111 protein-coding genes, 1 tRNA gene and 1 pseudogene (2 of these 113 running past the window's edge) are annotated in these 115343 nt (G+C 42.2%); 77 read left to right on the top strand and 36 right to left on the bottom strand.

What is annotated here, in order from left to right:
- The 4 genes from ACKWCA_RS23195 to ACKWCA_RS23180 all read right to left on the bottom strand — a co-directional run.
- A protein-coding gene (locus tag ACKWCA_RS23195) for a hypothetical protein (RefSeq protein ID WP_413980631.1) crosses the window boundary here: on the bottom strand, positions 1–210 show its start. 522 nt of this gene lie to the left of the window's left edge; the window shows 210 of its 732 coding nt (coding positions 1–210); its start codon is at positions 208–210; the stop codon falls past the left edge of the window.
- A 59-nt stretch (positions 211–269) separates the two neighbouring features.
- Positions 270–1442 (bottom strand): helix-turn-helix domain-containing protein, encoded by a 1173-nt coding sequence (locus tag ACKWCA_RS23190; RefSeq protein WP_413980630.1) that lies wholly within the window; start codon positions 1440–1442, stop codon positions 270–272.
- Between the two features lie 88 nt (positions 1443–1530).
- Positions 1531–1968 (bottom strand): hypothetical protein, encoded by a 438-nt coding sequence (locus ACKWCA_RS23185; RefSeq protein WP_413980629.1) that lies wholly within the window; start codon positions 1966–1968, stop codon positions 1531–1533.
- A gap of 124 nt (positions 1969–2092) precedes the next feature.
- Positions 2093–2227, bottom strand: a complete 135-nt coding sequence (locus tag ACKWCA_RS23180; protein ID WP_413980628.1) for a hypothetical protein — start codon at positions 2225–2227, stop codon at positions 2093–2095.
- A gap of 164 nt (positions 2228–2391) precedes the next feature.
- On the opposite strand from ACKWCA_RS23180, the gene ACKWCA_RS23175 reads away from it, so the two are divergent.
- Genes ACKWCA_RS23175 through ACKWCA_RS23160 form a run of 4 tightly spaced genes read left to right on the top strand, consistent with a single transcriptional unit; the run spans position 2392 to position 4684 of the window.
- Positions 2392–2985, top strand: a complete 594-nt coding sequence (locus ACKWCA_RS23175; protein ID WP_413980627.1) for a Crp/Fnr family transcriptional regulator — start codon at positions 2392–2394, stop codon at positions 2983–2985.
- Between the two features lie 53 nt (positions 2986–3038).
- A complete protein-coding gene (locus ACKWCA_RS23170) occupies positions 3039–3683 on the top strand; it encodes a hypothetical protein (protein ID WP_413980626.1) in 645 nt (214 codons plus the stop codon).
- 12 nt (positions 3684–3695) lie between these two features.
- Complete coding sequence (locus ACKWCA_RS23165; protein ID WP_413980625.1) at positions 3696–4148, top strand: DoxX family protein; 453 nt, start codon at positions 3696–3698, stop codon at positions 4146–4148.
- A 5-nt stretch (positions 4149–4153) separates the two neighbouring features.
- Positions 4154–4684: an NADPH-dependent FMN reductase gene (locus ACKWCA_RS23160; protein ID WP_413980624.1), complete on the top strand. Its 531-nt coding sequence runs from the start codon at positions 4154–4156 to the stop codon at positions 4682–4684.
- A gap of 315 nt (positions 4685–4999) precedes the next feature.
- Here ACKWCA_RS23160 and ACKWCA_RS23155 read toward each other — a convergent pair whose 3' ends face one another.
- Complete coding sequence (locus ACKWCA_RS23155) at positions 5000–5443, bottom strand: MBOAT family O-acyltransferase (protein ID WP_413980623.1); 444 nt, start codon at positions 5441–5443, stop codon at positions 5000–5002.
- A gap of 804 nt (positions 5444–6247) precedes the next feature.
- On the opposite strand from ACKWCA_RS23155, the gene ACKWCA_RS23150 reads away from it, so the two are divergent.
- From ACKWCA_RS23150 to ACKWCA_RS23105, 10 genes are all read left to right on the top strand, one after another.
- Entirely contained in the window at positions 6248–7471 is a 1224-nt protein-coding gene (locus ACKWCA_RS23150; RefSeq protein ID WP_413980622.1) for a sulfite oxidase, read from the top strand.
- On the top strand, positions 7468–7929 hold the full coding sequence (locus ACKWCA_RS23145; protein ID WP_413980621.1) for a monoheme cytochrome C: 462 nt from the start codon (positions 7468–7470) through the stop codon (positions 7927–7929). The genes ACKWCA_RS23150 and ACKWCA_RS23145 overlap by 4 nt, the downstream gene beginning before the upstream one ends.
- A gap of 4 nt (positions 7930–7933) precedes the next feature.
- Positions 7934–8830, top strand: a complete 897-nt coding sequence (locus tag ACKWCA_RS23140) for a sterol desaturase family protein (RefSeq protein WP_413980620.1) — start codon at positions 7934–7936, stop codon at positions 8828–8830.
- A gap of 50 nt (positions 8831–8880) precedes the next feature.
- Positions 8881–8964 (top strand) — tRNA-Leu (locus ACKWCA_RS23135).
- A 326-nt stretch (positions 8965–9290) separates the two neighbouring features.
- Positions 9291–10190, top strand: coding sequence for a MerR family transcriptional regulator (locus ACKWCA_RS23130; protein WP_413980619.1), 900 nt, complete (start codon positions 9291–9293; stop codon positions 10188–10190).
- A gap of 20 nt (positions 10191–10210) precedes the next feature.
- A complete protein-coding gene (locus tag ACKWCA_RS23125; RefSeq protein ID WP_413980667.1) occupies positions 10211–11680 on the top strand; it encodes a phytoene desaturase family protein in 1470 nt (489 codons plus the stop codon).
- Entirely contained in the window at positions 11677–12516 is an 840-nt protein-coding gene (locus ACKWCA_RS23120) for a phytoene/squalene synthase family protein (RefSeq protein ID WP_413980618.1), read from the top strand. Before ACKWCA_RS23125 ends, ACKWCA_RS23120 begins: the two co-directional genes overlap by 4 nt.
- A 1-nt stretch (position 12517) precedes the next feature.
- Positions 12518–12964, top strand: coding sequence for a sterol desaturase family protein (locus ACKWCA_RS23115; protein ID WP_413980617.1), 447 nt, complete (start codon positions 12518–12520; stop codon positions 12962–12964).
- 10 nt (positions 12965–12974) lie between these two features.
- A complete protein-coding gene (gene crtD, locus ACKWCA_RS23110) occupies positions 12975–14441 on the top strand; it encodes a 1-hydroxycarotenoid 3,4-desaturase CrtD (RefSeq protein ID WP_413980616.1) in 1467 nt (488 codons plus the stop codon).
- Position 14442: 1 nt separating this feature from the next.
- Positions 14443–15087, top strand: a complete 645-nt coding sequence (locus ACKWCA_RS23105; protein WP_413980615.1) for a carotenoid biosynthesis protein — start codon at positions 14443–14445, stop codon at positions 15085–15087.
- Positions 15088–15132: 45 nt separating this feature from the next.
- Here ACKWCA_RS23105 and ACKWCA_RS23100 read toward each other — a convergent pair whose 3' ends face one another.
- From ACKWCA_RS23100 to ACKWCA_RS23080, 5 genes are all read right to left on the bottom strand, one after another.
- Positions 15133–15732, bottom strand: a complete 600-nt coding sequence (locus ACKWCA_RS23100) for a TlpA family protein disulfide reductase (protein ID WP_413980614.1) — start codon at positions 15730–15732, stop codon at positions 15133–15135.
- A 56-nt stretch (positions 15733–15788) separates the two neighbouring features.
- The gene (locus tag ACKWCA_RS23095) at positions 15789–18062 is read right to left on the bottom strand and encodes an aconitate hydratase (RefSeq protein WP_413980613.1); all 2274 of its coding nucleotides are present in this window, start codon (positions 18060–18062) and stop codon (positions 15789–15791) included.
- A 172-nt stretch (positions 18063–18234) separates the two neighbouring features.
- On the bottom strand, positions 18235–19188 hold the full coding sequence (locus tag ACKWCA_RS23090) for an AAA family ATPase (protein WP_413980612.1): 954 nt from the start codon (positions 19186–19188) through the stop codon (positions 18235–18237).
- 4 nt (positions 19189–19192) lie between these two features.
- A complete protein-coding gene (locus ACKWCA_RS23085) occupies positions 19193–20644 on the bottom strand; it encodes a peptidylprolyl isomerase (protein ID WP_413980611.1) in 1452 nt (483 codons plus the stop codon).
- A complete protein-coding gene (locus ACKWCA_RS23080) occupies positions 20628–21515 on the bottom strand; it encodes a peptidylprolyl isomerase (RefSeq protein ID WP_413980610.1) in 888 nt (295 codons plus the stop codon). The genes ACKWCA_RS23085 and ACKWCA_RS23080 overlap by 17 nt, the downstream gene beginning before the upstream one ends.
- Before the next feature lie 110 nt (positions 21516–21625).
- Between ACKWCA_RS23080 and ACKWCA_RS23075 the strand changes: the two genes are divergently transcribed.
- The 8 genes from ACKWCA_RS23075 to ACKWCA_RS23040 all read left to right on the top strand — a co-directional run bounded on the left by ACKWCA_RS23075 (position 21626) and on the right by ACKWCA_RS23040 (position 27813).
- Complete coding sequence (locus ACKWCA_RS23075; RefSeq protein WP_413980609.1) at positions 21626–21787, top strand: hypothetical protein; 162 nt, start codon at positions 21626–21628, stop codon at positions 21785–21787.
- Positions 21788–21799: 12 nt separating this feature from the next.
- A complete protein-coding gene (locus tag ACKWCA_RS23070; RefSeq protein ID WP_413980666.1) occupies positions 21800–22039 on the top strand; it encodes a hypothetical protein in 240 nt (79 codons plus the stop codon).
- 23 nt (positions 22040–22062) lie between these two features.
- A complete protein-coding gene (locus tag ACKWCA_RS23065; protein WP_413980608.1) occupies positions 22063–23202 on the top strand; it encodes a serine hydrolase in 1140 nt (379 codons plus the stop codon).
- Between the two features lie 4 nt (positions 23203–23206).
- Complete coding sequence (locus tag ACKWCA_RS23060; protein ID WP_413980607.1) at positions 23207–23725, top strand: SRPBCC family protein; 519 nt, start codon at positions 23207–23209, stop codon at positions 23723–23725.
- A gap of 11 nt (positions 23726–23736) precedes the next feature.
- Positions 23737–24468, top strand: coding sequence for a 23S rRNA pseudouridine(2604) synthase RluF (rluF, locus tag ACKWCA_RS23055; RefSeq protein ID WP_413980606.1), 732 nt, complete (start codon positions 23737–23739; stop codon positions 24466–24468).
- Between the two features lie 103 nt (positions 24469–24571).
- Entirely contained in the window at positions 24572–25678 is a 1107-nt protein-coding gene (locus ACKWCA_RS23050) for a helix-turn-helix domain-containing protein (protein ID WP_413980605.1), read from the top strand.
- Positions 25679–25755: 77 nt separating this feature from the next.
- Positions 25756–26391, top strand: a complete 636-nt coding sequence (locus ACKWCA_RS23045) for a M23 family metallopeptidase (protein ID WP_413980604.1) — start codon at positions 25756–25758, stop codon at positions 26389–26391.
- Positions 26392–26484: 93 nt separating this feature from the next.
- Positions 26485–27813, top strand: a complete 1329-nt coding sequence (locus ACKWCA_RS23040; RefSeq protein WP_413980603.1) for a carboxypeptidase-like regulatory domain-containing protein — start codon at positions 26485–26487, stop codon at positions 27811–27813.
- Between the two features lie 90 nt (positions 27814–27903).
- Here the strand turns inward: ACKWCA_RS23040 and ACKWCA_RS23035 are convergent, their stop codons facing one another.
- On the bottom strand, positions 27904–28407 hold the full coding sequence (locus ACKWCA_RS23035; protein ID WP_413980665.1) for a fasciclin domain-containing protein: 504 nt from the start codon (positions 28405–28407) through the stop codon (positions 27904–27906).
- 298 nt (positions 28408–28705) lie between these two features.
- Here ACKWCA_RS23035 and ACKWCA_RS23030 point away from each other — a divergent pair, with 298 nt between their 5' ends.
- Positions 28706–29875, top strand: coding sequence for a type III secretion system chaperone family protein (locus tag ACKWCA_RS23030; RefSeq protein ID WP_413980602.1), 1170 nt, complete (start codon positions 28706–28708; stop codon positions 29873–29875).
- 30 nt (positions 29876–29905) lie between these two features.
- Positions 29906–30979, top strand: a complete 1074-nt coding sequence (locus ACKWCA_RS23025) for a trypsin-like peptidase domain-containing protein (protein WP_413980601.1) — start codon at positions 29906–29908, stop codon at positions 30977–30979.
- Positions 30980–31037: 58 nt separating this feature from the next.
- Here the strand turns inward: ACKWCA_RS23025 and recQ are convergent, their stop codons facing one another.
- Positions 31038–33248: a DNA helicase RecQ gene (gene recQ, locus ACKWCA_RS23020; RefSeq protein ID WP_413980600.1), complete on the bottom strand. Its 2211-nt coding sequence runs from the start codon at positions 33246–33248 to the stop codon at positions 31038–31040.
- 186 nt (positions 33249–33434) lie between these two features.
- On the opposite strand from recQ, the gene ACKWCA_RS23015 reads away from it, so the two are divergent.
- Genes ACKWCA_RS23015 through lptB form a run of 3 tightly spaced genes read left to right on the top strand, consistent with a single transcriptional unit; the run spans position 33435 to position 36046 of the window.
- Complete coding sequence (locus tag ACKWCA_RS23015) at positions 33435–34400, top strand: KpsF/GutQ family sugar-phosphate isomerase (protein ID WP_413980599.1); 966 nt, start codon at positions 33435–33437, stop codon at positions 34398–34400.
- Positions 34400–35254 (top strand): twin-arginine translocase subunit TatC, encoded by an 855-nt coding sequence (gene tatC / locus ACKWCA_RS23010; protein ID WP_413980598.1) that lies wholly within the window; start codon positions 34400–34402, stop codon positions 35252–35254. The genes ACKWCA_RS23015 and tatC overlap by 1 nt, the downstream gene beginning before the upstream one ends.
- 51 nt (positions 35255–35305) lie before the next feature.
- Complete coding sequence (gene lptB / locus ACKWCA_RS23005) at positions 35306–36046, top strand: LPS export ABC transporter ATP-binding protein (RefSeq protein WP_413980597.1); 741 nt, start codon at positions 35306–35308, stop codon at positions 36044–36046.
- On the opposite strand, the gene ACKWCA_RS23000 is transcribed toward lptB, so the two are convergent.
- The 5 genes from ACKWCA_RS23000 to ACKWCA_RS22980 are packed head-to-tail and all read right to left on the bottom strand — an operon-like array spanning position 36043 to position 39836.
- Positions 36043–37041 carry an AAA family ATPase gene (locus tag ACKWCA_RS23000; protein WP_413980596.1) on the bottom strand — a complete coding sequence of 333 codons (999 nt, stop codon included), beginning with the start codon at positions 37039–37041 and terminating at the stop codon, positions 36043–36045. The two genes, lptB and ACKWCA_RS23000, sit on opposite strands and share 4 nt — an antisense overlap.
- A complete protein-coding gene (gene pnuC / locus ACKWCA_RS22995) occupies positions 37016–37711 on the bottom strand; it encodes a nicotinamide riboside transporter PnuC (RefSeq protein WP_413980595.1) in 696 nt (231 codons plus the stop codon). The genes ACKWCA_RS23000 and pnuC overlap by 26 nt, the downstream gene beginning before the upstream one ends.
- Positions 37708–38544, bottom strand: a complete 837-nt coding sequence (gene lgt / locus ACKWCA_RS22990) for a prolipoprotein diacylglyceryl transferase (RefSeq protein WP_413980594.1) — start codon at positions 38542–38544, stop codon at positions 37708–37710. The genes pnuC and lgt overlap by 4 nt, the downstream gene beginning before the upstream one ends.
- Positions 38545–38556: 12 nt before the next feature.
- Positions 38557–39087 carry a DinB family protein gene (locus tag ACKWCA_RS22985; protein ID WP_413980593.1) on the bottom strand — a complete coding sequence of 177 codons (531 nt, stop codon included), beginning with the start codon at positions 39085–39087 and terminating at the stop codon, positions 38557–38559.
- Positions 39084–39836 carry a CDP-alcohol phosphatidyltransferase family protein gene (locus tag ACKWCA_RS22980; RefSeq protein ID WP_413980592.1) on the bottom strand — a complete coding sequence of 251 codons (753 nt, stop codon included), beginning with the start codon at positions 39834–39836 and terminating at the stop codon, positions 39084–39086. Before ACKWCA_RS22980 ends, ACKWCA_RS22985 begins: the two co-directional genes overlap by 4 nt.
- 100 nt (positions 39837–39936) lie before the next feature.
- Here ACKWCA_RS22980 and ACKWCA_RS22975 point away from each other — a divergent pair.
- The 12 genes and pseudogenes from ACKWCA_RS22975 to ACKWCA_RS22925 form a co-directional block, all read left to right on the top strand.
- Positions 39937–40401, top strand: a pseudogene (locus tag ACKWCA_RS22975) (lipoprotein N-acyltransferase Lnb domain-containing protein); the annotation flags it as partial.
- Between the two features lie 171 nt (positions 40402–40572).
- Positions 40573–41130 (top strand): DUF1129 domain-containing protein, encoded by a 558-nt coding sequence (locus tag ACKWCA_RS24000; protein WP_462046592.1) that lies wholly within the window; start codon positions 40573–40575, stop codon positions 41128–41130.
- Between the two features lie 6 nt (positions 41131–41136).
- Positions 41137–43017 carry an ABC-F family ATP-binding cassette domain-containing protein gene (locus tag ACKWCA_RS22970; protein ID WP_413980591.1) on the top strand — a complete coding sequence of 627 codons (1881 nt, stop codon included), beginning with the start codon at positions 41137–41139 and terminating at the stop codon, positions 43015–43017.
- Between the two features lie 41 nt (positions 43018–43058).
- Complete coding sequence (locus ACKWCA_RS22965) at positions 43059–43553, top strand: hypothetical protein (RefSeq protein WP_413980590.1); 495 nt, start codon at positions 43059–43061, stop codon at positions 43551–43553.
- A gap of 215 nt (positions 43554–43768) precedes the next feature.
- A complete protein-coding gene (locus ACKWCA_RS22960; RefSeq protein WP_413980589.1) occupies positions 43769–44344 on the top strand; it encodes a cob(I)yrinic acid a,c-diamide adenosyltransferase in 576 nt (191 codons plus the stop codon).
- A 125-nt stretch (positions 44345–44469) separates the two neighbouring features.
- Positions 44470–44694, top strand: a complete 225-nt coding sequence (locus ACKWCA_RS22955; RefSeq protein WP_013994285.1) for a DUF2795 domain-containing protein — start codon at positions 44470–44472, stop codon at positions 44692–44694.
- A 205-nt stretch (positions 44695–44899) separates the two neighbouring features.
- Positions 44900–48262: a preprotein translocase subunit SecA gene (gene secA / locus ACKWCA_RS22950; protein ID WP_413980588.1), complete on the top strand. Its 3363-nt coding sequence runs from the start codon at positions 44900–44902 to the stop codon at positions 48260–48262.
- 135 nt (positions 48263–48397) lie between these two features.
- Positions 48398–49792, top strand: coding sequence for a Gfo/Idh/MocA family oxidoreductase (locus ACKWCA_RS22945; protein WP_413980587.1), 1395 nt, complete (start codon positions 48398–48400; stop codon positions 49790–49792).
- 223 nt (positions 49793–50015) lie between these two features.
- Complete coding sequence (locus ACKWCA_RS22940) at positions 50016–51230, top strand: sensor histidine kinase (protein WP_413980586.1); 1215 nt, start codon at positions 50016–50018, stop codon at positions 51228–51230.
- 77 nt (positions 51231–51307) lie between these two features.
- The gene (locus tag ACKWCA_RS22935) at positions 51308–53842 is read left to right on the top strand and encodes a M14 family zinc carboxypeptidase (RefSeq protein WP_413980585.1); all 2535 of its coding nucleotides are present in this window, start codon (positions 51308–51310) and stop codon (positions 53840–53842) included.
- Positions 53843–53870: 28 nt separating this feature from the next.
- The gene (locus ACKWCA_RS22930) at positions 53871–54605 is read left to right on the top strand and encodes a class I SAM-dependent methyltransferase (RefSeq protein ID WP_413980584.1); all 735 of its coding nucleotides are present in this window, start codon (positions 53871–53873) and stop codon (positions 54603–54605) included.
- A gap of 109 nt (positions 54606–54714) precedes the next feature.
- Positions 54715–56307, top strand: a complete 1593-nt coding sequence (locus tag ACKWCA_RS22925) for an amidohydrolase family protein (protein ID WP_413980583.1) — start codon at positions 54715–54717, stop codon at positions 56305–56307.
- A gap of 255 nt (positions 56308–56562) precedes the next feature.
- Here ACKWCA_RS22925 and ACKWCA_RS22920 read toward each other — a convergent pair whose 3' ends face one another.
- On the bottom strand, positions 56563–56850 hold the full coding sequence (locus ACKWCA_RS22920) for a hypothetical protein (RefSeq protein WP_413980582.1): 288 nt from the start codon (positions 56848–56850) through the stop codon (positions 56563–56565).
- A gap of 417 nt (positions 56851–57267) precedes the next feature.
- On the opposite strand from ACKWCA_RS22920, the gene ACKWCA_RS22915 reads away from it, so the two are divergent.
- From ACKWCA_RS22915 to ACKWCA_RS22880, 8 genes are all read left to right on the top strand, one after another.
- The gene (locus ACKWCA_RS22915) at positions 57268–58848 is read left to right on the top strand and encodes a hypothetical protein (protein WP_413980581.1); all 1581 of its coding nucleotides are present in this window, start codon (positions 57268–57270) and stop codon (positions 58846–58848) included.
- An 89-nt stretch (positions 58849–58937) separates the two neighbouring features.
- Positions 58938–59309: a VOC family protein gene (locus ACKWCA_RS22910; protein WP_413980580.1), complete on the top strand. Its 372-nt coding sequence runs from the start codon at positions 58938–58940 to the stop codon at positions 59307–59309.
- A gap of 68 nt (positions 59310–59377) precedes the next feature.
- The gene (locus ACKWCA_RS22905; RefSeq protein WP_413980579.1) at positions 59378–60085 is read left to right on the top strand and encodes a helix-turn-helix transcriptional regulator; all 708 of its coding nucleotides are present in this window, start codon (positions 59378–59380) and stop codon (positions 60083–60085) included.
- Positions 60086–60120: 35 nt separating this feature from the next.
- Complete coding sequence (locus tag ACKWCA_RS22900; RefSeq protein WP_413980578.1) at positions 60121–60831, top strand: Type 1 glutamine amidotransferase-like domain-containing protein; 711 nt, start codon at positions 60121–60123, stop codon at positions 60829–60831.
- 149 nt (positions 60832–60980) lie between these two features.
- The gene (locus ACKWCA_RS22895; protein WP_413980577.1) at positions 60981–62444 is read left to right on the top strand and encodes a phospholipase D-like domain-containing protein; all 1464 of its coding nucleotides are present in this window, start codon (positions 60981–60983) and stop codon (positions 62442–62444) included.
- A 46-nt stretch (positions 62445–62490) separates the two neighbouring features.
- Positions 62491–62949, top strand: a complete 459-nt coding sequence (locus ACKWCA_RS22890; RefSeq protein ID WP_413980576.1) for an SRPBCC family protein — start codon at positions 62491–62493, stop codon at positions 62947–62949.
- Between the two features lie 35 nt (positions 62950–62984).
- The gene (locus tag ACKWCA_RS22885) at positions 62985–64340 is read left to right on the top strand and encodes an aminopeptidase P N-terminal domain-containing protein (protein ID WP_413980575.1); all 1356 of its coding nucleotides are present in this window, start codon (positions 62985–62987) and stop codon (positions 64338–64340) included.
- Positions 64341–64361: 21 nt separating this feature from the next.
- Positions 64362–64904, top strand: a complete 543-nt coding sequence (locus ACKWCA_RS22880; protein WP_413980574.1) for a DUF4287 domain-containing protein — start codon at positions 64362–64364, stop codon at positions 64902–64904.
- Positions 64905–64915: 11 nt separating this feature from the next.
- On the opposite strand, the gene ACKWCA_RS22875 is transcribed toward ACKWCA_RS22880, so the two are convergent.
- On the bottom strand, positions 64916–67411 hold the full coding sequence (locus tag ACKWCA_RS22875) for an ABC transporter permease (RefSeq protein ID WP_413980664.1): 2496 nt from the start codon (positions 67409–67411) through the stop codon (positions 64916–64918).
- Positions 67412–67458: 47 nt separating this feature from the next.
- Positions 67459–68148 carry an ABC transporter ATP-binding protein gene (locus tag ACKWCA_RS22870; protein WP_413980573.1) on the bottom strand — a complete coding sequence of 230 codons (690 nt, stop codon included), beginning with the start codon at positions 68146–68148 and terminating at the stop codon, positions 67459–67461.
- Positions 68149–68213: 65 nt separating this feature from the next.
- Here ACKWCA_RS22870 and ACKWCA_RS22865 point away from each other — a divergent pair, with 65 nt between their 5' ends.
- Entirely contained in the window at positions 68214–68900 is a 687-nt protein-coding gene (locus ACKWCA_RS22865; RefSeq protein ID WP_413980572.1) for an arylesterase, read from the top strand.
- Between the two features lie 171 nt (positions 68901–69071).
- Here the strand turns inward: ACKWCA_RS22865 and ACKWCA_RS22860 are convergent, their stop codons facing one another.
- The gene (locus ACKWCA_RS22860; RefSeq protein WP_413980571.1) at positions 69072–69593 is read right to left on the bottom strand and encodes a peptidoglycan DD-metalloendopeptidase family protein; all 522 of its coding nucleotides are present in this window, start codon (positions 69591–69593) and stop codon (positions 69072–69074) included.
- 424 nt (positions 69594–70017) lie between these two features.
- Between ACKWCA_RS22860 and ACKWCA_RS22855 the strand changes: the two genes are divergently transcribed.
- The 4 genes from ACKWCA_RS22855 (at position 70018) to ACKWCA_RS22840 (ending at position 73997) form a co-directional block, all read left to right on the top strand.
- The gene (locus tag ACKWCA_RS22855; protein WP_413980570.1) at positions 70018–70959 is read left to right on the top strand and encodes a malectin domain-containing carbohydrate-binding protein; all 942 of its coding nucleotides are present in this window, start codon (positions 70018–70020) and stop codon (positions 70957–70959) included.
- Between the two features lie 65 nt (positions 70960–71024).
- Positions 71025–71714, top strand: a complete 690-nt coding sequence (gene msrA, locus ACKWCA_RS22850) for a peptide-methionine (S)-S-oxide reductase MsrA (protein WP_413980569.1) — start codon at positions 71025–71027, stop codon at positions 71712–71714.
- A 100-nt stretch (positions 71715–71814) separates the two neighbouring features.
- A complete protein-coding gene (locus ACKWCA_RS22845; protein WP_413980568.1) occupies positions 71815–73143 on the top strand; it encodes a Gfo/Idh/MocA family oxidoreductase in 1329 nt (442 codons plus the stop codon).
- A 113-nt stretch (positions 73144–73256) separates the two neighbouring features.
- The gene (locus tag ACKWCA_RS22840; RefSeq protein ID WP_413980567.1) at positions 73257–73997 is read left to right on the top strand and encodes a sugar-binding protein; all 741 of its coding nucleotides are present in this window, start codon (positions 73257–73259) and stop codon (positions 73995–73997) included.
- Here the strand turns inward: ACKWCA_RS22840 and ACKWCA_RS22835 are convergent, their stop codons facing one another.
- From ACKWCA_RS22835 to ACKWCA_RS22825, 3 genes are read right to left on the bottom strand one after another with little or no spacing between them, the layout of a single operon-like run.
- Positions 73998–75413 (bottom strand): hypothetical protein, encoded by a 1416-nt coding sequence (locus ACKWCA_RS22835; RefSeq protein WP_413980566.1) that lies wholly within the window; start codon positions 75411–75413, stop codon positions 73998–74000.
- On the bottom strand, positions 75385–75969 hold the full coding sequence (locus ACKWCA_RS22830; protein ID WP_413980565.1) for a hypothetical protein: 585 nt from the start codon (positions 75967–75969) through the stop codon (positions 75385–75387). The genes ACKWCA_RS22835 and ACKWCA_RS22830 overlap by 29 nt, the downstream gene beginning before the upstream one ends.
- Complete coding sequence (locus tag ACKWCA_RS22825; protein WP_413980564.1) at positions 75953–76495, bottom strand: RNA polymerase sigma factor; 543 nt, start codon at positions 76493–76495, stop codon at positions 75953–75955. The genes ACKWCA_RS22830 and ACKWCA_RS22825 overlap by 17 nt, the downstream gene beginning before the upstream one ends.
- Before the next feature lie 107 nt (positions 76496–76602).
- On the opposite strand from ACKWCA_RS22825, the gene ACKWCA_RS22820 reads away from it, so the two are divergent.
- The 5 genes from ACKWCA_RS22820 to ACKWCA_RS22800 all read left to right on the top strand — a co-directional run bounded on the left by ACKWCA_RS22820 (position 76603) and on the right by ACKWCA_RS22800 (position 81010).
- Positions 76603–77508, top strand: coding sequence for an aldose epimerase family protein (locus ACKWCA_RS22820; protein ID WP_413980563.1), 906 nt, complete (start codon positions 76603–76605; stop codon positions 77506–77508).
- 70 nt (positions 77509–77578) lie between these two features.
- Entirely contained in the window at positions 77579–78148 is a 570-nt protein-coding gene (locus ACKWCA_RS22815) for a DUF2911 domain-containing protein (RefSeq protein WP_413980562.1), read from the top strand.
- Positions 78149–78150: 2 nt separating this feature from the next.
- The gene (gene meaB / locus ACKWCA_RS22810) at positions 78151–79155 is read left to right on the top strand and encodes a methylmalonyl Co-A mutase-associated GTPase MeaB (RefSeq protein ID WP_413980561.1); all 1005 of its coding nucleotides are present in this window, start codon (positions 78151–78153) and stop codon (positions 79153–79155) included.
- A 33-nt stretch (positions 79156–79188) separates the two neighbouring features.
- Positions 79189–80151 (top strand): glycosyltransferase family 2 protein, encoded by a 963-nt coding sequence (locus ACKWCA_RS22805; protein WP_413980560.1) that lies wholly within the window; start codon positions 79189–79191, stop codon positions 80149–80151.
- Positions 80084–81010 carry a lysylphosphatidylglycerol synthase transmembrane domain-containing protein gene (locus tag ACKWCA_RS22800; protein WP_413980559.1) on the top strand — a complete coding sequence of 309 codons (927 nt, stop codon included), beginning with the start codon at positions 80084–80086 and terminating at the stop codon, positions 81008–81010. Before ACKWCA_RS22805 ends, ACKWCA_RS22800 begins: the two co-directional genes overlap by 68 nt.
- Here ACKWCA_RS22800 and ACKWCA_RS22795 read toward each other — a convergent pair.
- From ACKWCA_RS22795 to mazG, 5 genes are all read right to left on the bottom strand, one after another.
- Positions 81004–82662 carry an ArnT family glycosyltransferase gene (locus ACKWCA_RS22795; RefSeq protein WP_413980558.1) on the bottom strand — a complete coding sequence of 553 codons (1659 nt, stop codon included), beginning with the start codon at positions 82660–82662 and terminating at the stop codon, positions 81004–81006. The genes ACKWCA_RS22800 and ACKWCA_RS22795 overlap by 7 nt on opposite strands.
- On the bottom strand, positions 82659–83228 hold the full coding sequence (locus tag ACKWCA_RS22790) for a phosphatase PAP2 family protein (protein ID WP_413980557.1): 570 nt from the start codon (positions 83226–83228) through the stop codon (positions 82659–82661). Before ACKWCA_RS22790 ends, ACKWCA_RS22795 begins: the two co-directional genes overlap by 4 nt.
- 5 nt (positions 83229–83233) lie before the next feature.
- Positions 83234–83461 carry a hypothetical protein gene (locus ACKWCA_RS22785; protein ID WP_413980556.1) on the bottom strand — a complete coding sequence of 76 codons (228 nt, stop codon included), beginning with the start codon at positions 83459–83461 and terminating at the stop codon, positions 83234–83236.
- Positions 83448–84764 (bottom strand): MATE family efflux transporter, encoded by a 1317-nt coding sequence (locus ACKWCA_RS22780; protein ID WP_413980663.1) that lies wholly within the window; start codon positions 84762–84764, stop codon positions 83448–83450. Before ACKWCA_RS22780 ends, ACKWCA_RS22785 begins: the two co-directional genes overlap by 14 nt.
- 147 nt (positions 84765–84911) lie before the next feature.
- Positions 84912–85685, bottom strand: a complete 774-nt coding sequence (mazG, locus tag ACKWCA_RS22775; protein WP_413980555.1) for a nucleoside triphosphate pyrophosphohydrolase — start codon at positions 85683–85685, stop codon at positions 84912–84914.
- A gap of 154 nt (positions 85686–85839) precedes the next feature.
- Here mazG and ACKWCA_RS22770 point away from each other — a divergent pair, with 154 nt between their 5' ends.
- From ACKWCA_RS22770 to ACKWCA_RS22735, 8 genes are all read left to right on the top strand, one after another.
- Positions 85840–86691: a transporter gene (locus tag ACKWCA_RS22770; protein ID WP_413980554.1), complete on the top strand. Its 852-nt coding sequence runs from the start codon at positions 85840–85842 to the stop codon at positions 86689–86691.
- A gap of 3 nt (positions 86692–86694) precedes the next feature.
- Positions 86695–87717, top strand: a complete 1023-nt coding sequence (locus ACKWCA_RS22765; RefSeq protein WP_413980553.1) for a DUF3500 domain-containing protein — start codon at positions 86695–86697, stop codon at positions 87715–87717.
- Positions 87718–87795: 78 nt separating this feature from the next.
- Entirely contained in the window at positions 87796–88629 is an 834-nt protein-coding gene (locus ACKWCA_RS22760) for a sugar phosphate isomerase/epimerase family protein (protein WP_413980552.1), read from the top strand.
- 85 nt (positions 88630–88714) lie between these two features.
- The gene (locus tag ACKWCA_RS22755; protein WP_413980551.1) at positions 88715–90364 is read left to right on the top strand and encodes an N-acyl-D-amino-acid deacylase family protein; all 1650 of its coding nucleotides are present in this window, start codon (positions 88715–88717) and stop codon (positions 90362–90364) included.
- A gap of 88 nt (positions 90365–90452) precedes the next feature.
- A complete protein-coding gene (locus ACKWCA_RS22750) occupies positions 90453–91337 on the top strand; it encodes an SMP-30/gluconolactonase/LRE family protein (protein ID WP_413980550.1) in 885 nt (294 codons plus the stop codon).
- A gap of 33 nt (positions 91338–91370) precedes the next feature.
- Positions 91371–91982, top strand: coding sequence for a Crp/Fnr family transcriptional regulator (locus tag ACKWCA_RS22745; RefSeq protein ID WP_413980549.1), 612 nt, complete (start codon positions 91371–91373; stop codon positions 91980–91982).
- A 98-nt stretch (positions 91983–92080) separates the two neighbouring features.
- On the top strand, positions 92081–93043 hold the full coding sequence (locus tag ACKWCA_RS22740) for an NAD(P)-dependent alcohol dehydrogenase (protein ID WP_413980548.1): 963 nt from the start codon (positions 92081–92083) through the stop codon (positions 93041–93043).
- A gap of 90 nt (positions 93044–93133) precedes the next feature.
- A complete protein-coding gene (locus tag ACKWCA_RS22735; protein ID WP_413980547.1) occupies positions 93134–93592 on the top strand; it encodes a DUF1569 domain-containing protein in 459 nt (152 codons plus the stop codon).
- 17 nt (positions 93593–93609) lie between these two features.
- On the opposite strand, the gene ACKWCA_RS22730 is transcribed toward ACKWCA_RS22735, so the two are convergent.
- The 3 genes from ACKWCA_RS22730 to ACKWCA_RS22720 all read right to left on the bottom strand — a co-directional run bounded on the left by ACKWCA_RS22730 (position 93610) and on the right by ACKWCA_RS22720 (position 96836).
- Complete coding sequence (locus ACKWCA_RS22730; protein WP_413980546.1) at positions 93610–94185, bottom strand: 3-keto-disaccharide hydrolase; 576 nt, start codon at positions 94183–94185, stop codon at positions 93610–93612.
- Entirely contained in the window at positions 94185–96398 is a 2214-nt protein-coding gene (locus tag ACKWCA_RS22725) for a DUF5916 domain-containing protein (protein ID WP_413980545.1), read from the bottom strand. The genes ACKWCA_RS22730 and ACKWCA_RS22725 overlap by 1 nt, the downstream gene beginning before the upstream one ends.
- 105 nt (positions 96399–96503) lie before the next feature.
- Entirely contained in the window at positions 96504–96836 is a 333-nt protein-coding gene (locus ACKWCA_RS22720) for a DUF2853 family protein (protein ID WP_413980544.1), read from the bottom strand.
- A 219-nt stretch (positions 96837–97055) separates the two neighbouring features.
- On the opposite strand from ACKWCA_RS22720, the gene ACKWCA_RS22715 reads away from it, so the two are divergent.
- The 9 genes from ACKWCA_RS22715 to ACKWCA_RS22675 all read left to right on the top strand — a co-directional run bounded on the left by ACKWCA_RS22715 (position 97056) and on the right by ACKWCA_RS22675 (position 107780).
- On the top strand, positions 97056–98321 hold the full coding sequence (locus ACKWCA_RS22715; RefSeq protein WP_413980543.1) for a serine hydrolase domain-containing protein: 1266 nt from the start codon (positions 97056–97058) through the stop codon (positions 98319–98321).
- 63 nt (positions 98322–98384) lie between these two features.
- Positions 98385–99113, top strand: a complete 729-nt coding sequence (locus ACKWCA_RS22710) for an MIP/aquaporin family protein (protein ID WP_413980542.1) — start codon at positions 98385–98387, stop codon at positions 99111–99113.
- Positions 99114–99135: 22 nt separating this feature from the next.
- A complete protein-coding gene (locus tag ACKWCA_RS22705) occupies positions 99136–100017 on the top strand; it encodes an alpha/beta hydrolase (protein ID WP_413980541.1) in 882 nt (293 codons plus the stop codon).
- 246 nt (positions 100018–100263) lie between these two features.
- Positions 100264–100914 carry a GDSL-type esterase/lipase family protein gene (locus ACKWCA_RS22700; protein WP_413980540.1) on the top strand — a complete coding sequence of 217 codons (651 nt, stop codon included), beginning with the start codon at positions 100264–100266 and terminating at the stop codon, positions 100912–100914.
- Positions 100915–100942: 28 nt separating this feature from the next.
- A complete protein-coding gene (locus ACKWCA_RS22695; protein WP_413980539.1) occupies positions 100943–102559 on the top strand; it encodes a family 20 glycosylhydrolase in 1617 nt (538 codons plus the stop codon).
- A gap of 409 nt (positions 102560–102968) precedes the next feature.
- Positions 102969–104201, top strand: coding sequence for a hypothetical protein (locus ACKWCA_RS22690; RefSeq protein WP_413980538.1), 1233 nt, complete (start codon positions 102969–102971; stop codon positions 104199–104201).
- A 21-nt stretch (positions 104202–104222) separates the two neighbouring features.
- Positions 104223–105722, top strand: coding sequence for a S10 family peptidase (locus ACKWCA_RS22685; protein WP_413980537.1), 1500 nt, complete (start codon positions 104223–104225; stop codon positions 105720–105722).
- Between the two features lie 68 nt (positions 105723–105790).
- Positions 105791–107254, top strand: coding sequence for a Gfo/Idh/MocA family protein (locus ACKWCA_RS22680; protein WP_413980536.1), 1464 nt, complete (start codon positions 105791–105793; stop codon positions 107252–107254).
- A gap of 160 nt (positions 107255–107414) precedes the next feature.
- Positions 107415–107780 carry a hypothetical protein gene (locus tag ACKWCA_RS22675; RefSeq protein ID WP_413980535.1) on the top strand — a complete coding sequence of 122 codons (366 nt, stop codon included), beginning with the start codon at positions 107415–107417 and terminating at the stop codon, positions 107778–107780.
- Between the two features lie 153 nt (positions 107781–107933).
- Here ACKWCA_RS22675 and ACKWCA_RS22670 read toward each other — a convergent pair whose 3' ends face one another.
- From ACKWCA_RS22670 to ruvX, 4 genes are all read right to left on the bottom strand, one after another.
- Positions 107934–111338 carry an amidohydrolase family protein gene (locus ACKWCA_RS22670; protein ID WP_413980534.1) on the bottom strand — a complete coding sequence of 1135 codons (3405 nt, stop codon included), beginning with the start codon at positions 111336–111338 and terminating at the stop codon, positions 107934–107936.
- 104 nt (positions 111339–111442) lie between these two features.
- Positions 111443–111865, bottom strand: coding sequence for a DUF5606 family protein (locus tag ACKWCA_RS22665; protein ID WP_413980533.1), 423 nt, complete (start codon positions 111863–111865; stop codon positions 111443–111445).
- Between the two features lie 56 nt (positions 111866–111921).
- Positions 111922–112512: a peptide deformylase gene (gene def, locus ACKWCA_RS22660; RefSeq protein ID WP_413980532.1), complete on the bottom strand. Its 591-nt coding sequence runs from the start codon at positions 112510–112512 to the stop codon at positions 111922–111924.
- A 1-nt stretch (position 112513) separates the two neighbouring features.
- On the bottom strand, positions 112514–112924 hold the full coding sequence (gene ruvX, locus ACKWCA_RS22655) for a Holliday junction resolvase RuvX (RefSeq protein WP_413980531.1): 411 nt from the start codon (positions 112922–112924) through the stop codon (positions 112514–112516).
- Positions 112925–113025: 101 nt separating this feature from the next.
- On the opposite strand from ruvX, the gene ACKWCA_RS22650 reads away from it, so the two are divergent.
- The 3 genes from ACKWCA_RS22650 to ACKWCA_RS22640 form a co-directional block, all read left to right on the top strand.
- The gene (locus ACKWCA_RS22650) at positions 113026–113841 is read left to right on the top strand and encodes a 2,3,4,5-tetrahydropyridine-2,6-dicarboxylate N-succinyltransferase (RefSeq protein ID WP_413980530.1); all 816 of its coding nucleotides are present in this window, start codon (positions 113026–113028) and stop codon (positions 113839–113841) included.
- 98 nt (positions 113842–113939) lie between these two features.
- Positions 113940–114746: a glycosyltransferase family 2 protein gene (locus tag ACKWCA_RS22645; protein WP_413980529.1), complete on the top strand. Its 807-nt coding sequence runs from the start codon at positions 113940–113942 to the stop codon at positions 114744–114746.
- Positions 114747–114901: 155 nt separating this feature from the next.
- Positions 114902–115343: the 5' portion of a glycosyltransferase family 2 protein gene (locus ACKWCA_RS22640; protein WP_413980528.1), read on the top strand. 353 nt of this gene lie beyond the right edge of the window; 442 of the gene's 795 nt are visible here — the first part of the coding sequence; it begins with the start codon at positions 114902–114904; its stop codon lies beyond the right edge, outside the window.

The following is a 115343-nucleotide window of genomic DNA, read 5'->3' as shown; positions in this document are numbered from 1 at the left end:
AAAAACCTCCGAGGAACTTAGTAATTTTAGAGATTTATCAAGAATAATGGCTATTTGATTTATGTCTGTCTTCTCGGAATGATAATACACCCTAAAGTTTTGATACTCCAGGGTATTCGAAAATAAAATTTGAGGAAAAAGCAGTAGCATCGCATAAATAATCGCCAAACCACCAAAAACAAAATTTCGAATTCTTTTCGATATCTTCATAATTGGGTATTCATAGATTGTGATAATCTATAATTATTTAGAGGGAAAGTACGATCAAATTACCTAACTAAGGTCTCGTTAGAAACAGTGGGACATTTCTCTGAAGACATTTTCTTCTTGTAAGCTGTAGGTGAGCTACCGGTTTCTTTTTTAAAGGCACGGTAAAAACTGCTTTTAGAGTTAAAACCGCAGGTATAGGCAATACCAAGCAGTGTATATTTTTCGTTATCCTTCGATTTCAATTTTACCTTGACTTCCTCTACGCGATACTTGTTAATGAAGTCATAGAAGGAAATATTCAAGGAATGATTGAGTAATGCAGAAAGTTTTTTATCTGAAGTCCCAATGTTTTCCGCCAGCAGGCTTAAGGTCAATTCTTGCTGCAAGAAAGGTTTTTCTTTTTCCAAAATAGATTCCAATTTTGATTTTAAATCTTTTTGCTCTTCGTACGTAAGAATTGTTTGAATATTAGTATTTGCCCTTTCATCTTCATCCAAATTAACCAGAAGAAAATCCGGCAAATAAATCCTTGATTGACGTAAGCCATGATACCCCAAGTAAATAGTCAATAGAATTAGTAGACTTAATGATATTATTCCGATATCCCAGGTCATCGCACCAATAAAGAAAATTCGATAATTAACTACAACCAAGTCAAAGAGCACCATGAGAAGGCTAATGCTTAAAAACTTACTAATCCAACCAAAATTAGCCTTCTTAAAACTTGAATAATTAGATTTCATTTTTTTCTTAAACCTCCTAAAAAGTCGTATCGAAAGAAAAATATAGAGAAGCCAAAACAGGTCTTTGACCACGGCCATATAGGCCGTACCATGAAACAAACTGAGATAATCAAAAATAGGTTCTCCCATTAATCTACTAATCAATATAGGAATAGAGAAAAAAAGTGCGTAAACCAGAAAAGGAATGAAATGAAATCTGTTTTTCTTTATTAAGTTTTTGTCTTTTATAAATATTGATTTGATGTAGATAAACAATAAAGGCCCAAGAACAAATCTGGCTCCTCCTTCAAATAGATTGGTCACCAAAAAAACTGGTCTAATTTGATGAAGCGATGCTGCCATTGTAACAATCAGAAGGAGTATAATACTCAAAAATAGCATCAAGATATTTTGAGGAATTTTTCGCTTTTTACTCAAGGCAAGCATAAACAGGATTACCGTAGTAACCGCAAATCCTGATACTAAAATAAAGTCGGCTAATAGTTTCATTGCAAGCAAATATGCTAAAAAATTGGATATTGCCCTCTAAAAGAGTGTTGGGGCAACTCAGTTAAAAGACGTGATTGACTGAAAATTGTTACAAACCATTTTTTCCGCGAAGAAATTCTGTTAAGCTAAAAACCCCTTTTGTTTCCGTAATGTTGCTAGGTAATTTGCTTCGGAAGTTTGTTTTAATTCTGAAATGTTTGATTGAAACCATTGCAAGTTGCAAAGTTGATTTGCTTTTGTTCATTATATAGTACACATATAATTCGCCTTTTAAGATTGGCGCTTTGTCAAGGTTCAAGTACAATAAGCCGTATTCGGTAATTGCTGCATAGTGGTTTCCATATCCCAAATAATAGATCTTGTTCGATTTTAAGAAACCGTCCGAATCAGAAGTTAGAACACCTATCATAGTATTTCCCCGATACGGCTTCACTTTTCTATTGGAGCGAAAGGCCAATTCAATAGGCGTATTCAATTGTTGCCATTCGAATAGAATGTACCGAAATTCGAATACTAATAAGTTCATTTAAAATAATTGTTCAATCCGGTGCGTTATTCGGTGCGTACTTTGAAAATACTAATTTTAACTTTTTGATTATCAAACCATTAGAAAGATAGTTCGAGCCCCAGCCAGGTCACTAAAGGTATTTTTAATCACGGTCGATGTACTTGGATTTTTTATGCCCTATTGTCGAAGCGAGAAGTTTACCCTGAGCACAGTCGAAGGGAGCTCCAGCCAGGTCACCGAGGGTGATATCATCCGAAACCAAAAGCTTGCTAATCATGGAATTAGCAAGCTTTTATGTTTTTACAGAATTCATTTGTTTAGTATTGATTAATCCGATAAGGCGACATTCCAACTACATTCATATTTGATGATTATATAAATAGTGAACTTTTTAATCCGGAAGGAATTCTTTAAATTAAATTCGTATAAATACGGCAGGAATTGAATTTTAAAGAATCACATCTTCTAATACTAACTAATGTATCTCGGTTTATCGATTTATCCCAGCTAGAAAAGCAGAAATACATCTCTTTACTGACTGAAGTTAAAGTGGAGAAGAAAGATTTCCTTTTGCAGGCAGGCGAGGTTGCTAAGTATGAATATTTTATAACCCATGGATGCCTAAAAGTATATACCATAGATGACGATGGCGCACCTCATATTTCAATGTTCGCCATTGAAGATTACTGGACTGGTGATTTGTCTAGTTTTATGACCAAAGAACCTTCAAGGTATTATATTAAAGCAACCGAACATTCAGAACTTTTAGGAATTTCTAGAGCAAGCTATGATTTATTGTTTCAAGAAATTCCAAAATTTGAAAGATTCTATCGCATGTTATATCAAAAGTCCCTAATAAGTTATATCAGACGCTCAAACCAAGGAATATCCCTAACCGCGGAAGAAAGATATATTGATTTCAAAAAGAAATATCCACAACTGGTGAGTAGGATCACTCAAAAAGATTTAGCGGCGTACATAGGAATTACTCCAGAATTTATGAGTAAAATCATCTCAAAAGTCAATCGAATGTAAAAGTCTTAAACTAGTTCATTTTTTTTCACCCATTCCAATCGGAATTTTGAAGTGTGAAAAAAATAAGAATCATATCTGGAGTATTTATACTTGGTTTAGCAAGCACTTTACAAGCACAATTTACCCAATTAGAACTGTTTTCAGGTTTTGATAAAACAGACTTCACTTTACTCTCCAGTTATTCAATTAACGACAGCAATACCTTAAGCATCGCTACTCTTGCCTTTTTCCAGAAATTTAGAGAAAAAGAAAATCAAATTTTTGATGAAGCAGGGGTACAACCCACATTATTCTGGAACGCTAGCAAGACTATTGCCATAGGCCCGTCTCTATACTACAATAGTTTTGGAGGGTTCTCAGAAAGGCTTTCGGCTAAGTTCACACTGAAAAATTCAAGGGGTTTACTGGTGGTCATTCCTACAGTCGCATATTCAGAAAAAAAAGATGCCAGTCTCGCCGAAGTATTTGCCCAATTTCAATTGCAAACACCATTAAGTGAAAGGATTTCTTTGTGGTTAAATGGACAGTTTTTAACTGTTTGGGATACGTTCAAAACGCATTCCAGAAGCTTCCAACAACTGCGTTTAGGCGCATCTTACAAAGGTCATCAACTCGGTATCGGTTCAGACTTTGACCAATATGGAACTAATCCTATAACACAATCAAACTTCGGATTGTATTACCGTAAAACATTTTAAACCCTATACATTATGAAAAATTCATTTAAAAAATTAGTAACAACGCATCCTAATTCAGGATACAGTATTGCACGTTTAACCCTTGGTTTGGTACTATTTCCGCATGGTGCTCAAAAATTATTAGGGCTCTTTGGCGGTTATGGCTATTCAGCTACTATTGAAATGTTCACAACACAAATGGGTCTGCCTAGCGTGGTGGCATTTTCTGTAATAATAATCGAATTCTTTGGTGCCGTCGCCCTAATCATTGGTCTTTTCAGTAGGTTCTGGGCACTCTCATTCGTCGGAATGTTCTTGGGTATCATATTCACAACGCAACTTGAGCACGGATTCTTTATGAATTGGTTTGGAAACCAGGCAGGAGAAGGTTACGAATATTCTTTGCTAGTTATTGGTTTAGCACTAACAATACTAGTAAACGGAAGTGGAAAATGGTCAATTGATTCTAAACTCTCAAAAAAGTAATACATATGAAAAAAGTAGTCACCATAGTAGGTAGTAACAGTCAAAATTCAATAAACAAAATGCTTATGGTATATGTTTCTAATCTCATAGAAGATGTAGAAATCATACCTATCGATTTAAACGATTACATTCTGCCAATATACGGTGTTGATTTTGAAGCGGAGAATGGCATACCCAGGGCTGTAAAAAGATTAGATGAAATAATCAATACAGCAGATGCCTTTATTATTGCACTAGCAGAGCATAATGGTTCTTATGCCGCAGTGTTTAAAAATACCATCGACTGGCTATCACGTTTAAATATGCAAATCTGGAGAGAGAAGCCTATGTTATTAATGACAACCTCCCCTGGAGCGAGAGGAGGGGCAACCGTACTACAATCAGCAAGCACCTATTTTCCATTTATGGGAGCAAAAATCATAGAAACGTTTTCGCTGCCGTCTTTTTATGATAACTTCAAAGAAGGCAAAATCATAGAAGAGAATTTTAGAAAGGAATTGGAAGATAAAAAAGCGAAATTTTCCAAAGAACTTTAAATAATACTATGAGAGAGAAACTCAATAATGAACAATGGATTATTTCTTTAAAGAATGAATATGATTACCGGTGAGCTTTAACATTCGTAGTAGTTTTTTCAATTGGCCAGCACCCCCATTTTAGTTCCATTAGCATCTTAATTTCAGGTTGCGAAAACGTTTGGCGTTCTTTTTGGTTGTATTGTCCTCAACAATACCATAAGGTGCTACATCATTGATTACTACTATAAATCACCACTAATTATTTTTGGATTCTTTACCACATTCTTCAAAAAATAAAGTCGTAGCTTTTCCTTTTCCAAGGCGATACTGTCTTTACAAAGTGAAAAGGAGCTTCGCCAATAAATAACATACCGAAATTACAACCAAATATAGCAGTGCTTTAAGCAGAAATGGCAACTTTCTAAGTGAAATATTCGCATAGCTCTCCAATACTACTACACAAGCCATTATACCAAACCATACCGTAATGATAAAAGACCCTTGACCTGTTATAAGGTATACTGCCAGATCATGAATCCCACCCGAAACAAGAAATGTTGCGACAAGGGCAACTTTCTCCGGAATAATAGTTCGCAAAGGTCTGTAAACAAAGTATCTCAAATAGTAGCTCCAAATAGGATTCCAATACCTCCAAAACGAAGAGAATGAATTCGCTCCTAGAGCATTACGAAGCATATTCCGCAACGATTTGGGATGCCCCAATGGAACCTTGTTAATGGATTTCACATAATCGGAAAGACTTCTTGCTTTAGACATTGGCAACGACCTAATACCTTTGTAATTTACTAAAGCCAAGATAAGGGAAAAATGATTTTATTGCGAATCAATACCATTTCCCCTTCCTTCGTTTTCAAACTTGGTTATCTGATTTAGAAACCCGTAGGCCTCATCCACTTGCCTACCTTTATACTGCAACGGCCAGTTGATCCATATTTTGTTTATGCTCTTAGACGAAGTGCACGTAATAGAAGTAATGATCTAGTTTCTAAAACGATGGTAACGATTTCTAAGAAAACGATTATGTTATAGTTTAGCGCTTTCATCAAATCGACATGGAATACGACCTTGAAGAAGAAGAGTCCGACAAAAGGTCCAAAGAACGGACTCGTTTTAATTGTCGGATTGACATTAGACAAACCATATGGAAAAATAGGTCACCATAGCTTTCGAATCCGATAGTGGCCTAAAAGCATATGTAGTTATGATTCCTTCCGACCTTGTCAGTGCCTCTGCCCAACTTCCATTGTCAATGGCATGATATGGCTGCGTATTGCAATAGCAACGCTGGGCAAGGCGCTTTATACTCCGTGACAAGAGGTCGTGCAAGTGCTATTCTGAGTCGCCTATCTTTTTCCATTCTCATCGACAAATAGACTTCACGGGTATGAAAGACCGCTAAGATCCCCTATCAAACTAGTTCAACTTGTTCAGAAAACGATTCCCATTTGGTCATGCTACATCACAACTAATTTCTAGCTAACTTTAGATGGTCAATGTAACTTGGGTTACCAATTTTAAAATACAGTAGAATTAAGTTTATACTTCAAATAACTATTGCCAATGCAGAGAAGAAACTTCGTTAAAAAGACCACACTTACTTCCTTGGCGACCTTATTGGGAAGTCCCATTGTATTTGGGCAACAGCTCCCTATCGGATATCAGCCACTGGGCCTTCAGGAGCCCGATCCCTTTAAAATGTTCAATAAAGATGCGCAAATGGTGCTATTAAATGATAAGCCATGGAATATGGAAGCACAAGCACACCTTCTGAACGACAAGGTGACCCCGAACAAATTCATGTTCATTCGAAATAATGGGAATATCCCCAAAGAAATCGATGTGGATTCGTGGACATTGACATTCGATGGGGAATCGGTTACCCAAGAAAAAACCTTTACCCTGAAAGAGCTCAAGACAAAATTCAAACAGTACACGTATCACTTGACCTTGGAGTGTGGCGGAAATGGTAGAAGTGAATTTGATCCTCCGGCCAAAGGAAACCAGTGGACGGTCGGTGCGGTCTCTTGTGCAAAATGGACCGGAGTGCGACTGAAGGATGTTTTAGAAGACGTAGGAATAAAAGAAGATGCGGTTTATGTCGGATATCATGCTACGGATACCCATCTCAGCAATGACCCCACCAAAGAGCCTATATCAAGAGGTGTGCCCATTGAAAAAGCGATGCAAGAAGAGACCCTCATCGCTTTCCAAATGAACGGTGAAGCGATTCCGTTGGCCCACGGATTTCCGCTGCGGTTGATAGCTGGCGGTTTTCCTGCTTCTGCCTCCGGGAAATGGATCGATCGGCTAAGCATCAGGAATATCGTCCACGATGGCCCCAAAATGACCGGAACGGCCTATCGTGTGCCTTGCACACCAGTGGCCCCCGGAGAAAAAGTAGCGGATGAGGATATGTGTATCATTGAGTCGATGCCCGTCAAATCGTTGATCACCTACCCCAAAACTGGTGCGATTCTTCAAAAAGGAAAAAAGTTGGACATCAAAGGTCATGCTTGGGCCGGAGAACTTAAAGTGACCCAAATGCAGTATTCCATTGACTTCGGTAGTACTTGGAAAGCCTGTCAATTGCAACAGCCTGTCAATCGGTTGGCCTGGCAGCACTTCAGTGCTACCATCGATTTTCCAAAAGAGGGGTATTATGAGGTTTGGGCCAGAGCTACGGATGAAAGAGGAAAGGCACAACCCATGTTGTTACCAGGATGGAATCCGAAAGGGTACTTGAATAACGCATGTCACAGAATCGCGGTAAAAATCAGCTCATGAGTCCATCTAGAAAAAAGACTGCCTTAGTCGTCATCGTTGTACTAATTTTAGTAATGCTCTTTTTCGTATTTAAGAATAGTTTTTTTAGGCCTCATGCGGATACAGAAGACTACACATCCCCTACAACAAGTATTAACGACCCGAGCCATCCCGATTTTGATACCGTGGAAAATGGTATTCACTTACGAACCGGTTTTGTTGAAGGTGATGGTCTGCAACTGGTTATCAACAATTGTACTACGTGTCATTCCGCGAAACTGGTCACCCAGAACCGTATGTCAAAAGAGCAATGGAAAGCGACTATCAGGTGGATGCAAGAAACACAAAATTTATGGGACTTAGGAGAAAATGAGGGAGAGATCGTAGACTACTTAGCGACCCACTACGCCCCTACCCAAAAGGGAAGGCGACAGAATTTGGCAGACGTTGAATGGTACACCCTAGACACTGAATACTAATCAAATGACAAAATATATAGAGGCTTTTACCAATTCATTTCTCGGCACTTTAAACTGGACCTGGAAATCTATCTGCTTCGATGTACCATGGTATACCAATTATTTTTGGGGCCTGGTCTTGATTTCACTGCTGGTTTGGTTGCTCGAAATTCGCTTTCCCTGGCGGAAAAATCAATCCATATTCAGAAAGGATTTTTGGTTGGACGCATTTTATATGTTTTTCAATTTTTTCCTTTTTACCATCGTGATCAGTGGCTTCTACAAAGTACTGGAAGTGGCCTTCAAAGACCTCGGACTGAACGCCAAAAGTTTTGCACTGGTTGACCTCTCTAATTGGTCACCGTGGGTTCAGTTATTCGTATTCTTTGTGGTTCTTGATTTTGTACAATGGTTCACCCATATACTATTGCATCGCTTTCCGTTTTTATGGAAGTTTCATAAAGTACATCACAGCGTCAAGGAAATGGGCTTTGCCGCACACCTGCGTTATCATTGGATGGAAAATATACTCTACAAACCACTTAAAACTTTTGGAGTCATGATTTTAGGCGGTTTTGAGCCCGAACAGGCATATATTGTTCATTTTTCGGCCATTACCATTGGTCATCTCAATCATGCCAATATCAAACTCACTTGGGGTCCTTTGAAATATGTATTGAACAATCCGGTAATGCATTTATACCATCATGCCTATCAATTACCAGAAGGGAGATACGGGGTCAATTTCGGCATTAGTTTAAGCATCTGGGACTATATATTCAAAACCAACTATATTCCTGATGATACGGGTACTATTGAACTAGGGTTCAAAGGCGATGACAACTTCCCCAAAGACTTCATTGGCCAGAATATATATGGTTTTCATAAACCTTCTCAAGAACCAAGTAACAAAACGCTCTAGAACATAAAAACTTCAAAATACTTCTAGTATATTTGCAATCCGAAAATTATGCGCACGTGGCGGAATTGGTAGACGCGCCAGCTTGAGGGGCTGGTGGCCATTAGGCCGTGGAAGTTCGAGTCTTCTCGTGCGCACTCAAAGTCAAGCCTGGTGCTTGACTTTTTTCTTTTATACCAACCTCAAAGATAGGTCAAGGAAGTAACTGCCAACATTCCGAAAGTCTCCTAAGCAATTTAAGTCCGTCCACTTTCTTTGTGAAGCAATAACAGATAAAGTACCTGAAATCATAAGCGAAGCTACCCTGCGACCCACACCGAAATCAGCACCGATCCTTTGGTAAAACACCGTCGGTCAGCCCTTGCAAGACTGCCACATACGGGGAGTTTGAGGAAATTTTAACTATAATTCTAAGATTGGTAGCTATTAAATCGTAAATTTGTTTAATCATTACGCGCAAACAATGAACAATGTAAAAAAGTCTTTCAGCATTCGCGATTTAGAAAATCTTTCAGGTATCAAGGCGCATACCATACGTATTTGGGAGAAAAGGTACGGCTTATTGACCCCAGAGCGAACAAGCACAAACATAAGAACCTACAATCTCAGTAATCTGCAGAAGCTTTTAAACGTTACCCTGCTCTACAATAACGGATATAAAATATCCAAAATCGCTAAAATACCAGAAGAAAATGTTCCTTTGATGGTGCGCGAAATCGTGGCAAAAAGCAGTGTTAAGAACCACGCGATAAACGCTTTTAAGTTGTCAATGGTCAATTTTGACCAGACTATGTTCACGAATACCTACAACAGTCTTTTAGCAGACCGATCTTTTAGAGAGATTTTTAAGGAGGTTTTTATACCATTGCTGAACGAGTTGGGTCTACTTTGGCAGACCGATACGATCAGTCCGGCACATGAACATTTTATCACGGCACTAATCAAGCAAAAAATTCTCATCAATACGGAAAAACTTCAAGATCGTCAACCCACGAAAAAGGATAAGGTTTTCGTTCCCTTCCTTCCTGAAAATGAAATTCACGAAATAGGTTTGCTCTACATCAACTACGAAATTACGCTACGGGGATACAAGTCAATATACTTGGGCCAGACAGTTCCCCTAGATACGTTGAAAGACGTTATGAGGTATTTTGACAATCTCGTTTTTCTCTCCTATTTCACCGTAGTTCCCTCTAAGGATAAAATCGATAAATACATTTACGATTTCTCCAAAATGGTTCAAGAGTATTCCAATCCGCGTTTTTGGGTTCTTGGCCATCAAACCCAACATTTGGACCATGGCACTATTCCACACTTTATAAAAACATTCAATTCAATAGAGCAGGTCATCTCCGAATTATAAAAACGCATTGCTTTTAGATGATGAATAAAAAGGTACTAATAATCGGCTCTGGGTTTTCGTCCCTATCGGCTTCCTGCTATCTAGCTAAAATGGGATTCGACGTTTCCGTTTACGAAAAAAACGGGACCGTTGGCGGTAGGGCCAGACAACTCGTGAGAGAAGGATTCACCTTCGATATCGGTCCAAGTTGGTATTGGATGCCCGATATTTTCGATAAATTCTTCGCAGATTTCGGAAAAAGAACAGCCGACTACTACAAGTTAGACAAACTGAGTCCGGCCTATCGTATTTTCTTCGCCGATGATATCATTACCATTGGTGATTCTATGGACAAGATATGTGTGGAATTTGAGCGAATCGAAGCCGGAAGCTCTAAGCACCTACGACAATTCATCGCAGACGCTCAAGAGAATTATGACATTGCCATCAATAAAGTAGTGTTGCGACCGGGCTTGTCCCCTTTTGAATTGGTTACCAAGGAAACGGTACTTAAAGTAGACCAGTTCTTCAAGACCATCAGTGGTCAGGTGCGCAAAAAATTTAAAAACCCTAAGCTAATTTCCACACTTGAATTTCCGGTTTTGTTCTTAGGGGCGAAACCCAGTAATACACCCTCTTTTTATAGTTTCATGAACTTTGCCGATTTTGGTCTAGGCACATGGCACCCTCGAGGCGGAATGTATGAGGTAATCAAGGCCATGCACGCCCTTGCCCTGGAGCTAGGAGTCACTTTTCATTTGAACAGTGCCGTAGACAAAATAAGGGTTGAAAACGGGCAGGTCGTGGGCATTACCACCAATGGAAAAACAATCGAAAGTGATTATGTACTTAGCGGTGCGGATTATCATCACTCCGAAAAACTTTTGGATAAACAGTATCGACAATACAGTGAAACGTTTTGGTCAAAGAAAACATTTGCGCCCTCCTCACTTCTTTTTTATATCGGGTTCGACAAGAAGCTCGTCAACGTAGAACATCACAATCTATTCTTTGATACCGATTTCGAACTTCACGCCCAAGAAATTTATGACCACCCGCAATGGCCATCCGACCCCCTTTTTTATGTCAATTTTCCTTCCATAACCGATCCTAGTATGGCACCAGAAAGATGTGAGACCGGTTTTTTCCTTATTCCAATTGCTCCGGGATTGGAAGATACGCCACAATTAAGAGATCAATATTTTGAATTGATTATTGCAAGGTTTGAAGAGAGAACAGGTCAAAAAGTGGAAAATAATATTATATTTAAAGAGTCCTTTTGTGTAAATGATTTCGTTGAGGAGTATAATTCATATAAGGGCAACGCATACGGAATGGCTAACACGCTCTTACAAACAGCGTTCCTACGGCCAAAATTACAAAGCAAGAAAGTTAACAACCTATTTTTTACAGGACAACTCACCGTACCGGGCCCTGGGGTACCCCCGTCATTGATTTCGGGAAAATTAGTCTCTGAATTAATAGTCAAAGCAAACAGCAAATCAACATGAAAAGTATTTTTGACAACGTCTCCTACAGCTGTAGTAAGATTGTGACCGAATCGTACAGCACCTCGTTTTCACTGGCCACCAAAATGCTGGCCCCATCCATTCGACCGCACATTTATAACATCTATGGGTTCGTGCGCTTTGCGGATGAAATTGTAGATACCTTTCACGCCTACAATAAAAAAGAACTTTTTGACAATTTTGAGTCGGAATTGAAAGCCGCAATAGAAGCTGAAATTAGCCTCAACCCGATTTTGAACGCTTTTCAACATACCTATCACACCTATAACATCCCATATCACTTGGTCGATTCATTTATGAAAAGCATGCGAATGGATCTTACCAAACACGAATATCGCACCGATGCCGAGTACAAGGAATATATTTATGGCTCGGCAGACGTAGTGGGCCTGATGTGCTTAAAGGTATTCGTCAAAGGAGATGACATGCAATACGAAAGCTTAAAAGATTCTGCTATGTCACTCGGTTCAGCTTTTCAAAAAGTCAATTTCCTACGTGATCTAAAGGCCGATTTTGAAGATTTAAATCGCGCCTATTTTCCCCATGCCAACCTAATGGAACTAGACGAAAAGTCGAAGGAAAAAATCGTACAGGAAATCAAATCGGACTTCGCCAAGGGCTATAGCGGCATATTACACCTGCCAGCGGAAGCCAAATTCGGTGTATATACCGCCTACAAGTACTATTATAAATTGTTGAAAAAACTGCAGCGCACCCCTTCAAAGGAAATCAAAAACGCTCGTATCAGGGTACCGAATTATCAAAAGTTTGGACTCTTGGCCAAATCATATGTTAACTATAAATTACATCTAGTTTAAGATGAAGACTTTTCTCTGGATCATTGTTTTTTTTGGAACGTTTTCCATCATGGAATTTATGGCCTGGTTTACACATAAATATGTGATGCATGGGTTTCTTTGGAGTTTGCACAAAGATCATCATCACAAAGACCACAAATCATGGTTTGAACGCAACGACGCTTTCTTTATTTTTTATGCGATTGTGAGCATGTCCCTTTTCTATGCAGGTGCTAATGGTTGGTGGTATGGATGGGCAACAGGCTTTGGCATTCTAGCGTACGGAATTGCCTATTTCTTAGTACATGACATCTTCATTCACCAGCGTTTTAAAATATTCAGAAATGCGGATAACTGGTACGCGAAGGGCGTGCGCCGTGCACATAAAATACACCACAAACATTTGGGCAAAGAAGACGGAGAATGTTTCGGTATGTTGTTGGTGCCATTCAAATATTTCAAAAAATAGATAAACCAGTATGTCCCATGCCATTGTAATCGGTGCTGGTATTGGAGGCATTGCTACTGCGCTACGTTTGCAAAAATCGGGTTATGAGGTTCTTGTTCTCGAATCGAACAGCTATCCCGGAGGTAAATTAAGTACCCTATCAAAAGATGGATATCGTTTTGATCTTGGGCCCTCTTTGTTTACCATGCCCCATTTGGTTACCGAGCTTTTTGAACTTTTTGGCGTAGCCCCTGAAAACTACTTTTCGTACCGTAAAAAACAGACCATCTGTAATTATTTTTGGGAAGATGGATTGCGTTTTATAGCGGACGCCGATCAGGAAGCCTTTATCAGAAATGCTTCTAAAACCTTTGAAGAACCAACAGATTCGTTAAGAGCCTACTTGCTTCAAAACCAAGTCAAATACGACCTGACCTCGGGCGTTTTTTTAGAAAAATCGTTACATAAACTAAGCACCTACCTTTCTAAAACTACCTTAAGTGCATTGGTTCAAATTAAAAAGCTATCGATTAATGAAACCCTGAATGAAGTCAATACCAAGTGCTTTAAAAACCCAAAATTGATACAGTATTTCAATCGGTATGCGACCTACAATGGATCCTCTCCATATCAAACCCCGGGTATTATGTCAATGATACCCGATTTAGAAATGCGTTTCGGCACCTTCTTCCCGAAAGGGGGTATGCATACCATTGCCAAGTCACTTTTCGAGTTAGCAAAGTCTCAAGGGGTTCGCTTTAAGTTCAATGAGACGGCCAAACGAATAAAAGTCGAAAATGGAAAAGCGATCGGCGTTGTATCCGAAGCGAGTGAATACGAAAGTAGTTTAGTGGTGTCCAATATGGACATATATCCTACCTATAAACTTTTACTTAAAGATCAGAAACAGCCAAAAAAAGTACTCGAACAAGAAAGGTCTAGTTCTGCATTGATTTTTTATTGGGGCATCGCTAAGGAATTTCCAGAACTAGATTTGCATAACATCCTTTTCAGTGAATCGTACGCGGCGGAGTTTCGCTCGATTTTCGTGACAAAAGAGCTTCATGATGACCCTACGATCTACATCAATATTACAAGTAAGGAAGAGGCATCGGATGCCCCATCAGGATGTGAAAACTGGTTTGTTATGATCAATGCACCTGGCAATTACGGACAAGACTGGCAGGCCATGAGAAAAAAGGCCAAAGAGATGATCATTACCAAAATCAACAACATATTGAACACTGACATTGAGCCATTGATCCAAACCGAACATATTATAGACCCTACGGGCATTGAAGCAAGTACGAGCTCTTTTAGGGGCGCTTTATATGGAGCGGCCAGTAATAGTAAATTTGCCTCGTTTTTGAGGCATCCAAACTTTTCACGTACCATTAAAAATCTATATTTCTGTGGTGGGTCAGTGCATCCCGGAGGTGGTATTCCCTTATGTCTTTTATCAGCAAAGATCATAGGTGATTTGATCCCTAAGCCTTAAAATGACACCTACGATCCAACTTACGAATAAGCCAGCAATTGCCATTTATGCCATTTGGCTATTTCATATTTCTGGAATACTTGGTATTACACTGGGTTATTTTGATTGGTTTATAGAAAAAACAAGTGTAAACCTTTTAGCATGCCTCATCCTATTTTTTGTATTCTATCCCGTAAGGCGACCCAAACAAATCGCTACTTTTCTGGTCTTTTTTCTTGGTGGGCTATTTGCCGAATGGCTCGGAGTACACTATGGTATCCTATTCGGGGACTACAGCTACGGCTCAAATTTAGGGCTTAAAATAGATGGTGTTCCCCTACTCATTGGAACCTATTGGGGCCTCCTGACCTTTGTGACCGCCGGCATTTTGGATTTCACAAAATGGAACAACGGTTTCAAAATAGGCATTGGAGCAGCCTTGATGGTCATATTGGACTTCTTTATGGAGAAAAATGCGCCGATATTCGATTTTTGGACGTTTGAAGGAAATGGTGCCCCCATTCAAAATTATATGACTTGGTACTTCATTGCCCTTCTTTTTCACGGTATCCTCCGGATAGTAAAAATAGAAGGTAATAGGGTTTTTGCATTGCACATCTATTTAGCGCAACTGCTCTTCTTCGTATTTTTCTACTTCAAATACTGAGACCTGCTTGAAGAGGCAAGAGGCAGCTCATTCAAATAGTATTACCTACTCTGATAGTAGTTTTTCTATCAAGTCATAAACTACACCATTGTCCCAATCGGAAATCGCTGTCTGGTGTATTACAATATGCCCCTTTTTGTCAAGCAAATACGAACCTCCCTCTTTCAATAGTTTTAATGGGCTTGGCTCACCGATAATCTGATACGTAACCGGAAAAGTATACCCTTTTCGCTCCATCATCTCTTCGGGAAATTCACGTTCTTCATTGGTAATGATATAGAACTTCATCTTCGCGCCGTATCGATCATAAAGTTTTTGGATGTCATCGAGTTGTGCTCGAGAAGGAAGATTCCAGGTAGCCCAAAAATTAATAAAGGTCACTTCATTTTGCGCCTCCTTGAAATTGAAAAAACTCCAATCGGCACGTTTCAATTTCCAATCATAGGTGGCGATCTTACCGCGGTTCTCAACACTTATGACCGTGGGTGTCGTGGCAAACAGCTTGTTCAACAACTCTTTACTGAAGTCGCCAAGTGGAGTGACAAAAAACGATAAAATAACGATGATAATCGAAAGGGTATATACCGTGCTTCTTTTCATATAGGATATCGGGTTCTGTTCAAAGCTAAAAAACTCCCAATACATATTGGGAGTTTTGGTATAGAAAAGTAAAATAATTCTTTAAAACTAAAACCTTACGTCTAGGCAGCGTTCTCCCTTTTGATCACATTAAGGGCAGAACCTTCCCTAAACCATCCGATTTGAGCGCTATTGTACGTGTGGTTCGCCTTGATCGTGTCTTTACTTCCATCGGCATGGACTATCTCGATGGTCAAAGGTGTATCCGGCTCAAAATCCGCAATATCGACAAGATTGAACGTATCGTCTTCTTGTATCAGGTCATAATCACTTTCGTTGGCAAACGTGAGGCCAAGCATTCCCTGCTTTTTAAGGTTCGTTTCATGGATTCTCGCAAAAGATTTCACAAGAACCACCGCTACTCCTAAATGCCGCGGTTGCATGGCAGCGTGCTCTCTTGATGAACCTTCTCCGTAATTGTGATCTCCGACAACTACGGATTTAATGCCAGCGTCTTTATAAGCTCGCTGCGTATCGGGCACACCGCCATATTCGCCAGTTAGTTGATTCTTGACGAAATTGGTCTTTTTGTTAAATGCATTTACCGCCCCGATCAAGGTATTATTGGCAATGTTGTCCAAATGCCCCCTAAAACGAAGCCACGGTCCAGCCATAGAGATATGGTCCGTGGTGCACTTTCCAAAAGCTTTGATTAACAACTTCATGCCTTGCAATTGATTATTGGTCATAGGAACAAAAGGCTCTAGTAATTGTAGCCGTTCCGAAGTCGTGCTTACCTTTACCTCTACCCCAGAACCATCGCTATCCGGCTCAAGATATCCCGCATCTTCAACCTCGAATCCTTTTGGTGGCAGTTCCCAACCAGTAGGCTCATCGAACTTCACCTCTTCTCCATTTTCATTAATCAAGGTATCTGTAATCGGGTTAAAATCGAGACGTCCGGAAAAAGCAATTGCGGCCGTAATTTCAGGAGATGCGACAAACGCGTGCGTATTGGGATTACCATCGGCGCGTTTGGCGAAATTTCTATTGAACGAGTGAACGATGCTGTTTTTTGGCGCGTTCTTGGGATCACTGTAGCGGGCCCATTGACCGATACAAGGCCCACAAGCGTTGGTAAATATTTTGGCGCCTAATTGTTCGAAAGTATTCAGGATCCCATCGCGTTCCGCAGTGAAACGCACTTGTTCCGATCCGGGATTGATTCCCAATTCGGCCTTCATCTTCAAGCCCTTATCCAATGCCTGTTCGGCGATGGAAGCGGCGCGTGTCAAATCTTCGTACGAAGAATTGGTACATGAACCGATAAGGCTCCACTCTACCTGCATCGGCCAATCGTTGGCTTTTGCCTTTTCCGTCATTTCCTCACCTACATTGGTCGAAAGATCGGGAGTGAATGGTCCGTTTAAGAGAGGTCCCAGTTTTGATAAATCGATGTCGATAACCTGATCGAAATATGCTTCAGGGTTGGCGTATACTTCGGCATCCGCCGTCAAATGTTGCTTCACGGCATTGGCTGCATCAGCCACATCCGCACGATCCGTCGCACGCAAGTACCGTTCCATTGATTCGTCATAACCGAATGTGGATGTCGTTGCCCCGATCTCAGCACCCATATTACATATGGTACCTTTTCCGGTACAGGAAAGGGATAAGGCCCCCGGACCGAAATATTCTACTATGGCTCCCGTTCCCCCCTTTACGGTAAGAATCTCGGCCACTTTTAAAATAACATCCTTAGGTGCCGTCCACCCAGAAATCGTTCCGGTCAAACGGACTCCGATCAGTTTGGGAAATTTTAGTTCCCAAGCCATGCCGGCCATCACATCAACAGCGTCGGCTCCACCTACTCCAATGGCGACCATACCTAATCCGCCAGCATTTACTGTATGCGAATCAGTACCGATCATCATTCCTCCGGGAAAAGCATAGTTTTCCAAAACTACCTGGTGAATAATGCCCGCTCCTGGTTTCCAAAAACCGATGCCGTACTTATTGGATACCGATTCTAAAAAATCGAATACCTCGGCACTGGTACTATTTGCCATTTTCAAATCGGCCACAGCGCCACTTTTTGCTTGGATCAGGTGATCACAATGCACCGTAGTGGGTACCGCAACTTTAGGTTTACCAGCTTGCATGAACTGAAGCAGCGCCATTTGGGCAGTTGCATCTTGACAGGCAATACGGTCAGGGGCAAAATCAACATAATCTTTTCCTCGGGTAAAGGCTTTGGTGGGATCACCGTCCCAAAGGTGGGAGTATAATATTTTTTCCGAAAGAGTAAGTGGTTTGCCTACTATCTCTCTAGCCTTGTTCACGCGTTCGGCCATATTGGCGTAAACACCTTTTATCATGTCGATATCAAATGCCATTTCTTGTCTTTTTGGATTAACGTAATTCTACGAAATTACTAAAATAACAGGGGCTAATAAAATTTTTAATCGACGATTACGGCTTCTTTGAATAATTGTCAAATCGCTTGTTAAGAATTCATCGAATACCCAATATCAGCAGAGAAAACACATCGAAATAACAATAGTTCGATTATAGAAGTTCGGTGATGATATCTTCTTCGGAAATACCTTCCGCTTCTGCCTTGTAGTTCTTAATGATACGATGACGGAGTATACCCATAGCCACTGCCTTTACATCCTCGATATCTGGTGAGAATTTACCATTGATCGCAGCGTGCGCCTTTGCACCAAGCACGAGGTTTTGGGAGGCTCTAGGGCCGGCACCCCAATCGATATACTGCCTGACGTAGTCCGAAGCCGTTTCTTGATTAGGTCGGGTACTATTCACTAGTTTGACCGCATAATCGACAACGTTATCAGGCACCGGAATCCTTCGGATCAAATGCTGCACTTCCAATATCGATTCAGCGTTCAAAATTGTATCTATACTAGGCACACTATCATCGGTAGTCGCCTTTACGACTTTGATTTCTTCCTCGATCGAAGGATACTTTAGCTCAATAGCGAACATAAAGCGGTCGAGCTGCGCTTCTGGTAGCGGATAAGTTCCTTCTTGTTCTATCGGGTTTTGCGTAGCAAGTACAAAATACGGAAGCGATAACTTGTGTTGTTGACCTGCTATAGTCACGGCTCTTTCCTGCATGGCCTCCAAAAGTGCTGCCTGCGTCTTGGGAGGTGTACGATTAATTTCATCCGCTAGAATGATATTGGAAAACACGGGGCCCTTGATAAACTTGAAGTTTCTATTCTGATCCAGTATTTCGCTACCGAGAATATCGCTCGGCATCAAATCTGGTGTAAATTGTATTCTTTTAAAATCAAGCCCCAGGGTACGTGCGATGGTATTGACCATTAGGGTCTTTGCCAGGCCAGGAACACCGATCAATAACGAATGACCGCCGGTGTAAATGGAGAGTAAAATCTGCTCGATAACGGCTTCTTGACCTACTATGATTTTAGCGATTTCCCGTTTAAGCTCCTGGTGCTTTGAAACCAGGTTTTGAACTGCTGTAACGTCTGACATCTACTTATTCCTTTACCCAGTTATTGGCGAATTCACAATCCCTGTTCTCCTCGTTTACTGTAATGTAGGTGTCTTCAATGTGCTCGTCCATCCATTTTTTAATGGCCTTATACTGCTTTTCCGTTTTGGCAAGTTCCTGGATTTTAATATAATCCTTTGAGAAATCGGCCACGTGTTCGTCATACCGATTTGTAATTTTATAAATCTTGTATTTTGGTCCGCCACCTCTAGGGTCTTCTTCTATAAGGGGATTCGATATTTCATCATCCTTCAGATTTCGAACTTGATTGTACAATTGTGGATCCATACGGGTAAGCTCGAAACGGGAGTCCAGTGTAACAGGATTTCGCAATAATCCACCATCAAATTTGGTCTCTTTCTCGTCGGAGAAATTGAGCGCAGCCTCTGCAAAGGTAAATTTGCCATCGATTACATTTTTTCGAATGCTATCAAGTTCGGACTTTGCCTTGTCCAGCGCTTCCTGCGAAATCTTAGGTTGAATCAAAATATGTCTTAGGTCACGTTCTTGCCCCCTGATCTTCTCGATAAAAATAATATGATAACCCGCATCTGTTTCAAAAGGTTCTGATATTTCCCCCTCTTTTAAACTAAAGGCCACATCCTTGAAATTTTTGTAAAACCCTGATTCTTTGGTAATGCTGTAAAACCCACCTTTCGATTTGGATCCGGGGTCCTCGGAGTACAAGATAGCCTTGACATTGAAACTGGCATCATTATCTTCCACATCTTCCTTAATGGTATTCAACTGGTCGATGACATTTTGCCTTTCCAAATCCGTAGGTTTTGGCTCTTTCACGATTTGCGCAATCTCCATTTCAGAACCAAAAACAGGGCGTTCCTCCTTTGGAATCTTGCTGAAGAATTGCCGCACCTCTTCGGGTGTGATTTCGATTTCCGAAATTATATTCTGCTGCATTCGCTCAGATAGCATGCGCAACTTGTTGATTTTATATAGTTCTTCGCGGAAATCCGCTTCATTTTCCTTTTTATAGTATTTTAAGACCTTTTCCATCGACCCGATTTGTTGAACCAGTGATTGCAATTGCCTTTCACCAGTAGCGTTGACCTCATCATCAGACACCAAAATACTATCTTGTACGGCCTGATGGGCATATAGCCGGTCTTCCATTAGTTTCCCCAATAACCCACAGCGGGTGACGTCTTCGGTGGAAGCCCCTTGGTTACGCAAATCAATCAATGTTTTTTCGATATCGGATTCCAATATCACGTAATCTCCGATAACCGCCGAGATACCATCGAGCTTTATTTTTTTGAAGGTATTGGTAGAATCAGTGCTCGATTGCGTATTGGCCTCGACCATTAAGTCCGTTGCTTCGGCATTCGTATTAGGAATGGAATCTTGCCCTTGTACAGTGAAGGAGAGAAAACATCCTAAAACAGATGCAGTCGCCCATACTTTAATTGTCTTGTTCATATACTTCGAATTCTTTGTCTTTAATTGCTTCATCTATCACCTCTGTTTCCAGTTTTCGAAGGTAATCCAGCTTACGGCGATTTAGAAGTACTTGCTTTATGGTGGGTTCGATATACGTGAGTGGTGCAATGTCATTAATGCCCAAAACCCCAGTGACTTTGGCCAAATATACCCCTAATGTATCCTCCAATTCAAAAAATTGTGATTTCTTTAAGTACTTCGATTGATTGTCGAAAGTCAATGGCGGTATTTCATCGATTACCCTCGAAACCGGCACCCATATGGAATCATTGAAATTCAACTTCTTGAATTGAACCCCTATAGAGTCGAGATAGGCGATATCTTCCTTTTTGAAACTTTTTAGTTTTTGTGTGACCGTTTCTTTATTCAAAAATTGTTTGGGTAGCTCTATGAAGCGAATCTTGACCAACGGTTCCTTCAATCTGAAATTGTTCTTTTCCTTTTCGTACAACGCCCGCATCTCTTCCTTGGTTACGATCGTATCGTTCACTTGCTGTACGAGGGCCTCTTTGTAGGCTCTGGTATACAGGTCATTTCGATAGTCACTTACCAATTCATCGAATCCGGCTAGCTTATCTTCGGAAAGGTTGATCTTGGCTTTGGAAAGTAAGAGCTGTTTTGACGCCCAATTGTTGATGTAATTCGTCACGAAAGAAACACTATCCTCTTTTGAAATACCATTTCCCAATAGAGGGGCAATGTCCTCTTTGTAAAGGTACTTCTCTCCCACTCTGGCGAGGGGTTCTTCACCATTGGTCTTTTTCCACATGGAATCGCAAGAAACAAAAGTGAGAATCAACAAGGAAATCAGACTATACAGAAAATTCCTTTTTTCGGCCAATGAAAACATCCCGCAAAAATAACAAATATCGCATGTTCCGCAAATAAGCGTCGAATCATTAACACATTTTTGGCGTGCTGTTTTCGAATTGCTACATTAGTCAAACAAAAAAAGGAGTTATGAAGTGTACCGCGGAAATGGTCGTTTCCGTGCCTCGGACCAGGTTTATCAAAAAAGTGAGCACTGCCGAAAATAGGAAACACTGGCAGAATGGATTGAACGGTAGCCGCCCGTTAACGCGGTCTGCAGGAGAATTCACCTTGGTAGGCAATAGCAAGTAGATAGAAACCAATATTGTGAGAAAATTAAAATTAATTTGGGACTTTCGAGGTCCAGCAGCAGCACATACGGCCGAGCATCATGAAAAGCATTTAGCTGAATATTGCACTCTTGAATCGCTTGACTTAAAAATAACGGGCCACGAGCACCTAAACGATATGCATAGCCTCGCTTTTTTGGTAGTGTATGAGTCACAAATGCCGCAAGTTCGTGATGCCCTTAAGCCCCATAGGGGAGAACTTTATGAGAATTAACCGTTCGCATCAAACAAAAAACCATGTTGAAAAACGCCATACTTTACTTTCTGCTCGTACTGATTCTAACTGTTGGTTGTACAGATCCACAGTCGTCCGGAAATCCGCTTGAACAGGTATTGGCTTCCGACCATCCTAAAATCAAAAGGGTAATGGATAGTATAGATGAGTATCAAGTACAGATACGATACACCCAAATAAACCGATCCGGAGATAGTCTCAAATTAATCGATTATGATTTTCAAGTAAATGAAGCAAATTATTTCTATCCAGCGAGCACGGTCAAATTCCCGATAGCGGTTTTGGCAATGGAAAAACTGAATGACATCGACACCCTTGACCTCAGTACTAGATTTTACGTAGAAGGAGATTCGGTAGAGACGACTTTCGCCGAAGCGGTTTCCCAAATATTCGCTGTTAGCGATAATGATGCGAATAACAGATTGGTAGAACTGCTTGGACAAGATGTAATCAATTCAAGATTGAGTTCGAAAGGAGTGTCACCGGTGCGCATAGCCCATCGTCTAGGATATCACAGTGATGATCTCACTACCAAACCCCTCATCATCTATTTGAACGATAGCACTACGGCCACCTATGAAGGTACGGTGAACACGGCAGCCAAGCCCCTTGAGTTGAATGAGATACAGAAAGGGATCGGTTTTTATGAAGACGGTGAATTGGTAAATGAACCCTTCGATTTCAGTTTGAAAAACTATTACCCGGTGAAAGCGCAACACGGTGTTTTGAAGCGGGTTATCTTTCCCGAGCAATTTGATGAATCGCAGCGTTTTAATTTAAGTGATGCGCAACATCAGTATCTTTTGAAAACCATGCACACACTTCCCAAAGCCCTTGGCTATGATCCTGTCACCTATTATGACGGCTACTGTAAATTCTTTCTATATGGCGACACCACGGAAGATATGGAAGAGCATATTAAAATTTACAATAAAGTAGGATTTGCCTATGGTACCCTAACCGACTGCGCCTATATTACCGATTCTAAAAACAACGTGGAGTTTCTTTTGACCGCCACAATTTTGGTCAATAAAGACGGTGTCTTCAATGACGATCAGTACGAATATGATGAAATAGGTATTCCCTTTTTGGCTGAATTGGGTCGACAACTATACCAGTTTGAATTGAACAGAAATAACTAATGCTATGACACCCTTGACTTTTGAAGCGTTTACCAAAAAAATTTATATAAAGGCCCCGGTTAAAACATTGTACTGGTATTGGGCTACGGAAGAAGGTATTACATCCTGGTTTTTACGGGAAGCGCACTATGTTTCCGTTGAAGGAACCAACAGAAATGCCACCGATCCCATACAAAATGGCGACCGCTATACCTGGAAATGGCATAATTGGAACGGACAAGAATCGGGTAGCATCTTGCAGACAAATGGCAAAGACTTTTTAGAATTCTCGTTTGCCAATGATGTATGTACATGCAGTGTTACGTTAGAAGAAGTTGAAAATACAACTTTGGTGACCTTGCGACAATATGGGATGCCGACCGATGAAAAGACCAAAATGGAACTTTACAATGGGTGTAGCTGTGGATGGACCTTCTGGTTGGCCAATCTGAAAGCTTATCTAGAGCACGGCATCTTGTTAAATGAAAAAGACGTCGATCTGACCGAAATTCCCCAGGCAGGACATATTTTTGTAAACATGTAACGTAAGAATGAATGTCGGATACCAAACAAACCCGAATCAATAAATACCTCAGCGAAGTGGGCTATTGCTCGCGTAGGGCCGCAGATAAACTTATCGAACAAGGTCGGGTTACGATTAACGACAAGATTCCCGAAATGGGTACCAAAGTCGTTGTCGGAGATTTAGTCAAGGTCGATGGCAAGCGTATCACGGAGCCTAAGGATGAGTGGGTTTATTTGGCCTTCAACAAACCCGTTGGTGTCGTATGTACTACCGATACCCGGGTGGAAAAAAACAACATCATCGATTTTATCAACTACCCCAAACGCATTTTCCCGATCGGACGATTGGACAAACCGAGCGAGGGGCTTATTTTTTTGACCAATGACGGCGATATCGTGAATAAGATTTTACGGGCACGCAATCACCACGAAAAAGAATATCTGGTCACGGTCAACAAACCGGTTACGGAACAATTTCTCGAGAGTATGGCAAATGGGGTACCTATTTTGGATACCGTTACACGAAAGTGCAAAGTCGAAAAAATTGGAAAGTACCAGTTCAAAATCGTCTTGACCCAAGGTCTTAACAGACAAATTCGTCGTATGTGCGAGTATCTTGATTATGATGTAAAAAAACTGAAGCGAATTCGAATCATGAATGTCAATTTAGACCTTCCCTCAGGAAAATGGAGAGATCTGACCTCAGATGAATTAAAGGAAATCAACCGCTTGGTTTCCGCTTCCGTGAAAACCTATGATTGAAGGGTTCCCTTAAACAACGACCAGTAGGTTTTTTATTTCTCCTTACAGAAAGAGACACCTCGGCGACTAGTGCGTTTTATCTTTACCGGCAAAGATCATAGTCATGACTTTCAGTGTTCTTATTTTTCTTTTTTTTTCGTTTTCAGGAGTACTACTATCTCTTCTATTTCTCTTAAAATCGAAAGGACATGGTATGGCGAATAGGCTTCTAAGCCTTTATACCTTTTTGTTCTCTTTTGAACTGTTGAATAATTGCCTCAGATGGTCAGGTGATTTGTATACGAGTCGATTCATCCATTTAGATTTGACCCATTTTCCGCTTTGGGTCATTTATGGGCCAATAGTGTATCTGTACAGCCGTAGGGTGCTTTCAAAATCCACGTTCAAAATAACCGACTTGTTATTTTTGATTCCCCCGATTGGTATCATCGTACTTTTGATTCCTTTTTACCTTCTGGGTAGCGCTAAAAAACTTGAGGTAGTCAAGAGTGGACATACTTGGGATTATGCGCTATTTCCAAGCTTTGTCATTTGGCTAATCATCGCCTTGATGTTCTTTTATGCATTTTTGACCTATTTGAGCTTTGCCTGGCGTACCAATATAGGTTTAAGACAGCACAAGTGGTTGAAATGGTTCGTGGGTTCGTATGTAGGATTTGTAAGCTCATTTGGGCTCTACATCACATTGGTCCGCTTTGGACTAATGGACCCTTCTTATGATTATTTTATCGACCTAGGTATTGTTTTCTTTATCGGTATGCTCGCCTTCTTCGGATTTGTTCAGCCCGAAATCTTCGAGGGAAAAACGATCAAAGAGGTCATTCCCTTCATCAAATACAAAAAAACAGGCTTGTCACCTGCCCTTTCCTTCGAGATGAGACAAAAATTGTTGGATGTCATGCAGCGGGAAAAACCCCACCTCAACAATGAACTGCGACTGGATGATATTTCTCGTTTGATGAATCTCTCACGGAACCATACGTCACAGATTATCAATGAACACTTTAATCTATCCTTTTTTGATTTCGTGAATCGTTATCGCATAAAGGAAGCTAAAAAACTACTAATGCAAAACGATGAAAATCGACTGACCATGACCCAGATTGCCTACGACGTCGGTTTCAACAACAGAGCCTCGTTCTATAAAGCCTTCAAAAAGTTTACCGATTTCAACCCCTCGGATTATATCAAACATACCGCTACCTCTTAATTTCTTGTAAAGGTTTTCACGAAGAGACATGTTCCCTTGTTCAAATTTCTAATTTGTCGGAACAAATGATAAAGACAATGAAAGATTACTTAATCGTCATATTTCTAATGGTGCTTTTTTCATCTAGCTGTTTGAAGGACGTAGCGAGAAGACCACCTAAGGAAATGACTCAAAATCTCGAAATCACCCCTGTAAATTGCAATGATAAAACCTATGAAGATTGGGAAACCTCGATTTATGTGCTGCCTTATAAGGTCGGTCAAAGTTATTCCGTAAATCTATCTCACTGTGGGGGATCATACCATAGTGCGGGATACCCCGACCAATATGCAATTGATTTCGCTATGAATATCGGCACGTTGATCACGGCTTCGCGCTCAGGCAAAGTAGTGTTTGTAGAAGAATCGGGTGTTGACGGTGGTTTTCCAAACAACCTGGTCGTTGTGGAACACTCAGATGGTACTTTTGCCCAATACATGCATCTGACCCATAAAGGCGCACGTGTAAAAGTTGGACAAACTGTTAAAAAAGGGAGTGTTATTGGTCTTAGTGGAAATACAGGGCTGGCCGGGTATCCGCATTTGCATTTTGTAGCAACGGAGTCAGGATCTTGGAAGTATCCCTATGTGTCCTTTCCCACAACCTTCAGCAATACCACCGAAAATCCAAGAGGCCTTGATCAGGGTAAGACCTATAAAGCGTTACCATACTAAAAGGATTTTAAACTAAATTTTAACAGTAAAACATCCTAAAAATGAGTAACTTAGAATTACTATAAAGAATAAAAGTAAAATAACTTTCAAGCTATGGAATCCAATATACACTTTCATCTAAAAAAATCTACATCCGTTGTTTTACTGACCCTATTTTTAGTCGGTTTTGGCGGCATGCAGAATATGTTCGCTTTTTTTCAAGATACTGCCGAAGAAGCGGTATCATATAAGCAGTACAAAGGAGAAGTTCTCGATGAGGAAACCAATAAACCGCTGGTTTTCGCTACACTTACCATTGAAGGTTCTAACATTAGTACGATAACCAATACTGAAGGACAATTCGCCCTCAAAGTGCCTAAGGAAATGACAGGAGGCAACGTATTGGTCGCTTTTCTGGGCTACAAGAGCCGACTGATCCCATTGAATCAATTTTCCGATTCGAACACAAAAATCAAACTACAGGTCTCAGTCACCGAATTGGCCGAGGTGAACGTAAGTATTCCTAAGAATGCGACCACCTTAGTTCGCGAAACCTTAAAAAGGAAAGGACAAAACTACTTCGATGACCCGACATTGATGACAGCTTTTTACAGGGAAACCATTAAGAAAAGAAGAAAAAATGTATCCTTATCCGAAGCTGTAGTCAATATCTACAAAACTCCGTACACTTCGGAGCGTCGTGATGCCGTAAAACTATATAAAGCCCGTAAGAGCACTGACTATAGTAGATTGGATACGTTGGCATTAAAACTTCAGGGAGGCCCATTCAACACGCTTTTTGTCGATATTATGAAATACCCGGAATACATTTTTACCGATGAAAGTATGGAGAACTATACCTTTTCATTTAATCGCTCTACCAGGGTCAATGACCAACTGATCTACATTATCGATTTCGAGCAAAGGCCTAGTGTAGCCGAACAATTGTATCGTGGAAAGCTATATATCGATGCGGAAAATAAAATTCTGACAAGTGCAATCTTTTCCTTGAATATCACCAATAAGGATGAGGCCGCAAAACTATTTGTGCGTCGAAAGCCAAGCAATGCACGGGTATGGCCCAACGAAGTAGCTTATCGCGTAGATTATCGCGAGAAGAACGGAAGATGGTACTACGGCTACAGTAATGTGCTTTTGGAATTCAAGATCAATTGGGACAAAAAATTGTTCAATTCCGTATATAGTATGACCTGCGAGATGGCTATTACCGATTGGGAAAAGAATAGGGGCACCTTTCCAAAGGCCAAGGATCGAATGAAATCATCGATTATCTTAAACGATGAGGCACTTGGTTTTGCGGACCCTGATTTTTGGGGGGAGTACAATATCATCGAACCGGAAAAATCAATTGAATCGGCTATTAAAAAAATTCGCCGACAACTCCGCAGGGCCAAAAACACTAGCGGCACTTCCGCGCCCTAAGTTAAGTTGTAGTACTAACAAAATAGTATGAAATAAAAATGCCACTGGTAGTACCAGTGGCATTTTATTTCGGGGAAAATTAATCACATCTTATTGGGGCATTACTACCGTATCAATGGCATGAATTACGCCGTTACTTGCTGCAACATCCGCTATAACAACCGTAGAAGTTCCTCCTTTGGCATCTGTCAACACCACCTTATCCTCTTTTAAAGTGAGTACAATTTCATTGCCCTGAACGGTTTTTACCTTAAACGCACCGTTATTGGCTTTAATCGCGTCGATAACAGCTGCAGCCTCAAATTTTCCGGCCACTACATGGTAAGTCAAAATACCAGTCAAGTCAGTTTTACTGGCAGGCATCAATAAACTTGAAACCGTACCATCGGGTAACTTGGCAAAAGCATCATTGGTAGGGGCAAATACTGTAAAAGGTCCCTCAGAACTTAATGTTTCTACTAGTCCGGCAGTCTTGACAGCCGTTACCAAAGTTGAGAAATTATCGTTTCCGGCGGCGACACCAACAATAGTTTCAGATTGTGCAAAGGATACTGCTCCAACAAAAAGTAGGGCTACAGCGAAGAAAGTTTTCATCTTTTTCATAGTGTGTATGTTTTTAAATTTCCTCAAAAGTAGCAGGAAAGAAAGTAGTACAATCATAATTATTGTTTAAAGTTTTCAAAATAAAGTTAAACAATTTATAAAATTCTATTCCCTGTTTACAGGGAGGTACATTTCACGGTTATCTGGTTTTTCAAAAACCACATACCGATGGAACTTTGTTTCAAATTCAATGCATAACCCTTTGTGGGAGGTTTCAGAAAAAATAAATGAAAAAAATTCCCGTTGTATCTAAAACGATTTCAAACCCCCTAAATAAACAATCATATTTATGAAAAATGTATTACCAAAATTCGAAAGGCCTATTCAGGGCATAGACGAACCGCGTACAGAGGTATCCCATTGGGACAAGGCCATGGACGCTTATGATGCCAAAGATTTCAGAAAAGCGCTCATCGAGACGATTAACTATATGAATCCGGAGTTACTCGGAAACAAAGATACCAGCAATGGCTTTTCAATAACTAAAGGACAAGGGTCTGCGGAAATACACGTCGAACTGAATGAGACCACTTTTTCAGTCAAGGCACCATTTCTAAGGGTAACCGAGGCGACCAACAAAGTAGCCCTATTTAGAAAAATAGCCGAAGTAAATTTCAATCCACTGACTTTATCTCAAATACATCTCAAAGATGACACGCTATGGTTTGAGTACGAAATGCCGATAGCGTTATGTCAACCTTATAAAGTATATGATGTACTTCGTGAAATCTGTGTTTATGCCGATGACTATGACGACGAATTCGTTGAGAAATACAAGGCGGACTTCTACAAAGAAGCAAATGTGCAACCTTTGGCCGGTGAGGAGATCGAAAAAGTTTGGGGTCAAATCAGTGATATCTTGACCGATTACCAAAATTACAGCGCCTTCTTCAAAGAAAAAAGATGGGATGCATTTCAGTGGGATATCATCGTCATTTCTATCTTAAAAATCGTGAATATGCCTTATGTGCATGGTACGTTGCGAACAAAATTGCAGGAATATGTTTATAATATGTTCAATGGTCAAATCGATTTTCAACATCGGATCGACAAGGGCATCAATTTGATGCAGAAACTTTGTGCAAAGTCGAAAGAAGACTTTATGAAGGATATTTACCATGCCGATGCCTTCATTTCCTTGAAATGGAGAAGTTCTGTGCAGATCTTACAGGACGATGCCAAAAAATTGGAAAATACGGTGACCAAATACGTTAACGATGGCGACAACTTTTCACTATGTTATTTTCTCCAATATAACTTCCAATACATGCTCTACAACTTCAATGTAGAGGAACTACATAAGAACGCCATTTATGACGTTTTGGAAAACGTATCGGGGCTTGAACCACAAAAAGCAGCTCCTAAACTCTTGGAAACGTACTATAATTTCCTGAATGGAAACACCAAAATGGCCTCCAATAAAGGGAGTAAAGGACTTTTCGCTAAACTTTTCGGATAAACCCGAATCATCACTAAGAGATAAAGAATCATGGAAAACATAAAGAAATCAGTATTTAAGATCATCACAGCATCAGGAACCGGAAGTGGTTTCGCCGTTAGTGGTAAAAATCACGTTATTACCAATTATCATGTCGTCGCCGGCGCCAAAACGGTCGCTGTTGAAGACTACAAGAAAGATCGATTTGTCGCCAATGTGGTCATGGTAAACCCAGAAGTGGACTTGGCCTTCTTGCACATAGACGGATTTGAAAACAAAGAGAACGATATCACCCTCAATGAAGACGTACAAGTTTCCAATACCAGCAAAGTGTATATTCACGGGTACCCTTTTGGAATGCCATATACGGTAACCGAAGGTATTGTATCTTCAAATAGTCAGCCCATGGGCGCCAGACATTATCTACAAACCGATGCCGCGGTAAACCCAGGAAACTCTGGGGGACCCATGCTCAACCAAGCAGGAAATCTTGTAGGGGTGACCACTTCGAAATTCAATGAAGCGGATAACGTTGGTTTCGGTGTCAAGCACTCCGATTTGGTAAAAGAGATCAATGATTTCACCTATACCGATAACGGATATCGTGTGAAGTGCAATTCTTGTGATTCCTATACCGAACAGGAAACGGAATTCTGCAACAACTGCGGAAATGATATGGATATTTCTATTTGGGAAGAATTCGAAAAGAGCCATTTTGCTAAATTCGTGGAAGAGGCATTGACTGAATTAGGCATGAACCCGGTTTTAGGAAGAGCAGGTAGAGATTTTTGGGAGTTCCATCAAGGGAGCGCCCTTATTCGAATATTCGTTTTCAAACGAGATTATTTGGTCGCAACTTCACCGATGAATCAGTTGCCAAAGCAAAATTTACAGGAATTAATGCAGTATTTATTAGGTAAGAATGTCGATCCTTATTCTTTAGGTGTTCATGAGAATAAAATCTTCATATCCTATAGAACCCATCTCTCGGATATCTTTACCGACCATGCCGATTCCATCAAGGAAAACATCAAGAATCTAGCGCTAAAAGCGGATGACTTAGACAACTTCTTTATGGATGAATATGGTTGCGAGATGGCCATTGAAGCCAAAGAAGAAATGTAATCAGCAATACAAAGATGAAGTAAAAAGCCCCTTTCCGGGGCTTTTTTATGTCGATTACTCAATTGGCAACTTCACTGAAAAATTTGAGTCGATAGAGACGTAGTTCCTCATCTTCGTAATCTCCATCGAACTCGGACAACGCCTCTTCAATACCATCTGTTTCGGCCTCCAGAAAATAATCGTGTATCTCTTCTTGCTGGTCTTCATCAAGCACTTCATCTATCCAATAGCCCAAATTTAATTTTGTTCCACTGAAAACGATTTGTTCCATTTCTTTGATGAGCTCGACGAGTTCCAGTCCTTTGGCCGAAGCGATGTCATCTAAAGGTAATTTTCGATCTACATTTTGAATGATATAAAGCTTTAACGCGGAATTTGCACCTGTACTTTTGACCACGAGGTCATCGGGTCTTAAAATATCGTTTTCCTCGACGTAACTTCGGATCAATTCGACAAAGGGACGTCCATACTTTTTGGCCTTACCCTCACCTACTCCCACGATATTCAATAATTCTTCCATTGATACAGGATACTTCAATGCCATATCTTGTAAAGAGGGATCTTGAAAAACCACATAAGGGGGTACATCCAATTTCTTGGCTTGTCTTTTTCGAAGATCTTTCAATTGCTTCAATAGCCGGTCATCGGCTACTCCCCCCTTTGAAGCACTGACAATGGCATCACTGTTGGCCTTATTGTATACATGATCTTTAGTCATCATGAAAGAAAGCGGAGTTTTGAGAAAGTCCTTTCCTTTTTCCGTAACCTTCAAAATGCCGTATTGTTCTATTTCTTTTCGGAGATAACCAGCTACCAATGATTGCCGTATCAAAGCCATCCAATAGCCCTCGTCCATTTCAGCGCCAATACCGAAGAACGGTTTTTCGTTTGTCTTGTGCGAAGAAATCAAGGCATTGGTCTTACCGGTCAGGGTCTTGACAATTTCTTTTGATTTGAACTTTTCCACAGTACCCTGTACGACTTGTATGAGTTTACCAACATTTTCTTTGGCCTCTTCTTTAGGTTTTGGGTTTCTGGTATTATCGTCCATATCGGCCCCTTCTCCATTGACCTCGTCGAATTCTTCCCCAAAATAGTGTAGCATGAATTTTCTTCGCGACATGGACGTTTCGGCATACGCCACGACCTCTTGTAGAAGAGCGTTTCCTATTTCCTGTTCTGCCACGGGTTTGTTCGACATGAACTTTTCCAACTTTTCAATATCCTTATAGGAATAAAAAGCCAAACAATGTCCCTCTCCACCATCTCTGCCGGCACGACCGGTCTCTTGATAGTAGCTCTCGATACTTTTTGGAATGTCGTGGTGGATTACAAAACGTACATCGGGTTTGTCAATACCCATACCAAAGGCAATGGTCGCCACCACCACATCCACGTCTTCCATGAGAAACATGTCTTGGTACTTCGATCGCGTCTTTGCATCGAAGCCAGCGTGATAGGGCACGGCACTGATTCCGTTCACTTGTAACACTTGTGCCAACTCCTGCACCCTTTTCCTGCTCAAGCAATAAATGATACCCGACTTTCCCGAATTCTGCTTGACAAAGCGAATAATATCCGCATCGACATTATCGGTCTTGGTGCGCACCTCATAATACAGATTGGGTCGATTAAAGGAGGCCTTAAAGACCTTTGCATCGGTAATGCCAAGGTTCTTGATAATATCTTCCTGTACTTTGGGGGTGGCGGTTGCAGTAAGACCGATAATGGGAATATGGTCTCCCAATCGCCCGACTATCGTTTTCAGGTTTCGATATTCAGGACGGAAATCGTGACCCCATTCTGAAATACAATGGGCTTCGTCTACCGCCACGAAAGACACCTTGACCGTTCTTAAAAAATCGACGTATTCTTCTTTCGTCAAAGATTCTGGGGCTACGTAAAGTAATTTGGTAATACCATTGGTGATGTCTTCCTTTACCTGCTTCACCTCCGCTTTGTTCAGCGAGGAATTCAATACGTGGGCAATGCCATTTTGTGAAGAGATACCCCTAATGGCATCTACCTGGTTTTTCATCAGGGCGATCAAAGGGGAAACCACAATAGCGGTACCCTCTTGCATCAAAGCTGGCAATTGGTAACACAGCGACTTGCCGCCACCAGTGGGCATAATGACAAAGGTGTTCTTCCCCTGAACGATATTCTTAATAACTTGTTCTTGGAGGCCCTTAAACTTCGAAAAGCCAAAATATTTTTTTAAAGAAGCATGTAAATCCAGTTCACTCAAAACCAAACCTTGTTTTTCCATTTGGCACTAATTACATCGGGGGTTTAAAATCTATTGCAATTTTAAGATACGGATTTTTAAGCGGTTAGACCAGCACATCCATTGAATTTATTTAAAAACGATACATAAGGGTAAGTTTATGTAAATTTGTAATCTTAAATATATGACATTCTTTTAGGAATGCAATCCCTAACGTTAAATAATAGCTTGAACGATACCGAAGCCATACTTGATCTCGCCAAAAAAACCATACAAAAAGAGGCGGAAGCTGTTCAAAACCTAACGTCCTTATTGTCCGATGATTTTGCAAAGGCTGTAAAATGCATCATCGACTCAAAAGGACGGGTCATCGTTTCCGGTATCGGCAAGAGTGCCATTATTGCCTCCAAAATAGTATCTACTTTAAATTCGACAGGCACCCCCGCGATTTTCATGCATGCGGCCGACGCCATTCATGGCGACTTGGGTACTATTCAAGAAAACGACGTTGTTATCTGCATATCGAACAGTGGCAATACTCCAGAAATCAAAATGTTGGTTCCGCTCATCAAAAGAGGGACGAACAAATTGATCGGAATGACCGGTAATCTCGATTCCTTTTTGGGGCAACAGTCGCATTTTGTGCTGAACACCCACATCGCCGAAGAGGCCTGTCCGAACAATTTGGCACCTACTACAAGTACAACGGCACAACTGGTTATGGGCGATGCTTTGGCAATTTGTCTCTTGGAACTCAAGGGCTTCAGCAGTACGGATTTTGCCAAATACCACCCAGGAGGGGCTTTGGGCAAACGATTGTATCTTAGGGTCGCGGATATTGCGAATGCCAATCAAAAGCCCCAAGTAGATGTGTCGACTGACGTAAAGAATGTTATTGTTGAAATATCGGAAAAAATGCTCGGGGTGACAGCCGTTTTAAAAGATGAGGAGATTGTCGGAGTCGTTACGGACGGTGATATTCGACGTATGCTGAATAAATACGATAGTATCAATGGCCTTACGGCAAAAGATATTATGAGTTCAAACCCGAAAACCATTGCCACGGATATGCTCGCAGTGCGTGCCCTAGAGCTAATGCAAGACAATGGAATCTCACAATTGATTGCCGTGGAAGGTAAAAAATATAAGGGTATCGTACATTTACATAATCTAATTAACGAAGGTATTCTATAATGGCAAAAAAAATTGCCCAGCCAGCTGATGAAATGTCCTTTTTAGACCATCTGGAAGAATTGAGATGGCATTTGATCCGCGCCACTTTAGCGGTGGTTATCATCGGGAGCGTGGCTTTCCTCATGCGTGAATTTATATTTGACACCATACTTTTCGGGCCAAAAAAAATGGATTTTCCAACCTATAGGTTCTTCTGCAAAATAGGAACTTTATTAGGTGTCGATTCCGATTTCTGTGCCGATGAACTTCCCTTTACCATTCAAAGTCGTTTGATGGCCGGTCAGTTTTCCGCCCATATTTGGACCTCGATCTGGGCTGGTTTCATTGTTGGCTTCCCGTATGTGCTGTATGAAATGTGGAAATTTATCAGCCCCGGACTACATGAAAATGAACGCAAATACTCTAAGGGCTTCATATTTATCTCTTCACTGCTATTCTTTGCGGGAGCACTGTTCGGTTATTATATTGTTGCTCCTTTGACTATTAACTTTTTGGGTAGCTACCAAGTAAGTGCAGAGGTTAGCAATGAGTTCGATTTGTCAGATTATGTGGCAAAAGTTAGAATTTCGGTAATTGCCTGTGGGCTCATTTTCGAACTTCCCATTATTGTCTATTTTTTGACCAAGGTTGGTTTAGTGACCCCGGAAATATTAAAAAAGTATCGAAAAATATCTTTGGTCGTCATTTTGATTTTAGCAGCCGTTATTACCCCTCCTGATGTTATTAGTCAGGTGGTAGTGGCCCTACCCATATTGATTTTATATCAAATTAGTATCTACATTTCGAAAAAGGTGTTAAAAGGAGAAGCCAAGCGGGAGGCAAAGTTGGCTGCCCAACGTGCCAAAAAAAGTTAAAAAAATGGGGTTTACGGCTCTTCCATAAGTTTATAGGTTAGATTTGAAATCGTGAAGTTAAGAGCAGACAATATAATGAAAGCCTATCGTGGGCGACGCGTGGTCAAGGGCATCTCCTTAGAGGTGAACCAAGGAGAAATCGTCGGTCTTCTCGGGCCAAACGGTGCAGGAAAAACCACTTCGTTCTACATGATCGTAGGCCTGGTCAAACCCAACGGGGGCAAAATTTTCCTGGATGATATGGAAATTACTAAATTTCCCATGTACAAAAGGGCTCAGAACGGAATAGGTTATCTCGCCCAAGAAGCTTCCGTCTTTAGAAAATTGAGTATTGAAGAGAACATTTTGAGCGTATTGCAGCTCACCAAGCTCAGTAAGAAGGAGCAACTTCATAAAATGGAGTCGCTCATTGAAGAATTCGGTTTGGGACATATTCGTAAGAACAGGGGCGATTTGCTATCAGGAGGTGAACGCCGACGTACTGAAATAGCAAGGGCCCTGGCCACAGATCCTAAATTCATCTTGTTGGACGAACCTTTTGCAGGCGTGGATCCAGTAGCGGTCGAGGATATTCAGCGCATTGTAGCCCAATTGAAAAATAAGAATATCGGCATCTTGATTACAGATCATAATGTACAGGAAACCCTGGCCATTACGGAACGTTCATACCTAATGTTCGAAGGGGGAATTTTGAAGTCTGGTCATCCAGAAGACCTCGCCGCCGATGAAATGGTAAGAAAGGTATACTTAGGTCAAAATTTTGAATTGAGGAAGAAGAAACTCGATTTTTAGTGATCTAAAATAGTATCGTACTTCTCAAAATCCCTTAAAACTTTCTGCACCTTTTGAACACGTTCTTCAAGAGTTCCTGCCAGTCTGATAAAGGGAATTTTTCTTTCTTTTAAATCCCCGATAATTTGATTTTGAAACCATTGACGTTTCTGATTTCCACTACGTTCCCACGTATCGTGATAAGGAATATCGGTATCACACAAAAAGAAGAGATCATACCGTTTTTCCGCCATTTTCGCATATTGTGTCAAAACCGGACCAGCCATACCGTGATAGTCTTTGGCGAACATATAGGTGGTAATGGCACAGGTGTCGCAAAACAAATAACCATTGCTTTGTAACACGAGTTCATCCTCTCTATTATGGTGCTCCGGTGCAATCAACTCCAACTGATCAAGGGTGATTCGGCGATTAATTTGGTTTTCAAGCCAAAACTCGGCTCCGTATTCAGGCATATATTCAGTATCATAAATCGCACTCAATTTTATAGTAAGTGTGCTTTTACCAGTGGAGGGAGCCCCTAAAAAACAAACCCGAAGCACTAAATCTTTATATACAATGTCTGAGAGATAAGCTCGTAACCCAAAAGTATTCTTACGCAATGCCGTGCCTGAAATAGGAATAACTCGCCGAGCTTCATCTACTCGTCGATCGATTGCGCCTAATGCCTTACTCACATGATCCCCGTAAAATTCGCTACTATAGAAATGCGTAATCTTGACGGTTCCTAGTCGCTTTAGAATGTACTCTTCCTGAACTTTTTTGATTTCAGGAGTGTCACCGTAACCCTCAGGACCATCCCAAGCCTCTATAATTATGATAGTGGGAAATAATTCTTTGATCCAACCCGCGCGTACTTGTAAGGGAACTGAAATCACATCAGTATCATAAATCAATACATACAGTTCGTCTACTTCCGAAAGTGCTGTTTTCAGAAGAAACTCATGTCCTTTGTGTAGTGGTGCGAACTTACCTAAGGTCAATCCTCTTTTCATAATCGTTTTCAAATGCATTGGGGCTGGTGTTTCTAGACCAGGTAACATATCCAAAAATACTATTTGCGAGAAAAAGGACCCACATAAAAATCATACTGTCTACCTCAGTGCCTTGGTCGATATACCTCAAGGCCCAAAGTGCAATCGTGATACAGTTCAACAGAATATAGAATATCCATTGTTCCGCATAGCGATACATCATTAAAAAAGTAGCACAAATACCTACAGCATTGGTGGTCGCGTCGAGAAAGGGATTTTTTTGACCTTTGAAAAAAGTTAGCAAGAAACCCAAAATAAGAACGAAGAGAAGAACGCTTCCCATTATTTTAACCAAAGTAGGCCATGACAATCTTCGCATCAAAACCCCTTTGCCTCCTTCCCTTTTTCGCCACATAAAGAAACCGATTACACCAGTAGGGAGATAAAACAAGAGGTTCAGGAGAACTTCACCAAAAAGTCCATTTTCGTAAGCAATCCAAGCATATGCCGCACAATTGTATAGACCGAAGAGATATCCTTCTTTTCGACCTATTGCTATGAGTGCAACGCACAGAATTCCAGTAACGATTACACTAGATTCGAATAGAGCTGTTTTGGTCAAAAGACAATATCCCAAGGCCAAGGCTGTCAAACCTAAAAACCAATATGAGTCTGTGGAATTCAACTTCACGAAAGAGTTTCTTTTGCAACTCGATTATCCTTGCGGAAAACCAATAACAATCCGAATACAACAAACGGCACACTCAACCATTGGCCCATATTCAGCGTCATCGTATCTTCGAAACCCACTTGATTCTCCTTAAAAAATTCGATGATGAAGCGGGCGGAAAACAAAAGAATGAACAACATGCCAACAAGGAGTCCGTTTCGGGTGGTGGCCGTTCTTTTTCGGTACAGGAAAGCCAAGACCGCGAAGATCACCAAATAGGCCACGGCTTCATACAACTGGGTCGGATGTCTCGGTATCAGGTCATCTCGTTCAAAAACAAAACCCCAACTGCCATCGGTAGGCTTGCCATAAATTTCAGAGTTCATCAAATTGCCCAATCGAATAAAGGCGGCGGTCACTGCCCCTCCTATGGACACCCTATCCAACATCCACAAGAGGTTGGTCTTGGTCTTTTTCCAATAATAGGCAATCGCGATTATGGCCCCGACGACACCCCCGTGGCTTGCCAAACCTTGAAAACCACTAAATTGATAGCTTCCGTTCACTTCACGAATAGGCAAGACGATTTCCAAAAGATGCTCGGAATAATACTCAAAATCATAAAACAAGCAATGGCCCAAACGCGCGCCCAATAGTATCCCTACAAAAATATAGCTTGCCAACTGTTCTAGCTGTTCCGTCGGCACGTCCTCCTTTTTATAGATTCTCTGCACAATATAGTACCCTAAGGTCAGCCCTAAAATCCAAAAAAGGCCGTAATATTTGAGTGGAAATGAATCTGTAATCCAGAAGATTTCAGGATCAACATTCCAGTGGATGAGATTGTCGTTCATAGGTCAACGGGGTCAACTACTTTTTTTTAATCCGTAATCATAGCTTTCATGCACCATTCTTTTAAGTGTCGCCATCTGCCCACAATGCCACATGGTGTGTTTGATATTCCATGAAATGGCATCAAATTTTGTAATGGCCACAGGGTGTTTTTGTTTGATCGGTTGTTCAACCGCGGCTTCCAAATCCGTATCGCGTAGTGCACCAATTGTCGCCAACACCTTCTTTTGAATAAAGTGTAATTGCTCGCGCAACTCAAGGGGGTGCGCTTTGCCGACTACATTTCTAGGATCACTGTTGTACCCGTATAATTGGTTATGCGTTTTTAAATCGATTTTTGCCGTAATTTCTTCGTCAAAACCTTTAATCACCAAAATGGCATGATAGTATTCGCTAATTACCAAGTGACCGATCTGCCATGCGATATTCGATTCCAATACTTCTGGCGTAATATCCCAGAGCGGATCGGGTACCGAATCGATTAACTGATGTGTCCACTTATGGGCCTCCTGGGTCTGTATCAATAAGAGATCAATTGCTGTCATCCGTTAGAAGATTTACTGATGACCGAACTTACAATATAAAAAGCTATTATTATAGGTACTGCCAAAAACCGAAATGTGACCAGTAACACCAAACTGATGATAATAAAAATGTAACGCAGGGCATTATCCTGAAAGTTCCAATTCTTGAACTTGAGGGCAAAGAGCTTAATATTACTATTGAGTAGAACCGCACTTAAAATGGTCATGGCGATCAAGAACCATTGATTTAATATGATTCCGTTCAAGAGATCATTGTTCTGATAGATCAATATCAATGGTAAGGATATGATCAACAAGGTATTTGCCGGAGTGGGCAAACCGATAAAAGAGGATGTTTGATTCGCATCAATATTGAACTTTGCCAAACGATACGCCGAGGCCATCGTAATCAAAAAACCAAAAAATGGCAGCGGGGCTACTTTGAGTCCGACCCAAAAAGTAGCGTCAGACGCTTGAGCACTCATATCTACGTTCCAACCTCCCGACATGGACATGCCCAACAATTGAAACATTACAATGCCAGGCACTACTCCGCTTGTAATGACATCTGCCAAAGAATCGAGTTGTAGCCCCAATTCACTGCGTACATCCAAAACTCGTGCCGCCAGACCATCAAAAAAGTCGAAAAGAATACCGAGGCATACAAAAACCGCAGCTAACTCCAGTTGATTGAGTACGGCGAAAACGGTCGCCACACATCCACAAAAAACATTGAGCAAGGTTATAAAGTTCGGAATGTGTCTTTTCATAACTACCAAGGATGAGTTCAGTAAAAATAAGACAATTTTTAAGTAATCGTTTTAGTCCATTATTATTCGCATATTTGCCCTTGAAAGATCAGCGTATTTCATGAAGCTATTGCACTTATTTTTTGGCACCTTTTTCATTGGCTGTTCCTTTTTTGGTCTTGGCCAAACTCCTGAATTGACACCACTTTCAAAAATTAGTGTCCTGACCTGTGGTCCTGGTGAAGAATTATACGCCTCTTTTGGCCACAGCGCATTTCACGTTCAAGACACCTCTTTGGGAATTGACGTAGTGTACAACTATGGCATATTCGATGATTCCTCAAAATATTTTTACCTGAAATTTATTCAGGGGCAAATGGATTATCGTTTGGCGCGACAACGTTTTCCTAGGTTTTTAGCGGAATATGAGTATTACGACAGATGGGTCAAGGAACAAGACTTGAACCTTAGCCTTATCGAGCGAAATGCGCTGTTCAGATTTCTAGAACGTAATAATCTGCCCGAGAACCAGGTCTATTCCTATGATTTCTTCTTTGACAACTGTTCTACAAAAGTTTGGGAGGTACTTAAAACTTCGTTAGGAGATCCGTTGGTATTCGATGATACCTATCTAAAAAATAAGTTTACGTTTCGTCAACTGATCCATCAAAATTTGGATACGAATTCATGGTCCGCGTTCGGAATCGATCTCGCACTAGGCTCGGTTATCGATGTGGAAGCCACTCCCGAAGAACACATGTATCTTCCGGCCTACACCCTAGAGCAGTTACAAACGGCTAAGTTGAACAATGAACCATTGGTTTCCAGCATATCGGTTCTCTATCAATCAAAATCACTCCATAAATCAGGCTCGTTCTTGATGACACCCTTCTTTTGGCTTCTAGTGCTCCTGCTCATCGCCGTATTTGTCACATACAGGGATTTCACTAAAAAACGGAGAAGTAGATGGCTTGATTTTACGCTCTTTTTTGTAACCGGACTAGCCGGGGTATTACTTCTTTTCCTATGGTTCTTGACTGATCATAGCCAAACAGTTTCAAATTTCAATGTGCTTTGGGTCTTTCCGATCAATGTGATCATTGCATTTATCCTGGTAAAACGTACAACACCGCCCGAATGGATCAAAAAATACCTTTGGACCCTACTTGTTCTTATACTCATCATACCTTTCATTTGGCTCTTTAAAATTCAGGTGTTCTCTCCCCTTGTTATTTTCATTTTGCTCGCCTTAGGTATACGATATCTATTCTTACAACACCTCATGGGACAGCCTGAAATCTATAAATCCAAATAGCACTACATGAACCTGCTCACCGTTGAAAACATATCAAAAGCCTATGGCGAACTAGTACTTTTTAAAGGCCTTTCCTTTGGTGTTAACAAAGATCAGAAAATTGCCTTTATCGCTAAGAACGGTACAGGTAAAACTTCTATTCTCAACATACTTTCTGGAAAAGACACTCCCGACGCCGGTCAAGTCAATTACCGAAAGAACATTCGCGTTTCCTTTTTAGAGCAAGAACCCGATTTAGAGCCCAATCTAACGGTCGAAGAGACCATCTTCGCTTCCGACAATGAGATACTGAAGGTCATTCAGAACTATGAAAGGGCTCTACAGAACCCTGAAGATGCTGACGCCTATCAAATTGCCTTTGAGGCAATGGAACGTTTCAATGCTTGGGATTTCGAAACGCAGTACAAGCAAATTCTTTTTAAACTCAAACTCGAAAACCTCGATGTGAAAGTGGGAAAACTTTCAGGAGGACAGAAAAAACGACTCGCCCTGGCCAATGCCTTGATCAATCGACCCGAATTATTGATCTTGGATGAGCCGACCAACCACCTTGACCTTGAGATGATCGAATGGTTGGAAGACTATTTTGCCAAGGAAAATATGACCCTTTTTATGGTGACGCACGACCGCTACTTTTTAGAACGGGTGTGCAATGAGATCATTGAATTGGAAGATGGACAACTGTATCCGTACAAGGGAAACTACTCCTATTACCTGGAAAAAAAGGAGGCTCGAATTGAACAGGAAGCCGTAGAGCATCACAAGACCAAACGACTGTTCAAACAAGAATTAAGCTGGATGCGACGCCAGCCCAAGGCCCGAACCACTAAGTCAAAGTCACGTATAAGTGACTTTCAGGCCATCAAGGAAAGAGCAGGTAAACGACGTAAAGATCACGAAATCGAACTTGAGATCAACATGCAACGCATGGGAAGCAAGATTCTTGAATTGCACAAGATCTCAAAATCGTTTCCTGACAAACCCATTCTCGATCAGTTCAATTACACCTTTTTGAAAGGGGAACGTATTGGCATAATCGGAAAAAACGGCACAGGTAAATCGACCTTTTTGAACATCATCACAGGTAGTGACCAGCCCGATGGTGGTAAGGTCGTTGTGGGCGATACCATAAAATTCGGGTATTATACCCAAAAAGGCATCGAAATCAAGCCAGGCCAAAAGGTAATCGAAGTTATCCGTGAATTCGGTGATTACATTCCGTTGGCCAAAGGGCGGCAAATTTCTGCACAACAACTGTTGGAACGTTTCCTGTTCGATCGAAAAAAGCAGTACGATTTTGTAGAAAAGCTAAGCGGAGGAGAACGCAAACGGCTTTATTTGTGTACGGTTCTGATCCAAAATCCGAATTTCCTGATTTTGGACGAACCCACGAACGATTTGGATATTGTTACCTTAAACGTGCTGGAAAGTTTCCTTTTGGATTTTCCGGGATGCCTAATTGTCGTATCGCACGATCGCTACTTTATGGATAAAATAGTAGACCACCTCTTTGTGTTTCGGGGTGATGGGGTCATCGAGGACTTTCCCGGAAACTATTCTGATTTTAGGATTTATGAGGATAGCGTCATCATCGAAAGCCGAGAGGAAAAGAAAAAGTTGTCCGAAATAAAACCCGAAAAGAAAAGTTGGAAGGCCGATGATACGGTCAAAGGCTTATCGTATAAAGAACAGAAGGAGTACAAACAACTTGAAAAAGATATCCGCAAGCTAGAGTTCAAAAAAGGGGAGATTGAACAGGAATTCATTACAGGCGATCTCTCCGGAGATGAAATTGCCGAACTCTCTAAAAAACTGAAGGAAATCATCGATGGTATCGAAACCAAGACGGAACGCTGGTTCGAGCTTTCTATGCAATTGGATGAATGAGTTATACAAACTGATCTTGATATCCCAAAAACAAGAATTAAATGTACCGACTCAAGGCTCACATCAACCACCTTTTGACAGCCACCAATCAACATGGTGTTCATTCACCCTTTGTCTATTCATTTGTAACCCGATGTTTATATGCCAAACCCAAATTTGAAGGCTCTAAGACTATGGGCGTTCTCTTAAAATCCATTGCTTTTTTCAAGATAAAAACCCTAGACTTAATTACTGAAAATCAGCCTATTGAAAGGCAAATCAGAAAAGAATTCGACCTAAGGATCGGTCAACAGAAATGTTATGATTTGATCTACTTCGATGAAGCGTCAAAGGTCGAGTTGAACGCTCAAAAAAATAGTATTCACAATGACAGTATACTACTCATAGACAACATACATACTACCAAGGATAGAACCGAATTATGGAATTCCCTCAAGCAAAATACTACAGTGACCGTTTCCATTGACCTATTTTACTGCGGACTTCTTTTTTTCCGAAAAGAGCAGGCGAAAGAACATTTTAAGATTCGGATTTAATCCACTAAATTGAAGATTCAACTTCGAAGACATGGAGAGTAAAACAACATATATAATAATCGGAGTGCTTTTCTCAATATACGTGGTCATTTCGATGATGAACCGTCGAAAAGCCAAAACACGGAATTCCCGTAAATTCATGGACGGATATAAACGAAAGGACAAGGAAGCCGAGAAGTAAAGCGCCTGTTCACAGTCATTCTTGAACACAATAAATGAAGATCTATACAAAAACCGGGGATAAAGGCACTACAGCCCTGTTTGGAGGAACCAGAGTAGCGAAGCATCACATACGTATCGATAGCTACGGCACTGTAGATGAGCTGAATTCGTGGTTGGGCCTCATACGCGACCAAGACATCGATGTCTCCTCTAAAGAGACGTTGACCTTGATCCAAAGCAAATTATTTACCGTTGGAGCCATCCTGGCGACGGATCCAGAAAAGATGTTGTTAAAAAACGGTAAGGAACGTTTGAACATTCCTAAAATAGTCGATGCGGATATCGAACTCCTTGAAACCAAAATGGATTCAATGGATGAAAAGTTACCCCCAATGACCCATTTTATCCTTCCCGGTGGTCACACAACAGTGTCATATTGTCATATCGCCAGAACCGTATGTCGCCGAGCGGAACGTTTAGTGACTCAATTACACGAAAATGTACCGGTAGATCTCCAGGTTTTGGTTTACTTGAACCGCCTCTCGGATTACCTCTTCGTCTTGGCACGAAAATTGTCTTCAGACTTACATGCGAATGAGATAAAATGGATTCCTGAAAAAAAAGACTAATAAATCCGTAATTTCTTCGTTATCCATGTATTGAAAGCAAAATAATTTCATAAAAAATGCCAATTCACTTGGCTATTTCGTTTTAAAAATTACTTTTGCAAAAATTTTAAAATCAAACTTTAACCATGTATTGGACATTAGAATTAGCATCCTATTTAAGTGATGCGCCATGGCCCGCCACAAAAGACGAATTAATCGATTACTCAATTCGTACAGGTGCTCCATTGGAGGTTGTTGAAAACCTGCAGTCAATGGAAGAAGAAGGAGGTGAGATCTATGAGTCTATAGAAGAAATCTGGCCGGACTATCCCACGGAAGAAGACTACCTCTGGAACGAGGACGAGTATTAAGATATTTTAGCGTAATTGAAATGAAAAAAGTCTCCTAGGAGGCTTTTTTTTTATGTAATTTTGGCAGGTAATGCGCCAGTTTAGGCGTCGATAGTAAACTGGAATGCCTTTTGCTCACCTAGAGGCATCACGATTCTAATGAAGATAAAGTGCTGCAATGATTCAAAGGCTTGCACGGCGCTTTCCAAATAACTAAAACAATAGTATGAGTTTTATAAATTCAGTTTTAAAGGCATTTGTGGGTGACAAGTCACAAAAAGATGTCAAGGCCCTTCAACCTTTGGTCAAAGAAATCAAGTCTTTTGAAACTTCACTCGAGAACTTAAGCCACGACGAGCTAAGAAACAAGACCGCCGAGTTCAAGGCCCGTATCAAAAAAGACCGATTGGACCTTGATACCCAAATCGCAGAATTGGAAGAGGAAGTGAAGGTATCTACCGATATTGACAAGAACGAGGATATTTATTCCGAAATCGATCGGCTTAAGGAAGAAGCGTATAGCATATCCGAAAAAACATTGAATGACCTACTCCCTGAAGCTTTCGCTGTAGTAAAGGAGACTGCAAAACGCTTCGTTCATAACACCACCATAGAAGTGACCGCTTCGGAATACGACAGGGAACTTTCCGGAGATAAAAATTACGTAACCTTGGATGGTGACAAAGCGATTTGGAGCAACTCATGGGACGCTGCAGGGAAAGAGGTAACCTGGGACATGATTCACTATGATGTGCAGCTTATCGGAGGCATAGCCCTACACCAAGGTAAAATCGCGGAAATGCAGACGGGTGAAGGTAAAACCTTAGTGGCTACCCTCCCGCTCTATTTGAACGCCCTTACCGGAAATGGTGCCCATTTGGTCACCGTGAACGATTACCTGGCCAAACGTGACAGCGCGTGGATGGCTCCCATTTTCCAATTTCATGGATTATCCGTAGACTGCATCGATTACCATAGACCTAATTCCGATGGTCGCAGGGCAGCTTACAATGCCGATATAACCTACGGAACGAATAATGAATTCGGTTTTGATTACCTCAGGGATAATATGGCCCATACGCCAAAAGACTTGGTACAACGACCCCACAACTACGCCATAGTCGATGAAGTGGATTCCGTTTTAGTAGACGACGCCCGTACCCCCTTGATTATTTCAGGTCCTGTACCTGAGGGAGACCGCCATGAGTTCAACGAGCTTAAACCCAAAATTTCGGATATCGTTCAAAAGCAAAGGCAACATCTGACCGGTGTTCTTGCCGAAGCGAAAAAATCAATCGCTTCAGGAGATACCAAAGAAGGCGGGTTCTTGTTGCTCCGTGTATTTAGAGGCCTACCAAAGAACAAGGCCCTCATCAAATTCTTGAGCGAAGAAGGCATCAAGCAATTGCTACAGAAGACCGAGAACTTCTACATGCAAGACAACAATCGCGAAATGCCCAAAGTCGATGAAGATCTACTCTTTGTTATCGATGAAAAAAACAATCAGATCGAACTGACCGATAAGGGGGTGGAATATATCTCAGGGGTCGAAGACAATGACTTTTTCATTATGCCCGATATCGGTAGTGAAATTGCTCAAATCGAAAACCAAAATCTAGATATCGAGAAAGAGGCGGAACTGAAAGAAGAGCTCTTCAAAGACTTCACCGTTAAAAGTGAACGTATCCACACGATGAGCCAATTGCTCAAAGCCTATACCCTTTTCGAAAAAGATGTGGAGTATGTGGTCATGGAAAATAAGGTGATGATCGTTGATGAGCAAACGGGCCGTATTATGGACGGTCGACGCTATTCCGACGGATTACATCAGGCCATTGAGGCTAAGGAAAATGTAAAAATCGAGGCATTGACCCAAACTTTTGCCACGGTGACCTTACAGAATTATTTTCGAATGTACGGTAAACTGGCAGGTATGACCGGTACCGCGGTAACCGAGGCTGGTGAATTCTGGGAAATCTATAAACTTGATGTTGTTGAGATTCCGACCAACCGCCCGATAGCCCGTGATGACCGCAACGATTTGATTTACAAAACAAAACGAGAAAAATACAATGCCATCATCGAAGAAGTGACCAAACTCTCAAAAGATGGCCGACCGGTCTTGATCGGTACTACTTCGGTAGAGATATCGGAATTGCTCTCAAGAATGTTGACCATTAGAAAAGTACCACACAATGTACTGAACGCGAAATTACATAAAAAGGAAGCTGACGTAGTTGCCGAGGCTGGTAAGTCCGGAGTGGTGACCATAGCCACCAACATGGCCGGTAGGGGAACCGATATCAAACTCTCGGATGAAGTGAAAGCCGCCGGAGGATTGGCGATTGTCGGTACAGAGCGTCACGATTCACGACGTGTTGACCGTCAGCTGAGAGGACGTTCCGGACGTCAAGGAGATCCCGGAAGCTCTCAATTCTATGTTTCATTGGAAGATAACCTGATGCGCCTTTTCGGTTCGGATCGAGTTGCCAAAATGATGGATAAAATGGGACTGGAAGAAGGTGAGGTCATTCAACATTCGATGATGACCAAGTCGATTGAACGGGCCCAGAAAAAAGTAGAGGAAAATAACTTCGGAGTGCGTAAGCGACTTTTGGAATATGACGATGTGATGAACGCGCAACGGGAAGTTGTCTACAAGCGTAGGCGCCATGCATTGCAAGGAGAACGCTTACAGGTCGATATTGCCAACATGGTCTACGATACTTGTGAGGTGATTACGGATACGAACAAAGCGGCAAGCGATTTCAAAAACTTCGAATTCGAGTTGATCAAATACTTTTCGATTACCTCACCCGTAACGGAGGAGGAATTCGGCAAATTTACGGTACAGGATATTTCCAACAAGGTGTACAAACATGCCTATGATCATTACCAAGATAAAATTCAGCGGAATGCAGAGACTGCCTTTCCGGTAATCAAACAAGTGTACGAAGATGCCACCAACAAGTTTGAACGCATCGTTGTTCCTTTCACCGACGGTATAAAAACCTTGAATGTGGTCACGAACTTAAAAGAGGCCTATGAAAGTAATGGAAAGCAGTTGGTCACCGATTTTGAGAAAAACATCACGCTCGCCATCATAGACGATGCTTGGAAGACCCATCTGCGTAAAATGGATGAGTTGAAGCAATCGGTTCAACTGGCCGTACATGAACAAAAAGACCCGCTCTTGATATACAAATTCGAGGCGTTCGAACTGTTCAAGAGTATGATCGACAAGGTCAATAAAGAAGTGGTTTCGTTCTTGTTCAAAGGCGAATTACCAAGCGGTAACCCAAACGAGATTAGAGAAGAACGCAATGTTCGTAGACCAAAAGAGAATTTGCAAACGAGCAAAGAGGAGATTCCGAACAGTGATGAAAGGGCTGCTCAAAGTCGGGCCATTGCTCAAAATCAGGGAGGTCGACCTGCGATTACTGAAACCATAGTACGGGAAAAGCCAAAAATCGGTAGAAACGATCGTGTTACCATAAAAAATATTATGAGTGGCGAAAGCAAAGTGGTCAAGTACAAACAAGCAGAGCCCCTCATCAATAAAGGGGAATGGGTCTTGACAGACCAATAACACCTATTAAAACAATGTTATAAAAGCGAGCGACCCATTGATTGGGCCGCCCGCTTTTACTTTTGTCACCGAGCTAACTGCCTCGTCAGGTATTCATGAAAATTCAATAACTTTAAGGGATTTCAAAAAATAGCCATGACGACTTCGAGAAGAAAATTTTTGACCTCTATTAGCATGTTGACCGCCACTACTGCCCTGCCCTTACATGCATTTAGTTTCGGAACCAAAAAAAAACTAAAAGTAGCTCTTGTCGGTACCGGTATTCGCGGTACTACGTTCTGGGGGAAGCGCCTTGTTGATGAATATTCGGATATACTGGAGTTTGTAGGGCTTAGCGATATCAATCCGAGTCGCTTGGAATATGGTAAAAAATTCATTGGAGCCAAATGTCCCACCTTTGTCGATTTCGATGAGATGATGAAAACCACGGACCCCGACCTATTGATCGTGACCACAAAAGATTCTACGCATCACGAGTTTATTATAAAAGGATTGGAAATGGGATGTGATGTTCTGACCGAAAAACCATTGACCATTGACGAGACCAAATGCCAAGCAATTTTAGAGGCGGAGAAGAAATCAAGTAAGAATCTAATCGTTGGTTTCAACTATCGATGGAGTCCATATGCCACGGAAATCAAAAAACTGCTCAAAGACAAGTCCATAGGAAAATTGGTTTCCGTTGATTTTCACTGGTACCTAAACACCTATCACGGAGCTTCCTATTTCAGAAGGTGGCATGGTGAAATGAATAGTGGCGGTTCACTCTGGGTGCATAAGGCTACGCATCATTTTGATCTGTTGAACTGGTGGATCAATTCAGAACCAAGTGAAGTCTTTGCCTATGGCGATTTGGAGTTCTACGGCTCGAACGGCCCCTTTCGAGGAAAAAACTGTCGAAGCTGCGACCACAAGAGTGAATGCAATTTTTATTGGGATATTACAAAAGATAAGCGTTCAAAAGAATTATATGTAGACCATGAACATGAAGATGGTTACCTACGTGATAACTGCCTCTTCAGGGAAAATATCGATATCTATGATAAGATGTCGGCCCAAATCAAGTACGCGAACAAAGTGGTTGTAAATTATTCCCTTACTACCTACTCACCCTTTGAAGGTTGGCGGGTTTCATTCAACGGTACCAAAGGACGATTGGAAGCTTGGTTGGACATTCCCTACAATGAAAACATCAAGATAGATCAAGCTGAAATGCACACGAGGGAAATGGAGCAAACAAAAGAAATGAAAGTAGACAAGCAACCTATTATTTTACACAATTTATGGAAAGACCATGAAACTCTTTCCGTGAACGTCGAACGAAATGGACATGGAGGTGGAGATGGTCGATTGCAAGATAAAATCTTCAAGACCCCAGAGATTGAGGATGAATTCGGTCGCGGAGCGGGTATACGAGATGGGGCAATGTCCATTTTAATCGGAATAGCCGCTCGAAGAAGTATTGAGCAGGGCAAGGCCATTAAGATTGCCAATCTTACAGAGCTTACGCCCAAGGTGAAACGATCATAAATTCCAGGACTGAAAGAATACGTCCGAAGTGACACTGAATTCGTAACTATAATAGCGTTTACGAATGATAGGCTTTGATTCTAAAATTCCAAAAATGAACGGAAAACTAGTTATATATGCTAAAACATATTTAGTTTTACCACAAAGACGGATTTGACCATCAAAGCCGAAAATAAGGGAACCCCCGACGGAGTTCATTTCCTGAATACCTAATAAGACCGCTATGAAATCAACTATAAAACCAACGGAACGACTTGCTAACAAGGCACGTTTAGTGCTACGGGTAAATTATTTCACTTCCTTTTTCTCTATACTTTTTTGTTGTATCTGTCTTTTTATGCTTGACATCACGCAAGTCATCCCCTGGATATTTCTCAGCTTCGGGATACTCAACCTTATCAATACGCTCCTGTATTATCTACATAAAAATCTAACGCTAACCTACAATATCGTTTCCATTATGACCCTAGCGGGTGCAAGTATTATTACCTTATATAGTGGAGGTATCAATAGCCCCTTTATCTTTGTGTTGGCATTGATCGTAGTAGCAGGTTATGTAACTACCAAAAAGTACGGAACCCTTTACCTAAATCTCAACTTATTGATCATTGTATTGATCTATTCCCAAAGTATCGCTGATTTTAGTTTTGCCACGAATGTGATTCCCGCAAAATCAAAAGATATCTTTGCGCTGCTCAGTGTTCTGTTTTCAGTTTACTTGTTAGGGGGCGTATTTGGAAAGAACCTATTACATGCCCATCATACCTTGTACAAGACCAAAGATAAATTAGAGGCGAAGATCAATGAAAAGGAAACCTTGCTGAAGGAAGTGCACCACCGTGTCAAAAACAACCTTCAAACCGTATCCAGTCTACTCAGCTTACAGGCTAGAAACGTGGATGACATAGAAACAAAGACCCTATTAAAAAATAGTCAGAACAGGGTTATTGCTATGGCCATGGTTCATGAAATGCTGTACATGCGAGAAGACATAGCTAAAATAGGTTACCAGTCGTACGTTGAGGAACTAGCCGAATACTTGGTACGCTCCATCAAAGGAACCAGTAAGAATATTACACTTGATATTGACATACCTAATGTGAAACTCAATATCGATACGGCCATTCCGCTGGGCCTATTGATTAATGAGGCGGTGACCAATGCGTTAAAATATGGCATAGTGGACGACAGTCAGGGAGTCATCTTCATTCGATTGCGAAAAGGCGATTTTGATGAATATGTACTTAATATCGGCGATACCGGAGTCGGCTTCTCTGAAACCATCAACCATAAAACCACCAAATCACTGGGACTGAAACTCATACACAACCTAGCGCGTCAGCTTCATGGTTCCATCATGCGTGATATTACCAAAAAGGGCACACATTACATCGTGAAGTTCAAGGAAATCCACCAACAGATACCCTCCGTGGCCTAGGTAATTCTTTCTGCGTTCAGCAAGGGGTTTCGGTCTATTATACCTATATTTAATACGACTAATTAATCTACTCCTTCATGTTCAAAAAATTACTCCTTTTGGTGCTGTTCGTCAGTACATCAATTCATGCTCAAGACTACTTTTTCAAGAAATTCCATCCCTTTAACCAATCAATTCCAAGTCCAGAAGAGTTTTTGGGTTATGGAATCGGGGAACATCACACACGCCATGACCTGATTGTGGCTTATTTGACCAAGCTGGCCGAAACTTCGGATAGGGCCTCTATTTACCAATATGGAGCCACTCATGAAGGACGGAAGTTGGTCATGCTAACCATTACCTCGCCCGAAAACCTATCGAATCTATCCCAATTGAAAGAGCAGCATTTGGCATTTACAGATCCGACCAAAACGGTTTCAAACTATAATGAAGTACCCATCTTTATCAATTTGGCGTATAACGTTCATGGAAATGAGCCCTCTAGTTCAGAAGCCGCTTTGCTTACCGCCTATACCTTTGCCGCATCGAACAACCCGGAAATATTGAGATACCTTGAGAATGCCGTTATCATGATCGACCCGACCATCAATCCTGATGGCCGTGATCGCCATACCCAATGGGCGAATACGTATCAAGGTACGCCGAATGTATCGGACCCGCAGGATGCGGAACATAACGAATACTGGCCTGGCGGGCGAACCAATCACTACTGGTTTGACCTCAACCGTGATTGGTTATTGGCGATACACCCTGAAAGTCAAGGCAAACTGAAATGGTTTCACGAATGGTATCCGAACGTGGTCACCGATTTTCATGAAATGGGCTCGAATGCGACGTACTTCTTTGAGCCCATGAAGGTTAATGGATCTTTAGATCCTATTATGCCCAAGGAAAACTACGAAGACCTGAATAACATGTTTGGCGCTGAATTCGCCAAGGCCTTAGACAGTATTGGTTCTTTCTACTTCACCAAAGAAGTATTTGACGGTACCTATCCGGGTTATGGCTCGTCGTATCCGGATATGCAAGGAGGGTTAGGCCTTCTCTTCGAACAAGCCAGTTCAAGAGGACATGAGCAAAAGACCGCCTTTGGAAAAATAACATTTCCCTTCACCATTCGCAACCAGTATACATCAGGTATTACAACAGTAAAGACAGCGGTAGCGAACAAAGCCTATATGCGCAAGTATCAGCAGAATTTCTTTAAAAGCGCACTGACCATAGCGGGTAAAAGTAAAATTCGAGGATACGAATTCGGTGATGCATATGATGCGAATAGAACCAAGGCTTTTATCGATAAACTATTACAACATCAAATCGACGTGTATAAATCGGGAAATCGATATGTGGTGCCTACCAAACAAGCTCAGTATCGTATGGTACAAACGATGTTCGAAACCTATACCAAATATCGGGATAGCGTTTACTATGATGCCTCGGCCTGGTCAGTAGGTAACTTTTACAACATGAAATACAAGGCGGTAAATACGTTGAATCTTGGAGAAAAAGTTGAAAGTACCGAAACAGTGGTCTCGGTCGCGCCGGTTCAAAAATCGGACTACGCCTATATTCTCGATTGGGATGATTACAACGCACCCGCAGCCTTGCATTACCTTCAAGAAAAAGGCTTAGTCCTGTCGTCAAGCTTCAAACCATTCACGGCGCAAAGTGGGAATAACTCCAAAAGTTTCGGCTACGGGGCCCTAGTGCTTCCAGTAAGTCTTCAAAAAAAGGATTCCGATGAAATCTTCGCCCTGTTGCAGACGGCCCAAGAGAAATTTCAAATACCGATGTATGGGGTTGATTCGGGCTATAGTCTTAAAGGAATCGATCTCGGCAGTAGATACATACAACCGGTAAGTAAAGTGAAAGCGGCCATGCTGATCGGTACCGGTACGCGTTCTTATGAGGCAGGCGAAGTTTGGCACCTTTTAGATACCAGAGTTCACATGCCCATCACGAAAATACCACTTAGGAACTTCAATCGGATCAATTTAGATAAATACACCACGCTCGTCATGGTATCCGGAAGATATAATCTCAGTAAGAAGCAGCAAGAGAAAATCAAGCAATGGGTAAATAAGGGGAATACCCTTATTACTATTGGTACGGCATCCAAATGGGCGATTGAAAAAAAATTGGTCAAAGAAAAATTGACGGATGTAGAACGGGACTCCCTAACCAAAGACAGTACGAAGATCACCGAGCGTAAGCCCTATGTAGATGCACCTGAAAATCTTGGAAAAGAAAGCGTAGGTGGTATTATTCTAAGGGTAGATCTTGATACGACACATCCCTTGGCATTTGGGTATCGTGACAAAACGATTCCCGTGTACAAAAATAATACGGTCTGGTTGGCCCCTAGTAAAAACGAATACGCCACTGTAGCCAAATACTCAAGAAAACCGCTGATCGATGGGTTTATTACGGACGAGAACCGCGACGAGAATTTAAAGCCTTCGGCTTCATTAATCGTGAGCAAAGTAGGTAGCGGAAGAGTCGTGCTGTTTGCTGACAATCCTAATTTTCGAGGTAGTTGGTATGGCACAAATCGCCTCTTTTTGAATGCATTGTTCCTAGGAAATAAAATCTCTGTCCCATCAAGGGATTGACCATCTTTTACTCCTTTAAGAGAGACCCATGTCAAAGGAAAAAATAGTAGCGGCCTATGAAGACTTAGCGGACAGTTATAATGAACTGATCGATCACAAACCGCACAATGCTTATTATGACCGCCCGAATACGCTCAAATTGCTTGCAGGGGTACAAGGATCGGAGATTCTTGATGCAGCCTGTGGTCCGGGTAAGTATGCCGAGGTTTTGACCAGTATGGGCGCTACGGTAACCGGGTTCGATATCAGCCCAAAAATGGTAGCGCACGCAAAAAGGCGCAATGCGGGTTCCGGTTATTTTTTTGTGCATGATTTGGCACACCCGCTTGACATGCTCGATGACGAGTCTTTTGATCATATTGTTTGTGCGCTGGCGATGCATTATCTGGAAGATTGGAATTCAACGATACAAGAGTTCCATCGTGTACTCAAACCAAATGGTAGCCTCGTATTATCCATTGAGCATCCATTTTTCGAATTTCTGTATTTCAAATCTAAAAAGTACTTTGAGGTAGAATCCGTAAATGCCACTTGGTCCGGTTTTGGAAAACCGACTCAGGTGTACAGTTACCGCAGATCACTCCATGACTGTATTGCACCACTGACAGGCAATGGATTTTACATTGACCAACTTATAGAGCCTAAACCGGTAGCCGAATTTGAAAAAAGAGATCCTAGGCATTTTAAGGAACTGAATGAGTTCCCTGGCTTTATACACATACGAGCCATCAAAAAACCTTTGGAATTCAAATATAAAACGTGATGAATTGTTTCGACTTCGAAACCGGCTTCCTTCGGTTGACGATGATTACTTTGAAAATGCAATGACAAATCGAAATGCTAAAAAGAAAGAACAACAAAAACCAAAATCAATGAAAAGAAAATCCAACCTAATTTTTCTGCTACTTTGTTTAGTGGCCATCTGTCAAACCATCGCCCAATCCGCCGAAGGCGATGGGCCCCATTCACAACTCATCATACGCGGGGTCATGCTTGTCAATGGAAATGGTGCTCCACCTCAAGGCCCGATTGACATTGTAGTTGAAAAGAACATCATCAAAAACATACAGGTAGTCGGTTATGATGGGGTACCTATTGATGAATCTAAAAGACCGAAGTTAAAAGCTGGAGGCAAAGAACTCGACTGCAACGGAATGTATCTCATGCCCGGCTTTGTTGATATGCACGGCCACATTGGTGGAAAAGCCCAAGGGGCCGAACCGGAATATGTCTTTAGACTTTGGATGGGCCATGGGATAACCAGTGTACGTGAGCCCAGTGGTCGCGGTGTTGATTTTACTATGGATCTCAAAAGAAAAAGTGCTAAAAACGAAATCGTGGCACCTCGTATTTTTGCCTATACTGGTTTTGGGCAAACAAGCTCGAGCTTCAATCCATTGAACGACATTCCAATTTCGAAACCCGAACAGGCACGGGAATGGGTCCGTGCCAATGCCAAGAAAGGTGCGGATGGCATCAAGTTTTTTGGTGCTGAGCCCGAAATCATGGCAGCGGCTTTGGATGAAAATAAAAAATTGGGACTTGGTTCCGCATGCCATCATGCGCAACTAAGTGTGGCGCGATGGAACGTATTGCATTCGGCACGCGCCGGATTGACCTCCATGGAACACTGGTACGGGCTTCCGGAGGCACTTTTTGACGACCGAACGGTACAAGATTACCCTTTAGACTATAATTATCAAAATGAACAACACCGATTTGAAAATGCAGGCAAGCTCTGGGCACAAGCGGCTAAGCCTTATTCTGAGCATTGGGAAAATGTGATGACCGAATTATTGGGACTTGATTTCACCCTAGATCCAACCTTTAACATCTACGAGGCAAGTCGCGACTTACAGCGTGCCAGACGTGCCGAATGGCACGAAAACTACACCTTGCCTTCATTGTGGGAATTCTACCAGCCAAGCAAAATATCACACGGAAGTTATTGGCATGACTGGGGTACCGAGCAAGAAGTGGCCTGGAGACAAAATTTCAGTCTTTGGATGACCTTCATCAACGAGTATAAAAATCGAGGTGGGCGCGTCACGACAGGTTCCGATTCAGGATTCATCTTTCAACTCTATGGCTTCGCTTACATTCGGGAGTTAGAGTTATTACGTGAAGCGGGTTTTCATCCGTTGGAGGTAATCCGTTCCGCAACCTTGAATGGTGCCGAGGCCTTAGGATGGGATGACAAAATAGGTTCCGTAGCTATCGGGAAACTAGCTGATTTTGTTGTGGTCGACGCCAATCCGTTAAAAAACCTAAAGGTGCTTTATGGTACGGGGGCTATTAAATTGACGGAAAAAAACGAAGTCATTCGTGAAGGAGGTGTAAAGTATACGATTAAAGATGGTATCATTTACGACTCCAAAGCCCTATTACAAGAAGTGAAAGACATGGTAGATGCCGAAAAGGCTAGAACAGGTTTTAAAATTCTGCAACCAGGCATCAAAGAATAAAGATCAATAGTGTGGTCTGCATCCAATAGAGTATGCAAATTCACGGACTTAAGTGAAAGAACCAAAAGCCCCACTTTCCAATTAAGGGAAGTGGGGCATTTTTTTCTAGTAGTACTGCTTATTTACGAACTCGTACTTTAATTGGTCGTACTTGCATTTGTGGTCTTAGGGAGTCTATAATAAAACCTCCTATTAAAAGAGCGGGAATAACAATTGTGAAAAATACCATAGCGTTAAAATTTATACTGTTATTGATTATGCCATTCTGGCTTTGTTTCTTTTCGTTGTGAATGTCAATGCTTTCTTGATTCTCGAATTCTTGAATTTGTATAGACGTGCAATCCTTTTTTTATTCGCAAACTCAACTTCATTATTATAGGAAGCAATAACAATGCCACTATCCAATAGACTATCCATTTTAAGGGTTGTAACTTGTTCATACGCTTCGATTTGAGGGTGGACATCGGATGTTACTTTACCCGAATTGGCCAAAGCTGAAGTTCCGAATACGATAACTGACAAAATGGTTAAAATAGGTTTCATGACTTGTATTTGGGTGATACTAAGATAACCCCGTCAAAGGCACAGAACTCTTCATAACTCGCTGAATGTCAATTCTATTCGATATGGTGTAAAAATCAGGACAAAGTGTAAAAAAGTGTCGATAAACGTTTTGACCCTTAGAAACACCTTACCGATAAGACCCGTCTTTTATCCGGGTTTTTCCGAGGAATATAGTACCCTGACACCCTTCAGAAAAAGATAGTTGTCCAATGGAAAGAAATTAACTCTTCGCATTTTCAGGCAGCTAAGGGAAGAGCTGGTTCAGATATTACAGAAAACCTTTTCACAGCTACTACTTAAACAAACCCAGTCTGGGTTTCAGGTTTGCCAAAAATTACCTATTTTACTGGCGAAAGGTGCTTACCGCTAACCAAAAGTTCTTCTCATCGGAACACCATGAAAAAAAAATACGGCTTTCTCTTTCTGTCTTTATTGGGCATTGCAGTGTTCATATACCTAGGTAGTAGCAACAGGGTGGATCCCGCTTGGATAGGAATGGGCCCCAAACTAGATGCGCAATACCTAACTTTGGCAAAGGCGAAAGACTCTACGGCAATACTATTTGAAGAAATACACGGTAGGCCAGCCACTCAAAAGGATATTAGGACTCGCTTGGCCAATCCTTTTATACCCTCTGTTGAATTTTCAAAATTTCAGTACTATACCCAAGAGGTGGTCCAAAACAGATTTGCGGTATTTTCAAGCGTTATAGGCAGTGGAACCTCAACCTTGATCGATCGCCTAGCAAGATTCATAGCTACGGATGAATCTCATATGCTGCGTGTTTTTGGCGCTGTGAACTTCGATATGGAATACCATCGCCAATTTATTGGTGAAGAAGTCAACGGGGTATGGAAACAAGGCTTACTCCTTGATTTTTTTGAACGTTGTCTGGCAAATCCAGATAAAAAATTCGTCATGGTCTTCAATGATATTCATAAAATAGAACCGGAAACTTTTTTTGGTCAAAAATTGTGGTACAAATTATATGATCGGGATGTACATGCCCAAATTGGCGGAAAGACGATTGTAATTCCTCCCAACTTTCACATGATATCGGTAGCACATGTGATTCCAAATGCCAAAGTGCTGCTGACAGAAGACCATTACCGCAGGATAGGAAAACTGTATCGTATCGAACCGGACGATACTGAACTTATCTTTTATCTACGAGGGAAATTGAGCGATAAACAGCAACCCTTATCCGAATCGGCTAAAGCGAAACCCTTCGTATACACCTTCAATAGAGCCAACCAGATCATCTCCGAGAAGTTCAACAAAAGCTACACCGTTGGGCAATGGAGTAATCTTAGGAAATTATACGATAAGAACGATATGAATCCGCTACTTGATTACTTTGTGGCCCATGTAAACAGTTTCGCGCCTAGAAATGAGATGGTTCGGGCCGATTTGCAACCCATTGAATATGCCGTCAAGAATGAAGGAAAATTATCGGGCAGTAACTTTTTTAGCACTCAATTCAAAAATCTGGAGGAAAAAGGTTTTTTAACCGAATTTATCGTGGGGCTCTCCTTTATTATCATATCGGCCCTCTCAAGCTTCTTCATTTTCAAGCGAAGGGAAAAAATCATATCGGAGCAGATTGTTATGGTCAACAAACTGTTTCGGGAATTCGAATCGAAAACAAAGGATTATGATACTATTTCGAATGAAATCGATGACATCAAGCATAGTGTCGACCACTTGGCCCTAAAGAAAAAGATAAGCTATGAAGAGGCGACTTTTTTCTATCAATATTTCTATGACAAGACGAGAAGAATAGAAATTGCCAAAGAAGCTAGAAATCATTTCGAAGACTTGATTTATGTATCATTGGACGACGGAGTACTGTCCGACAAAGAGCATCAGAAACTCTTGGAGTTTCTCAACCGAATCAAAACCAGAATCGGAGAAACCGATTATCAACATTTCAAAGATGAAATCGATCGTATTCAGGCAACATACAGTAAAAATTAAAAATTTATCTTCCTTTATATCACCCCTGACATCTTCTGTCAATCCTCACGATATCTTTGTCCATAGTTTAACCTTTAAAGCAAAATACTATGACAAATGCAATTAGCTGGTTTGAAATTCCAGCTACCAATTATGAAAGAGCAAAATCGTTTTACACCGCCTTATTAGGAGATGTGATTACCGATCATCACATGGAAAACGGTAAATATGGTATGTTCTCTTATGACCAGGATAACAATGGCGTAGGTGGCGGCATTATGGAAATGGAAGGTGTCAAACCATCTGCCGAAGGTGTCACCATCTACCTTAACGGAGGAGATGACCTGAGTAAACCGCTGAGCCATGTAGAAAAAGCCGGGGGAAAAATCGTCATGCCCAAAACCGACATCGGAGAAAACGGATATATGGCTCAAATCATAGATACCGAGGGTAATAGAATAGCCCTGCATTCATGGAACTGACCGGTTCGACCAAAACCAAGGATAGTGGATCACCATGTGGTTCACTATCTTTGTTTTAAGCTTAGGCCATGACACAACTCGCCAGACTCATACATATATTAACGCTCTTAAAGTCAAAACGGATATTGACCGCCACCGAGCTATCCGATAGATATGAAGTAAGCATTCGAACAGTCTATAGGGATATTCAAAAGCTCATCGAGGCCGGGGTGCCGATCATCACCCTTGAAGGTCGCGGATATACTTTGATGGATGGTTACACAGTGGCTCCCGTACAATTTACAGAGAAACAGGCGAATGCCCTTATCACTGCACAACATATGGTGAGTAGAAGTAATGACTCTTCCTTAGTCAGGGATTTCGAGGAGGCCTTGACGAAAATAAAATCCGTATTTCGGTCTTCTATTTTGGAGAAAAGTGAAATGCTTGACGACAAACTCCACATCTTCGATACCCGTAAGGCCAGTATCAGCAGCAACGCCTTATCCGAGTTGCAACTGGCCATTACCAATTTCAATGCTGTCGAAATCAATTATAGAAAAGCCAACGACCCTAGTATCTCATTTCGCAAAATCGAACCTTGCGCGATTTTGTCTACCGAAAACAAGTGGATTTTAATGGCATGGTGTCATTTGAGAAAAGACTATCGCGCTTTTAGAATCGACCGTATTCAACACTTTAAGATCCTTCAGGAAAAGTTTGAAGATCGCAAGTTCAGCCTTCGCGATTATTACAAGGCGCATCCCTATAAACCAACAGCTCAGAAAAAAGCTTAGCGAATTAGTTGACCCAAGTTTTCTATCTTTAGACCATGGCGAAAAAAACAAAACAGGTATTTGCTTACGGTAGTGGAAGATTGACGAAGGAGTTTCTAACCTATACCAAAAAACTCACAGGTAAAATCAAACCGAAAATGTGCTTTTTGCCCACAGCATCAGGAGATGACCAAGGGTACATAGAGCAATGGAACCAAATTTGCCAAGAATTGCATGTTGAGCCGTCTGTGTTAAAGGTCTGGATAAACTCCAACGAACAAAAACGCTCTTGGGAAGAAGTGATCCTCCCAATGGATGCCATAGTAGTGGGCGGAGGAAACACACTAAATATGCTTGCCATCTGGAAAGCTCAGGGCATCACCGAACTACTGCACAAAGCATATGAAAATGGTACGGTAATGTCCGGTGGTAGCGCCGGTTCTCTATGTTGGTTCAATGCGGGTACGACGGATTCAAGACCACAAGAATATTCCATTGTGGAATGCCTTGGTTTTTTAAAGTACAGCCATTGCCCTCATTATCATTCCGAAGCGTCTAGAATTCCGCTCTATCACGAAAATATAGGAAGCGGTAAGCTTACCGAGGGATATGCGTGCGATGATAGATCAGGAGTGCACTTCATGAACGGAAAATGTGTTGGAGCCGTATCTTTGGATACGACCAGCCATTCCTACTTTGTAGGCCTAAAAGAAGGGAAGGTCGTGGAAGAACAGTTGCAAGTTGAACTATTGCCGCCCATTGAATAATAGGTCTTATAAGCCCTATTCGAGTAGCACCTTAACATAAAACCAGACTACCACCGTTATATACATCAACTCAAGATGTCATGCCGCTACGTACTATTTTTCTTTTCCTTTTGATTTTCATATTTTCCTGCAAAGAAAAAAAGCAACCTATGGTCGAAAACAAGACCGATTTCTGCGCCTCGGTAAAGCGAAATCAGCACGTGAGCTTATCCGAAGAATTGGGTGATCTTAGAGAACGTATGAAAACCAAAACAGGGGTATACGTGCTTGAAGATGGAGGAGGCGCTATGATTACCCGGGCGTGGCTAAGTGAATATGCCGAAAAAAGTATCGATATTCAATACTTCATTTTTTCAACCGATAATGTCGGACTTATCGCAATTGATTATCTGGTGCGTGCTGCAGATCGTGGAGTAAGGGTGCGACTACTGGTAGATGACCTCATGGTAGATGCCGATGTCAAGGATATTCTCACTTTGGATTCCCATCAAAATATTGAGGTTCGCGTGTACAATCCAGGGGTCAATCTTGGGAAGAATATTGTTCAGAAGGTGAAAAAATTCGCAACTGATTTCCGGGCCGCCAATCAACGGATGCATAATAAAACCTTCATTGTTGACGACCAAGTCGTGATTACCGGTGGTCGTAATATCGCCAACGAATATTTTGATTATGACCATGAGTACAACTTTAGGGATAGGGATATTCTTCTAATCGGTAAGGAAACCAGTTCGGTCAGCTCTTCGTTTTCCCAGTATTGGAATAGTACGCTTAGCACGCCCATTTTAGATATGGTCGACGAAAAACCCAAAAATTCCGAGGACGAAAATCGTTTTGACCGATTGCATGAATACGCTTGTAACCCGGATAATTTTTGGCCACAGGTTCGAAAAAAAATCGAACGTTTACCAGAAGTCTTCCCCAGTATCAAAACCTCCGATCAATTCGTTTGGGTAGACAAGGTAGAATTCATCTCCGATGATCCTGGTAAAAATGATGGCAATAGTGGTCTAGGAGGCGGTGGGAAATCGACACAAAATTTGATTCGATTGATCAAGCAGGCCAAAAAGAGTATTGATATCCAAAGTCCCTATCTGATTACCACCGAACTAGGCCAACAACTATTCAAGGAAGCTGCTGATCGTGGGGTCGACATACGCATCTTGACCAACAGCTTGGCGTCAACGGATAATCTGGAGGCCTTTGCTGGATACCAGAGGGAACGTGAAGCGCTACTTCAAACGGGTGTGCGGATATTTGAGTTCAGGCCTGATGCCCAAGAACGAATGAAAATCATGACCGGAGAATTACAGGAGGCCATCGACTACGCACCCATTTTTGGATTACATGCCAAATCAATGATCATTGATGATACGATTACCGTAATCGGCACTTTTAATCTAGACCCGCGCAGTGCTAATCTCAATACCGAATGTATTACTATAGTTTACTCGGATCAAGTTGCCAAAAACGTCAAGATAGGCTTCGAAGAAGAGTTCAAACCTGAAAACGCTTGGGAAACCACATTGGAATTCAATCCCGATAGCGAGGTCGATACTTTCAAAAGGGTAAAAACCTGGACTAGAAAGGTACTTCCTAAAAACATTTTGTAATTTCTTCAAAATCAATTCCCTATCTTAGAGGAGATTCGATTGTAAAATGTCTAAAGAACCGCTGTACTGTGCAAAAGCAGCAATGCTCATCAAGAGACCCGTTTCAGAGGTCTTCGACGCTTTTATCGACCCGGTAATCACTACCAAGGTTTGGTTTACCAAGAGTTCTGGGAAACTACAAATGGGCGAAACGATTTCTTGGACCTGGGAAATGTTCGATCATACTGTTGAAATCCTAGTTAAGTCTATCGTGCCCAATGAAAGAATTCAAATTCAATGGGGCGAAAACAAGAACGCTCTGGTTAGTTGGGATTTTAAAGAAATCGATGAAAACCGAACTTTCGTTACTATCACGAATTCAGGTTTTATCGGGATTTCCGAAGAAGTGATTGTGCAGATTCGCGATGCAACGGAGGGATTTGCTTTGGTTTTGGCCAATCTAAAGGCCTATCTAGAACATAATATTGAACTCAATCTAATAAGCGATCGCTATCCAAATACCTAAAAGTGGTATTTTGCGAGGGAACAAAACCCACTACAATGAAGTCTCTATTTTGTCTTGTGCTTTTTATACTTGGCACTCCAGTTAACACTACGGCCCAAACCCCGAAACAACATTATTTTGATTGGACCGAAATGCCCTTTACAAAGGAAGAACTAGCACAGCGCAGAACCAACTTGATTCACGAATTGGTCAAAAACGAAAAAACCGGAGTGGTTCTTATACCCGCTCGAGATGGTTTCTCTTATGGCGAAACCTTTAGACAGCTGGATGATTTTTACTATTTCACGGGCCTGGAATTGCCCAATAGTCTTTTAGTCATCAACCTTACGAACAAGAATGCTTCGATATACACCCCGAAAGACGATCTCCGTTTTTCCAGGCCTTCAAGACCCAACGACTTTCCTGGCAGGCCATTATTGAAAGATAAGGAAATCACTCATCGATCCGGACTTGAGCTAAAAAACATCACTGACTTTTCTTCCTTCATGGACGAACAAGCACAGAAAAAAGCGACCGTCTTTTTGAACAGTGGGCAATCCGGTGATTTCACTTTCGCTTCCGGAGATTACATTGACAGCCCCTCTCCTACCCAACTGCTTGGACGCGCTTTAAAGGAAAAGAACAATGTTCTAACATTCGAGAATAGTTATCAAGCCATCGCAAAGTTGAGAATGGTAAAATCGGCTGCTGAAATAGAATTGTTGCGCAAAGCGACGGAGATTAACATAAAAGGAATTCGTACGGCCGCAAAAAGTGTACAACCTGGTATTGACGAACGTTACCTCGAAGGCATACTTGAAGGTAATTACAAAGTCAATGGGGCACAACGACTTGCTTTTGGTTCGATCATCAAATCGGGGCCCAACTCCCTTTGGCCCTGGCGCATTTTGGCGACCCACTACGATCGTCGTAACCGTAGTATGGAAAATGGAGACTTGGTCATCTTCGATGTAGGGTGCGAATATGGCCATTATGTCAGCGATGTAGGCCGTACCTTCCCTGTCTCCGGGCGGTTTTCAGAAGAGCAAAAAGCTATTTTGAACATGGAAGTGGGAATAGCAGATGCCATTATCGATTTCATAAAGCCCGGAATTCGTTTTGCCGATATTCGTGATTTGACGGACCGTATCATTCCTAAAGACGCCAAAAAATATATGCAGGTAGGACTGTTCTTTGGGCATCACTTAGGACTCTCTACCGGAGATCCCTATTTGCCGGATGCCCCATTGCAAGCTGGAATGGTTTTTACAGTCGAACCTTGGTACTACAATCATGATAAGGGACTATCGGTATTTACTGAAGACGTCATATTAGTGACCGATAACGGTTGTGAGGTCTTGAGCAAGGGCCTGCCACGGACTCCTGATGATTTGGAAAGCATAATGAAATAAGAATCATAAATTGAAACAACAATGGAGAAAGCATTGCAAACAATGATCGCCAACATGCCTGAAAAAACAGGCAAGTCCTTGGAAGAATGGAAAAAGATTCTAAAAGGAAAATCCTTTGAAAAACACGGGGAAGCTATGAAGTTTCTAAAAGGGGAACATGGGGTCACCCATGGATTTGCCAATACAATTATCTTGCTCTCCAAAGAATCGCATACCTCACCAGAAGATTTAGTTAATGCCCAGTACAAAGGCAAAGAGAACCTCATTCCCATTTATCACCGGCTGATAGAAGTCGTACGAAGTCTCGGCCCCGATGTCATTCAGACTCCTAAGAAAACATCCGTAAGTATCATTCGAAAAAAACAGTTCGCCTTGATCAAGCCCGCCACCAAAACAAGAATAGATTTAGGTCTAAAACTAAGGGATAGACCAGTAACCGATCGATTGGGAAACTCAGGCCCTTTTGGTACCATGTGTACGCATCGCGTACAATTAACCACTACCGCTGAAGTGGACGATCAATTGATCGAATGGCTTAAAGAGGCTTACGAACAAGCGGAATAAAGGGAAACGAATCAATTCTCTTTTCGAAGAACCTCGAGGGGCGTACTACGTAGTACACTCCTACTATTACCCAAGCCGATCAAAACAACAAGCGAAGTAATCGCCGGAAGCAAGATCGCAAAAGGTACCCAAGAAGGCACAAAAGCGAGGTCGAAAACCAAATTCGCCAATAATTGGCTGCCGATTACCGAAAGTAGAATTCCGATACCACAGCCGAGAATCCCTAAATAAAAATATTCCAACGCGGTGATCTTTAGAATCTGATTGCCTTTGGCGCCCAAAGTCCGAAGTAATACACTTTCCCTGATGCGTTGGTATTTACTGGTACGTACAGATCCTATAAGCACAATAATACCCGTAAGAATACTGAAAAAGGCCATAAAATTAATGACCCAAGATATTTTGTCCAGAATTCCCTGAATGACCTCCAGAATCTGACGTAGGTCAAGAACGGATACATTGGGGAATGACTTCACCAACTCGCGTTGCAACTGGGCCGATGTTTTTGAATCTGGGGAATTCGTCGAAAGCACATGAAACTGCGGGGCATTCTCAAGAACTCCCGGAGGAAAAATGATATTGAAATTCATTCGCATTTGGCCCCAATCGATTTGTCGAATACTACCGACCACCGTTTTCATTAAAACGCCTTGAACATTGAAGGCCATAGTATCTCCGACCACCACCTCTGCATCGCGGGCGACGTTGTCCGATAAGGAAATCGGAATTAGCCCTTCATTTGGCCGTATCTTGGCAAAAGTACCCGACGTAAGTTTCTCCGAGGGCATCATGGAATCACGGTACGTAACACGAAACTCATGGTTCAAAATCCAGTCTTGAATAGTACTGGTCGTATCATTTCTAATGGTATTGGTAGAAATGCCGTTGATATTCGCCACGCGCATGGTGATAATCGGCGTGTTGTCCAATACTTTCAGCCCTTTCGGTTCAATGGTCTGTATCACCCCAGCCTTTTGGTCGGTCTGTACATCCAACAATATGATATTCGGGTTGTTTGGGCTGTTCTCTAGACTGGCCTTGGCCAATAACATATCTTTGGTAAAGTATAGTGTACTTATTAGAAAAGACCCCACCCCGATAGCCAATACCAACACCGCGGTTTGGTTGTTGGGCCTAAAAAGATTACGCAGACTTTGGCGCGCAATAAACCCCCACGAAGTAGGGAAAAACCTTTTGATACCTTTCATAAAGAGATTGGCAAGGCCCGCCAAAATAGCGAACGTGACAAAAATACCGAGCACAAATGCGATTGCAAAACGCCAGTCCCCTAAAAGCCATAGGGAAAATAAGAAGACGAACACCAAGATGACCAGCAAAATCAAAATAGTGGTTTTACGAGGAGCAGAAGCTTCTTCCTGAACCCGAAGCACTTCTAAAGGAGAAACAAACCAAGTACCCATCAAAGGTATCATAGCAAATAAAACGGACATTGATACCCCTAAAAACAACCCGGTCAAAATGGGTTTCAAGGTAATGGATAGTTCGATACTAAAAGGTAGAAAATCTTGCAAAAGAATCGGGAAAGACTGTTGCAGGGCCAATCCGGCAGCCGTCCCTAAAAGTCCACCTATGCCTCCCATTCCGGCAATCTGCACGAGGTATATGAGAAAGGCCTGTCTTCGTGTAGCGCCCAAACATTTTAAGACTGCCACTGTCTTAAGCTTTTCTTTCATGTAAATATGGACCGAGCTGGCGATACCCACACAACCTAACAAAAGCGCAATAAAGGCAACTAGGTTCAAGAATCTACCAAAATTGTCGTAGGTGCGCCCTAGGCGTTGACTCGTACTTAAATGGGTGTCCAAATCAGCATTCTCGGCATCTAGAATGGGGTCTAGTTCCCGGTCTAACTGATCGAGGTCCATCTCGGAAGAATTCACAAAATAATAATTGTAGTCGAGGCGACTGCCCAATTGCAACAGACCAGTACCTTCAACTTCAGTATAGGGGAGTAAAACAGTCGGTGCTACGGAGGTTGAAATTGCCGAACTACCTGGAATCGCTTTTAACACACCTTCAATGATGAAGGTACTTTCGCCTATCTTAATACTGTCTCCCGCCTTAAGCCCATATTGCATCATCAATGTGCCGTCTACCAGAGCACCCTTACTCACATGATATCGCTTAGCAGCGGATGGTGGTTCGGTCTCCAATGTTCCATAGAAGGGAAACTCTTGGGTAATGGCCCGGACACGCACTAATTTTGAGGCATCGGCTTTGGGAAATGCCGCCATAGAGGCGAAACTGACCTCTTGTGCATCCGACCCACCCAAAGAATCCATAATAGCTTGAACCTTTTCATTGGGCAATTGACTACTATCAATGATAAAATCCGCACCCATTAGCGATTTCGATTGCTGCGCGATATTCTCTTGTAAATTTTCACTAAAGGACTGTATGGAAACCACTGCGGCGATGCCCAAAATGATAGCGGCCATGAATAGTAAAAGGCGCTTGCTACTGGCTTTGCCATCACGCCAAGCCATCTTTAGAATCCAATCTGGTCCGGCCTTTGATTTTATGGGTAGATCACTCACGATACCAACGTAGTTTCGTTAGTCAAGACCTTGCCCCCTTTTAACCGAAGGATATGTTGGGTACGCTTTGCCAAATCCAAATCGTGCGTGACAATGACCAAGGTAGTTCCTGTATCTTTATTAAGTTCAAAAAGTAAGCGTATCACTTTTTCACCGGTCTCCTCATCAAGGTTTCCTGTGGGCTCATCAGCAAATAAGATCTTGGGGTGATTAGAAAAAGCCCTGGCTAAGGCTACACGTTGTTGTTCCCCTCCTGATAATTGCGATGGGTAATGTCCTATACGCTTTGAAAGCCCAACTTTCTCGAGCAATTCCATTGCTCTTTGTTTAGCACCCTCAGCACCTTGTAGCTCTAGGGGAACACTTACGTTTTCAAGAGCCGTCAAGGTCGGTAGCAACTGAAAATCTTGAAAAATAAATCCGATATTCTTATTGCGTAATAAGGCTCTTTGGTCCTCATTGAGGCTGTTCAGATCGGTACCACATAATTCTACTGTGCCCGAATCCGACCTGTCAAGACCCGCGCAAAGACCTAACAATGTGGTTTTACCGCTTCCCGAAGGGCCAACAATTGAAAAAGTGGCACCAGCATCAACAGCAAAGGAAATATCATCGAGAACCTTTAATTTTTTGGAACCGCTGATATAGGTCTTCTCTAGGTTGCGAACGTTTAATATCTTTGACATAACAATCGTTTTCGATAGCAATTTGCAAAGTAAGGAAATGATTCTAAACTATATCCCTTCCTAGTATGCGCAACCTCTTAAAGTTTAGTTATTTTTTTATACTGCTCATCGCCCTGTCCTGTAAGGATTCCAAAACTGCAACAAAAGCGACACAAAGTGAGACTGTAGTGGGCGATGACAACGAAGTGAAAAAAGAAACGGGTGCGAAAACAATTTTATTCTTCGGAAATAGCCTTACGGCGGGCTATGGTCTGGAGATAGAAGAGTCATTCCCATCATTGATCCAAGAGCGACTTGATTCCCTGAACTTGAATTATGAAGTAATCAATGCGGGTTTAAGTGGTGAAACAACGGCTGGGGGAAAGAATCGTTTGGAATGGGTACTGAATCAGAAAGTGGATGTTTTTGTTTTGGAGCTCGGAGCCAATGATGGTCTGCGCGGGGTGCCGCTCTCAGAGACCAAAGCAAATTTACAGATGATCATCGATATGGTTTGGGATAAAAACAAGGATACAAAAATCGTACTGGCAGGAATGATGATTCCTCCGAACATGGGCCAGGACTATACGACCGAGTTTCGAACCATTTTCCCGGAATTGGCGCAGCAAAATGAAATACAATTGATCCCGTTTCTACTTGATGGCGTTGCCGGCATTCCCGAATTAAACCTTGAGGACGGCATACACCCCACTGCGAAAGGTCAAAAAATAGTCGCGAATAACGTTTGGAAAGCTTTAGAACCACTACTCTAGCGGTTTCATGGCAAATACCCACCCCTTGTAATGGGTTTTCATGAAATAATACCTAATAGATTATACACGATGAAGACTGATTTTATGGGAGTAAATAATGAAAATCGGCGGCAATTGGGATAACTTCCTTAATCCTAGGCATGTTCTATTCCATAGCGAATATCCATTTATCTAGGGGGGACTTCTTTGAATTTGGAGCAAAAGATTAGGGTCGGGGCAATTTCGAGTGTAATGATCAAGTGAATCTTCAGAACAGACTCCAGGGTAGTCTCCCACTTGCCCTTCCATATTCTCAATAATCTGAAAGTGTAAATGCGGTGCATAGCCAACATTAATGTCGGGCGTACCGAGAGTTGCCAACGTGTCACCCTTCTTGAATGTCATACCCACGTAAAGGTGCTCAAGTGATGCCAAGGACAAATGCCCATACAGGGTATGAAAATATCGAGAGCCATACGAATGTTTGAGAATTATCGTCGGTCCGTAGTCACCAATGGCAGTATTGTTTCGAAAACTGTGGATCGTTCCCGCGAGGGGAGCGATGACATTCGTACCTGCCTTGGTCCAAAAGTCAATACCTAAATGAATATCCCTAACTTTCCCATTTGCAGTGAAGTTTGGTTTATCTTGGTAGATCTTTCTTTTTTCTAAATAGCCGCCAAAAGCAATTTTAGCCTTATTTTTTCTTAACACTGAGGTTACATATGATTGACATTGAGTAGGGTTTTGAATGTTATAGTTGTTTAATTCTATATTATCCTTCGATAAATCAATGGGACAATAAGAATTATTTGGAGTAAATAGGTGTGACAAAAACGTACTTTCTTCAAAAAATTCAAATAATGATTGCATAAAGTCAAAGAAATAGTAGTAAAAGTTAACAATTGAATTTTAGTCCAAAAAATATTTACTTTTTAATTTCTATCAATTGAATATCAACGATTTAAATATTGTATGTTTATATAAATCCATCTAACAAGCTATTCAATTCTATAAAAAAATAAATACCCGTTGGTCGAAAAATAGCCAATTTTCCTAGAAAAAAAGTACATAGTTTAATAGTTTTACATAAAAATGTAGGTAGAAAAAATAATAAAACCTCAAAAATTTGAAGCTCATGAAAGATTTTCCCCTAAGTAGGTTTATGCTTATTACGATTTCGCTCTCTTTGAGCCTTATTCCAATAGCTTGTGGTAGTGATGATGGTGATGATCCCGAACCTGTTGTTGTAGTAGAGGTACCAGAAGCTGACCCAACCAACGCAAATACTACCATTGAGGCTACGCCTACAGCTGTAGCCAATGGTACCGACGCATCTGCCATTACGGTAACTTTGGCTGATACCAAAGGCAACAGATTTACTACTAGTGGTGGCGCGGTAGTGCTATCCACTACAGGATTGGCAAACATTTCCGCAGTAACCGATAACAGTGATGGAACCTACTCGGCAACGATTACCAACACTGCAGTCGAGACGATTACCTTGTCGGGTACCCTTAGCGGTACGGCAATGACGGATACTGCTGAAGTGACTTTCGAACCTGAACTAATAGGTTCAAGCATCTTAAAAATCAATTGCGGAGGACCTGAAGTTACCATAGGTGACGAAACATTCTTAGAAGACCAATTTTTCTTTGGCCCTTCAAATTCCTTTAAAAATGAGGACTTAACGGAAATTGAAGGAACAAATTTGGATGAAATTTTCTATACGGAAAGAATAACTAAAATTGAAAGTCCGAACGACCCTTTTTCATATAATATTCCGGTTTCAAATGGTACTTATACGGTTGTATTACATTTCGCCGAAATTTTCTGGGGTATTGCTCCTGAGGGCATAAATGGAGGGACAGGTAGCAGGGTATTCAATGTAGAAATCGAAGGCACAACCGTATTTGAAAATATTGATTTATTTGAAGAATTAGGAGCGGCAAGGGCGACAGGAAAGTTTTTGGATGTAGAGGTTATGGACGGTGAGTTGACCATTGTTTTGCAATCTAGCGTGGATCGGCCAAAAATATCGGCAATTGAGGTCTTCGGTGATGGGGTAATCAATCCATAGACTTTAAGATTCTTTTAACCTAAGATGGGTAAGTAGTTGTTATTTTCTGCAACTAAAAAGAGAAAATGAAGATTTATAAAACTATCTTATTGACGGCGGCCGTTGTATTCACAACGGCCTGTCAGTCAAAAGTCAAAGAGCAAAAGACGGAGACTACCGTCAAGAAAGAGATGGCCGAAGCCGTCAAACCTACCCAAGAAGATTTAAGCAACTACGAAACAGCTTATTTTGCCAGCGGTTGTTTTTGGTGTGTTGAAGCTATCTTTGAAAGCGTAAAAGGGATACCAGAAGTTGTTTCTGGATATGCTGGGGGTACGGAAGATAATCCTACATATGAACAGGTAGGTCGTGGCTTAACAAGCCATGCTGAAGCTGTTAAGGTATACTACGATCCTGAAGTCATATCCTTTACTGCACTGGTTCAGGTATTTTTCGGTTCTCATGACCCGACCACACTAAATAGACAAGGGCCAGATCGTGGACCTCAGTATCGCTCTGTGGCTTTTTACAAGAACGAGGAGGAGAAAAAGATTATCGAAGGCTACATTCAGGCGTTGAAAGATCAAAATGTTTATGACGGTGACCCTATAACAACGCAGGTGGTTCCATTTACCAAATTCTATGATGCGGAGGATTACCACCAAGATTATGAAAAAAAGCATCCTAACAACTCGTACATTACGAATGTCTCCATTCCTCGGTTGAACCGTTTCAAGAAAAATTTTGGGGAATACCTGAAAGAAAAAATACATTAATCGAAGGTTCGTTTATTCGGATATTATCACAAAACGGCCCAAAAGGGTCGTTTTTTTATTTGTAAATTAGGGGCATTGCAATATCTAGAACTCTCAGATTATGACCACCAGAAGAAATTTCATAAAAAAAACAACAGCAGGAACCGCGGCGATGACCCTAGGAGGAATCGTATTGCCCACATCTTCATACGCCACTATCTTGGGTGCGAATGATCAAATCAACTGTGCGGTAATCGGTATTCGAAGTCGTGGAAAGGCACATGTGAAGGCTATACATTCTGACGCCAATGCGAAAATCCTATATAGCTGCGATGTGGACGATGTCATATTGGAAGAGCACAACGCTTGGTGTCAAAAAAATATCGGTTATGTGCCCAAAGTAGAAAAAGACTTCAGAAAGGTATTGGAAGATAAGAATGTTGATGCCGTTTTCATTGCTACACCCGAGCACTGGCATGCTCCAATGGCCATCATGGCAATGCAGGCGGGCAAACACGTTTATATCGAAAAGCCCTGTAGCCATAATCCACATGAAAATGTGTTGCTTGTTGAAGCCCAAAAGAAGTATGGAAAAAAGGTACAAATGGGCAATCAACAACGTTCGGCCGTTACCTCTATAAAAGCTATCGAAGATATCAGAAACGGTATTATAGGTAACGTATACAAAGGGGAAGCCTATTATTCTAATAATAGAGGTTCGATTGGGAAGGGAAAGGAAATAGCCGTACCGAAAACCTTAGATTGGGAGTTGTGGCAAGGCCCGGCAGTGAGAGAGGCCTATCGTGATAATATTCACCCCTATAACTGGCACTGGTTCCGCAATTGGGGAACCGGTGAAATGCATAATAACGGAACCCATGAAGTAGATATCTGTCGATGGGCCCTAGGGGTAGACCTACCGGAAAGCGTAACCTCTTTCGGGGGCAAATACGCTTACGATGATGACTGGGAGTTCGTAGATAATCAACAGGTAACTTTTAAGTTTTCCGATAATAAGTTTATCACTTGGACCGGTCATAGCAGAGGCCTGATCAAACCTGAGCAACCCGGAAGGGGCATAACCATTTATGGAAGCAAGGGTACCATCATGCTCAGTAGAAACTTTTACAAGCTTTTTGACCTAGGTGGGGAATTGATCAAAGAGGAAAAAGAAAGTTCGGCGAGCGCTACAACCAATACTAGAGGTGAAGGCGGCTTGGATGTAAACCATGTAGGTAACTTTTTCGATGCCATTCGAAAAGATACTACGCTACAAGCGGAAATCAAAGATGCAAGTATTTCCACCATGTTATGTCATCTGGGAAATATGGCCCAAGATGCCGGTGAGACCATAAAAATCGATCCCGCAACAGGTAAAGTCCTCAATAATGAGAAAGTAATGCGAAATTGGAAGCGCGAATATGCCCAAGGATGGGAACCCAAATTATAAATGACCATTTTGTTTGCCAAAAAAATGGTATTCATCGAATACCGGGGCTGATAGCATCCTAAAAGTGTAGGAATTTACTATCTTTAAGTGGAGATTCCCCAAAATCTTTACTTATGATGAAAGCGCTACTATACCTATTTTTAGTTTTAGGCCTACTCTCTTGTTCCTTACAGAAAAACACAAAGGAAGACCACCAAATAATCGAGGTAATCAAAACCGACGAAAGCCCGACTATTGATGGACGTGGAATGGAAAATTCATGGAACCGAACAGAATGGTTGTTGTTGGACCAAAACTGGGTAGGCGGTTCGTATGAACATGACGACTTTAATGGGCGCTACAAACTGCTCTGGGATAAAGAAGCCCTTTACATACTTTTAGAAGTGGTAGATGATACGCTGTATGATTCGCATGAAGATCCTTTCAAATTATGGTGGAACGACGATAGCCTTCAACTCTTTATTGATGAGGATAACTCAGGAGGGTTGCATCAATATGACCACAATGCATTTGCGTATAGTATTGCATTAGATGGTAATGTAGTCGATTTTGATTTGGGCAAGGAACCTCAACTCTATAACGAACATGTCACTTCTTCTAAAATCACCAAAGACAAGCTTACGACATGGGAAATCAAGGTCAGGCTATATCAGATGGACTTCATTAAAGGAACGGAGGCCAAAAGTGTGGCACTTTCCAAAAACAAGAAAATTGGATTTGCCCTTGCCTATTGTGATAATGATGGGAGCACGGAGCGTGAAAACTTTATCGGTTCGGTCTTTGTGCCTGGAGAAGATAAAAATGTAGGTTGGATCAATGCGGATGTCTTTGGGACTTTGGTATTAAGGGAATAGTCAATGTAAATTCACTTCACTGTACTTCGAATTAATGACTATCGATTTTCCTCCTTTGGTACTCTTATGATAGCCTTTATATATCGTATTATTATGATTTTCTGTCCGCTCCAAGTTTATCGATGAAGGACTGTTAAAGGTGGAGGAGATTTCATTTACATAAATATCAAAAGCCACGCTCGGAACAGCAAAATCCAACTCGGCATTTTGCAAAGTAATGTCCAAATCGTTAAAATCATTGGTAATCGAATTTATTTTTAGTTTTCCAAAATCATTTTTGACAAACGCGTTCTTCACCAATTTATCGATAGTGACATTTGACGAGGTAGTGTTCAACTTAATTTCGATTACTTCTTTCAGGTCAACCCGCTCTGAATAATTAGCTTGCAAATTACCGAGATACCAATGATCGACACGCACTGGGGAGTAAGACGCCTTAATGGTCGTCTTATCTCCGTCAATACCGCTGGCCCACATGGTAGAGTGTGACAGATGGGCATCCATATGCCAAACATTGTCGGCCAGTTTCACTTCCCCATGTCTCACGTTCATTTTAATTTTCATACCCTTGGGCATTTTTATTTTGATTGTTTTTTTGAGCTTATAATTTTTGTTTTCACCATCTTCATCGGAAATAAAAAAATTCCGCTCTCTACGCACTCTATTCTTCATACTTTCTTCACGCATTCGCTGTGCTTCTTCTAATCGCTTCCCTCGTTCTTCGGCTATTTCTTGCCTTTGTTGCGCGCGCTCCTCTGCTCGCTCTTCTATCCGCTTCAAGTGTTCTTCCCGTCTTTTCAGACGTTCTCTCTGACGTTCCTCCAACCTTTTGCCCCAATCTTCCATTTTTTTCTGGTACTCTTCCCCAAAGCTTTCATCAAACTCCTCTTTCCATTTTTTCATGTATTCTTCTCCATTTTCACGAAACTCATGGTAGTCGAAATTGGGCATCAGACCATGTGGAAACTCCGGCAGCTCTGCTATTTCAGGTGAAGCAATGATATCAAATGCCATGTCGACACCCTCCATATAGGGTACCTCGGGCATTTCAAAATCGAAATTTATGATATCGGATATTCCATTTGAAGCGAACCATTTAGAACCGGCCTTTGTACTGATTTCCACTTTTTGGCTATTTCCTAGAATCTCGAAACGCTCTTTCTCAAAATAACGCTGGGCCTCTTCTGTACTGGCACCGTCTATTTCTATCATCGCGGTAACTGCAACCTCATCCTTGTCCCATGTTTCAAACTCAATATCAGCATGACTGGTATTTATAGACAATACAGCATCTTCTGATACGGTAAAGGTTTCGTTATAGGTTTTGGTCTCTTTTTGCCCTTGAGCCCATCCTATGCTGATGAGGCATAGAACAAAGGCTAGGGTCTTACATGATGTTCGTCTTGACTTGTTCATTTTTTGATGTTTTTAATTCGTTCAACTTCTTTTTTAATTTCTGTAATAACTGCAAGCGTAACTGTAAATTCTGAATGAGTGCTGAAATAGTCTGATCATTCGGACCGATTTCATTCAGCTCGTCATTCAAGTTGATGTACTCGGAATTCAGCATATCCAACTGCTTCATAAAACTATCGATGAGGGCCTTATTTTCATTGGAGATCTCAAGTTTCGAAAGTTCCAAATTGATATTGGCCACATAATACGTTTCCAATTTTTTCAAATCCGGTGATAGATCACCCAACGAAATACCTTTTTGTTCTTCTTCCTTGGTATCTTCCTTTACAAGCTGCGGTTCATCTGCTGTGTAATCTAAATTCAAATAGACCAAAACCCCCAATCCACATAAGAGCAGAAACGTTGCCGCTATTTTCAAAATACTGAAAGATGGCTTCTTCTCTTGAGGTAGTTGCTCTTCCAGGCGTGCTAAAAAACGCTCCTCGTGGCCCTGTTTCATCAAAGGTTTCTCCTTTTCACGCTGGGCTGCGAATAATTTTCTAAGATCCCGTGCCATATCCTTTTTCCTTTAAAAGTTCCTTTAATTGTGCTTTTCCTCTCAACAGTCGTGTTCGACAGGCTGAACCGGTAATGTTCAATACTTGTGAAATTTCATCGTGATCAAATCCCTCGACCAAGAACATCATGACCACATACTTATAGCGCTCTGACAATTGATCAATTGCGTCTTTTACTTCCTCCAAAGAAATGTGTTCTTCAATGGTCCAGTCATCGTCAACTTCCAAATGCATATAGCTTTCATCAAGTTGGATTATTTTCTGTCGCTTCGTTTTTAAAAAGTCGATACTCTTATTGATCACAATGCGTTTTAACCACGCCCCAAATGTGACATCGCCCTTAAATTGATGTATTTTTTGAAAAGCCTTGATGAACGACTCTTGTAAGACATCTTCAGCATCATCCGTATTCTTCAAAAAACGCATCGCCACACAAAACATACCATCACAATACTGTTTATAGAGCGCTAATTGCGCTTTTCGATCATTCGATTTGCATTGTTCTACGACATCAAGTTGAAACATTTGACGTTTGGGTTGTTGGTTGCTGTTGTTTCTGTTATTCTAAGGACGATGGAAATTTACCGATGTTGCAAAAAACGACTAATTTTATATCGAAATAAATCTTTCAAGTGAAGCAAGTTACCATCTCATCCCCTTTTATCACACTGATTGTTCTTGATTATGGGGCAGTTATTCAAAAGTTATTGGTAAAAGATAAAAATGGAAATTGGATCAATACCGTTGTCGGAAAGGAGTTTCCTAGTGATTATCCCTTTGACAATAAAGCCATGGGCGCCTCGATGGGCCGATATGCAGGGCGTATTTCCAACGGTGGCTTTGTTCTGGACCGAGAACACTATCCCTTATATGAACAAAAGGGAATTCATCTACATGGAGGTAAAAAAGGATTTCACAAACGGGATTGGACTATTGAGAAAGTGGATTATGGCGAAACGCCGTACGTTCGACTATCGTATATTAGCAACCATCTTGAGGAAGGCTATCCTGGAAATCTAAAAGCCACAGTGACCTATACACTAATTCATAATACTCTTCATATTGCCTATAAGGCCAAGACCGATCGTACAACAGTGGTCAATCTAACCAACCACTCCTATTTTCGACTTGATGACGAGAGCCGGATCGATGACTATAGATTACAATTGAGTAGTTCAAGAATGGTAGAGACCTTGGCCGATAAATTACCCACGGGTAACGTGGTATCCGTCGGTGAAACACCATTTGATTTTTTAAAGGAGCGAGAAATCGGGCGCGTCAGATTCAACACGCCGTTCGTTCTTGACCCTAAGACAAAATCCGCGGCAAAGCTCTCTTCCCGCAAATCGGGTATTTCCTTAAGCGTACGGACAGACCAACCTGCCATGGTGGTGTATACCCCTGACGAATTTCCGGCCATTTGTTTCGAAACGCAGAATTATCCCGACGCGCCAAACCATAGAAGTTTTCCAAGTAGTGTACTCCGACCAGGAGAGCTATATGAAAACAGTAGCGCATTTATATTCGATTTACTTTAAGAACACACGTTCTATTCGCAAATGGGTAAAGACATTTTACTAACTTAGTAAGGAACATTAAAATCATACCATGAAAATACCAAAGTGGTTAAAAATCGTTGGGCTCTTGATCATAGGGCTATGGCTATTGATGAAGTTTGTCGCATGGCCTTTGATGCAAAGGGAAACTAAAAAAATCAGTCCGGAAAAGACAACTACCTTTGTCAAGAATGGTTATGATCTCTCTTTGACCTATTCAAGTCCGTCAAAAAAAGGGCGTGTCATCTTTGGCGAACTCGTACCTTACGATACCATCTGGAGAACCGGGGCCAATGAACCTACCTCCTTCACCACAAAGACCGACATCAAGATCATGAATACGGAGCTTCCGGCAGGTTCTTATTCGTTATGGACCAAGCCAGGCCGTCAAAGTTGGACGGTAATCTTCAATGAAGAAATACCCGATTGGGGCGTTACCTTGATGAGTGGGGGAAAGGAAACCACCCGAAATCCGGAAAAGGACGTGCTACAAGTGGAAGTACTTCCAAAGACCTTGGCAAGTCCCCAAGAGAATTTTACAATTGTCTTTCAAGATACCGGTTTACTGCATCTCGCGCTTTCTTGGGATGAAACCATCATATTAGTACCAATCAGCAAATAGCTTTGGCCACCGAAAAAAACACTTCAGTCGCCATCGAACAATTGATCAAAGGCGTTCAGAAGGGAGATACAGCTTCCCTAGCTAGAGCCATTACCCTGGTGGAAAGTACACGTCAAGAAAGTGCCCAAAAAGCCGAAACCATTCTTGAAGAATGTCGAAAAACCACTTGCCAAAGTATTCGAATAGGTATTACAGGAGTACCAGGAGTCGGTAAAAGTACATTCATAGAGGCATTGGGCCTCTTGTTGACCACTTTCGACAAGAAGGTGGCAGTGCTTGCTATTGACCCGACCAGCAGTGAAACAAAAGGGAGTATTCTAGGAGATAAAACCCGAATGCCCGAATTGGTAAAAAACCCGAACGCGTTTATACGTCCTTCCCCGTCCAGCGAATCCTTAGGAGGGGTAAGTCGTAAAACACGCGAGAGTATCATCTTATGCGAAGCTGCGGGATATGAGGTCATACTCATAGAAACGGTCGGTGTGGGTCAAAGTGAGACCTTAGTACATAGTATGGTCGACTTTTTTCTACTATTGAAGTTACCCGGAGCGGGAGATGAGCTCCAGGGAATTAAAAGAGGTATTATTGAAATGGCCGATGCAATCGTGATAAACAAAGCGGATGGAGACAACCTCAAGGCAGCACGAATTGCGCAAACGGACTTCAATAAAGCACTTCATCTTTACCCGCCAAAAGCAAATGGATGGGTGCCCAAGGTACTTTCGTGCTCCGCATTAAAAAATGAGGGGATTGCTGAAGTTTGGGAACTTATAGCAACACACTATCAAGAAGGCAGTAAATCTGGAAGTTTGATCCACCGGAGAAAAGAGCAGAATAAATATTGGTTATTGCAAACTATCGAGGACCGATTGAAGTTTGATTTTTATGAGAACAATGGCGTTAAAAAGATGCTGCAGACACTTATGACCGACGTTTCCGAGAACAAGATTTCCCCCTTTGTAGCGGCCCAACAACTCTTATCCCTATATAAATCAGAATCGAATTAAAAGCCTAAATTTGCTCCAACAATCATTTTCTTGATGAAACCGATTACTTCCGACCTTCTATCCATCGTAGTTCCCCTTTACAATGAGGAAGACAATGTTGTTCTACTAACCGAAAAAATCAACGAAAGCCTAGTAGGCTATTCCTATGAGATTATCTATATCGATGATTTTTCAACGGACAATACACGCCAGGTGGTTAAGGGAATGGCGGATACTCGGGTGCACCTGATAGAACTCAAAAAGAACTACGGGCAAAGTTTGGCACTCGCAGCGGGTATCGATCATGCTACAGGAGCATACATCATCACCATGGATGGTGATTTGCAAAATGATCCAAGTGACATTCCACAAATGCTCGAATATGCCATTAGTGACGAATATGATGTGGTCACAGGCATACGCCAGAAACGCAAAGACTCCCTCGTAAAAAAAATACCTTCTAAAATCGCTAATTTTTTGGTTCGACGCGTGACGAAATTGGACATCAAGGATAATGGATGTGCGCTAAAGGTATTCACAAAGGCGATTGCCAAGGATCTCAATCTATACGGTGAGATGCATCGTTTCATTACGCTTTTGGCTCATTTGGAAGGTGCACAGATCAAGCAAGTACCGGTAAAGCACCATGCACGCCATGCCGGAGTGTCCAAATATGGTCTAGAACGCGTGTTCAAAGTAGTCGCCGACATGATGCTGCTTTTATTCATTCGAAAGTATTTTCAAAGACCTATCCACCTTTTCGGAATATTGGGCGTACTATTGATCATCATTGGGATTTTCATCAATATCTATCTTCTGATCGTCAAATTTGGTTTTGGGCAGGATATCGGCACAAGACCGCTCTTGATTTTTGGATTGATGTTTATCCTTGCAGGCATTCAGCTGTTCACAATAGGGATAGTCATGGAGCTACTGATCCGAACCTACTATGAGTCGCAACAGAAGCGACCCTATCGAATCAAAAAAATTACCGTCGGTGGCCTCCTCAGATCGTAACAAGGTAGTTACGGCGCTCAAGGTTCTCGTGAGCGTCGCCCTACTCTACTTTATATTTACGAAAATCAATCTACAGGATGTATTGAATGTATTGCAAAGGTCGAACCCGATATACATACTTATTGCCCTCTTCCTATTCATTCTTTCAAAGGTATTGGCAGCAGTGCGACTGAATCTGTACTTTCATCAACTTCAGGTTTACCTCACACAAAAAAGCAATCTCAAGCTTTATCTTTTAGGGATGTTTTACAATCTATTTCTGCCCGGCGGAATCGGAGGTGATGCCTATAAAGGATATCGCATCAAAAAGAGTTTTGATATCGAAACCAAAAAGGTGATAACGGTCTTGGTCTTAGATCGGTTGAGTGGCATGTTGTTACTTTTTAATTACGCTTGCATATTGGTTTTTTTTCTGGAAAGCACCTATTTCGAAGGATTGAACTTCCTTTTTGCCCTGGCGATTATTTCAAGTATCCTAGTCTTCTGGTTTTTGAATAAAAGGTTTTTCCTCTACGTTCTTCCTGTTTTTTGGAAATCCTTGGCCTACTCAGCTTTGGTGCAACTGGCACAGTTGCTTAGTGTGCTGTGCATTCTAAAAGCCCTAGCGGTACAATTACAGACCGTCGCCTATTTATTTGTTTTCTTGATCTCTTCAATCGTGTCCGTCTTGCCTGTTACTATAGGTGGTATTGGTAGTCGCGAAGTGACTTTTCTCTATGGAGCAAAGTTTTTGGGACTTGATGAGAACACTTCTGTGGGCATTAGTATGGCCTTCTTCTTAATCACGGCTATAGTATCATTGACAGGAATCTTCTATCATTTTAAAAAACCAAAATTGGAGGTGGGGGCAACTCAATAAACGTGTATCAAATACATTTTATTTAGTACTTTTTTTCGGGTAGAGGGATCGAGAAATTTTTTCTGCAATCGCGTTATTCGAAATTGGTTTTCGGTAAACTGTCGATCCCAGTCGAAACCCCTATTCTGAAGTTCTCGGAGTTGCGCATCAGTGGCATAGATCCAAAAGTCGCTCTTATTTTTGATATCCTCATAAGACACGATTTTCACAGGTTCCTTGTTGTAAAAATCGAGTGCCCAAGTATGGTGTGTCGACAGTTTGTAAATCGCATCGACCGGAACGTTGTTTTCCTTCACAGTATGTGCCATTGTCGATCCCGCTTGATAGGTCAAAAGAGAAGGATAAAAATGAGCGTTCAGCACCACATTCAATAGAAGCGAACTGTATACGGAGAGAGTGATAATGCGCAAATGGGGTGCCTCTCGCTTTAGGCTAAAATATACGATCAGCACAAATGCTAAACCTAGGAGCACAGAAGCATAGTAGTTCTCAAACTTGAACACAAAGTAACAGAGCATTACGGTAACGATAAAGACCAAGCTCAAGATAAAATACTGCGTTCCGAGTAATAATCGCACCGTTTTTTGGCGGTCTGATGTACAAAAACCACAAAGATAGGCCGCAGTCAAAACAGCAAAAAGAGGCATGGTAATGTTTAGGTAATGCGGCAGTTTGAATTGTGCAAAGCTTATGGTGATAAAGATGAGAACAATACCCCCCAGGGTCAAGATTTCCAAACCTGGCTCCTTTTTGAATTTACTTTTGAAGAGCCACTTTATCCTGCTCGCCAAGGCCGCAATACCGATAAGGGTCCATGGCAAGAATACCCATAAAAACGTATGGAAAAAGAAAAAGTAATCACTGCTATTCTTGCCCATGCCGGTACCGCTCATACGTTCAAAACTCTGTTCCCAAAAAATGAACAAAATACCACTCCGACCACTTCTTCCACGAACCACCTTCTCGGGATGCAGATCAAATTGGTGATAGTAGGCATACAGCATGGGCGCAATGGTTATCACAAAAACCAACAATGCAATCAAAACACGCCAATTGAACAGCGATTTCCATTTTGCCGTATAGGCCAAATGACATAGTATAGGAAACCCGATGACCACTAAAGCGATCTGACCTTTGGTCGAAAAGGCCATTCCCGCTCCAAAAGCCCCTAGAATGATATGCTTCAGTTGACCTTTTTGGATATACGAGGTCAATTGCCAAATCGCAAAAATCGTAAAGCCGGTCAGTACGGCATCTGTGCGTACGTCGATTACGGACAGTACAATGGTCTGGGCGGTCATAAAAACCAGCGCCGCCATTTTTCCCGTATTGGCATTGTAAAGAAGCCTTCCCAGGCCAAAACAGCTGTATGCACCTAATAAGGTGGCCAATAGACCTGGAATGCGATAGGCCCAATCATGAATGCCGAAAATCTTAAAGGAAATCGCCGCAAGCCAGTAGTGCATGTGCGGCTTATCAAGATACTCTTCGGGGCCCTTGAATAGGCTTAAAAAGTCATTTTCTTGAACCATTCGCATCGCCATTACGGCAAACTGCGCAGAATCGTTTTCAAAGAGGGTCACGAACATTCCTGCGATATAGACAAGAATGACCAGTAGAATCAAAAACCAATACCTGATATTAGATATCATAAGCGGATTTTGGGGAGAGCAAATATAAACAACTTCGCAAACAACCAGCCGAACAATAGTCCCACGATCATGCCTGAAAAGACATCAAGGGGAAAATGTACCCCAATATAAATTCTGCTATAGGCTACCAGAACCGCCCAAACCAACAGCACAATTCCGATATGATGAAATTTGTCCTTGAGTAGAATCGAAAAAAAGGTGGCGACGGCCATCGTGTTGCCCGCATGTGCCGAGAAATAGCCAAACTTCCCTCCGCAACTATCCTTTACCAGGCGCATCAATTCTTGAACTGCTGGGTCATAACAAGGACGAAGGCGTTGTACACCATATTTAAAAAAGTCTCCCAAACCATTCGTACAAACAATCATCAGTATTGCAAAAAAAACGAGAACGAATGTTCGCTTTAGGCCCCACTGCTTGAAACTCAAAAAAAACAAGACCAGATATAGCGGAATCGAGCTAAATTTATTGGTCATAAACATCCAAAAACCATCCCAATTTTCACCGCCCCGATTGTTCAGAAACAAAAAAAGTTCTTTATCGTGCTGTACAAGTTGTTCCCACATGAGCCCTAGTCTTCATAACGTGAAACCTCCCGATCGTAAAATTCAGTCGCTTGTACGATAAGGTTCTCGGTTTCCGATTCCAATTCGCGCTCGTCTTCCCGAGCAAATTCCTCAAGCCATTCTACCTCATCGTTCTCAAGATTGATCACAAATCGTGGATATTCAGTGTGCACGACGAATATGGCAGCTGGGTAATCGGTATTGTCGCCCAATAAAAATTTAGGTAGCTCCATTCTCAATTAGTTTCTGGGTCAAATAATTAAATCGAATATACAACATAATCGCCGATGCAGTGAGCCCGGCCAGCAGGCCGATCCAAATACCCATACTTTTTAAGTCGGTATACAGACCTAAATAATAACATATAGGAAATCCGATAAGCCAATAGGCTATAAAGGTGATAAATGTCGGTATTTTAACGTCTTGTAATCCTCTTAGTGCGCCCAACACCACCACCTGAATACCATCGGATATTTGAAAGAACGCGGCAACCAACATCAATTGCCCTGCAAGTAATAGCACTTCCATATTATCGGTGCTATTCAATTCGGAATCAAGATCAAGGTACAAGGAAGGAAACCAATTCCTTCCTAAGAGAAATAATAGGGCAAACACGATTTCAAGTAGCAAGGTCAGAAAGAAAATGGACTTGGCGATACGTCTTAGTTCCACAAAGTTACCAAGCCCTTTTTGATTTCCTACCCGAATCATGGCCGCGACCCCGAGTCCCATTCCAAACATAAAGGTCATACTACTCAAATTCAGGGCAATCTGGTTTGCGGCCTGGGCGTTCTTCCCCAAAACACCACTAAGCCAAATGGCTGCGGTAAAAATGCCAACTTCAAAAAACATTTGAAGTGCCGATGGAAAACCCAAACTGATGATTTTATTCATCACCTTTTTCTCGATTTTCCTGAAATTGAAACCCGTCACGTATTCCTGAAACTTTTGCTTGTTCTTAAGAAGAAACCAAATGTACACCACCATCAAACAACGGGCGACCAAAGTACCGATGGCGGCACCGACAATTCCCAACTTCGGAAATCCGAACGAACCGAAAATCAATAAATAGTTGATAACTATATTGATGACATTGGCAATTATCGTGGCATACATAGGATACCTCGTTTGAGACAAGCCTTCGGAAAACTGCTTGAACGCCTGAAAAATCACCAAAGGAACGAGCGATAATGCCACTAGATCTAAATAAGGCATTGCGAGTTCGACCACCTCAACGGGTTGCTCCATGTGATACATCAGGGGTTTGCAAAGCCAGATAATACCGAAAAGCGAAAGACCTAAAATCGTACAAAGTACTAGACCATGCTTTAGAGCTCCCTTGGCATTGGCCTTATTGCCCGCACCATCGGCCTCCGCCACTAGAGGCGTAATCGCTGTTGAAAAACCGATGCCCAATGACATCGCAACAAAAACAAAACTATTACCAAGCGAAACTGCAGCAAGTTCTGCCGTTCCCAGCTGCCCTACCATAATATTATCGGCAAGTTGCACTAAAGTGTGCCCCAGAAGTCCCATAATCACCGGAACCGACAGTCTAATGTTGTATTTAAATTCTTTCGTGTAGTGCTGCAAAGGGTCTGTTGGTTTTTGATTTTGATCCTGGGTCTAGCGCCGTACTAGAGGTGTGTATTTTGTGTTTGCTTTTGACAGTGGTATTGGACCTCAAATTCGTTTTGCTTCTTCCCAAAAGACATCCATTTCGGCCAAGGTCATTTCGTTCAAGGTCTTACCGAGGCCTTTGGCCTTTGACTCCACATATTGAAATCGCCTTATGAATTTTTTGTTGGTCCGCTCTAAGGCATTTTCGGGATTCAGTTCTAAAAAACGGGCGTAATTCACCATGGAAAATAGCACATCACCAAATTCAGACTCCATTTTATCTTGATCTCCTGCCTTTACCTCTACCATAAACTCGTGTAGTTCTTCCTGTAGCTTCTCGAATACCTGCTCAGGAGCTTCCCAATCAAACCCTACACCGGCAACCTTATCTTGTATGCGATTCGCCTTCACCAAGGCCGGTAAGCCTTTCGGCACACCCTCCAACACACTTTTTTTTCCTTCCTTCAATTTGATAGTCTCCCAATTTCGTTTTACGTCCTCCTCATCATTGACCGTTACGTCCCCATAGATATGAGGGTGCCGATGGATTAATTTTTCACAAATATCATTACATACGTCGGCCATATCGAAATCATTGGTTTCCGAACCGATTTTCGCATAAAAAACGATATGCAGCAATACGTCACCCAGCTCTTTTTTCACTTCCTCTAGGTCATTATCCAAAATAGCATCCCCCAACTCATAGGTCTCCTCAATGGTCAAATGTCGAAGGGTCTGCATGGTCTGTTTTCTATCCCAGGGGCACTGTTCCCGAAGCTCGTCCATAATGGTCAATAAGCGGTCGAAAGCCTGCAATTGTTCTTTTCTGGTGTGCATTAATATCCGTTTTGACAAAAGTACGAATCCCCGAAGAGAGAAGGTGTTGTTATATTTAGTATTTTAGGACATCGGAAGAACAAAGTCCCACCCAGTGTCGATAAAAATCATTTACGGATTTGTTTTAGTATGCACATGCACTACGACCTCCCTAATGGCCCAAAAAAAAGCAGTACAAAGCACGTTGCAGACCATATCCCTATCCTCCTTTGAACGGGATACCATATATCATACCCAAGAACATATTGAAGCACCCAATTGGTCTCCTGATGGGAAAACCCTGATTTTTAATAGCAAAGGCCTGCTCTATACTATTCCGGTGCAAGGAGGAACACCTGAATTGATTCCCACTGATTTTGCCAAAAGGATCAACAATGATCATGGTATATCACCTGACGGAACGCAACTGGTGATCAGTGACCAGACAGAAACAGGCAAATCGTTGATATATACCTTGCCTATCGCGGGAGGAGTACCTAAAAAAATAACGCCTTTGGGGCCATCGTATTGGCATGGTTGGTCTCCTGACGGGAAGACGTTGGCCTATTGTGCGGAACGAAACGGTAATTATGACATTTATACTATTGCTGTCGAGGGTGGTAAAGAACAGCGTCTGACCAGTACTGAGGGTCTGGATGACGGGCCGGATTATTCCCCTGATGGCCGGTATGTTTATTTTAACTCCATGCGAACGGGAACCATGCAGGTTTGGAGAATGCGATCTGACGGAACCCATCAAGAACAAATTACGACAGACGAACTGCATGATTGGTTTCCACACCCCTCTCCTGATGCCAAATGGATCGTTTACGTCTCTTTTGGTATCGAAGTACCGGCCGACAAACACCCTGCGAATAAAAATGTACAACTTCGATTAATGAATTTGGAAACCGGCAAGGTGCAGGTCATGGCCAAACTTTTTGGTGGACAGGGCACCATTAATGTTCCCTCGTGGTCACCTGATAGTGGGCATATCGCATTTGTTAGTTACCGCCTAAATGAGTAAAAAATGAAAACACGGTTATTGATTCAAGGGCTCTTTCTATTTCTAGTAGTAGGACAACTTCAAGGACAAACGCTATCAGAAAAAGCTACTACTTTCTTAGAAACACTTTCTGAGGATTTAAAGTCACAGGCACTTTTCGCCCTCGATGATGAGGAACGCTATAATATGAACTATGTGCCGTTACCTAGAAAAGGGCCAAGATTCCACGATTTCGACGAGCTACAACAAGAAGCCGCCCTAGATTTGCTCAAATCTTCCCTCAGTGAAGAGGGTTTGAGAAAAACCCATGAGATACGTTCGCTCGAAAAAATACTTCGGGTCATTGAAAACGCTGCTCATGATACCATGCCCGACGGAAGACCGAGGAGGGACCCGCTCAATTACCATTTTTCGATTTTTGGGAATCCCGAAGAGGGTAAACCCTGGGGTTGGCGATTTGAAGGGCATCACCTATCGCTCAATTTTACGGCCTCTGAGCATAAACTAAGTTCTGTAACACCGAGTTTTTTTGGTACCAATCCCGGAGTGATTAAAATTACGGGACATAAGGAAAAGGAGGTGTTACGACAAGAAACCCAATCAAGCTTTGCACTCATAAACTCCCTTTCGGCCGAGCAATTGAAAAAAGCTGTATTCTCAAAAGTAGCGCCCCCGGAAATACTGACTACTACACGCCCAAAAATCGAAGGTTTTGAACAGCAGGGAATCTGGTTCAAAGAGCTGACTTCGGACCAACAAAAACAACTTCTCGAGTTGGTCCGTCTTTATGTCAACAATTATGAAAAGGAATTTGCAGATACCTATTGGTCCAAAATCAAGAAAGCGGGGTTTGACAAGCTATCCTTTTCCTGGGCGGGCAGCCTTGAACCCGGTGTGCCAAATTATTGGTGCATTCAAGGGCCAGTGCTATTGATCGAATATGACAACACACAGACGAACGCCAACCATGTACATACCGTAATACGTGATCCGACCAATGATTACGGAGAAGATATTCTGAAAAAACACCTGAGCGAAGATCATTGAAAAGACTTAGAATATCTTGACACCCTTAAATACTCACGTGGGCAGGTTATTTGTTCCTCAACCCATTTAAATTGAATTATGACAACACGAAGAAACTTCTTAAAACAGAGCAGTATTTATGCGACCGGTGCACTTGTATTACCATCTATTGCCTTCACCCCTTTAAAAGAACAGCAATATGGCGTACAATTATACTCTTTTCGAGATGAAATGACCAAAGATCCTTTGGCTACCTTGGCACAAATAGCAGCCATTGGCATCACTGAAATCGAATCGGCCCGAAGCAAAAAGGGTCATTACTATGGAATGTCAGCAAAGGAGATGAAAAAGGCATGTGCCGATTTGGGCATGACCTTAACAAGCGGTCATGTGGCTTTGGACACCAATTTTCAAAAAACGATGGAAGAAGCAGTGGCCTCTGGACAACCGTATCTCATCTGCTCTTCGATGCCTAGCAGAGGGCAAACCGTGGACAATTACAAAAAAGTGGCCGAAGCGTTTAACAAGGCCGGGGAATCCTGTAAAAAACTAGGTCTCAAATTCGGGTATCACAATCATGAATATGAATTTGAGTCACATCATGGGAAAGTACTTTATGATGTACTCCTAGAGCATACGGACCCTGATTTAGTACATATGGAATTGGATTTGGGTTGGGTCATAGTAGGAGGAAAAAATCCCATGGATTATCTTCAAAAATATCCCGGACGATTTCCGCTTTGGCATTTGAAGGATATGGATATGGGTAAAAAAGAAAGTACGGAATTCGGAAAAGGAGCCCTGGATATTAAAACTATCATGCAAAATCGGAAAACCTCAGGGGTCAAACATATTTTTATCGAACAAGAAGAATATGAAAACACGCCTCTTGAAAGTATGAAGCACAATATGGCGTTCTTGAGAGACTTATAAAAGTCAAGACAATACTGATAGGTTTAATAATCGTTCTCCCAAAAAACCAATCTGAACAGCGTAAAATTAAAACCAATCCCAACCTATGAAAAATCAAATTGTCCTTACCCTTTCGGTTTGCGCATTATTCCTCATCGGATGCCAGCCTCAACCAGTTCAATATGACATCCTAATAAAGAATGCCCAGATCTTTGACGGCTCCGGCCAACCCGCTATTCTGGGTGATGTAGCCATCAACGCCGATACCATTGCCGCCATCGGCACTATTGAAAATGCTATGGGGAAACAAGAAATCGATGCTACTGGTCTATCGGTTGCTCCGGGGTTTATCAATATGTTGAGTTGGGCAAATGTTTCCCTTCTTGAAGATGGTCGGTCGCAAGGCGATATCCGTCAGGGAGTCACCTTAGAGGTTTTAGGTGAAGGTTCCTCAATGGGGCCATTAAACCCTAGTATGAAACAGGAGATGCAGGAAAATCAAGGAGACATTACGTATGAAGTGTCCTGGACGACGCTGGGAGAGTATCTCAATCACCTTGAAAACAAAGGTATCTCAACCAATGTCGCTTCGTTCGTGGGTAATGCCACCCTACGTGAACATGTTATAGGAATCGATAAGCGCCCTCCTACCACTGAAGAGATGGGTCAAATGAAAAAGTTATTGCGGGAAGGTATGGAAGAAGGCGCTGTCGGACTATCCACCTCTTTGATCTATGTGCCGAGCGGACATGCCGAAACAGATGAGATTATTGAACTCGCAAAGGTGGTGGCCAATTACAACGGTATGTATATTTCCCATATACGAGATGAAGAAGGCCAACTGCTGGAGGCGGTAAAAGAATTGATCACCATTGCGGAAGAGGCCAAACTACCAGCTGAGATCTACCATTTCAAGGCTTCGGGAAATGCCAATTGGCATTTGCTGGATAGTGCCATTACCCTGGTAACCAACGCACGTAAAAAGGGACTCGACATTACTACGGATATGTATATGTACAATGCCAGTTCTACCGGACTCAATGTCGTACTGCCATCTTGGGCAAAAGAAGGCGGTCACGACGCTACCATACGACTCATGGAAAATCCGGTCAAACGGAAACAAATGATGGCTGAAATAGATTTTCATGTCCCACCTGACAAAATCCTTTTGGTTGGGTTTCGTAACAAAGCCATGCGTAAATATATTGGAAAGACGCTTGCGGAAGTAGCAGCGGAAAGAGCTATCTCAGCGAACGAAACTTTGGTCGACTTGATTTACGAGGATGATAGTAGAATTCAGGTCGTTTATTTTTCAATGTCCAAAGAGAATATCAAAAAGAAGTTGCAGCTACCATATATGAGCATCTGCTCCGATGCTGGTTCTTATACCAACGAAGGTGTTTTTCTAGAGCAAAGCACCCACCCAAGAGCTTACGGCTCTTTCGCCAGATTGTTGGGGCATTTTGTTCGTGAAGAACAAGTCATACCCTTAGAGGAAGCTATTTACAAATTAACCACCTTGCCGGCGACCAATTTAAAACTCCGTAAGCGGGGGGCCTTAAAAAAGGGGTACTATGCCGACATCGTTGTTTTTGACCCGACCACAATAAAAGCCAATGCAACTTTCGAAAAACCACATCAATATGCAACGGGTATGCGACATGTTTTTGTGAACGGAGGGCATGTACTCAAAGACGGAGCGCATACCGGAAATTCCCCAGGGAGGTTTGTCAAAGGGCCCGGTTGGAAAAAATAGAGGACCCCAGCCCGCGAACCACGCTTGCTTAAAATCAAGAAACACCTCAATATCTTTGTGTATATTCAATCTATAAAGAAGAACTACGATGAAAAATGCCTATTTACTTTTCTCCATGATGGCCATGGCCCTTTCATGTACTGCCCAAAATATTGTGGCTGAGGGGGCCGAATTGACCTTAGTCGCCGAGGAATACAAGTTTACCGAAGGGCCGGCGACGGACAAAAATGGTGATGTTTATTTTACGGATCAGCCCAACGATCGAATCGTGAAATGGAGTGCGGCGACCAATACAGTTTCGGATTGGATGCAACCTAGTGGTCGTTCCAATGGTTTGTATTTCGATCATGATGGAAATCTACTATCCTGCGCCGATGAAAAAAATGAACTATGGCGCATCGATATGGAAAAGAATACAACGGTGCTGATTTCCGATTTTGAAGAAAAACTACTTGGAGGACCAAATGATTTATGGGTAGATCCCGATGGTGGCATTTACTTTACCGACCCCTTATATGAAAGACCTTGGTGGGAGCCCACAGAGAATCGAATTACGGAACGTCGCGTATACTACATCACCCCGAGTATTGGGGAAGTCAAAATAGTGGCCGAAGATTTCGTAATGCCCAACGGCATCATTGGTACGGCCGACGGAAAGACCCTCTACATTGCAGATATCGGCGATAAAAAAACCTATATGTACTCTGTCATGGAAGATGGTACACTTTCAAATCGAACATTATTTTGCGAATTGGGTTCCGACGGAATGACTTTAGACCATCAAGGCAATGTATATCTGACGGGTGACGGCGTAACGGTCTTTGATAAAACCGGAAAACAAATCAAGCATATTGAGGTTCCTGAAAAATGGACGGCCAATGTCACCTTTGGTGGTCCGAATCAAAATATTCTATTCATTACCGCCATGGATTCTGTATATACTTTGGAAATGGCCGTAAACGGAATACGATAGTATCCGGGATATTTAGATCCAAAAAGGATTGTCATGCATGAATCGAATGTAGCACCGAATACCGACGCGGTAAAGAAGGAAATGAAAAAATGTTTTGCAGCTATAGGCGCTCTTTCCAAAGAGGAGATCGAAGATGCAATGCAGTTGATTTCCATTGAATCATTCGATAGCGGCACACTTATTTTACGGAAAGGGAAAGTTTCGGCCAAAAGTTATTCCGTAGTCTCGGGTTGTGTACGCCAATACTACCTTGTAGATGGGGAAGAGAAGTCCACTTTCTTTTATACCGAAGGAGATTCCATATTCTCCATGAACACAGGTTCTGAAAAAACACCATCTAAATACTTTTTATCCTGTGTTGAACCGACCATGCTCTCTGTCATTACTTTTGAGAATCAAAAAATACTGTACGAGCGATTTCCGAAGCTCGAGACTTTAAGTCGTACTTCATTACAGGAAGAATTGGCCCATTACCAAGAACTATTGGCGACTTATATTGTTACCACACCAGAAGAGCGGTATTTAAACTTACTTCGCTTCAGGCCAGAACTCCTGAATAAGGTACCTCAGTACCAATTAGCCAGTTACTTAGGGGTAGCTGCTGAGTCGTTGAGCAGGATACGAAAACGAATATCCCATAAATAATCTATTTCAGTACCCACAACCTTCGTAGAAGGCTTTTTTCTTAACCAAAGTCAATGATCCGGCTAAGAAAGTACATGTAACTTTGACTTTTTAAACCTATGAAAGCAGCTACTAGAAGCACATACGGCTTATCGAACGTCTTAACCGTCACCTCCGTTAACAAACCTGAGCCCAAAGACAACGAAGTACTCATACGCGTACATAACACGACGGTCAATCGAACGGATTGCGGTATTCTCACGGGAAAGCCATACGTTATTCGTGCCTTTGTTGGCTTATTCAAACCAAGCCATCAGGTACCCGGAACAGACTTTGCCGGACAAATCGAAGCAATTGGGAAAAAAGTCACCGGATTCAAGGTTGCGGATCGTGTTTTTGGCCTCTACGACGAGGGTTTACGCTCTCAAGCCGAATATATGACCTGTAGGGAAGATAAAGCCCTCGCCAAGATTCCCGATGGTATATCCTATGCGGAGGCCGCAGCCAGTGCAGAAGGTGCGCATTATGCCTATAATTTCATCACTATGGTCAATTTGAAGCCCGGCGACAAAGCTCTAGTTTATGGGGCTACTGGTGCTATTGGCACAGCGGCCGTACAACTGCTAAAACATTTTGGGATCTATGTTACCGCGGTAGGCAATACCAAAAATATAGAATTGATCAAGTCATTGGGTGCCGATAAGACCTATGATTATTTAAAAGAGGATTTTACAGCGGACCAAGAGCGCTACCATTTCATCTTCGATGCGGTTGGAAAGAGCTCCTTTGACCAGTGCAAAAAACTACTGCTTCCAAAAGGGATTTATATTTCCTCGGAACTCGGGCCCAAAGGCGAAAATCTGTATTTGCCCTTGACTACATGGCTCAAAGGGGGGAAAAGGGTCGTATTCCCTATCCCAAAAAGTTGTAAACGAAGTATTTTATTGATGCAGGAGTTGTTGGAACAAAGAAAATTCAAACCGGTGATAGAAAAAGTATACCCCTTGGAACAGGTATCAGAGGCCTATGATTATGTCTTGACCGGTCAAAAGACAGGAAATGTGCTCTTATCCATGTCCTAATTCGAAAAGTTAGATCGTCACTGATGTAAATAAACCGATTCGCTATCTACGAAAAATCAATATCTTGTAGCGATCCTTAAAAATTACATCATGACCATCAGAAATCTTTATGACCAAAAGGAAACCCAAGAAACCATTGACCGTATCGAAAAACTCACTCCAGAGACCCAAGGCCTTTGGGGCAAGATGGATGTCGCGCAAATGATGGCCCATTGCAATGTGGCTTATGAAATCGTGTACACTGACAAACATGCCAAACCCAATGCTTTCGGTAGATTCATGGCAAGACTGTTCGCCAAGAATACGGTTTTGGGCCCCAAACCTTATAAAAAGAACATACCGACCTCCCCTATTTTTAAAATGACCGAAGCGAAAGAGTTCGAAACAGAAAAGAAACGGCTGGTCGAGTTTCTTGAAAAAACCCAAAAATTAGGCAAGACCCATTTTAATGGATTGAACAACCCGGCCTTCGGTGATTTGACAGACCAACAATGGAACACCTTGTTCTCAAAACACCTGGATCATCATTTGCAACAGTTCGGAGTGTAATATAAGTACCTTGCGATTCATTCAAGTTTCGTAATCTTCACATTGCGAAACTTGATTTCTCCTTTTTCCGCCGCCTGCAGGGCAATAGGTCCATTTTTAAGATCTGCATCACGAAGATCAACAACAAGAATATCATTGATCCAGGCCTGAAGATGGTCTTTTTCATTCTTGATTCGATAACGGTTCCACTTGTTCAAGGTTTTTATCTTCTTCAGTGGAGAGAAGCGGGAGACCACGGCACCAGTTCTGAATTCCTGTTTTGGATGTAGGTCCCAAATATTGATTTCATAGCAATCTTCAAAGGAAAGTTCCCTTTTTTGGCAGCGGATAAAAACCCCTGAGTTAATGGTACTATCGGGTTTAAACTCCAGCTCCAACATAAAATCGGAATAAGACGCTTTGGTCATGACAAAGCCGGCACCTTCAGAGAGACTACCGATCAACTCATCGTTCGCAAAACGCCAAGTGGCCTCCCCTTCTACCGTATAATCCGTTCCATTCTCTTGAAAAATCGGTTCTGCTTCGGTTTGAGCCGAACATAAAGCCATTAAAAAAGGGAGTAGGATAACCAAAACGTATCTTTTTATTTTCATTATTTTACCAGGTCGAAAATTCGTGTGTACTTTACAATAAAACTATTATTGAGCGGGTCACCATCTTGCAAATTATAGTTCCATACGACAAAGAGTCCGGTATTGGCTTGTTGCAGCCATCCAAAGCGCACATTGGCCGCCCACAATTTATCGGAGGTATTGTGTTGGATCAGCCCCTGTAGGTAAATATTGGGTTGAAAAGCATACGACAAACGTGTACTCAGTATATTCGCTGTAAAATCACCGTTCGGAAGTTGAAAATTGTTGTACAAAAAGGTCACATCGGCGTTGAACTTATCCCCTGCCCGATAACGTCCTGTGATACTCTCCTGATATCGCGTACCCCCGAAAGAACCCCCTATTACCGAACGAATATTTACCGACCAGGGGTTACTCTGGTTGGTGAAAAAAATCAGTTGTGATTCCGCATGGCGATAGACACCGGGGTCGACGATAACCCTACCCGTTCTCGAAATGTCAAAAGCCTCTACAACTCCCTCGGTGGTGAAGTTGACCCCGGTATGTAGTTCATTACCGCTTTTCCATTCAAAATGATTATCCACATGCAAAAAACCAGTTTCCTGAAAGTCGTCAAAATTCCAGTATCCGCGGTATGAAATATGTGGACGATACTCTAAAATCTTCGCATCAGGATTTTTGGGGCGTAAATGATATAAAACAAGCCCTTCCGGTTTTCGAAATGATTGACGAAGCAGAAAACCTACCTCGGGGTTAAAGCCTTGTCCTACCTCCGTATAGCCGGCGCGTAGTTCCCAATTGTTCCAATTATAGTCTGTCTGAAATTTAAGCGAGTGAGCGTTAATCGTGTCGTTGGGGTCTTCTGTCCTCGCATAAAACCCTGACATCCGAGCTTTTCTACCGAGACCCAATTTCCCATCAAGAGCAAAAGTACGGTTGTAACTATCCGATGATTGAAGACCTTCGCGATTGATAAACACGGCCCCTAGGGCCGTACGTCCTTTGAACTCATGGTTTACACGTGCAACCGTAAAATTATTTTCCTCGATACCCTTATCACTGACCTCTTCGGTCCACATACTTAAGAGTCCAACATTGGTTCTATTCAATTTTCCCGACAAGCGTGCCCCGCCGATAATAGGAACAATATTGCCATTGTCACCGATACCGATCCTCCGACTGAAGAAAAGGTCGACTTCGCCTGGGCTACCGACGCTGAAGAGCCCGGCGTTCTCCAAAAAGAAAGGTCGCTTTTCAGGAAAGAACAGATTAAAACGATCGAGGTTCACCTGTTGATCGTCCACTTCTACTTGGGCAAAGTCAGTATTATAGGTCAGATCAAGGGTTAAACTGGGGGTCACACTGAATTTCACGTCCCCTCCGACCTCGGCATCAAACCTATTCTTAGGGTCAGTGGCTGTGAAGTCCTTATCCATTCGTCCCAAGATATACGGAATCAATTTGAGATTCCCGGGCGAGGGCAAATCCAGGCCAGTCAAGGTACCTGCTAGGGACAAGCGTTTCAAATCGAGACCGACCGGCATTGCTGCCCAGTATACGATCTCATTAGTCTTTCTGATATTGCGTCTGAAATTGATTCCCCAATCCTTACCCGCTTGAAAACGCAGTGTTCGGACAGGGATCGCAAACTCCGCGCTCCATCCAAAATCGCCCACCTGTGTTTTTACTTCGAAGGCCGCATCCCAATTTAGATTGAATCCTCCAATGGTTCCTCCCTGCTGTCGGTTCGCATTGAAATTTCCCTGACCTTCATTATCCACCTGCGCATCGTATTCCACAGCTAAGGAATTGGTGCCGAATACAAAGCCGTTCTGACCATCTTTGTACGTATCCAATATAAAGAGGAAAGCGTCTGTATTATCGAGATCGGCATCACGCCGGGCATCGGAGACCACCAAGTCTTCAGGCCTCGAATCGAAGCATACTACCGAAAGGTAGAATGTTTCTTTTGTGTAGGCGATACGTATCTCCGTTTTCTCCGAAGCGGGTCGTCCAAAATTGGGTTGTGCCTGTGTGAGGTCGCCAAAAGACTCTATTTCCTTCCACACGGGGTCGTTCAACACCTCACCATCTATTGTCGGAAGTGCTTCAATAGCAACCGCCTTAGCGGTGGGTCTCTCTCCCGTATCAATTAAGGCTGTGTTTTGAGCGAAAATAACTAAGGGCATCCCTAAAACCGAAAAGAACAGGGTTAATCGAGTGATTCTATACATAGGTACGGTTGGTTACGGTCGTATAAATGTAGCATTATTCTCGAGATTTTCGACATAAAAAAAGCGACCCGAAGATCGCTCTAAAGTGACATTATTTTTTTCGTACTAACTTAACTCCTCCTGAACCAAGTAGTAGAATGCCGGCCTGCTTTTCATGCGAATACCTGACATTTTATCCGCAACCGAACTGATTGCCGCCATGGCCTTATCCTTATCGGAAACACCCAATTTCTTTTCCACAAAGTTTCTTCTAACGGTTTCAAGTTCAGACTCATCGGTACCCGAGACCAACGTAGCATCTTTGTTATTCACCATAGATTTTAGGCTGTTCACATAACCATCTAATTTATCATGGTCAATATTCGATACGCCACATTCGTTCAATTGGCTCACTGCCGTAGATTTCAAGGCCGCTAATTTGTCAGCTAAATCACTCATAATATAGTTTTTAGGGTTATTCGGATTATTGAAAATCCTATATTTTAAAGTTCAAGATGTAAGTTATAAATTTAATAGTCAATTTTGCAACAAACAGGCTAAAATTTGGGTATCTTTTTAGCCCTCCAAATCTTGGAAAAGTAAGAACCCTTTAATGCAATAAATGCTGCTATTTGCAGGCTCATCAATTCTAAATAACCCATTAGACCAATTACTATTATGAAACTAACTCTCTACTCCGAAAGGGCCCTTAATTCGAAAACAATTTGGCTTTTAACACTGTTTTTAGCCCTATTTTCGCTATCGGCAACGGGCCAAGAAGTTCAAGAAAGTCCGGAAGCTACCCAAGGAGTTTCAAATACCAGACTTGACCGTTATGGTGATTTTTTAAAACAGGAAGTGGTCTTAGGAAAAATACCGGGAGCCGTTTCACTGGTGACGCGCAAAAACAAGATCGTACATAGTGAAGCCTATGGATTCATGAGTCTTGAAGAAAAGTCGCCCATGTCGAAGGATGGCATTTTCCATATCATGTCGATGACAAAGCCCATAGTTTCCGTCGCTTTCATGATGTTATATGAAGAGGGGCATTTTCAATTGACCGATCCGGTTTCAAAATACCTTCCTCAATTCAAGAATCTGAAGGTGGCAACAGACGCCTCGCAAGGATTGGATGGGCCAACCGAGGATATCCAGTCGCAGGTAACCATCCATCAGCTCCTTTCACATACGGCCGGATTTTCACATGGCCTTGGAGGAACCCAACTTGACAAAGAAATCATGCAAGCGTTGTATTTCGAGCCTCAAAAAAATATTGAAGACCGTGTGAATACACTTATAGATCTACCGCTAATCGGACAACCCGGAGCTCAATGGTACTATAGTGCCGCTCCCGACGTCCTATCACTTTTAATCGAAAAGTTTTCTGGAATGAATACTGCCGAATTTCTACAAGAACGAATCTTCGACCCACTTGGAATGCGTGATACCGGGTACAACGTCGCTAAGAAAAACCAGAAAAGATGGGTTCCGGTGCACAATTACAATGAAGCCGGAAAAATGGTCAACTCCGAACAGCAGTTACCTGTAGAAGGAAATACGGTATACGGAGGAACACACGGCCTATTTTCCACGGCAGCCGATTATATGACCTTCTGTCAAATGCTATTGAACCAAGGTTCTTGGAAAGGTAGGCAATACCTCAGCCCAAAAACGTTGGAGATCATGACCATAAACCAAGTGGGGAATCTTTATCAGGCACCGGGCCAAGGCTTTGGTCTTGGATTTGGTGTAACAACGGATTTAGCGGCAAGCAAAAGTGCAGGTTCGGTCGGCCAGTACTATTGGGGCGGCGCCTATTGTACTTACTTCTTCATCGATCCCGAAGAAGAACTTATTGCCCTCTTGATGACGCAGGTACAACCGTATAATGACTATTACAGCACTGTAATGCGTCAATTCGTGTATCAGGCCATCATCGATTAATTTAACTGTACGCAGCAATGTCTTGGTAATTTTTCTATCTTTTAGCTCTTAAAAACAACCAACATGATGACCGCATATCTTTTTGAATTTATTGGAACAGCCCTGCTCATTCTTCTCGGAAACGGAATTGTGGCCAACGCCAACCTAAAAAGCACCTATGGAGGAACAGCGGGTTGGGTAGGTATTACCATAGGATGGGGTATGGCGGTTTTTGTAGGCGTATTTGTAGCCGCCGATGTCAGCGGGGCCCATTTGAACCCGGCGGTGACTTTGGCACTGGCCGCAGCCGGAAAATTCTCATGGGCGTTTGTTCCAGGATATATCTTAACACAGTTTCTTGGCGCCATGACAGGAACGACCTTAGTATGGCTCACCTACAAAAAGCATTATGATGCCACTGAGGACCAGGGTGCCATTCTAGGAACCTTCGCCAACACCCCGGCCATCCAAAGTCCGTTTTGGAATTTCTTGACCGAGTTCATAGCAACTTTTGCCTTTGTCCTCGCGATTTTCTATATCGCTGGAGGCTCCTTTTCCGGAGAGCAAATTAAACTAGGGTCCTTGGACGCCTTACCGGTCGCATTATTGGTCTTAGCGATAGGAATTAGCCTAGGAGGCCCAACCGGTTACGCCATCAACCCTGCACGTGACCTCGGACCACGTATCATGCATGCGCTACTACCCATTAAGGGAAAAGGTGAAAGTGCCTGGTGGTATGCCTGGATTCCCGTTGTAGGACCCATAGCCGGCGGACTGCTTGCAGCAATGGTATATATGGCGATAGGTGTGTAATTAATCTAAAAAAATAATGACGATGAAAAAATCAGTTTTCTTACTTCTTGTGCTTCTTGCTTTGCAGGGATTGACCGCCCAGGAAATCATCTCCGTACCCCACGAAAAAGCAGCCGATGTGAAATGGGAGGGTGACGAAAAAGCCTATTTCTCTGACATCTGGCAGAACGATGTGGTGACCAATGTATCACTTCCTACCATGGAAGTCTTTCGACCGAAAAACCCGAACGGCACTTCGGTTATCGTAGCGCCGGGTGGCGGTCTCTATGCACTGAGTATTACCAGTGAAGGTACTCAAGTCGCCGAGTGGTTGGCCGAAAAAGGCATCACCGCCTTCGTATTGAAATATCGCTTGGTGCCAACAGGAGAAGACGGAGTCAAAGAAATTACGGATGAAGGAGCGAGCAATCCCGCTCGTATTTTTGAACGGGTGGTCCCGGTGATGCCCTATTCCATCGCAGACGGACTTTCCGCCATTGCCTATGTTCGCACCCATGCAGAGGACCTGAAAATCGACCCTAACAAAATAGGTTTTATGGGCTTTTCAGCTGGAGGTGCCGTTACAATGGGTGTGGCTTATAATTTCACCAAAGACAATCGGCCGGATTTCATCGTACCGGTGTATCCGTGGACCACTGCGATGCCCGTTAAGGAAGCTCCCGAAAATGCACCACCTATGTTGGTTGTCTGCGCTACTGACGACCCCTTAGGTTTGGCCTCTGGAAGCATTGAGCTTTACAATGCATGGTTAAAGGCCAATAAAGGCCCCGGACTTCATATGTATGCTAAAGGGGGGCACGGGTTCGGTATGAAAAAGCAAAACCTACCGTCAGACAATTGGATTTCTCGTTTCTACGATTGGTCCGTCGCAGAAGGAATCGTGGTACCGTCGTCGGATAACTGATCCGTCTTAGTAAAAAGCTACTACACAGAGCCCAGCTGCGAGGTCACGGTTAGATGCCGCACCGCTTGGGATAGTCCGACACTACCATATTTTTGAGAACCTACGGACGTTGTCTTTAAGGTTAAATGATGGTAACAACGACCGGGCACGAAAAAATGTGCTCGAGCACATTTTTTCTAAAAGTGTACTGCTGGCCTCCAAAATCTTCATAAAATAAAGTATATTTGAGCTTAATTCAGAACTCGAATGCGATACTCACTTTTTTTTACGCTGATGGTATGCTCCATCCTATTTGCACAGTCACAGGAAATAGCACCATTTGCAGACGAGGTCGAAGCCATTCAAAAAAAGTATGATACGCTATGGGATGCTTCTAAAGAGACCATTGTCTTCACTGGTAGTTCTAGCATCCGTATTTGGCATGATATACAAGATCGTTTTCCAGACCATCAAATCGTGAATTCAGGTTTTGGAGGTTCTCAGGCCAGTAATCTTCTGGACAACTGTCAAGAACTCGTACTGCGCTTTAAACCCCGAAAAGTATTTATTTACGAGGGTGATAATGATATTTCGGCAGGTAAAAAAACTAAGGAAATCATTGGGGATATATTGGCCATAATTGCAGAAATCAGAGCCCAAGACGCGACGACCGAGATTGTACTTATTGCCGCGAAACCTAGCCTCGCACGTTGGAATCTCAAACGGGACTACAAACGCTTGAATCGAAAATTCAGAAAACTGAGCCGAAAAGATGTCCAAATGGACTACGCAGATGTCTGGAAGCCCATGCTCAACGGCAAAAAGGTGAAAGAAGACCTCTTTATCGAAGATGGTTTACATATGAATACCAAAGGGTACGACATATGGTTTGAGGTATTAGAACCCCACGTTAAATAAGTAAAACAGCAACCGATAGTTTAAAAAAATGAAAAACTCTACCGTTTTAAAAAGTCTATTCGTTTTTCTCACCATACTGGTCTTCGCTACCTGTAAAGAAGAAAAAAAGAAGCGTGTTATCGAATTTCCCGAGACGGATCTGACAGCGGAAAACCTTATTCCGAAGCCGCTCAAAATGATTCCGACCAATGGCGGTTTCGCGCTGGATCAATTTACGGCGATCTATACCTCGGAAGCAGCCGGATTTGAGGAAGTAGGGAGTTTTCTCGCCAAAAAGATAAAAAGCAAGACCGAACTGGATGTACAGGTCAATATAGATGAAATTCCTAATCTGGAAACCGTAATTTACATCAATCAATCGGATAGCCTAGAGTTGAACGCCCCAGAGGCCTATCAACTGTATATCACCCAAGATTCGGTTATTTTAAATTCCAATACTGCCGAAGGAGCATTTCGCGGTATTCAGACCATACGCCAATTGATTCCTGAAGCAAGTTCCGATAGTCTTGCCACCTATCCCATTTGGACGATTCCGACCGGAAAAATAATCGATAGCCCCCAATTCGAGTATCGTGGCTCTATGTTAGATGTGGCACGCCATTTCTTCAGCGTGGAGGATGTCAAAAAATATATTGATTTGCTTGCGTACTACAAGTACAATGTATTGCATTTACACTTGACTGATGATCAAGGCTGGCGTATCGAAATCAAATCATGGCCCTTATTGACCGAAATTGGTGGTAGCACTGAAGTGGGTGGTGAAGGTGGTGGATTCTACACCCAGGAAGAGTATAAAGACATCGTTGCCTATGCAGCGGAAAGACACGTGCTCATCGTGCCCGAAGTAGATATGCCCGGGCATACCAATGCCGCCTCGGTGGCTTATCCTATTTTCAACGGTAATGGTAAAAAACCAGAGCTTTACGAAGGCACCCAGGTCGGTAAAAGCACCTTTGCTACAAGAAAAGATACGCTCTACTCCTTCTTGGATGATGTCATCGGCGAAATCGCTGCCATCACACCCGGACCCTATTTTCATATCGGGGGAGACGAAAGTCACGTGACCAAAAAGAAAGACTATATCTATTTTGTAGAGCGTGTAGAAAAACTAGTACAGAAGCGTGGCAAACGCATGATCGGTTGGGATGAGATCGGGCAGGCCGATATTGATTCCTCCTCCGTTTCACAGTTCTGGGCCAGCAAAAAAAATGCCATGGATGCCATCGCAAAGGGCATGAAAATCATCATGTCACCTGCGAATAAAGCCTATCTCGATATGGAATACGATACCCTTTCAAAACACGGATTACATTGGGCCGCTTATATCCCAACGGATACGGCATACATCTGGACACCGGAAACGTATGAAGGCATTCCTATGGAAAGTATTTTGGGCATTGAGGCCCCACTATGGTCCGAAACCATTAGCGATATCGGTGAATTGGAATACTTGGCTTTTCCGCGAGCTATCGGATATTCCGAGCTCAGTTGGTCAACCCCGGAAAACCGAAATTGGGAAGAGTACAAAATTCGTTTGGCCAACCAAGCCCCTTTCCTAGACCGCATGAACGTAAAATATTATGCCTCGCCTCTAATTGACTGGAAGAAAAGCAAATACTCATACAAGGAAATTGAGAAGGATTAAGAAGTGTAGATAGTATATTATTTAACCAACTCACCGTAGAAATGCTCTCCGGTACTGGTTTTGTATTTTTTCAGGATATGAATGGGCGATAAACTGTGGTCCGTTGAACGCTTCAAACCTAGGAACTTTGGCATTTTTGGTGATTGGAAGTTTTCTGGTTACGGGTGCAACTCGTAAACAGGTAAGTGCACCAGTAATCGTCAAATCTAAAACGGACTGAACATTATCTAATCATTTCCTCCTTGAGAAGGGTACAGTCGATAAATTTTACAGCAACCAGTTGCCTTACCCTGCTTCTTAAGTAGCAATTCGCTGGCTATCGATTTGTTCGTTATCTTAGCAAACAGCTTCTAACCAAACCACCAACCCATTGAGAAAAAAAACAAAACTAATAAAACGCATCTTCATAATGGGTGTCCTGTGCGCCATTACATTTAGCGCTAAAGCTCAACAGACCCAAGCGGATAGTTATACCCGATACGAACTTTTGTCGCCTGACAGCAATGAGTTCCGAATCATTTATGATGTCAGTGCAACTACTCCCGGTGCTACCTATTACTGGAATACGCTGCGAAAGGGTAGTGAACACCAAGTGACCACCGTTAGGGATGCCTATTCGGGAGAAGCTTTAAAATGGGAAATCGTTAGCGGAGCCCTTGCAAAAAAAAATGGGCTCGACGAGGCAGTAGATAATGGAGAATACCTTCAAATTCAATTGGCAAGAGCGGTACCCCCTAATGGAGAAGCGCGTATACGGATTGACAAAATCTATGCGGATACAACAAGTTATTTTCAAAAAGACAACAGTATTGTTTTCACGAGAACCTTGGGCATCAAGAGGAACAGCATTGTGCTACCTCCACAATATGAACTGACCCATTGCAACTATCCTTCCCAAGTACAATTGACTCCCGAAGGCCAGATCAAATTGAGCTTTATGAATAATGGTCCACAAGCCGTACCCTTGGAAATCAAGGCAAGACCGTTACCCGCAAATGCCACGATCAAAAAACCGGAAAAGAACAACTATTCCTTTGATTCTTCCGGCAACGGTCGTAACAAATCGAAAGTACGCTCCGGATGGGAATTTGAAGAGCGTGCATTTCAAAATCGCGAAATCGTCTACTTTCTCCAACAACCCGAAACCCATTCGTTTCGACTGTATCATGACTATACCGAAACGAAGGTAGGCATGGATCGTTATCTGAATATCGTACGAGCGGGGAGCAAAGCCTCGGACCCATCTGCAATTTTACTCGACACGGGGGAAGCACTACAAGTAGAGACCCTGAAGGGAAAAGCAATCACGGAAAAAGGCATCGATATTGGGGACACCATAACTGTCGAATCAGAAGTTATTGCTATCTGGTACGCGCCCTTAAAAGAAGGGGAAACCAAACGTTTGCGTATCACCGAAACCTATACCGATCCGAATCGATATGTACTCGATGATGATCAATTGGTTTGGGATCGTAGCTTCGGACGAAACAGAAATGTGGTTATCCTTCCTCCAAAATGGTTTTTGACCACAACCTCCATTCCTGCAGTAATCGACCAAACCGAAGATGGACTAACAGCCCTACACTTTGTTAACGACAGACCGGACGCACTTGATGTCTACATCAGAGCACAACGCAAATAAAATGAACCAAAAGCAATTTCTATGAGAACACTATTACTCGGTTTTTTATGCTTTACATTGAGCATAAGCTACAGTCAAACTACGAATGACACCCTTCCCAAAGCGGAGGTATCTACCACCATGCAGAGTGTGCAAATCAATGGAAAGACCATTTACCTTACAGCACAGGCAGGCACTTTTCAAGTTCGTGATGAGAACAACAAACCAATCGCGTTAATGGGCCACACCTACTATAGTAAAGACTCCAAAACAAGAAATAACAGAAGGCCTATAGTTTTCGCCTTCAACGGAGGGCCCGGTTCCTCTTCTTTTTGGTTGCACATGGGTGTTTTAGGACCCAAGCGAATCGTCGTGAAAGACCCGTCTAGCACTCCCGCCGCACCCTATCAACTGGTCAATAACAACTTCTCGATTCTTGATGTAGCCGACTTGGTCATGATCGATCCCGTCGGTACTGGTTTAAGCATACCCGTTGGAAAGGCTAAATTCAAGGATTTCTGGGGAGTTGACCAAGATATTAGAAGCCTGTCGCTATTTATTACACAGTTCTTGATTGCAAAAAATCGCATGAACAGTCCGAAATACCTTTTAGGGGAAAGCTATGGTACCTTTAGAAATGCAGGTTTGATGAATACCCTTTTGACACAAGGTGTTGCTATGAATGGGGTCATCATGGTCTCTGCGGTTTTTGATCTGCGGACATTGATTTTTCCTCCCGGGGATGATATGCCCTATATAGCGCACTTTCCCACCTATGCAGCCACGGCCTGGTATCACGACAAGGTTACGGACAAGCCCGAAGATGTATACACCTTTCTAAACGAGGTGCGCCGTTTTACAGAAGACGAATATGTTCCTTCCCTGTTCAAAGGAGACCGCCTGTCGGAAGCCGACAAAAAAGCGATAGCCCAAAAATTAGCGAAATATACCGGTACCAGTACCGACTATTGGGTAAAAGCCGACCTTCGGGTGACCGCAAGCGAGTTTTTTGCTGAGTTTTTGCGGGATGAGGGTGAAATTGTCGGCCGTTTGGATTCACGATTTACCGGAATCAATCAAGATCTACTGGCGCAAGATGGAAGTCACGATCCACAAAGCGCTGCTATATCACCAGCCTATATCGCCGGGTTTTTAGACTACTTCTATGGAAGTCTGAAAGTCAATAAGAATACAACGTATTCGATTACCGCAGGTCGTCGTGAAGGCTTTAATTGGGATTGGAAACACAAAGGTAACGTCCGTTGGGGCACGCAGGCGGCCATAAATACCGGTATCGATATGGCCCAAGCCTTGTCACGTGATCCTAATATGAAAGTGTTAGTCTTGAATGGTATTTATGATATCGCCACCGTTTTCTACGGGGTGGAATATTCCATTGATCACTTAGGACTCAAAAAAGAAATCAAAGACAATATCAAAATGGAGTATTATGAGGCAGGCCATATGATGTATACCCACCAACCTTCCCTCGAAAAGTTCAAGAAAGATGTGGCCGGATTCATCTTGGAAACTTCGAAGTAATTTAAAGCTGAAATACATCATTTTTTGGTACATTTAAAGAACTATAGCATTACCTAAAGTCAACCTATATGAAAGAAAAGAAACCGCAAAAGACATCCGCTTCAAGAAGGTCGTTTATCAAAAAGAGCGCAATTGCCTCATCCATCTTCATTGTTCCAAGACATGTATTGGGGGGTGAAGGATACTTAGCGCCCAGTGATCGTTTGAACCTTGCGGCCATTGGTGCAGGTGGAAAAGGAACCAGTGATATCAAAAATGCCTCGGTAGATGGACGTGAAAAAGTAAGAGCCCTTTGTGACGTTGATTTTTCAGGATCGGCCAAAAGGTCCATCGAAAATTTCCCGAAAGCCAAGCTATATAATGATTATCGCAGAATGCTGGACAAAGAAAAGCTCGATGCCGTAACAATTTCCACACCCGACCATGTTCACGGTCCGGCGGCGGCTTATGCCATGGAACGAGGAATTCATGTATACGTTCAAAAACCGATGACCCATAACATTCGTGAAGCCCGTTTACTCACTGAAATGGCACGTGAGAAAAAAATCGTTTCACAAATGGGAAACCAAGGAGGGTCCAATCCTCTTTTGAATATGGTTCAAAAATGGATCGACTCGGATGCCATTGGAGCCATTTCCAAGGTACAGGTCTGGACCAACAGGCCCGTTTGGCCTCAGGGAGGACAAATGCCCGAACCCAATGCCAGTTTGAAACCTGAAGACCTTTATTGGGACTTATGGCTCGGGCCAGCGGAAGCAAAACCCTTTACACCAAACCTACATCCGTTCAACTGGAGAGGTTGGTGGGACTATGGTACGGGAGCACTGGGCGATGTAGGTTGTCACCTAATCGATATTCCCTTCAGGACCTTGGGCCTAAAATACCCCACTGATGCAGAGTGCAGTGTAGGCTCGGTCTTTTCTCAAATGTGGACAGCGGATTATCATCCCGAAGGCTGCCCGGCATCTTCGTTCATTACCTTGCATTTCGATGCCACGGAAAAAACGAAAACACCGATTGAAATGACTTGGAGTGATGGGGGCATACGACCATCGCACCCAGATATCATTCCCGCAAATAGTGATATCGGAGGAAAAGATAGTGCCAATGGCGTGTTGATTATCGGTGAGAAAGGTATTATTTCCACAAATATCAATGATAGTTCTCCCCTTATGCCGAAACTATACCGAAATGACGGCACCACGGAATTCGGACCGGAAGTTGAAGAAATGCAAGAACCCGAATATGGCCATCAAAGAAAGTGGGTGGATGCCTGTAAGGCCGGTTTTGACAGTGAAGAGCACAAAGCGCTTACTTCCTCATTCGACTATGCAGGTCCGATGACGGAAACCGTGCTAATGGGCAATCTGGCTATTCGAAGTTATATGTTGCAGCGAGAAAACACGGAAGGTAAAATGGAATTCTTTGCACGTAAAAAATTGCTGTGGGATGGCGAGAATACCAGAATCACCAACCTTGAAGAAGCGAACCAATTTGTAGGCAGAACATATAGAGAAGGTTGGAAGGTTTAAATTTGGTCGCTTTGATTAGACTATTAATTGGTTAATTTCTTGTTTGCTGATAAATGGCCGGACCACTAAGATTTATATATCCTGACAGGAAGCTATTTATTGCTAGCTTTGCCCTTAACTTGCTTACGTCGACCGTGACGTGACATCTAAATCAAAAAAAGTGATCCGGATTCAAGCGCAACTATTCAAGAGCAGTGTTTTGTTGAGTTCACTGTTCCTTTTGCAGAGCTGTTATACCTATAAACCAACAGCCGTTGACCAAATTCAAGTGGGCAAACAATATCAAATAAAAGTTTCGGATGGTCGAGTAATCGCAAATAAATGTCTGGCTATTACTAAGGATTCTGTCACTTTTAAAGCAAGAAATACTCGGCTAGATTTTCTTAAATCCGATATTCAACAGGTTAAAAGGAAAAGAAATTCTCCCATCACCTATATTGCAGGAGCAGCTATTCCGGCAGCAATTATTATCGGTATTGTAACCAATAAAGAGGAATCGATTTACGAACAGACGAGGCCTAGATAATAATAGCCCGAATAACTTTTCATTTCAGGGCGTAGTCGAGATTGAAATCAGAATACATCCCTCGGAGTACGCGGCCTATTCGATTTACCAAGGAATCGAAATACGAAATACACCCTCCTTAAAAGCCGCCCGACAGGTACGCCATTGGGCGGTTTACTTTTTTATTCCAGGTAAGCCTTTAGGTTCTTTTGTCTGCCAATTGAACTTCTCTGCCTTTTTAACCTCCGGCCATACCTCGTCAAGGGTGTCCGCATTATAGACCTTACCATTTTTGATCACATGCGTGAGTGTGTTACTATTACGGATGTTTTCCAAAGGGTTTTTGCCCATAATTAAAATATCTGCCAATTTTCCTTTTTCCAGACTACCTAAGTCATCGTCAAGACCCAAGGCCTCTGCCCCTAAAATGGTTGCAACCTTAAGTGCATCGGAATTTTTCATCCCACCACTGGCAACGGACCAAAGTTCCCAATGGAATCCAAGTCCTTGAAGCTGACCATGACTGCCCACACCGGCCAAACCTCCTGCCTCAACAAGATCTTTCATAAATTCCGCATGCTTTTTAAAGACATGTTCCTCGTCCATAAACCAACCTGGTCTTCTTCTTGATTTTTGGGCCAACTCTTTGTATGGTGTAAAGTATTGTAGCTTTTTATCCTTCCAAACATTCTCACGTGAATAATAATAATTCTCTGCCCAAGGTCCACCATAAGAGACCAAGAGTGTAGGCGTAACGGCCATTTTGGAATCAGCAACGGTTTTGACCACATCTTCGTAAATGGGATAAATTGGCAAGGAATGCTCATGCCCTGGATAGCCATCAAGCAGTTGTGTCATGTTGAGTTTAAAATCGAGCCCTCCCTCTGTGGTCGGCATTAATTTTAGTTCTTTGGCTGCCATGATAATCCATTGGCGTTGTTGACGGTTCCCGACAAGGTACATTTTGATGCTCTTGGTATTATAATATTCGCTATACTGTTTCAAAACATCCTTTGCATGGTCTAAACTCTCGATCTGATATTTCCAAAAGCCCACTCCAGGCCCTGTACTATATACTCGCGGACCGTGTAGCATACCAGCTTCCACCATATCAGCATAGGTCAAGACATCCGTGGTCGCCGTCTGGGGATCTCTGGTTGTGGTGACGCCATAGGCCAAATTGGCGGAATAAATCCATACTTGGTTTTTATGTACGCCCCAAGTGGGCCACATATGCGCGTGTGTATCAATAAACCCTGGCGTTATGGTCTTGCCGGAAATATCGATTGTGGTAGCACTTTCCGGAACGGTCAAGCTGCCGGAAGCACCCACCGCAGCAATACGATTATTGGTAATGAGCAAATCACCATTTTCAATGACCTCTCCACCCTTCATCGTAATAATTCTTCCCCCCTTCAGAAGTACGGAACCTTGAGGGATATCTTTCTTATAGAGCACCTTGACTTTAAATTCCTCTGCCAAAAATTTAGGCTCTTTTTTGTCTTCTTCGTCCTGGTCATCAGTCTTGATGGTATCAGTTTTCTTTTCCTTGGCCTTTAATTCCTTTTCTCTCTTTTTGGCCAAATCAAGACTGTCTTTGAATTGTCTCCCCGCTATCAGATCATACTTAAAATGACTCGCTCCAAGAGACCAATGTACCTTTTTACTGTCTGCTGACCATACCGGAAACTCTCCTCCCAGAACCGTTAATTTTAATGCAGGAAAGGCCGCATTGTCGACCTTCGCCAAGGAAATATTCGGTGTCTTTCCATATTTCGGTATGGTGACCGTGTAGATGTCGTTATTAATTAGGGCCAAAGCCGTTTTACCATCTGGAGAAATATGGATTTCAGTAGGCTTCGAGGCCTTCTTATTATCGCGCCAACCCTCCTCAACGGCAGGTAGTGCAGTGTGTGAATCAAAATCATCATGATTCTTGCCGTAGACATCTTGCGACCCGAAGGTCTCGATACCTGTTAGTTTCAAATGTACTTTCTCGTCTGTACCGTCCCATCGAATGGAGAGCAGACCTTTTTCATTGTTACTCAGGTAGATGCGGTCATCGAATTTGGTAAAGTGTGGCATTTGCCTTCCTTTGGATTTATCAATATACTGAATAGGTCCTCCATCGGAAGAAACCCAAACCAAATCTACCTGTACCCCACTCGAGAAAGGTCCGATGGCATCATCATAGGTTTGCGCGGCACCGCGATGGAAAGCGATACGATCTGTTTGATATGACCATGAAGGATGGGTATAAATGCCTGGTTCTTTCGTAAGCTGAACCGGTCTTGCCCTACCTTCAACATTAACGCGGTAGAGATGCCCTCCACCCTTTTTCCAAGTAGTATACACCAAGTACGCTCCATCAGGTGACCACGCTGGTTGCCCCTCGGTGAATTCATTGGTTGTCAACCGCCGCGGACTGCCGTTGGGCAAATCCATCACATAAAGTCGATTCAAGGCGGTAAAAGCCAATTTACTGCCATCAGGAGAGGGTTTGGCATCACGAATTTGTGTCACTAGGGTCTCTTTTGTATCGATAATCGGATACTTAAATTCTAGTCTGGGACCCAATTCGAGTTTCACATCCGCTGTAAATTTGATTTCGCTTGCCAAATTAAACGGAATGGAGATGGAATATATTCTTCCTCCGTAGGACACAATGAGGTTCTTACTATCGGGTGTAAACGACATAGCCGGTAAGACGCCTAAAGGAGCTATCGATTCTTGCTCATCACGCTGAACCGGATAGGCCAACCATCGTTCTTTTCCGGTCTTAAGATTTCGTAGTACTAGTCCGGTCTCGGCTTCAAAGCGTGTACCATAAACCATCCAATTGCCATCGTTCGATAATGTGGGCGTGAAGGCAGATCCATAGCGAGAAGTGATGACTGCCATGTCACCATCTTCCATATCATAGGTTCCTATTTGATATTGTGGCAGCTGGGCATTATAATTCCAGGCGTTTTGCCTTTGGGAAAAATACAGAAGCTTGCCATCGGCTCCAAATGCTGGATCTATAAGCTTTAAGTTCTTTGGCTCACTCACCAATTGACTTCCTGAGCCACCATCTTTATGATAGATGTAAGGTTTGATATTTCGACGCCCTTTCACCCCAACGATATAATCGCCATCCGGTGTCCATTCGGCAGAAAAGAAATTGTGCTTCTTGTCTTTGGTAATCTGTTTGCTTTTTTTCGTCGTCAAATCGACCGTCCAGATATTATCGGAACCGCTTTTATCTGAGATAAAAACGAGCGATTTTCCATCGGGGCTAAATCTGGGATGTACATCATATTGAATACCTGCAGTGAGCGTAGTGGCCCGCCCCCCATTGATGGGAATAGAATAAATATCACCCATTAAGTCAAATACAATGGTTTGGCCGTCCGGACTAACGTCCAATGACATCCATGTGCCAGTGTCTGTGGTGAAATTTATCTTTCGCTTGGGTTCTAAGGGAAGTTCTTTGGTTGCTTTTTTTGTGGAGTCTTTTCCGTTTTGCGGAAAAATCGCAGTGCAAATAAGTAGGGAAACACATAGTGCAAACCTGCGCGCTATTGAATGTTGTAACAAAATACTTGGTTTGAAATTAGCCTATAAATATAACCAATGTATTGCGCATCGACCCTAAAAAAGAGCCACAACCTTGTCTAGTTGGGTTTTTTTAACAAAGATTTTTACTCTTCTTCCGAAGAGGCATCCTCATCATCGGATGAAAAGTCGGTAATTCCGTTATCATGAAGAAGATTATACCACTGGATAACTTTTCTGATATCACTGGCATAGACCCTGTCTTCATCATAATTGGGCAAGACTTCAAAAAAGTACTCTTCCAATGCAATTTTCTCCGATTTATGCGGAATTGAAGTTTTTCCGCCCTTTTCCTTCAGCTGCATTTTTTGGAAGACGTCTCGTAAAGGAAGTTCCTCATCCAAAGTATATATCGCTATCTCAGACAGAATGCTGACATTGTTTCGTAAACCAACGGTGATTTTTTTTCCATCGAGGAGTGATTCCGCAACAAAACCGCTTCTGGTTTGAGTGACCAGTTTGAACAGACCTGGTTTTCCTCCTATGGATAAAATTTTATCTAAACTCATCTCTTCTTCGAATTAAGGGGCAAATATGAAAATTTTGGTTCAATTGCCGTCAGTATTTAACGTCCTTTTTTCATTTCGGGAAAGCGCATTCTATAGTCTACTTTGATTTTTCCCTTAGAAATATTGGATAACCTACCTTTCAAGAGACGCTTTTTTAAGGGTGACAATTTATCGGTAAACAAAACTCCTTCAATATGGTCGTATTCATGTTGAATCACACGCGCCAATAGACCTGTGTAAGTTTCCGTTTTCTGATTAAAGTCCTCATCGTAGTAAGTGAGGGTAATGGTATCTTTCCGCTTTACGTCCTCACGAACGTCAGGTATGCTCAAACAACCCTCGTTAAAGGCCCACTCCGTACCTACCTCCTCTTCAAATTTTGCATTGATAAACACTTTTTTGAAACCGTTCAACGCATTTTGTTCTTCATCGCTCAACTCCTCGTCGTCGGCAAAAGGGGTCGTATCGACCAGAAAAATCCGAATGGCCAATCCTATTTGCGGAGCGGCCAAACCAACTCCATTTGCATTGTACATGGTCTCCCACATATTGGCGATCAACTCGTTTAGCTTTGGATACTCGGCATCGATTTCCTTTCCTACTTTACGTAAGACCGGATCACCATAGGCTACAATAGGTAATGTCATTCTACTTTTTGTTTAAATACGCTTGCAATATAATAGTAGCGCTTATTTCATCAATAATGGCCTTGTTCTGTCTTTGTTTTTTTTTCATTCCCCCTTCAATCATTGCTTGTACAGCCATTTTAGAAGTAAATCTTTCATCTTGCCTTTCAATAGGAATGGAAGGAAATGTCTTTTTCAAACGTCGTAAGAAGGGAGCGATGAACGTTTCGGCCTCTGATGGTGTATTGTTCATTTGTTTGGGTTCGCCCACCACTAAACATTCAACCTCTTCTTCATCTAGGTATTGCTTTAAAAACTCGATCAACCCATGTGTCGGTACTGTTGTAAGACCAGAGGCGATGAGTTGTAAAGGGTCGGTAACCGCGATTCCCGTCCTTTTTCTGCCATAATCCAAAGCCACTACCCTTCCCAAATCAATTTTTTTGCAAAAATAGACATATTTGTTATACCCTTAAAATTAAGCAGGCAATTACCGCGGCTCCTCTTATATTTGTCGAAATTTTAGATATCAAGATGACTGAACTACGTACCCTTATAGAAAATGCATGGGAAAATCGGGAGTTACTCCGTGAAACTGCAACACAAGACGCAATCCGAGAGATTGTGAATTTATTGGACATCGGCAAGTTGCGATGTGCAGAACCGACCGAAGAAGGGTGGCGCATTAATGAGTGGGTAAAAAAAGGAGTGGTTCTCTACTTCCCAATTCAGAAAATGGAAACACTTGAAACGGGTATTTTTGAATATCATGATAAGATTCCATTGAAAAGAGGATATGCCGAAAAAGGGGTTAGAGTAGTACCACATGCCGTTGCGCGGCACGGAGCCTACATCTCTAAAGGCACCGTTTTAATGCCGAGTTATGTGAATATCGGAGCTTATGTTGATGAGGGTACTATGGTCGATACTTGGGCCACCGTGGGTAGTTGCGCGCAAATTGGAAAAAACGTTCATTTGAGTGGCGGAGTGGGTATTGGCGGTGTTTTAGAGCCGCTGCAAGCAGCGCCCGTTATCATTGAAGACAATGCTTTCATCGGTTCAAGATGTATCGTAGTCGAAGGGGTGCGTGTAGAAAGGGAGGCCGTGTTGGGCGCCAACGTAGTTCTTACTGCATCGACCAAGATTATCGATGTTACCGGAAGCGATCCTGTTGAGTCAAAAGGTAGGGTTCCAGCCCGTTCGGTTGTTATACCAGGGAGCTATACCAAGACATTTCCTGCTGGAGATTTTCAAGTGCCTTGTGCGCTCGTCATCGGCACTCGAAAAGAAAGTACCGATAAAAAGACCTCTCTCAACGATGCATTGCGTGAGCATGACGTAGCGGTTTAGCTTTGAAGGAAATTTCCGCCTCGAAATATAATTTTTTGCTTTTTTGACAGTTAGTAAAGAAGACCACGCTATGACAAGTAACCTACAGAATAGTTTTTATGGTGCTTCAAGGGCAAAAAATCACAGCACTCGTTATCACTTATAACGAAATAGGATACATCGAAAACTGTATCAAGTCAGTCGAATTCGCGGATGAAATCATCGTTGTGGACTCCTATAGTACTGACGGTACCTATGAGTATCTCTTATCACATCCGAGGGTAAGGGTCATACAACATCCTTTTAAAAACTATACCGCGCAAAAGGCGTATACCTTAGCGCAAGCTACCAATGACTGGGTAGTTTTCGTTGATGCTGACGAAGTCGTGACCCCACAATTGGAAAGTGAAATTATCGCTACGGTTAACGGGCCTAGTAAGCATGCCGCCTATTGGTTCCGTAGAAAGTTCATGTTTCAAGAAAAAAGATTGCGTTTCAGTGGTTGGCAAACGGACAAGAACTACAGGCTTTTCAGAAAAAGTAAAGTACGGTTCTCCGAAAAAAGAATCGTACATGAAACACTCGAAGTAAACGGAACCTCTGGTGTACTCCGAGAAAAGTTGACCCATTTCTGTTACCGCAACTACCATAACTATAAAGGCAAAATGCTCTGTTACGGTCGCCTAAAGGCAAAAGAAGCAGTTTTGAGAAATAAACGATTCAGTCTTGGCCTTCTCATTATGAAGCCCACGTATCGATTTTTATATAATTACCTTATCCGTCTTGGCATATTGGACGGAACCAAAGGTATCAAAGTATGTTATTTGAATGCCCTAGGTGATTGGGAAAGATATCTTGAATTAAGACGATTGGAAAACGAACAAAAAGTACCAAGTTTGAAGACGGCTCCGCAACAAAGCAGCTAATTGCTTAAAATGAGGTATCCTATTTTCCGAAAATCATAAAAGGCAAAGCAAATCATTATCAGCTGTTGAATTTGCAGGTTTTTTTTCATCTCAATTGCCCTATTCCCTATTTTAATGATAGCTTTGCAGTACCCTACTATTAGTACATGCTAGTTATGAACAACCCCAGAGTAAAAATTTCAGCGTTGGTGATAGCCTATAATGAGATAGGTTATATAGAACGATGTATCGAATCGATTACCTTTGCCGATGAGATCATTGTGGTTGATTCATACAGTACCGATGGTACTTTCGAGTACTTACGAGAACACCCTAAAGTGAAGGTCATTCAACATCCGTTTACAAACTTCACGTCACAAAAATCTTTTGCATTGAGTAAAGCCACACACGACTGGGTACTTTTCTTGGATGCGGACGAGGTCGTATCCGATACGCTCAAATCAGAAATTGTCGATACCGTAGAAAGCGACACAGCACATGCAGCATTCTGGTTTTATCGCAAATTTATGTTCCAGAACGAAACGTTACGCTACAGCGGATGGCAAACCGATAAGAATTATCGCCTTTTTAGAAAAAGTAAGGCGAAGTTCTCTGATC

It is taken from the genome of Maribacter corallii, from assembly GCF_047345415.1.
GTDB lineage: Bacteria > Bacteroidota > Bacteroidia > Flavobacteriales > Flavobacteriaceae > Maribacter_C.
Note: the sequence above shows the minus strand (reverse complement) of the source record. Positions and strands in the feature narration are given on the sequence as shown.

Excerpts from the sequence above, each read along its gene's own strand:
- ACKWCA_RS22845 (WP_413980568.1), top strand. The coding sequence starts at position 71,815 with ATGACCACCAGAAGAAATTTCATAAAAAAAACAACAGCAGGAACCGCG.
- ACKWCA_RS23075 (WP_413980609.1), top strand. The coding sequence starts at position 21,626 with ATGAAGTGTACCGCGGAAATGGTCGTTTCCGTGCCTCGGACCAGGTTT.
- ACKWCA_RS22665 (WP_413980533.1), bottom strand. The coding sequence starts at position 111,865 with ATGAGTTTAGATAAAATTTTATCCATAGGAGGAAAACCAGGTCTGTTC.
- ACKWCA_RS22945 (WP_413980587.1), top strand. The coding sequence starts at position 48,398 with ATGACGACTTCGAGAAGAAAATTTTTGACCTCTATTAGCATGTTGACC.
- ACKWCA_RS23100 (WP_413980614.1), bottom strand. The coding sequence starts at position 15,732 with ATGTATTGGGAGTTTTTTAGCTTTGAACAGAACCCGATATCCTATATG.
- ACKWCA_RS23000 (WP_413980596.1), bottom strand. The coding sequence starts at position 37,041 with ATGAAAAGAGGATTGACCTTAGGTAAGTTCGCACCACTACACAAAGGA.
- ACKWCA_RS22735 (WP_413980547.1), top strand. The coding sequence starts at position 93,134 with ATGACCATCAGAAATCTTTATGACCAAAAGGAAACCCAAGAAACCATT.
- ACKWCA_RS22805 (WP_413980560.1), top strand. The coding sequence starts at position 79,189 with ATGAAACCGATTACTTCCGACCTTCTATCCATCGTAGTTCCCCTTTAC.
- ACKWCA_RS22895 (WP_413980577.1), top strand. The coding sequence starts at position 60,981 with ATGGTCGAAAACAAGACCGATTTCTGCGCCTCGGTAAAGCGAAATCAG.
- ACKWCA_RS22710 (WP_413980542.1), top strand. The coding sequence starts at position 98,385 with ATGATGACCGCATATCTTTTTGAATTTATTGGAACAGCCCTGCTCATT.
- ACKWCA_RS24000 (WP_462046592.1), top strand. The coding sequence starts at position 40,573 with ATGTATCTTCCGGCCTACACCCTAGAGCAGTTACAAACGGCTAAGTTG.
- ACKWCA_RS22765 (WP_413980553.1), top strand. The coding sequence starts at position 86,695 with ATGAAAACACGGTTATTGATTCAAGGGCTCTTTCTATTTCTAGTAGTA.
- ACKWCA_RS22695 (WP_413980539.1), top strand. The coding sequence starts at position 100,943 with ATGAAAAACTCTACCGTTTTAAAAAGTCTATTCGTTTTTCTCACCATA.
- ACKWCA_RS23145 (WP_413980621.1), top strand. The coding sequence starts at position 7,468 with ATGAGTCCATCTAGAAAAAAGACTGCCTTAGTCGTCATCGTTGTACTA.
- ACKWCA_RS22935 (WP_413980585.1), top strand. The coding sequence starts at position 51,308 with ATGTTCAAAAAATTACTCCTTTTGGTGCTGTTCGTCAGTACATCAATT.
- ACKWCA_RS23105 (WP_413980615.1), top strand. The coding sequence starts at position 14,443 with ATGACACCTACGATCCAACTTACGAATAAGCCAGCAATTGCCATTTAT.
- ACKWCA_RS23140 (WP_413980620.1), top strand. The coding sequence starts at position 7,934 with ATGACAAAATATATAGAGGCTTTTACCAATTCATTTCTCGGCACTTTA.
- ACKWCA_RS22730 (WP_413980546.1), bottom strand. The coding sequence starts at position 94,185 with ATGAAAATAAAAAGATACGTTTTGGTTATCCTACTCCCTTTTTTAATG.
- ACKWCA_RS22925 (WP_413980583.1), top strand. The coding sequence starts at position 54,715 with ATGAAAAGAAAATCCAACCTAATTTTTCTGCTACTTTGTTTAGTGGCC.
- ACKWCA_RS22885 (WP_413980575.1), top strand. The coding sequence starts at position 62,985 with ATGAAGTCTCTATTTTGTCTTGTGCTTTTTATACTTGGCACTCCAGTT.
- ACKWCA_RS22750 (WP_413980550.1), top strand. The coding sequence starts at position 90,453 with ATGAAAAATGCCTATTTACTTTTCTCCATGATGGCCATGGCCCTTTCA.
- ACKWCA_RS23030 (WP_413980602.1), top strand. The coding sequence starts at position 28,706 with ATGAAAAATGTATTACCAAAATTCGAAAGGCCTATTCAGGGCATAGAC.
- ACKWCA_RS22900 (WP_413980578.1), top strand. The coding sequence starts at position 60,121 with ATGGCGAAAAAAACAAAACAGGTATTTGCTTACGGTAGTGGAAGATTG.
- ACKWCA_RS22825 (WP_413980564.1), bottom strand. The coding sequence starts at position 76,495 with ATGTTTCAACTTGATGTCGTAGAACAATGCAAATCGAATGATCGAAAA.
- ACKWCA_RS22915 (WP_413980581.1), top strand. The coding sequence starts at position 57,268 with ATGAAAAAAAAATACGGCTTTCTCTTTCTGTCTTTATTGGGCATTGCA.
- ACKWCA_RS22800 (WP_413980559.1), top strand. The coding sequence starts at position 80,084 with ATGAGTCGCAACAGAAGCGACCCTATCGAATCAAAAAAATTACCGTCG.
- ACKWCA_RS22910 (WP_413980580.1), top strand. The coding sequence starts at position 58,938 with ATGACAAATGCAATTAGCTGGTTTGAAATTCCAGCTACCAATTATGAA.
- msrA (WP_413980569.1), top strand. The coding sequence starts at position 71,025 with ATGAAGATTTATAAAACTATCTTATTGACGGCGGCCGTTGTATTCACA.
- ACKWCA_RS22875 (WP_413980664.1), bottom strand. The coding sequence starts at position 67,411 with ATGGCTTGGCGTGATGGCAAAGCCAGTAGCAAGCGCCTTTTACTATTC.
- ACKWCA_RS23040 (WP_413980603.1), top strand. The coding sequence starts at position 26,485 with ATGGAATCCAATATACACTTTCATCTAAAAAAATCTACATCCGTTGTT.
- ACKWCA_RS22645 (WP_413980529.1), top strand. The coding sequence starts at position 113,940 with ATGGTGCTTCAAGGGCAAAAAATCACAGCACTCGTTATCACTTATAAC.
- ACKWCA_RS23085 (WP_413980611.1), bottom strand. The coding sequence starts at position 20,644 with ATGAACAAGACAATTAAAGTATGGGCGACTGCATCTGTTTTAGGATGT.
- ACKWCA_RS22795 (WP_413980558.1), bottom strand. The coding sequence starts at position 82,662 with ATGATATCTAATATCAGGTATTGGTTTTTGATTCTACTGGTCATTCTT.
- ACKWCA_RS22870 (WP_413980573.1), bottom strand. The coding sequence starts at position 68,148 with ATGTCAAAGATATTAAACGTTCGCAACCTAGAGAAGACCTATATCAGC.
- ACKWCA_RS23150 (WP_413980622.1), top strand. The coding sequence starts at position 6,248 with ATGCAGAGAAGAAACTTCGTTAAAAAGACCACACTTACTTCCTTGGCG.
- ACKWCA_RS22755 (WP_413980551.1), top strand. The coding sequence starts at position 88,715 with ATGAAAAATCAAATTGTCCTTACCCTTTCGGTTTGCGCATTATTCCTC.
- ACKWCA_RS23165 (WP_413980625.1), top strand. The coding sequence starts at position 3,696 with ATGAAAAATTCATTTAAAAAATTAGTAACAACGCATCCTAATTCAGGA.
- mazG (WP_413980555.1), bottom strand. The coding sequence starts at position 85,685 with ATGCACACCAGAAAAGAACAATTGCAGGCTTTCGACCGCTTATTGACC.
- ACKWCA_RS22815 (WP_413980562.1), top strand. The coding sequence starts at position 77,579 with ATGAAAATACCAAAGTGGTTAAAAATCGTTGGGCTCTTGATCATAGGG.
- ACKWCA_RS22955 (WP_013994285.1), top strand. The coding sequence starts at position 44,470 with ATGTATTGGACATTAGAATTAGCATCCTATTTAAGTGATGCGCCATGG.
- ACKWCA_RS23155 (WP_413980623.1), bottom strand. The coding sequence starts at position 5,443 with ATGTCTAAAGCAAGAAGTCTTTCCGATTATGTGAAATCCATTAACAAG.
- ACKWCA_RS23045 (WP_413980604.1), top strand. The coding sequence starts at position 25,756 with ATGAAAGATTACTTAATCGTCATATTTCTAATGGTGCTTTTTTCATCT.
- ACKWCA_RS22725 (WP_413980545.1), bottom strand. The coding sequence starts at position 96,398 with ATGTATAGAATCACTCGATTAACCCTGTTCTTTTCGGTTTTAGGGATG.
- ACKWCA_RS22930 (WP_413980584.1), top strand. The coding sequence starts at position 53,871 with ATGTCAAAGGAAAAAATAGTAGCGGCCTATGAAGACTTAGCGGACAGT.
- ACKWCA_RS22760 (WP_413980552.1), top strand. The coding sequence starts at position 87,796 with ATGACAACACGAAGAAACTTCTTAAAACAGAGCAGTATTTATGCGACC.
- ACKWCA_RS23090 (WP_413980612.1), bottom strand. The coding sequence starts at position 19,188 with ATGTCAGACGTTACAGCAGTTCAAAACCTGGTTTCAAAGCACCAGGAG.
- ACKWCA_RS23185 (WP_413980629.1), bottom strand. The coding sequence starts at position 1,968 with ATGAACTTATTAGTATTCGAATTTCGGTACATTCTATTCGAATGGCAA.
- ACKWCA_RS23125 (WP_413980667.1), top strand. The coding sequence starts at position 10,211 with ATGAATAAAAAGGTACTAATAATCGGCTCTGGGTTTTCGTCCCTATCG.
- ACKWCA_RS22880 (WP_413980574.1), top strand. The coding sequence starts at position 64,362 with ATGGAGAAAGCATTGCAAACAATGATCGCCAACATGCCTGAAAAAACA.
- ACKWCA_RS23065 (WP_413980608.1), top strand. The coding sequence starts at position 22,063 with ATGTTGAAAAACGCCATACTTTACTTTCTGCTCGTACTGATTCTAACT.
- ACKWCA_RS22720 (WP_413980544.1), bottom strand. The coding sequence starts at position 96,836 with ATGAGTGATTTAGCTGACAAATTAGCGGCCTTGAAATCTACGGCAGTG.
- ACKWCA_RS23115 (WP_413980617.1), top strand. The coding sequence starts at position 12,518 with ATGAAGACTTTTCTCTGGATCATTGTTTTTTTTGGAACGTTTTCCATC.
- ACKWCA_RS22835 (WP_413980566.1), bottom strand. The coding sequence starts at position 75,413 with ATGAACAAGTCAAGACGAACATCATGTAAGACCCTAGCCTTTGTTCTA.
- ACKWCA_RS23130 (WP_413980619.1), top strand. The coding sequence starts at position 9,291 with ATGAACAATGTAAAAAAGTCTTTCAGCATTCGCGATTTAGAAAATCTT.
- ACKWCA_RS22905 (WP_413980579.1), top strand. The coding sequence starts at position 59,378 with ATGACACAACTCGCCAGACTCATACATATATTAACGCTCTTAAAGTCA.
- tatC (WP_413980598.1), top strand. The coding sequence starts at position 34,400 with ATGGCAAAAAAAATTGCCCAGCCAGCTGATGAAATGTCCTTTTTAGAC.
- ACKWCA_RS22970 (WP_413980591.1), top strand. The coding sequence starts at position 41,137 with ATGAACCTGCTCACCGTTGAAAACATATCAAAAGCCTATGGCGAACTA.
- ACKWCA_RS22985 (WP_413980593.1), bottom strand. The coding sequence starts at position 39,087 with ATGACAGCAATTGATCTCTTATTGATACAGACCCAGGAGGCCCATAAG.
- ACKWCA_RS22865 (WP_413980572.1), top strand. The coding sequence starts at position 68,214 with ATGCGCAACCTCTTAAAGTTTAGTTATTTTTTTATACTGCTCATCGCC.
- ACKWCA_RS22980 (WP_413980592.1), bottom strand. The coding sequence starts at position 39,836 with ATGAAAAGACACATTCCGAACTTTATAACCTTGCTCAATGTTTTTTGT.
- ACKWCA_RS22745 (WP_413980549.1), top strand. The coding sequence starts at position 91,371 with ATGCATGAATCGAATGTAGCACCGAATACCGACGCGGTAAAGAAGGAA.
- ACKWCA_RS22940 (WP_413980586.1), top strand. The coding sequence starts at position 50,016 with ATGAAATCAACTATAAAACCAACGGAACGACTTGCTAACAAGGCACGT.
- secA (WP_413980588.1), top strand. The coding sequence starts at position 44,900 with ATGAGTTTTATAAATTCAGTTTTAAAGGCATTTGTGGGTGACAAGTCA.
- ACKWCA_RS23050 (WP_413980605.1), top strand. The coding sequence starts at position 24,572 with ATGACTTTCAGTGTTCTTATTTTTCTTTTTTTTTCGTTTTCAGGAGTA.
- ACKWCA_RS22700 (WP_413980540.1), top strand. The coding sequence starts at position 100,264 with ATGCGATACTCACTTTTTTTTACGCTGATGGTATGCTCCATCCTATTT.
- ACKWCA_RS23120 (WP_413980618.1), top strand. The coding sequence starts at position 11,677 with ATGAAAAGTATTTTTGACAACGTCTCCTACAGCTGTAGTAAGATTGTG.
- ACKWCA_RS23035 (WP_413980665.1), bottom strand. The coding sequence starts at position 28,407 with ATGAAAACTTTCTTCGCTGTAGCCCTACTTTTTGTTGGAGCAGTATCC.
- ACKWCA_RS22785 (WP_413980556.1), bottom strand. The coding sequence starts at position 83,461 with ATGGAGCTACCTAAATTTTTATTGGGCGACAATACCGATTACCCAGCT.
- ACKWCA_RS23080 (WP_413980610.1), bottom strand. The coding sequence starts at position 21,515 with ATGTTTTCATTGGCCGAAAAAAGGAATTTTCTGTATAGTCTGATTTCC.
- ACKWCA_RS22740 (WP_413980548.1), top strand. The coding sequence starts at position 92,081 with ATGAAAGCAGCTACTAGAAGCACATACGGCTTATCGAACGTCTTAACC.
- ACKWCA_RS22685 (WP_413980537.1), top strand. The coding sequence starts at position 104,223 with ATGAGAACACTATTACTCGGTTTTTTATGCTTTACATTGAGCATAAGC.
- ACKWCA_RS23180 (WP_413980628.1), bottom strand. The coding sequence starts at position 2,227 with ATGATTAGCAAGCTTTTGGTTTCGGATGATATCACCCTCGGTGACCTG.
- ACKWCA_RS22650 (WP_413980530.1), top strand. The coding sequence starts at position 113,026 with ATGACTGAACTACGTACCCTTATAGAAAATGCATGGGAAAATCGGGAG.
- ACKWCA_RS22840 (WP_413980567.1), top strand. The coding sequence starts at position 73,257 with ATGATGAAAGCGCTACTATACCTATTTTTAGTTTTAGGCCTACTCTCT.
- ACKWCA_RS22705 (WP_413980541.1), top strand. The coding sequence starts at position 99,136 with ATGAAAAAATCAGTTTTCTTACTTCTTGTGCTTCTTGCTTTGCAGGGA.
- ACKWCA_RS23095 (WP_413980613.1), bottom strand. The coding sequence starts at position 18,062 with ATGGCATTTGATATCGACATGATAAAAGGTGTTTACGCCAATATGGCC.
- ACKWCA_RS23190 (WP_413980630.1), bottom strand. The coding sequence starts at position 1,442 with ATGAAACTATTAGCCGACTTTATTTTAGTATCAGGATTTGCGGTTACT.
- lgt (WP_413980594.1), bottom strand. The coding sequence starts at position 38,544 with ATGAACGACAATCTCATCCACTGGAATGTTGATCCTGAAATCTTCTGG.
- recQ (WP_413980600.1), bottom strand. The coding sequence starts at position 33,248 with ATGGAAAAACAAGGTTTGGTTTTGAGTGAACTGGATTTACATGCTTCT.
- ACKWCA_RS22770 (WP_413980554.1), top strand. The coding sequence starts at position 85,840 with ATGGCCCAAAAAAAAGCAGTACAAAGCACGTTGCAGACCATATCCCTA.
- ACKWCA_RS22790 (WP_413980557.1), bottom strand. The coding sequence starts at position 83,228 with ATGTGGGAACAACTTGTACAGCACGATAAAGAACTTTTTTTGTTTCTG.
- ACKWCA_RS22690 (WP_413980538.1), top strand. The coding sequence starts at position 102,969 with ATGGGTGTCCTGTGCGCCATTACATTTAGCGCTAAAGCTCAACAGACC.
- crtD (WP_413980616.1), top strand. The coding sequence starts at position 12,975 with ATGTCCCATGCCATTGTAATCGGTGCTGGTATTGGAGGCATTGCTACT.
- ACKWCA_RS22680 (WP_413980536.1), top strand. The coding sequence starts at position 105,791 with ATGAAAGAAAAGAAACCGCAAAAGACATCCGCTTCAAGAAGGTCGTTT.
- ACKWCA_RS22890 (WP_413980576.1), top strand. The coding sequence starts at position 62,491 with ATGTCTAAAGAACCGCTGTACTGTGCAAAAGCAGCAATGCTCATCAAG.
- ACKWCA_RS22830 (WP_413980565.1), bottom strand. The coding sequence starts at position 75,969 with ATGGCACGGGATCTTAGAAAATTATTCGCAGCCCAGCGTGAAAAGGAG.
- ACKWCA_RS22715 (WP_413980543.1), top strand. The coding sequence starts at position 97,056 with ATGAAACTAACTCTCTACTCCGAAAGGGCCCTTAATTCGAAAACAATT.
- ACKWCA_RS22920 (WP_413980582.1), bottom strand. The coding sequence starts at position 56,850 with ATGAAACCTATTTTAACCATTTTGTCAGTTATCGTATTCGGAACTTCA.
- ACKWCA_RS23060 (WP_413980607.1), top strand. The coding sequence starts at position 23,207 with ATGACACCCTTGACTTTTGAAGCGTTTACCAAAAAAATTTATATAAAG.
- ACKWCA_RS23025 (WP_413980601.1), top strand. The coding sequence starts at position 29,906 with ATGGAAAACATAAAGAAATCAGTATTTAAGATCATCACAGCATCAGGA.
- ACKWCA_RS22960 (WP_413980589.1), top strand. The coding sequence starts at position 43,769 with ATGAAGATCTATACAAAAACCGGGGATAAAGGCACTACAGCCCTGTTT.
- rluF (WP_413980606.1), top strand. The coding sequence starts at position 23,737 with ATGTCGGATACCAAACAAACCCGAATCAATAAATACCTCAGCGAAGTG.
- ACKWCA_RS22855 (WP_413980570.1), top strand. The coding sequence starts at position 70,018 with ATGAAAGATTTTCCCCTAAGTAGGTTTATGCTTATTACGATTTCGCTC.
- ACKWCA_RS22965 (WP_413980590.1), top strand. The coding sequence starts at position 43,059 with ATGTACCGACTCAAGGCTCACATCAACCACCTTTTGACAGCCACCAAT.
- def (WP_413980532.1), bottom strand. The coding sequence starts at position 112,512 with ATGACATTACCTATTGTAGCCTATGGTGATCCGGTCTTACGTAAAGTA.
- ACKWCA_RS22780 (WP_413980663.1), bottom strand. The coding sequence starts at position 84,764 with ATGGGACTTCTGGGGCACACTTTAGTGCAACTTGCCGATAATATTATG.
- ACKWCA_RS23160 (WP_413980624.1), top strand. The coding sequence starts at position 4,154 with ATGAAAAAAGTAGTCACCATAGTAGGTAGTAACAGTCAAAATTCAATA.